Genomic DNA, 111257 nt, shown 5'->3' with positions numbered 1-111257 from the left:
CGAGATGGAGGACATCATCGGTGAGCGGCTGATCGGCCAGCGGCGCGCCGTGGCCGAGGTCTCCGACGCGGTGCGCCGTGCCCGCGCGGGCATCGCCGATCCGAACCGCCCCACCGGCTCGTTCCTGTTCCTGGGGCCGACGGGCGTCGGCAAGACCGAGCTCGCGAAGGCGCTCGCCGAGTTCCTCTTCGACGACGAGCGGGCGATGATCCGCATCGACATGTCGGAGTACGGGGAGAAGCACACCGTCTCCCGTCTCGTCGGCGCCCCTCCGGGGTACGTCGGCTACGACGAGGGCGGCCAGCTCACCGAGGCCGTGCGGCGCCGGCCCTACTCGGTGGTCCTGCTCGACGAGATCGAGAAGGCCCACCCCGACGTCTTCGACATCCTGCTGCAGGTGCTCGACGACGGCCGTCTCACCGACGGTCAGGGGCGCACCGTGGACTTCCGCTCCACGATCCTCATCCTCACCTCGAACCTCGGCGCCCACGTGCTGCAGGACACCTCGCTGCCGGAGGGCGAGAAGCACGAGCGGGTCATGCAGGTGGTCCGCGCGTCCTTCAAGCCGGAGTTCCTCAACCGCCTCGACGACGTCGTCATGTTCGACGCGCTGCAGCGCGAGGAGCTCTCGCGGATCGTCTCCCTCCAGATCGAGGCGGTCGGCGCCCGTCTCGCGGACCGTCGGATCCGGCTCGACGTCGACGAGGCGGCGACGCACTGGCTGGCCGACGCCGGCTTCGATCCGCTCTACGGCGCGCGCCCGCTCAAGCGGCTGGTGCAGAAGGAGATCGGCGACGCCCTCGCGCGGCTGATCCTGCGCGGTGAGGTGCTCGACGACGCCACGGTCGCCGTGCGCGTGGCGCCGGGCGGCGACGGTCTCGCCCTGTCCGTCCTGGAGGGCGATCACCCGGAGGAGGACGTGGACGGCGAGGACCGGGGAGCGCCCGAGGCCGCGGAAACCTCCGACGGGGCGACCGCTCCGGGCTCCGCGGACGCCTCGGAGGATCCCGCACTGCGCTGAGCTCGTGCCCGCGGGGAGGGCCGGACGGGTGAACCCCGTCCGGCCCTCCCGCCGTCTCAGGCGCTGCGGCGCTCCCACGGGAACGGCGCGTTCTCGAGCCGGTAGCGGTAGATCGTCTCGGTGTCGGTGATCTCGTCGACCTTCGCCTGCCAGGCCTCGCCGGCACCGTGCATCGCCTCTCCCGCCTCCCGCAGCGCATCGCCGCTGCCGGGGGAGGCCATGTCCATGACATCGGCCCCGCGCCCGGCGACGGTGCCGATCGCCTCGCTGAGCGCGGGCACCGAGGTCGCTGTGAGCGCATCCGCGCTCGCTCCGAGGTGGCGCAGCATGCCGCGCTCGCCGGCCCGGGCCGCCCCGGCCCAGTCGCCCTCGCCCACGGACTCCGAGATCTCCGCGGAGGTCTGGGAGACGTTCGCGAACTGCTGGTCCACGGCGCCCGTGACGGTGTCGTAGACGGATCCCTCGCCCAGGGCGACACCGGCGAGGTCATGGGGGATCCGGGCGAGGCCGACGATCGGCGTCGCGGCGCCCAGCCCTGCGGACTCCATCCGCGACTCGACCCCGTCGAGGAACTCCCCGCTGCTCTCGGTGAGCGTCGCGGCCGTCTGCAGACCGCCCAGCCCGGGGACCTGGCCGAACAGGATCTTCCGGTTCGTGGAGGCCTCGGTGATCCGGTCCTGGTCCAGGGCGAACGGGGTGTCGTCCTGCACCGCGCCCCGTTCCGGCACCGGGGCGGGCACCGGGTCGGGCAGGCCGTCGGTGGGGTCGTGGGGCGGTGAGGGGAGCGTCGGGTCGATCGGGGCGGCGAGGGGACCGCCGAGCAGCGGGCGGATCTTCTCGAAGGTCTCCCCGGCGCGCTCGCGCCAGCGGTCGAGGGTCTCGTGGGTGTCGAAGGGCTCGTCCGGCCCGGAGGGTCCGATCGGGTGGCCGAGCGGGCCCCCGATCCACGGGCCGAGGTCACCGGGGTCGGGCAGCCCCGCACCGGTGGACGGTCCCAGGCGCCCGCCGAGGTCCCGGAGACCCTCGACGGCGTCCATCCGCACCATCGCGTAGGGATCCCCGCCGCCCTCGGCGGAGGAAGCACGCTCCTGGGCGTCGCGGTGGCCCTCGAGCAGAGCCCGGCGCGCGGCGAGCAGATCGCACGCGCCGCCCAGGTCATCGGTGACCGCGGTGGTGCGCGAGCGGTGCGCCGCGGCGTCCGGCCCGGTCCAGTCGACGGAGGCGGAGGCGCCGCGGAGCAGCTCGATGAGGTCCCGCAGGAGCTCGATCCGCTCGTCGATGCTCTCGATGTACTCGTCCATGTCGAGGGGGTCGCATCCCCAGAAGGTGTCCATGCGGCGAACCTAGGCGCGGCGGTGCGACGCGCGCCGGGCGGCCGGCCGGACTGTGGACGACGGTGTCCTGGGGAGGAACCATTTCTGCGGGGCGCCTCCCCGCGGTCCTACAGTGGCGCGCATGTCCTTCCCCCACACTCCCGACCATCCTGCTCCCGCGCCGGCCCCCGCCCGCCAGTCACGGGCGAAGACCCTGCTGGGCACCGGGATCGGCAACGCGCTGGAGTGGTACGACTGGAACGTCTACGCGTCCTTCGCCGTCTACTTCTCGGCGCAGGCCTTCGACAGCAGCGACCGCACCTCCGCCTTCCTCTCCACGATGGCGATCTTCGCCGTCGGCTTCGTCGCCCGGCCCTTCGGCGGCGTCGTCTTCGGCTGGATCGGCGACCGCGTGGGACGCAAGCACGCGCTCTCCCTCGCCGTGCTCGCCGCCTCGATCGGGTCCCTGCTCATCGCCGTGCTGCCCACCTACGGCACGGTCGGCGTGCTCGCCTCCTTCCTGCTGCTCCTGGCCCGTCTGATCCAGGGCCTCGCTCACGGCGGCGAGCTCCCCTCCGCGCAGACCTATCTCGCCGAGCATGCCCCGCGCGAGCACCGCGGCTTCTGGGCCAGCTCGATCTACGTGACCGGCACCCTCGGCCTCCTCGCGAGCCTCGTGCTGGGTCTCGCGCTCAGCACGGCCCTCACCGAGGAGCAGATGGCGGCCTGGGGCTGGCGTGTGCCCTTCGCGATCGGCGCCGTGCTGGGCCTCGTCGCGCTGTGGATCCGCCGCTCGATGGAGGAGTCCGAGGTGTTCGAGGCCTCCCGCGCCGAGGACGGCACCGCGGGTCCCCGGGAGAACGTCCTCGTGGGCCTGTTCGTGCACTGGCGCACAAGCCTCCAGGTCATCCTCATGACCGCGGGGCTCACCGTCGTCTTCTACATCTGGTCCGTCTCCATGGCCTCGCTCGCCTCCCAGAACCTGGGGTACAGCGCCCAGCAGGCCTTCGGCGCCTCGGTGATCGGCAACGTCGTGCTCGTGCTCGTGCTGCCTCTCTGGGGCGCGCTCTCGGACCGGATCGGCCGGAGGACCTGCGCGCTCATCGCCCTCGTGGGCAGCGGCATCTGCTACCTGCCGATGGTCTCGCTCGTCGAGGGCGGGCAGATGTGGCAGCTCGTCGTCGCGATCAGCGTGCAGCTCGGGCTCATCGCCGGCTTCCTCTCCCACGCCCCGGCGATGTACGCGGAGATGTTCCCGACCGCGCGCCGCACGAGCGGTTTCGGCATCCCCTACGCGGTCGCGATCGCCCTGTTCGGCGGCACCGCCCCGTACCTCAACACCGCGATCGGCGATCAGCACCTCTTCGGCATCTACGCGATCGTGCTGATCCTCGTCTCGAGCCTGACGATCCTCACCCTGCGCGAGACGCGGGGCAAGGACCTCTCCGAGCCCGTCGGCCCCGCGCGGAGCGCCGCGGCGAGCAGCGAGGCCTGAGAGGCCTTCGCCGGCGTCCACGGGGCGCCGGACGCACGACGGGCCGCGGGGAGCAGCGCTCCCCGCGGCCCGTCCGCATCCGCGGCAGGTGCCTCAGACGACGATGTTCACCACGCGCGGCGCCTTCACGATCACCTTGCGCACCGTCTGCCCCTCGAGCAGCTGCTGGACCCGGCCCTCGGCCATGACCAGCGCCTCGAGCTCGGCCTCGCCGATCTCGGGATCGACCTCGACCTTGTGACGCACCTTGCCCTTGATCTGGACCACGCAGGTGACCGCCTCGGCCTTGGCGAGCTCCGGGTCGGCGACCGGGTAGGGCGCCCGCACGAGGGACTCCTCATGGCCCAGTCGCTGCCACAGCTCCTCCGCGAGGTGCGGGGCGAAGGGCGAGACCATGAGCACGAGCGGCTCGAGCGCGGCGCGCGGGGCGCCGTTCTCGCCGGAGGTCTTGGTCAGGTGGTTCACGAGCTCGATGAGCTTCGCGATCGCCGTGTTGAACTGCATCTGCGCCATGTCCCGGGTGACGCCCTCGATCGTGCGGTGCACGGTCTTCAGGGTCGCCGGCTCCGGCTCGGCGTCGGAGGCGATCAGCTCACCGGTCTCCTCGGAGACCGCCAGGCGCCAGAGGCGCTGGAGGAAGCGCTGCGAGCCCACGACGGCGCGGGTCTCCCAGGGGCGGGACAGGTCCAGCGGGCCCATCGACATCTCGTACACGCGCAGGGTGTCCGCGCCGTACTCCTCGTACATGTCGTCGGGGGCGACGGCGTTCTTGAGCGACTTGCCCATCTTCCCGTACTCCTGGGTGACCTGCTCGCCCTGGTACGTGAAGGTGCCGTCGGCCTCGGCGACGACCTCCTCCGCGGGGACGTGCACGCCCCGGGAGTCGGTGTAGGCGAAGGCCTGGATGTAGCCCTGGTTGAACAGGCGGTGGAAGGGCTCCTGGCTCGTGACGTCGCCGCGGTCGAAGAGCACCTTGTGCCAGAACCGCGCGTACAGCAGGTGCAGCACCGCGTGCTCCACGCCGCCCACGTACAGGTCCACACCGCCCGTGCCGCCCGCCTCGCGGGGGCCCAGCCAGTACTCCTCGTTCTCCGGGCGCACCAGGTGCTCGGTGTCCGTGGGGTCGATGTAGCGCATGTGGTACCAGGAGGAGCCGGCCCACTGCGGCATCGTGTTCGTCTCGCGCAGGTAGCGCTTGGGGCCCTCGCCCAGGTCCAGCTCGACCTCGACCCAGTCCGTCGCGCGGGAGAGCGGGGTCTGCGGCTCGGTGTCCTTGTCGTAGGGATCGAAGGTCTTCGGGGAGAAGTCCTCGACCTCCGGCAGGTCCACGGGCAGCATCGAGGCCGGCAGCGGGATCGGGGTCTCCGGGTCCGCGGGGTCGTAGACGACCGGGAACGGCTCGCCCCAGTACCGCTGGCGCGAGAACAGCCAGTCGCGCAGGCGGTAGGTGGTGCGGGTGCGGCCGAACCCCTTCTCCTCGGCGAAGGCGGTGGCGCGGGCCTTCGCCTCGTCCTTGTCCAGGCCGTCGAGGTCCAGCTCGGCGGAGGCGGAGTTGATCTTCTCGCCCTCGCCGGTCCAGGCGCCGCCGGTGAAGTCCTCCGGCGGGCGCACGGTGCGGATCACGGGCAGCTCGAAGCGGTCGGCGAAGGCGAAGTCGCGCTCGTCCTCCGCGGGGACCGCCATGATCGCGCCGGTCCCGTAGCCCGTGAGGACGTAGTCCGCGGTGAACACGGGGATCTCGCGGCCGTCCATCGGGTTCACGGCGAACCAGCCGGTGAACACGCCGGTCTTCTCGCGGTCGTCCGCGGTGCGCTCCTCCGCGCCGAGCGACGCGGCGCGCTCCTGGTAGGCGGTGACCGCCTCGCGCGGGCTCGCCGCGCCGCCGGTCCAGGCGTCCTTCGTGCCCTCGGGCCAGGCGGCGGGCAGGGCGGAGGCGTCCTCGAGCAGCGGGTGCTCGGGGGAGAGGACCGTGAACGTCGCTCCGAAGAGGGTGTCCGCGCGGGTCGTGAACACGTCGAAGGTCGCGTCCTCGACGCCGGCCAGCGGGAAGGTGACCTCCGCGCCGTGACTGCGTCCGATCCAGTTGCGCTGCATCGAGCGCACCGACTCGGGCCAGTCCACGCGGTCCAGGTCGTCGATGAGGCGGTCGGAGTACGCGGTGATGCGCATGTTCCACTGGCGCAGGCGCCGCGTGAAGACGGGGAAGTTGCCGCGCTCCGAGCGGCCGTCGTTGGTGACCTCCTCGTTGGCCAGCACGGTGCCCAGGCCCGGGCACCAGTTCACCGGGGTCTCGGAGATGTAGGCGAGGCGGAAGGCGTCGGCCAGCTGCCCGATCTCGGCGTCGGAGGCGGTGGGGACCTCGGCGGCGGTGCGGCCGGCCCAGGACTCGGGCAGCGTGATCGACTGCCTCTGGGCGAGCGCGAACGGGTCGACGGTCCCGGCGCGCAGCTCCTCGCGCAGCTCGGCGATCGGGCGCGCGCGGCCGATGATGCCGTCGGCGTTCTCGGCCGTGGGGTCGTACCAGGAGTCGAAGATGCGCAGGAAGATCCACTGCGTCCACTGCACGAACTCGCGGTCGGTGGTCGCGAGGGAGCGGCGGGAGTCGTGGGACAGTCCCAGGCGGTGCAGCTGGCGGCGCATGTTCGCGACGTTCGACTCGGTGGTCACGCGGGGATGCGTGCCGGTCTGGACGGCGTACTGCTCGGCGGGCAGGCCGAAGGCGTCGTAGCCCATCGTGTAGAGCACGTTCTTGCCCAGCATGCGCTGATGGCGCGCGATGACGTCGGTCGCGATGTAGCCCAGCGGATGGCCCACGTGCAGCCCCGCCCCCGAGGGGTACGGGAACATGTCCATGATGTACATCTTCTCGCCGAGCTCCGCGGCGGAGCGCCCGTCGGAGAGCGCGCCGACGGGGTTCGCGGCACGGAAGGTGCCCTCCTCGTCCCAACGCCGCTGCCAGCGCAGCTCGATCTGATCCGCCACCTCTGCCGTGTACCGGTGGGGTGCCTCGCTCATGGATGTCTCGCCTTCCTCGGATGGTGCGGAGCCTCCGCACGACGGTCCTGACATGAAGAAACCCCCGCACAGGCGAGGGGAGCCGCGCCGGTCCCGAGCTCCGCGCCCGGCACCGTGGTGCGGGGGAGGCGGGATTGTCCGACGCGGCTACGGAAGCAGGAGCCGTCGAGTCACCCGGCCATGCTACCGCGCGTCGTGCGGGTCGGTCCTGCCTGCCCGGGGGAGCCGGTCGGGAGTCACACGCCGAGCAGCGCGGAGACGGCGAGCAGCGCGAGGACCGTGCCGATCGTCGTGATGAGGACCGTGTCCCGGGCGAGGTTCTCCGCGGCCTGGTAGCGGGCGGCGGCGACGTAGACGTTCTGCGCCGTGGGCAGGGCCGCCATGACGACGACCTCGTACAGCCCGTGGCCGCTGAGCCCGAACAGCAGCCCGATGCCGAGCGCGAGCAGCGGCATGAGCACGATCTTCGCGATCGAGGAGATCGCGATGAGGCCCCGGTAGCCGTCGTCCTTCGCGAGCGGCCTCGACCCGTGCAGGGAGAGCCCGTAGGCGAGGAGCATCGCGGGGATCGCCATGTCGCCGAGGGAGGAGAACGGCTCGAGGACCACCTCGGGCAGCCGCACGCCGGCGCCGGCGAGCACCCCGCCCACGGCGGCCGCGATGATCGTCGGGTTCGCACCGATGCTGCGGGCGACGCCGGCGAGCCCGAGCCTCGACTCCTGGGTCTGCGCGTGCAGGACGAAGAGGTACAGGGGCGTGTAGACCGCCTGCTGGAAGAGGATCACCGGCAGGGCGTGCGAGATGTCGCCGAGCACGTAGGCGGCGATCGGGAAGCCCATGTTCGCGCCGTTGACGACGGAGCCGCTGATCGCGGCGATCGTGAGCTCGGTGCCGCGGCGCTTCGTGAACAGCCGCAGGCCCACCCACAGCAGCACGCCCATGAGGAGCCCGGAGATGCCGGCCACCGCCATCGGCACCGAGAACACCTCGCGGGGGTCGGAGCCGAGCAGGCCCACGAGCACCAGGGCGGGGGAGGCGAGGAAGAAGGTCGCGCGGTTCAGGACGTAGCGGCCCTGGGGACCGAGGATCCCGGTGCGCCCCGCGATCCATCCGATCGCGATGAGCGTCCAGACGATGAAGAACCCGGCCAGGACCCCGCTCATCGGGCGGGGGAGGGCACGGGGGTCAGCACGGTCCCGATCCTATAGGGGTGGGTCGATGCCCGCTGCTGAGGTCCAGCGCGCGGGACGGAACCCGGCCGGGGGAGCGGTCAGCGGGCCCCGACGCTGTGGCGGCCGCTGATCTGGTCGGCCATGCCCGGGACCGGCTCGGCGCCGTCGTGGCCGAGGGCCACGATCCGGTTGAGGTCGTCGACGTGGACGACCTTCGGCTCGTGCTCGGCGACCTCGCGCTCGTCCAGCTGGCCGTAGCCCATGATGATGACGAGGTCCCCCGGGGCGACCAGATGGGCGGCCGCGCCGTTGATGCCGATCACACCGGTCCCGGCGTCGCCGCGGATCACATAGGTGGTCAGGCGGGCGCCGTTGGTGATGTCGGCGATCGTCACCTGTTCGTTCTCGACCAGGCCGGCGGCATCCACGAGATCGGCGTCGATCGTCACCGATCCCACGTAGTGCAGGTCCGCCTGGGTGACCGTGGCACGGTGGATCTTCGAGGTCATGAGAGTGCGCAGCACGTGCACCAGTCTCCCATGCGCGATGATGGGGGCGCCCGCATCCGTCAGGAGGATCACGATGCCCAAGGCTCGCCGCCGTTCCACCCACCGATCCAGCCGGTTCGAGGACATGGCCCTGCCCGAGGAGCTGCTCGGCGTGCTCGCCGAGCAGGGACTCGACCGCGCCTTCGAGATCCAGGAGGCGATCCTCCCGGACGCCCTCGCGGGTCGCGACGTCCTCGCCCGCGCGGAGACCGGCTCCGGCAAGACCCTCGCGTTCACGCTCGCGATGACCGCCCGCTTCCGGCACCGCAAGGTGCACCGCCGTCGGCCGCTGGGCATCGTGCTGGTCCCCACGCGTGAGCTCGCCGTGCAGGTCGTGGACACGATCCACCCCTTCGCCCGCGCCATCGGCGTGCGCGCCCAGCTCGTCTCCGGCGGCATGAACATCGACAAGCAGGCCGAGGCCCTGAACCGCGGCGTCGAGATCGTCGTGGCCACGCCCGGCCGCCTCATCGACCTCGCCGAGCGCGGCGGGATCTTCCTGGACCGTGTCGAGACCACGGTCATCGACGAGGCCGACCACATGGCCGATCTGGGCTTCCTGCCCCAGGTGCGCGACATCCTCGCCGCGACGGAGATGGGCACCCAGAAGATGCTCTTCTCGGCGACGCTGGACGGTCAGGTCGAGGAGATCGTCGACACCTTCCTCGTGGACCCGGTCACCCACGAGACCACCCCGGTCGCCGCAGCCGTCGAGACGATGGCCCACCACGTGCTCGCGATCGCCCCCTCCGCCAAGCGCGAGGTGACCGCCCAGCTCGCGAACCGCGAGGGCCGCACCCTCGTGTTCACGCGCACGCAGCTGGGCGCGGAGCGCGTCGCCCAGGAGCTCATCGAGGTCGGGGTCCCCGCCGCGGCGCTCCACGGCAACAAGCAGCAGGGCCTGCGCACCAACGTGCTCGCCGGGTTCCGGCAGGGCGCCTACCCGGTGCTCGTGGCGACCGACGTCGCCGCGCGCGGCCTGCACATCGACGACGTCACGATGGTGATCCACGTCGACCCGGCCGACGACGTCAAGGAGTACGTGCACCGCTCGGGACGCACCGCGCGCGCGGGCGCCGCCGGCACCGTCGTCACCCTCGCGCTCCCGCACCAGGTCAAGGTCACTCGCTCCGTGCTCGAGGGCGCGAAGGTCGAGGGGACCTGGGCCGACGCCCCCGACGCCTCGGTCGAGGCGATCGCGGCGCTGGGCGGTCGCACGCCGTCGGGCGAGCCGGCCGAGGACCCCGCCGCGGTGAAGTACAAGGGCGCCCCCCGCAAGCTCGACCTCAGCCGCAAGGGCGGGGCGAGCGCGCGCAGGGCGGAGGAGCGCCGCGCGAACGAGGAGCGGCGCGCCTCCTGGGAGGAGGAGCCGGAGAGCGGCTCCGGACGCCGCGGCGGCGGTCGCCCCGGCGGCGCCGGACGTGCCGGCGGTGCCGGGTCCCGGGGACGCTCCGGCGCCCCCACCCGCGCCCCGCGCGGAGGGGCCTCCGGTCGTGGCCGCGTCGAGGGCGCCGAGCAGGGCGGCCGTGGTCGCCACGGCGCAGCCGACACCGGTCGCGGGCGGCGCGGCGGCGATGCCGGTCGCGGGCGCTCCGGGGGGTCCGACGCCGGTCGCGGCACAGGGCGCGGAACCGGCCGTGGCCGCGGCCCCGGCGCGGGCGGGAAGGGCCGCGGCTCGCGATGAGCATCAGCCTGTTCGACATGTTCAAGATCGGGATCGGCCCCTCGAGCTCGCACACCGTCGGACCGATGCGGGCGGCCGCGCTGTTCGCCCGTGAGATCCTCGCCGATCCCGCGCTCGGCCCGCGCGTGGCGGACGTCGCCGTCCACCTCTACGGCTCCCTCGCGGCCACCGGGGCGGGCCACGGCACCCTCGACGCCGTCGTCATGGGGCTCGAGGGAGCGGACCCCGAGACCGTCGACCCGGTCGCCGCCCGGGAGCGGGTCGCGCGCATCGAGGCGGAGGGCGGGCTGCTGCTGGGCGGCGCCGTGCCCGTCTCCCTGCGGCCCTCCACGATCGTCCTGCACCCGCTGACCTTCCTGCCCCAGCACTCCAACGGGATGACCTTCCTCGCCCTCGACGCCGAGGGGGAGGAGATCGCCCGACGGCCCATGTTCTCCGTGGGCGGCGGCTTCGTCGTGGACGAGGCGGACATGGACCGCCCCCTCGCGGAGCTCGCCGCGGAGGACGACGGCCGGGCGATCTTCACGACCGGCGCGCAGCTGCTGCGGGTCTGCGAGGAGCGCGGCATCTCGATCTCCGAGGCGATGCTGCTGCGGGAGCGGCAGTGGCGCAGCGACGAGGAGATCCGTTCCGGGGCGCTCGCGATCTGGCAGGTCATGAGCGAGTGCATCGATCGGGGCGTCCGCACCCAGGGTGTGCTGCCGGGCGGCCTCGAGGTGAAGCGACGCGCCGCGTCGTGGTTCGATTCGCTGAGCGCCGAGGACCCGGTGCGCCTGCCGATGAACGCCTTCGAGTGGGTCTCCCTCGCCGCGCTCGCCGTCAACGAGGAGAACGCGGCGGGCGGTCGCGTCGTCACCGCGCCCACGAACGGGGCCGCCGGGATCATCCCCGCCGTGCTCCACTTCGCGACCCGGTACATCGAGGGCGTGGACCCGGACGAGATCGCGGTGCGCTTCCTGCTGACCGCCGGGGCGATCGGCTCGCTGTACAAGGAGCACGCGTCGATCTCCGGCGCCGAGGTGGGCTGCCAGGGCGAGGTCGGCTCGGCGTGCTCGATGGCCGCGGCCGCGCTGTGCGAGGCCATGGGCGGCAAGCCCGCCCAGGTCGAGAACGCGGCGGAGATCGCGATGGAGCACAACCTCGGGCTCACCTGCGACCCCGTGGGCGGGCTCGTGCAGGTGCCGTGCATCGAGCGCAATGCCATGGCGGCCGTCAAGGCGATCACCGCGGCGCGGTTCGCGCTGCGCGGCACGGGCGAGCACTTCGTGTCCCTCGACGCGGTCATCGAGACCATGCGGCAGACGGGCAAGGACATGTCCGAGCGCTACAAGGAGACCGCCATGGGCGGGCTCGCCGTGACGATGGGCAAGGGGGTCCCGGTCAGCGTCCCCGACTGCTGATCCGCACCTCGCGCGGGACGGAGGAGGCGCCGAGCCGGTCCCGGACCAGCGCCCGCACCCCGTGCGGCGTGATGACGCGTCCCTCCTCGTGCTCCTCCTCCTCGAGGACCACGTGCGCGACGGTGCGCCGGCCGAGCTCCTCGTCGGGCACGAAGCGCAGATGCACCGAGCGGATGCCGTCCTGCGACTGCAGCAGGCGCACCACGCCGCGGGGGTCGCGGAGCATGCCGGGGCTCGCGTCCGGGGCGTCGGCCCGCGCGGTCACGTGCACGGCGCCCTGCTCGTCGATCTCGCCGTGGTCGGTGACGAGCCAGCGCCGGCGGGTGAAGGAGGTTCGGGTGCGCAGCACGCCGTCCCGCACCCGGATCTCCACGCCGTGGAGCGGCCTGCCGTCCACGGTGAGGGTCCCGGTCTCGACGCTCCCGTAGACGTCGTGGACCCGGGCGTGCCAGTGGCGGGCGAGGTCCGCGCGCAGCTCGTCGGGCAGGACGTCGGTCGTGGAGACGATCCGGTCGATGCGCAGCGGCACGTGGCCGCTGAGCTCGCGGTCCGCGGCGAGGATGTCCGCGAGGTGCACGGGGGTGCCCACGAGCATCCGCGGCGAGGTGCGGTGCAGCAGGGCGACCCGGTCCACGACCCGCAGATGGCTCACGTCCACGAGCGGGGACCCGGCGCTCAGCGCGGCGAGGGCGAGCAGCAACCCGTGCGCGTGGACCCCGGGGATCGCGGTCGCCACGCGGGCTCCCCTGCGCACGCCGATCCGGCGGGCGAGGTCGGTGAGCGTGCGCAGCTGCGGGGCGGTGAGCGGCCCGCGTTCGAGCACCCGAGGGGCGCCGGTGGTGCCGCTCGAGCGCAGGTCGAGGTGGCCGTGGCCGGCGAGCGCCGTGACGAGCACCTGGCGCAGCGGCGCCCAGGGAGGGAGCTCGCCGAGCCGCGGGCGCTCCGCCCCGCGCCGCTCGAGCAGCTGGAGATGACCCTGGAGGTCCCCGGCGGTGAGCTCGCCGTGCACGTCGACGAGCACGACGGACCGGGGTCGCGTCGCGGCCCGCAGCCGCAGGGCGGTGCGGGCGTGGGCGAGCCGGCCGGGACGGTGCAGCGCCATGCTCACCGCACCCCTGCGCCCGGACGCGGCGCGCTCTCCCCGGTGCGGGCGGGGAGGTGCGGACCGGCGGCGCCGCGGAGCGGACCGTCGGAGGAGGGGAGTGCCATGGGCACCACGGTAGTCGCGACGCGTCGTCGCCGCAGGTGCGCCCGTCCTCCGGGCCGTGTGTCGGAGGTGCGGGGACCTGCGCGTCCGCTCCGTGCCCCGGGCCCCTCGCCGGCTCGCACCGTCGAGCCCTTGCCGCGCTCGTCCACCATTGCTAGCATCCTCGCATGGTAGAGAGCAGCTCGAGGTCCCGCCCCCCGAAGGTGCAGTTCAACGTGTACCTGCCGCCGGATCTCGTCCGCGAGGTCAAGCACCGAGCGATCGACGAGTCCCTCAGCCTCAGCGCGCTCGTCGAGGAGGCGCTCCGGCGCTATCTCGACGGCGACCGCGCCTGACGTCGTCAGTCCCGCCCCCACCGCAGGAGATCCCGTGACCACCACTGACCCCGCCTCCGACACCCCCATGTTCACCGTCTTCCCCCTCCGCTTCACCGATGACGTCCCCGCGATGATCGCGTTCCTCCGCACGCTCGGCCTCGAGCGGTTCGTCACCGCGGGCGACGACGCCTTCGGCGACCTCGCCGCCGGCGCCGGACGGGTCATGCTCCACTCCGTCGCCGGCGCGGCGAGCGGTGCCCGCCCCGGGGACACCGACCTGTGCCTCGCCGTGCCCGATGCGGACGCCGCCGCGGCCCACCTCGAGGAGGCCGGCGTGGAGGTCTCCGTGTGGGACGAGAGCTTCGGCCGCCAGGGCCGGATCGACGGACCGGCGGGGGAGGGCATCTCCCTGAACGAGGATCAGCAGGACCTGTACGGCTACCAGGGCCACGACGCCTCCGGAGCGGACGCCCGGCTCGCCGTCGTCGCGGTGCTCGCGAGCGAGGACCCCGAGCGTGACGCGGCCCATCTCGGCCACCTCGGCCTCGCCCCCGTCGGCCCCGCCGCGCCCGGCTGGCAGGAGCTGCGCGGGCCGGGCCGGGCGGGCTCGATCGGTCTGCACGCTCCGCTGCCGGGAGCGCCCCGCACCCGTGCCACCTCCTCCGAGTACGGCGACGCGCTCCAGGTGCGTCTGGGCTTCTCCACGACGGAGGATCTCCGGTCGCTGGCCGACCGGCTCACCGCGGCCGGGCACGAGGCGCGCGTGGTCGAGGACGAGGGCATGAGCGCCGTGCACGTCACCGATCCCGACGGGATCGCGCTCGAGATCCATCCCCGGCAGGACGGCTGAGGGCACCGGGCGCGGGGGCGCGGACGGCGCCGCCGCAGGAACCTCGGACCGCGACCTGTGGCCTGGGTCTCAGGCGCTATGGTGGGTGCCGAACCGAACGCCCAGGGCCCTCGCGGGTCCAGGAACAGGAGCGCTGATGTCCGACGACGCCGTCACCGGGATCGACCATCTCGGCTCCGGGAGCCGCACCTTCCCGCCGCCCACCGAGTTCGTCCAGAACGCCGTGGCGCGCCCCTCGCTCTACGAGGAGGCCGCTCGTGACCGCCTCGGCTTCTGGCGCTCGCGCGCGCAGCTGCTGAGCTGGAAGACCCCGTTCACGGAGACGCTGGACTGGTCGAACCCGCCGTTCGCGAAGTGGTTCGCCGACGGCACCCTGAACGCCGCCTACAACGCCGTGGACCGCCACGTCGAGTCCGGCCACGGCGACCAGGTCGCGCTGCTCGCGGAGTACGAGGACGGCTCCGACGGCACCTACACCTACGCCCAGGTGAAGGACGAGATCTCGCGGATGGCGAACGTGCTCATCGATCTCGGTGTGCGCACCGGCGACCGGGTCGCGATCTACCTCCCGATGATCCCCGAGGCCGTCTTCGCGATGCTCGCGTGCGCCCGCCTCGGCGCCCCGCACTCGGTGGTCTTCGGCGGCTTCAGCGCCGATGCCCTGCGCTCGCGCATCGAGGACGCCGAGGCCCGCGTGGTCATCACGGCGGACGGCCAGTTCCGTCGCGGCAAGGCGATGGCGCTCAAGCCCGCGGTCGACGAGGCGCTCGCCGGCGGCGGCGCGTCGGTCCAGAAAGTGCTCGTGGTGCGCCGCACCGGTGGGGACGTCGAGTGGACCGAGGGCCGCGACGTGTGGTGGCACGAGGCGCGCGAGACCGCCTCCGTCGAGCACGAGCCCGTGTGGGTCGAGGCCGAGCACCCGCTGTTCATCCTCTACACCTCCGGCACCACCGGGAAGCCCAAGGGGATCGTCCACACCACGGGCGGCTACCTCACGCAGACCGCGTACACGCACCGCGCGGCCTTCGACATCAAGCCGTCCACGGACGTCTACTGGTGCACGGCCGACGTCGGCTGGGTGACCGGGCACAGCTACGTCGTCTACGGGCCGATGGTCAACCGCACCACCCAGGTCATCTACGAGGGCACCCCGGACACCCCGCACCAGGGCCGCTGGTGGGAGATCGTCGAGAAGTACGAGGTCACCCAGCTGTACTCCTCGCCCACCGCGATCCGCACCGCGATGAAGTGGGGCGAGGAGATCCCCGCGAAGTTCGACCTCTCCTCCCTGCGCCTGCTGGGCAGCGTCGGCGAGGCCATCAACCCCGAGGCATGGATGTGGTACCGCCGCGTGATCGGCGGCGACCGCTGCCCGATCGTCGACACCTGGTGGCAGACCGAGACCGGCGCGCTCATGATCTCGCCGCTCCCGGGCGTCACCGAGACCAAGCCGGGCAGCGCGCAGGTGCCGCTCCCGGGCATCAGCGCCGAGGTGCTCAACGACGCGGGCGAGCCCGTGGAGAACGGCCAGGGCGGCTACCTCGTGCTCACCGAGCCGTGGCCGTCGATGCTCCGCGGCATCTGGGGCGACCCGGAGCGCTTCGAGGAGACCTACTGGTCCCGCTTCCCCGGCAAGTACTTCGCCGGTGACGGCGCCCGCAAGGACGAGGACGGCGACATCTGGCTGCTGGGCCGCGTGGACGACGTCATGAACGTCTCCGGGCACCGCCTCTCGACCACCGAGATCGAGTCCGCCCTCGTCAGCCACGAGTGGGTCGCGGAGTCGGCCGTGGTCGGCGCGGCCGACGAGACCACCGGTCAGGCCGTGGTCGCCTTCGTCATCCTGCGCTCGGGCACCGAGGACGCGGTCGCGGAGGCCGGCGGCGAGGACAAGGCCGTGGAGATCCTGCGCCAGCACGTGGGCAAGGAGATCGGCCCGATCGCGAAGCCGAAGCGGGTCCTCCTGGTCACGGAGCTGCCCAAGACCCGCTCGGGCAAGATCATGCGCCGCCTGCTGCGCGACGTCGCCGAGAACCGACAGGTCGGGGACACCCAGACCCTCGCCGACTCCTCGGTCATGGATCTCATCCAGAAGGGCCTCACCGGCAAGGGCTGACCGGGACGAGCGGTCCGCGCCCGAGGCGCGGACCGGACCGGCAGCGAGGACGCCGGCCGCGACGGGATCCCGTCGCGGCCGGCGTCCTCCTCGTGCGGGGTCAGCGGGTGACGATCACGTCCCCCGACGAGGACTCCACCGCGATGTGGCCGACGATGTCGCCGTCGGCCCCGGTGATGAGCGGATCGACGCGCGTCTCGCCGAGGTCGGTGACGGCGTCGACGGTGCGGCGCGCCGTGCCCGGCGCGCGGACGGTGACGCTGCCGAGGTCCGCGGCGATCCGGACGTCCCCGGCGGCATCGGGGGCGAGCCCCAGGTCGACCTCACCGGTGTCGCTCGTGATGTCGACGCCGGAGGTGACGGGGGCGGCGAGGTCGACGGAGACGTCGCCGAAGTCCGTCGCGACCGTGAGCGGGCCGTTCACCGTGAGGTCCTGCAGGTCCACGGCGCCGGTGTCGGCCTGCACGTCCAGGGCCGAGAAGGAGCCCTGGGCCTCGACGTCGCCGTAGTCCAGCTGGATGTCCAGGTCGAGGTCGAAATCCTCGGGGACCACGAGCAGGAGGTCCCGGGTGTCGTCGAGCCACGGCACGGGGTTCCCACCGGAGGGCTGGCGCACCGAGATCGCCGGGTGCTGGGCGGTGCCGGAGTCCGTGAACCGTGCGAGCACGGTCTCCCCGGCCGGCGGCGGCGTCGTCGCGCCGGACTCCACGAGGGAGAGCGTGACCTGCTGCGCGTCCGCCTCCCGGACGACGGTCACGTCGCCCACATCGGCCTCGAGGGAGAGCGCGGTCGGGCTGCCGAGCTCCTGCGTGGAGGCGACGGTGGTCATGTTCCGGTCGAGGTACCAGGGGATGAGCACGCTCGCCGCGAGCAGCACCAGGACCAGCAGGACGATCAGCGAGCCCAGGAGCACGCTCGCCGTGCGCCACGGGCGGTCGCGGCGAGGATCCGGTGTGAGGTGCCGGGGCGGGTCGAGACGGTGACGGGGCTCCGCGGCCGGCGCGGCGGCGGGGGCGGGAGCGGGGGGCAGGGCGGTCATGAGCGGTCCTCCGATTCCAGGTAGCGGAGCACCGCCATGACACGGCGGTTCTCGCCGTCCACGGGCGGGAGGTCGAGCTTGGTCAGGAGCGAGGAGATGTGCTTCTCCACGCTCCCCGCGGAGACGAACAGGGCATCGGCGATCGCCTGGTTGGAGCGACCCTGCGCCATGAGCGAGAGCACCTCCCGCTCGCGCGGGGTGAGCTGCTCGAGCACCCGTCGGCGGCGAGAGCGCACGAAGATCTGCTGGACCACCTCCGGGTCGAGCCAGGTGCCGCCCCGGCCCACCTCGTCGACCACGCCGAGGAAGTCCTCGACGTCGGCGACGCGGTCCTTGAGCACGTAGCCGAGACCCCGCGGGGAGTCCGCGATGAGCTCGGAGGCGTAGCGCTCCTCGACGTACTGGGAGAGCACGAGCAGGGCGACGTCCGGGTCCTGCGCCCGGATGAGGGTCGCCGCCCGCACGCCCTCGTCGGTGAAGCTCGGGGGCATGCGCACGTCGATCACGGCGAGATCGGGGGAGTGCTCGGTGACGGCGTGGAGCAGCGGGGTCGCCTCGCCCACAGCGGCGACGACCTCATGGCCGGCGTCGGTGAGCAGGCGCTCGAGGCCCGCCCTCAGCAGCACGGCGTCGTCGGCGATGACGATCCTCATCGGGTGACCTCCTCAGGGGCGGGGACGGCGACGCGGGCGGGCGTCGCGGGGGAGCGGGGCGGAATGGCGTCGGGCAGGGGGACCACGGCGAGCAGCACGGTGCCGCCGCCCTCGGGGCTCGCGACCTCGAGCAGGCCGCCGGTCGCGCGCACCCGGTCGGTGAGGCCGGCGAGCCCGGTCGAGCGGCCGTCGCGGTGCACGCGGGCGCCGCCGCGGCCGTCGTCCTCGATGCGCACGCGCAGGGAGTCCTCGGTCTGGGTGAGGGTCACCGAGGCGCGGCGCGCCCCCGCGTGCTTGGTGATGTTCGTGAGCGCCTCGGCGACCACGAAGTACGCCACGGCCTCGCGTTCCCGGTCTAGCGGGCGGGGCAGGTCCACCTGGAGGTCGACAGGCACCGCGGAGCGGGCGGCGAGCGCGGAGAGCGCCGCGTCGAGCCCGCGGTCGGTGAGCACCGCCGGGTGGATGCCCCGGGCGAGCTGGCGGAGATCGGTGATGACCGCCTTGGTCTCCGAGTGCGCCCGGGTGACGAGCTCCTCCGCGCGGTCCGGGTCCGTGCGGATGCTCTGGCGCGCCATGCCGAGCGTCATGCCGAGCGCCACCAGCCGCGGCTGCACGCCGTCGTGGAGGTCCCGCTCGATCCGCAGCCGCTCCTGGGCGGCGGCGTCGACCGCCCCCTGGCGGCGCACGGCGAGCTCGGCGACCTGGCCGCGCAGGTCCTCCTCGGAGCCGGAGATCATCGCACGGGCGAGCCCGCGGTCCGAGAGCGCACCCAGCACGAGCATCAGCAGGGAGACCACGAGCGCGGCCGCGCCGATCCCCGCGAGTCCCCAGCGGGGGAGCTCGACGGTGCCCAGGGTGAGCGCGCCGTGGCGCACGGCGACGTCGACGGCGACCCAGGAGACGAACAGGGCCACGAGCGAGAGCAGGGCGAAGACCCCGGCGACGAGCATCGCGAGATGGTGGTGCAGCACGCCCTTCCAGAACCAGCCCGAGCACACGTCGAGCCACAGCCCGTGCAGCCACCCCGCGAACCCGGTGCGCGCCGAGCGGCGGCGCGCGGGCACGATCACCTCGAGGCCGTGGACGGCGACCGCGCGGCGGCGCTCCACGATCACGGCGGCCCGCATGGCGAGCACCCACGGCACGAGCAGCAGGAACCCGCTGCCGAGAGCCGGCAGGCTGCCGATCCCGGTCAGCAGCAGGGTCAGCGAGATCCAGAACCAGGTGAGCAGGAGCATCCCGCCGATGACCACGGAGGCCAGCGAGGCGGGGGTCACCCGGGCGCGGCGCGGGGCCGACCGGGTGCGGCCGGGGGCCGGCGGGGCGGAGGTGTCGTCCATGGACAGGACACTATGCGGCGGCCCGCGACCGGCCCCACCGGGGACTCCGACGGATCCCGCGGGGGATAGCCCCCGCCCCGACGTGGCGGGGGACTCGCCCGGGAAGGCCCGTCCCCGCCCACCGATGCGGTTCAATGGGTCCATGAGCAGTGACGCGAAGACCCCGGCCGGCGACCCGGCCCCCACCGAGCGCGACGAGGCGTCCTCGTCCTCGACCTCCCCCCAGGGCTCGCTGCGGGACGTGGCCAACTCCCTGGGCATCTCGAGCGCGGTCGCCCTGCGCGCCCTGCGCGGCATGGACGACATCCGCCCCGCCCTCCGCCGCCGCGTACAGGAGGAGGCCGAGCGCCTCCGCTTCCCGCTGGAGGAGCTCGCGGGCGAGACCGACCACCGCGGCGTCGTCGCCGTGCTCGTCAACACGATGCGCAACACCTGGATCTCCGACCTCGTGCGCTCGATCCGCATCGAGCTCACCGCGACCGGCCGTACCGCCGTCGTGGTCCCGACCCGTCGCCGCGTCCCCGAGTACCCCGTCGCCGCGGACACCGACGCGATCGAGTCCCTCGTGCGGCTCGGCGTGGACGGCTTCCTCATGGTCTCCGACCTCGCGGACATGGACAGCGTGATCGCGGCGACCGGCGACCGCCCCTTCGTGGGCATCGGCTGCTCGCAGGAGTACGTGGGCCGCATCGACACCGTCCGCATCGACGACGAGGTGGGCCAGGGCCTGCTCGTCGACCACCTGGTCGGCCTGGGTCACCGGGACATCGCGCACGTCGGCGGGGTCGGCGCGGCCGTGGCCCGCGAGCGCGCGGACGCCTTCCGGCGCGCCATGGCGCGCCACGGCCTCGAGGACCACGCGCGCATCGAGCCCGGTGACTTCACCGAGCAGGTGGGGCAGACCGCCGGCAACATGCTGCTGCGCGGCAGCCACGTGCCCACCGCCGTCACCTGCGCGAACGACGTGACCGCCGTGGGCGTGCTCTCCGCCGCCCGCGAGGCCGGCTTCTCCGTGCCGGACCAGCTGGCCGTCGCCGGCTACGGCAACACCTCGCTCGCCTCCTCCGGCATCGCGCAGCTCACGAGCGTCGACCCGAACTCCGATCGCCTCGGTGCGCTCGCCGCGCAGTTCCTCGTCGAGCGCGTCTCCGGCCACGAGGTCGAGGCCCGCGACGTCGCCGTGGCGCCCACGGTCGTCGTGCGCCGCTCGAGCTCCGCCGGCCCCCGGGCCGAGTCGCCCAAGCGCAAGCGGATCTCGGTCGACTGACCGCCGACCCCGCGTCTCCCCCCTTTCCTGACTCTGCGAACCCTGCGATAGGCTCCGACCATGATCAACACCACGAACGATCCGAGCACGCCGCCGACCCAGCGGTCCATCGGTGAGCTCGTCCAGTCCATCAAGGACGAGATCCTCGGCGTCGTCCATCACGAGATCGACATCGCCAAGAAGGAGCTCACCGCCCTCGGCATCAAGGTCGGCATCATCGCCGCCTGCGCCGCGGTGCTGCTCTTCCTCCTGCTCTCCGCCTGGGTGATGCTGCTGTTCGCCGCGGCCACCGGGCTGCAGGCCCTGGGACTGCCGGCTTGGGCGTCCTTCCTCATCGTGGCGGGCGTGTTCATCCTGCTCGGCGCGATCGCCGGCCTGGTCGCCTTCCTCGTCTCCAAGAAGCTCAAGGCCCCCGAGACCACGATCGAGACGGCGCAGTCCGCCGTCGGCGCGGTCCAGGGCAAGCGCCGCAGCAACACGGTCTCCTACGACGACACCTTCGAGGAGCTCTACGGGAAGCCGGCGGCCACGACCGCCACCTCCTCCAGCTCCTCCTGAGACCCGCGCCCCACCAGGGCGATCCCGGGCCGCGCGCCCGGTACCCTGGTCGGCGTGACTCTCCACCTGCACGACACCGCCACCCGCACCACCACCGCGCTCACGCCGGTGCGCGAGGGGGCGGTGTCGCTGTACGTGTGCGGCCCCACCACACAGGGCGGCCCGCATCTCGGGCACCTGCGCACCTTCCTCGCCTTCGACGTGCTCGTGCGCTGGCTCGAGCGCAGCGGGTACGCGGTCACCCACGTCCGCAACGTCACCGACATCGACGACAAGATCCTCGCGAAGGCCGCGGAGAACGACGCCGAGTGGTGGGCCTGGTCGCTGCGCTTCGAGCGTGACTTCCACGCCCTGCTGGACGCCGTCGGCAACCGTCGACCCGATTACGAGCCGCGCGCCACGGGCCACGTCCCCGAGATGATCGCGTTCATGGAGCGGCTGATCGAGCGCGGCCACGCCTACCCGGACGGCCGGGGCTCCGTGTACTTCTCCGTCGCGTCGCTCCCCGAGTACGGGGCGCTCACCCGCCAGAGCCCGGAGGACATGCAGGACTCCGGCGAGGAGACCGAGCCCGGCAAGCGGGACCGCCGCGACTTCGCCCTCTGGAAGGCCGCGAAGGACTCCGAGCCCGCGACCGCCTCGTGGGACACGCCCTGGGGACGCGGCCGGCCCGGCTGGCACCTCGAGTGCTCCGCGATGAGCCTGAAGTACCTCGGGGAGACCTTCGACATCCACGGCGGCGGCCTGGACCTGCGCTTCCCCCACCACGAGAACGAGCAGGCCCAGTCCCACGCCGCGGGCCACGGCTTCGCGCAGCGCTGGATGCACTCGGGCATGCTCACCGTGGACGGGCTGAAGATGGGCAAGAGCCTGGACAACTTCGTCACCGCCGCGCAGGCGCTCGCCGAGAACCCGGTGCCGGTGGTGCGGCTCGCCCTCGTCTCCGGCCACTACCGCGCCAACGTCGAGTACAACGCGAGCTCGCTGCGTGAGGCGACGACGGTCTGGGAGCGCTTCGGCGCCGCCGCCCGTCGTGCCGCCGAGCAGCTCGCGGGCACCGAGCACGCCCCCGCCGCCGCACCCGACGTCGATCACGGCGCCGTGGAGCTGCCGGTGGAGTTCATCGCCGCGATGGACGACGACCTCGCCGTCCCCGAGGCGCTCGCCGTCGTGCACCGCGAGCTCTCCGCGCTCAACGCCCTGCTCGCCGCCGGCCGCGAGGCGTCGGAGGTCGCGGCCGGGCTCGCGCGTCTGCGCGCGATGCTCGACGTCCTCGGCCTCGACCCCCTCGGCGCGCAGTGGCAGGACGCCGGCGCCGGGGACGAGACCGAGCGCCACGCCCTGGACGCGCTCGTCCAGGCACAGCTGAGCGCACGGGCGGCCGCCCGTGCGGACAAGGACTGGGCGCGCGCGGACGAGATCCGCGATGCCCTGACCGCTGCCGGCATCCGCGTCGAGGACGGGGCCGACGGCGCCCGCTGGACGCTCGCACCGCGCAGCTGAGGAAGAAGGAACCCCATGGCAGGCAACAGCTCACGGCGAGGCGCCATGCGCCATTCGAAGAAGGGTGCGACCGTCGGCTCCGGCGGTGTGCGCCGTCGCGCGCTCGAGGGCAAGGGCCCCACGCCCAAGGCCCAGGACCGCCCCGGCCACAAGGCCTACGCGGGCGGCGCGAAGAAGAGCTCCGGCGCGAAGGCGAGTCCCGGCAGCGACCAGGTCGCCGGGCGCAACTCCGTGCTCGAGGCGCTGCGCGAGGAGGTCCCCGCGACCCAGCTCATGCTCATGACCCGCATCGAGGTCGACGAGCGGGTGCGCGAGATCATGCGCCTCGCCGCCGCGCGCAACCTCCCCGTCACCGAGGTGCCCCGCTCCGACCTGGACCGCCGCACCGACCACGCGGTGCACCAGGGCGTCTCGCTGACGATCCCCCCGTACCAGTACGCGGAGGTCGACGAGCTCCTGCAGATCGCCTCCGACGCCTTCGAGCCGCCGCTGCTGATCGCCCTGGACGGCATCACCGATCCCCGCAACCTCGGCGCGATCCTCCGCAGCGCCGACGCCTTCGGCGCGCACGGCGTGATCCTCCCCGAGCGTCGCAGCGTGTCGATGACCGCGAGCGTCTGGAAGGTCGCGGCGGGCGCCGCCGGCCGCGTGCGCGTCGCCCAGGTCACGAACCTCAACCGCACGCTCTCCTCGCTCAAGTCCCAGGGCGTGTTCGTGCTGGGCCTGGACGCGGACGGCGACGTCACCAGCCGCGAGCTCGAGCTCGGCACCCAGCCGGTCGTGCTGGTCGTCGGCGCCGAGGGCAAGGGCCTGTCCCGGCTCGCGCGCGAGACCGCGGACCAGGTCGTCTCGATCCCGATGGCCGGCCGCACGGAGTCCCTCAACGCCTCCGTCGCCGCCGCGATCTCCCTCTACGAGATCGCCGGCGTGCGCGCCGCGCAGGGCCGCGCCTGACCTCGCTCCACCAGCACGAGAGGGGCGGCACCGGACGGTGCCGCCCCTCTCGTGCGCCCGGGACCGTGAGCGGCCCCGGCGGGTTCAGGACTCGATGATCGGCAGCGCCGAGGTCTCGGTCGTGACGAGGGACTTCTCGTCGGGACGGTGGACGAGCACGGTGAGGATGTAGTCCCGGACCGTGTCGTCGAGGCTGACGTCCGCGCCGCGCTCCTCGGAGAGGAACCACTTGTGCTCGAGCACCTCGTGGAAGAACTCGGGCGGCTCGAGCTTGGAGCGCATGCCGCGCGGGATCGCCCGCACCACAGGCTCGTACTGCCGCTGCAGCCACTCGTGGGCGACGAACTCCTCCTCCTCGGCCTGCTGCTCGGTCGCGGCGCGGTAGTGGTCGAGGTCGTTGAGCAGCCGGCGGGCCTGGTTCTCCTGCGCGTCGATGCCCGTCAGCCGCATGAGCCGGCGGGCGTGGTGGCCCGCGTCGACGACCTTGGGGCGGATCGAGAGCGAGGTCCCGTCGAGGTCCGTGGTGATCTCGAGCTCGCCCACGTCGAAGCCGAGCTTGTTGAGCTTCTCGATGCGGGCGGAGACCCGCCAGCGGTCGTCCGTGGAGAACTGCTCCCGCGCGGTGAGCGCGTCCCAGAGGTCGTTGTAGCGGCGCACGAGGTCGTCGCCCACCTCGACCGGGTCCGACTCCGGGTCGATCATGTCCCCGGCCTGGAGGTCCATGAGCTCGCCGATGATGTTCGTGCGGGCCAGGTCGAGATCGTAGCTGCGCTGGCCGTCGGAGAGCTGCTCGTGCAGGCTGCCGGTCTCGACGTCCACGATGTACGCGGCGAAGGCGCCCGCGTCACGGCGGAAGAGCGTGTTGGACAGCGACACGTCGCCCCAGTAGAAGCCCTCGAGGTGCAGGCGCACGAGGAGCACCGCGAGCGCGTCGAGGAGCCGGTGCGCGGTGTCCTGCCGGGAGACCTGGCTGAACACGGCACGGTAGGGGAGCGAGAACTGGAGGTGCCGGGTGATGAGCACGGCGTCCAGCGGGTCGCCCTGCGGCGAGGTGCGGCCGGAGATCACCGCGAAGGGCACCACCGCGGGGATGCCGATGCGCCCGAGGACCTTGAGCATGTCGTACTCGCGGCGGGCGAGCGTGTGGTCGATCTCCTTGAGGGCGAGCACGCGGCCCGAGACCCGGGCGAAGCGGACCACGTGACGGGAAATGCCGCGGGGCAGGGCCGCCAGGATCTCGTCCGGCCAGTCCTCCAGCGGCTGCTCCCAGGGCAGGTCCAGCAGGGCCGGATCCGCACGGGACGCGGTGATCTCCAGGGGTGCCATGGCCCCATTGTCCCCCAGGTCGGGGTCCCCTCGCACGGGTGACGCCAGGACGGGCGGCCCGAGGACGGACGACGGGCGCCCGGCCGGTGGCCGGACGCCCGTCGTGGACGAGTCCTGGGAGGTCAGTCGCCGAGGCGCTGGCCGGACTTCACGTCGAACAGGTGCAGGTGGCCCTGCTTGGGGCGGAAGTACACCGTCTCGCCCTTCATCGGGGGGCGGCGGCCGTCGACGCGGGCGATGACCGGCTTGGCGGTCTCGTCGGCGCCGGCGAGGCGGCCGTAGACGTAGGCGTCCGCACCGAGCTCCTCGACCACGTCGACCTCGACCGCGAGGCCCTGGCCGTCACCGACGAGCTCGAGGTCCTCGGGGCGCACACCCACGGTCACGGAGGACTCGTTGGTGTCGGAGAGGGTGGTGCGGTCCACGGGGAGGGTCGCGCCGCCGAACTGCACGCCCTGGTCCGTCAGCTTCTCCTCGATGAGGTTCATCGCGGGGGAGCCGATGAAGCCGGCCACGAACACGTTGTCCGGGTGGTCGTACATGCGGCGGGGGGTGTCGATCTGCTGGAGCACGCCCGCGTTGAGGACGGCGACGCGGTCGCCCATCGTCATGGCCTCGGTCTGGTCGTGGGTGACGTACACCGTGGTGACGCCGAGACGACGCTGCAGCGAGGCGATCTGGGTACGGGTGGACACACGCAGCTTCGCGTCGAGGTTCGAGAGCGGCTCGTCCATGAGGAACACCTGGGGCGAGCGGACGATCGCGCGGCCCATGGCGACACGCTGACGCTGACCGCCGGAGAGCGCCTTCGGCTTGCGGTCGAGGTACTCGGTGAGGTCGAGGATCGCGGCCGCGTCCTCGACGCGCTTGCGGATCTCCGCCTTCGGGGTGCCCGCGATCTTCAGCGCGAAGCCCATGTTGTCCGCGACGGTCATGTGCGGGTACAGGGCGTAGTTCTGGAAGACCATCGCGATGTCGCGATCCTTCGGGGGGACGTCGGTGACGTCGCGGTCGCCGATGAGGATGCGACCCGCGTCGATCTCCTCGAGACCGGCGAGCATGCGCAGCGAGGTGGACTTGCCGCAACCCGAGGGGCCGACGAGGACGAGGAACTCGCCGTCGCCGATCTCGATGTTGAGGTTGTCCACGGCCGGGCGCTCCTGGCCCGGGTAGACGCGCGAGGCGTTGTCGAACGTGACGGTAGCCATGGTGATTCCCTTCACCGGCAGGTACGTGCCGGACGATCCGTTGTGAAGTAGTACTGCTCAGTGCTCACCGGTACTCCGCAGGATCGCGTGGTGCTTCCCTGCACCGGCAGGGCGAGTGTAGCCCATCTCTCCTGTGACAGGGACCACCGTTCGCCGAGGTGGGGAGCGGGTCGGGGCCGCATACTTGTCCCGTGGACATCTCCGATCTCGCCCGCCGCCTCCTCGACCGTCGCGACAGTGCGGACGCGCCCCTGCGCATCGTCCAGACGGGGCACCCCGCGCTGCGCCGCCGCGCCGCGGGCGCCGTCGCACGTCTCGACGCCGGTCTCGCCGAGCTCCTCCCCGAGCTCGCCGACGCGATGACCCTGACCATGCGCGAGGCGCCCGGGGTCGGGCTCGCCGCCCCGCAGATCGGCCTGCCGCTGCAGATGGTCGTCGTCGAGGACCGCTACGCCGGCGACGAGGACGACGACGACCTCCTCGAGCGCCGCCCGCTCGCCCTGCGAGCCCTGCTCGACCCCGCCGTCGAGCTGCTCGGCACCGAGCAGGTCTACGCCTGGGAGGGCTGCCTCTCCGTGGACGGCTTCAGCTCGATCGTCCCCCGCTCCCGGCGCGTGCGTCTGCGCGCGACGGAGCTGCTGCCCACCGGTGAGCTGCGCGAGGTCGACGAGGAGCACGCGGGCTGGACCGCCCGCATCCTCCAGCACGAGACCGACCACCTGCACGGCGTGCTCTGCCACGACCGATCGGTCCCGCGCTCCTTCTCGGACAACGCCTACGTCCCCCGCCTCGCCGAGCTGCCCGAGGCCGTGTGGCGCCTGGGCCTGACCGGGGACATCGAGCGCCTGGGCGACGGCGAGGTCGTCGTCGACACCGCCCGCCGCTGAGGACCGGCGCCGCCCCGGACCGCGCCGCGCAGGGCGGTCCCGGGCTCTCCGGGTAGGTTGTCCCCGTCCCACCACCGACGGAACGGAGCACCCGGTGACCTCGACCGACAACACCCCCGCCCAGATCCCCGCGGAGGAGGGCGACAGCGCGCTCGACGAGCGCTGGATCGCCGGGCTCGACTCCGCGATCGCCGCGCAGGCGCCGCTCGCGCGCCGCTACGTCGCGCACCTGCGCGCCGCGCACCCCGAGGCGGACCGCGCGGAGCTGCTGCGCATGATCTCCCGCCGCTTCACGCTGCTCGCGACCGCGAGCGGCGCCGGGATCGGCGGCGCCGCCGCCCTCCCCGGCATCGGCACGATCGCGGCGATGGGACTGACCGTCGGCGAGGGCCTCAGCTTCGGCGAGGCCGCGGCCTTCGCGATGCTCGCGACGGCGGAGATCCACGAGATCGACATGCGCGACCGCAACACGCGCCGGCTCGTGCTCATGGCCGTCCTCAGCGGGGAGCGCGGCGAGCAGATCATCGCCCGTGCGATGGGCCGCTCCGGCCACCAGTGGGGGAGCGTGCTCGCCGGCGGCGGAGTCGTCCCCTCGCTCGTGACGAAGCAGGTCTCGAAGTACGTGCGGCGCCGCGTGCTCTCCCGCAGCGGCAGCCTCTGGCTGGGCCGGCTGCTCCCCTTCGGGATCGGCGCCGTGATCGGCGGGGCGGGCGCCCGCGCCGTCTCCCGCAGCGTGGTCTCCGCCCTCGAGGACATCTTCGCCCAGGCCGTCACCGTCCAGGGCGAGACCGTCGAGGGGACCGCGCCGGACGAGGTCGACGCCCGCCGGCTCTGACCCCCGCAGGGCGTCCCCGCGCGACGTCCCGCCCCGACGGCGAAGGGCCCCGGATCACAGGATCCGGGGCCCTTCCGCTCGGTCGGGGCCGTGCCCCGGACGCGCCGCGCTCAGTCGACGCGCGTGAACTCGTTCTCGTGCTCGGTGCCGACGGCGCGCTCGTAGGAGCGGCGGATCTCGGCCTCGGCGTCCGAGCGGCCCTCCCAGTGGGCGCCCTCGACGCTCTTGCCCGGCTCGAGGTCCTTGTAGACCTCGAAGAAGTGCTGGATCTCCAGGCGGTGGAACTCGGAGACGTCCGTGAGCTCCTGACGGCGCACCTGGCGGCGGTCGCCCACCGGCACGGCCACGATCTTGTCGTCGCCGCCGGCCTCGTCGCGCATGCGGAACATGCCCAGCGCACGGCAGCGGATCAGACAGCCCGGGAAGGTCGGCTCCTCGAGCAGGACCAGGCAGTCCAGCGGGTCGCCGTCCTCACCGAGGGTGCCCTCGATGAACCCGTAGTCATCGGGATAGCGGGTGGCGGTGAACAGCATCCGGTCCAGCCGGATGCGACCGTTGTGGTGATCCACCTCGTACTTGTTGCGGTTCCCCCGGGGGATCTCGATGGTCACGTCGAATTCCACGACTGCCGCTCCATTGCTCCTGGCCCAGCGGGCTCTCGTACTGACCTCGACACTCTATCGTGGGGGAATGGTCTCCGAGCGCATATGGCGGAACACGGCGATCGCGCTGTGCGCGGCCGTCCCGCTGAGCTTCTACGTGGTGGGCGACCTCGCCGACGCCTTCCCGGGGGTCCTCACGACCGCCTCCTCCGGGAGCGGTCAGGAGGCCGGCCCGCGTGCCGTCGCCGAGGACGACGAGCGCGTCACGGTGCTCGCCCCGAGCGGCGGGATAGCGCCGAGCGTGGACCCGGAAACCTCCGCCGACCTGGCCTCTCGTATGGACGAGCACGCCTCCGAGCCGGTGGTCGACGGGAACCTCGCCTACAGCGTCGTGGACGCCGAGTCCGGTGAGGTGATCGCCGAGCGCGACGCCGGGACGGCCCGGGTGCCCGCGTCGACCCTCAAGCTGCTCACCGCCGCCGCGCTGCTGAGCGAGGTGGACCCCGGGGAGACCCTGACCACACGGGCCCTCGTGAGCGACGGCACTGTCGTGCTGCAGGGCGAGGGTGACATGACGCTCGACGACGGCGACCTCCGCACACTCGCGGAGGGTGCCGCGGGGCTGGCACGGGAGCAGGGGAGCGGCACCGTCCGGCTCGCCGTGGACACCTCCGCGATCGAGGGCGGGCAGAACCCCGCATGGGGGAGCAACGGGACCGCGGGCGGCTGGGTCACCCCGACCGCGGCGATGGCTCTGGACGAGGGGTGGCTCGACGGCGAGGAGTACGGACCCAAGTCCACCGATCCCGTCGGGGACGTCGCCTCCCGCTTCGCCGAGCTGCTGGGGGAGCAGGGGGTGGACGTGGAGGGGTCCGTCTCCGAGGGGACCGCGCCGGAGGGCGCCGCCGTCGTCGAGGTCGAGTCCGCGCCGCTCTCCGAGATCGTCCGCCACACCCTCCAGATCTCCGACAACACGACCGCCGAGCTGCTCGGCCACCTGCTCGCCGCCGCCCGCGGCGAGCCGACCACGCCCGAGGGGGCGGCCGCCGCCCTCACCGACGGGGTCCGCGAGCTGGCCGCCGAGGTCGGTGTGCCCTCGAGCGACCTCGACGACCTCGTGATCCGGGACGCCTCGGGCCTCTCGACGCAGAACCGGGTCCCGCCCGCCCTGCTCGCCGCCGTGCTCGGCGAGGTCGCCTCGGGCGGCGTGCCGGCCCTCACCCCGATCCTCTACGACGTGCCGATCGCCGGGCTCTCCGGGACCCTCGCCGAACGGTTCTCCGAGAAGGAGGCGAGCACCGCCCGCGGCCTGGTGCGGGGCAAGACCGGCTACCTGGGCGGGTCCTCGGCGCTCGCGGGGACCGCCGTCCTCCCCGACGGCCGGACCGTCGGCTACTCGATCGTCGTCCACGGCTTCGACGGCTCGCGCGCCGCGGAGGCCCGCGCCGCGGCGGACGCCGTCGCCGCCGAGCTCGTCCAGGGCGAGTGATGGCCGGACCGCCGCCCGTCGTCGCCCGCGCCCGCACGGCCGTGCGGCTCGCGCTCACCGAGCGGATCGAGCAGCTCGCCGACGACACCGACGCCGCCCGCTACACCCCGACACTCGTCGTGGGGCTCAGCGGCGGGGCGGACTCCCTCGCCCTGCTCGCCACGACGGTCTGGGTGGGGCGCCGCATGGGGCTCGGGACCCTCGCCGCGATCGTCGACCACGGCCTCCAGGAGGACTCCGCGGGCGTCGCCGAGCGTGCGCGGGTCCAGGCGGAGGACCTCGGCGCGGAGGCGATCGTGCTGCGCGTCGACGTGGACCTCACGAGCGGCGGCGGCGTCGAGGCCGCCGCGCGCACCGCCCGCCACGACGCGCTGGACCGACTCGTCGAGGAGCGCGGTGCGCTCGCGCTGCTGCTCGGCCACACCCTCGACGACCAGGCCGAGCAGGTGCTCATGGGCCTCGCCCGCGGCGCCGGGCCCCGCGCACTCGCCGGGATCCCGCGCCGCCGCGGCGCGATCCTGCGACCGTTCCTCGGCAGCGGCCGCGACGAGAGCACCTGGCTGCGCCGCGCGGACACCGAGGAGATCTGCCGCGTGCACGAGCTCGAGTGGTGGGAGGACCCGATGAACGCGGACGAGTCCCTGCTCCGTGCCCGCGTGCGCCACCGGGCGCTCCCGCTGCTGCGGGAGCTGCTCGGCGTGCAGATCGATGAGAACCTCGCCCGCACCGCCGAGCTCGTGCGCCCCGACGCCGACCATCTCGACGCCGAGGCCGAGGAGCTGCTCGCGGCCCTCACCCGCGACGGCGGCGAGCTCCGGGAGGAGCGGGACCTGCTGCTGCTGGACGTGCACGCCCTCGCCGCCGCCCCGACCCCGCTGCGCACCCGGGTGCTGCGCGACGCCTCGCGCCGTGCGGCGGCCGCCGCGGGCACCTCCTCGGGCAAGTCCCTGCTGCGCCGGCAGGTGCTCGCCGCGGACTCCCTGACCGTCACATGGCACGGTCAGGCAGCGGTGCCCCTTCCGGGTAGGATCGAGGTCGCTCGTCGCGACGGAATGCTGGTATGGCGAAGGGGTGACCCCTGAGGACCTCGAGCCGCGGCGACCGCACCCACGCACCCACGGAGGAGACCCGCGTGCCCCAGACGCACATCCACCCCGACGTCGATCGCGTGCTGCTGACCGAGCAGCAGATCGCCGATCGGCTCGCCGAGCTCGGCCGGCAGATCGCCGAGGACTACGCGGACGAGCCCCCGATCATGGTGGGCGTGCTCAAGGGCGCCGTCATGGTCATGGCGGACCTCGCCCGCGCGACGGACCTCAGCGTCGAGATGGACTGGATGGCCGTCTCCTCGTACGGATCGGGCACCAAGTCCTCCGGCGTCGTCCGCATCCTCAAGGACCTCGGCGCGGACATCTCGAACCGCCACGTGCTCATCGTCGAGGACATCATCGACTCGGGGCTCACGCTGAAGTGGCTCCTCGCGAACCTGCGCTCGCGCGGCCCGAAGTCCGTCGAGATCGCGACCCTGCTGCGCAAGCCGGACGCCGCGAAGGTCGAGATCGACGTGCGCTACCTCGGCTTCGACATCCCCAACGAGTTCGTCATCGGCTACGGGCTCGACTACGCGGAGACCTACCGGAACCTCCCCTACGTGGGCGTCCTCAAGCGCTCGGTCTACGAGGGCTGACATGGCGAACGACCCCACCACCTCCCGGTCCGGGCGGCGCAAGCGCCCGTTCACCTCCATCGCGATCTGGGTGGTGGTGGCGCTGCTGGCCGGCATGGTCCTGTTCACCTTCCTCGGTCGGGACGGCTACCAGCAGGTCGACACCGAGCAGGGGCTCGAGCTGCTCAAGGGCGGCACCGTCGAGCAGGCCAAGATCATCGACGGCAACCAGCAGCGCGTCGACCTCGTGCTCACCGAGAACTACAAGGACGGCGACGAGGACAAGGGCAAGAAGGTCCAGTTCTCCTACGTCACCGCCCGCGCGGACGACGTCGTCTCCGCCGTCACCGCCGCGGATCCCGAGAAGGGCTACACCGACGAGATCGCCACCAGCTCCTGGTGGTCCACCCTTCTGGTGTCCTTCCTGCCGCTGCTGATCTTCATCGGCCTGTTCTGGTTCCTCATCATGAACGCCCAGGGCGGCGGCGGCCGGGCGATGCAGTTCGGCAAGTCCAAGGCGAAGCTGTTCAACAAGGAGTCCCCGAAGGTCACCTTCGCGGACGTCGCGGGCGCCGAGGAGGCCGTCGAGGAGCTCGACGAGATCAAGCAGTTCCTCGTGGACCCGGGCAAGTACCAGGCCGTGGGCGCCAAGATCCCCAAGGGCGTGCTCCTGTACGGCCCTCCCGGCACCGGCAAGACGCTCCTCGCGCGGGCCGTGGCCGGCGAGGCGAACGTGCCCTTCTACTCGATCTCCGGCTCCGACTTCGTGGAGATGTTCGTGGGTGTCGGCGCGAGCCGTGTGCGCGACCTCTTCTCGACGGCGAAGGAGAACGCCCCCGCGATCATCTTCATCGACGAGATCGACGCCGTGGGCCGCCATCGCGGCGCCGGCATGGGCGGCGGCCACGACGAGCGCGAGCAGACGCTGAACCAGATGCTCGTCGAGATGGACGGCTTCGACGAGAACCAGAACGTCATCCTCATCGCTGCCACCAACCGCGTGGACATCCTCGACCCGGCGCTGCTGCGCCCGGGCCGCTTCGACCGCCAGATCGCGGTCGAGGCGCCCGACCTCAAGGGCCGCCTGCACATCCTCACCGTGCACGCGAAGGGCAAGCCGCTCGCGCACGACGTCGACCTCGAGGCCGTCGCCCGCCGCACGATCGGCATGTCCGGTGCGGATCTCGCGAACGTGCTCAACGAGGCCGCACTGCTCACCGCCCGCTCCGGCAACCAGATCATCGACAACCGGGCGCTGGACGAGGCGATCGACCGCGTCTCCATGGGCCCGCAGCGGTACTCGAAGGTCATGTCCGAGCGCGAGCGCCAGATGACCGCGTACCACGAGGGCGGCCACGCGCTCGTGGCGGCGGCCATGAACAACTCCGCCCCGGTCACCAAGGTGACGATCCTGCCGCGCGGCCGCGCGGGCGGCTACACGATGGTGGTCCCCACCCAGGACCGCAACTACCAGTCCCGCAACGAGCTGCTGGACCGCCTGGCCTACGCCATGGGCGGCTACGCCGTCGAGGAGAGCATCTTCCACGACGTCACCACCGGTCCCAGCTCCGACCTGCAGAACGCGACGAAGATCGCGCGCACGATGGTCACGCAGCTCGGCATGAGCGGGAAGATCGGCCAGGTCGCCCTCTCCGGCGACCAGGACGAGGTCTTCGTGGGCATGCAGCAGGGCCAGGGCCCCGCCTACAGCGCGGAGACGGCGAGCATCGTGGACCAGGAGGTCCGCGCACTGCTCGACAACGCCCTCGACGAGGCCTGGGCCGTCATCTCCGAGAACCGCGACGTGCTGGACCGGCTCGTCGAGGAGCTCCTGGAGAAGGAGACCCTCAACGAGCACGACCTCGCCGCGATCTTCGCGGACGTCCGCAAGCACCCGCGGCGCGAGGTGTGGCAGTCGGACACCGACCGCCCCGCCCTCGCCCCGCCGAGCGTCGGCGTGAGCACGACCGGCACGGGCACCGAGTCCCACGACGCCGGCGAGCCGCTGCAGCCCGGCGCGCCCGAGCTGCCCCATCCGGGCGGCGACGGCCCCGGGATCCCGGGCGCCCCCGGTCAGAGCGACGGGACGGGGTACTGAGATGCCGGTCGACCTGGACCGCGTCGCCGCCGGTGTCCGCGAGATCCTCGCGGGCATCGGGGAGGACCCCGACCGCGACGGGCTGCGCGACACCCCGGCGCGGGTGGCGCGCATGTACGCCGAGGTCTTCGAGGGACTCGACAAGGACGCGCACGAGCCGCTGTCCACGACCTTCGAGATCGACCACCAGGAGCTCGTGCTGGTGCGGGACATCCGCTTCCACTCGCTGTGCGAGCACCACCTGCTGCCCTTCCACGGCGTCGCCCACGTGGGCTACATCCCGGGGGACGGACGCGTGACGGGGCTGAGCAAGCTCGCCCGCCTCGTCCACGTGTACGCGCGGCGCCCGCAGGTGCAGGAGCGGATCACGACCCAGATCGCGGAGGCCCTCATGGAGGAGCTCGGCGCGGCCGGCGCGATCGTCGTCCTCGAGGCGGAGCACCAGTGCATGTCCATGCGCGGCGTGCGCGCCGAGGGCGCCCGCACCGTGACGAGCGCCGTGCGCGGTCAGCTGCGCGACGGCGCGACCCGCGCCGAGGCCATGAGCCTCATCCAGCGGGGCTGAGCCGTGGGCACGCCGGTGCGCCGACCCCGGGGGCTGCCCGCGTCCCTGGGGGAGGACCGCACCCTCGTCATGGGCGTCCTCAACGTCACCCCCGACTCCTTCTCCGACGGCGGCCACCACGACCGCTACGAGGAGGCCGTGGCCCACGCCCGGCTCCTCCTCGAGCAGGGCGCGGACATCATCGACGTGGGCGGTGAGTCCACCCGCCCGGGCGCTCCCCGCGTCGACGAGCAGGAGGAGCTGCGACGCGTGGTCCCCGTGGTCGCCGCCCTCGCCGCCGAGGGGGTCACCCTGAGCGTGGACACCATGCGCTCCTCCGTCGCCGCCGCCTCCGTCGAGGCCGGCGCGCTCATCGTCAACGACGTCTCCGCGGGCTCCGCGGACCGCGACATGGGCACCATCGCCGCGGGCCTGCGCACGCGACTGGGCACCCCGCCGGTGTTCATCGCGATGCACTGGCGCGGCCACAGCGACGTCATGAACGACCTCGCCGTCTACGAGGACGTCGCCGCGCAGAGCGCCGCCGAGCTCGACGCCCGCCTCGAGGCGCTCCGCACCGCAGGGCTCGAGGACGACTTCCTCGTCGCGGACCCGGGGCTCGGATTCTCCAAGACCGGTGACCAGAACTGGGAGCTGCTCGCGCACTGGGAGTCGATCGCCTCCCACGGCCTGCCCGTGCTCATCGGCGCCTCCCGCAAACGCTTCGTGGGGGCCCTCGACGTGGACCGCGACGCGGCGACGGCCGCGATCAGCGCCTACAGCGCGGAGCGCGGCGCCTGGGCCGTGCGCGTACACGAGGTGCCCGCCAATCTCGCGGCGGTGCGGGTCGGCGACCGCCTGCGCCATGCCCGGGGGACCCGACAGGAGGAGCGCGCATGAGTCTCGCCGCGTCCGAGCCCGCCCGCGACCGCATCGAGGTCGCCGGGATCCGCGCCTGGGGCCGCCACGGCGTGCTCGCCGAGGAGACGGAGCTCGGCCAGCAGTTCGTCGTGGACGTCGCCCTGCACGTGGACACCGCCGCCGCCGGCCGCAGCGACCGTCTCGAGCGGACCGTGAACTACGCCGAGGTCGCGCGGATCGCCCGCGAGGAGATCGAGGGCGAGCCCGTCGCGCTCGTCGAGACCCTCGCCGAGCGTCTCGCCGCCCGGGTGCTGGGGACGATCGGCGACCCCCTCGTGCGCCGCATCGAGGTGACCGTGCACAAGCCCGCGGCGCCCGTCGGCCTGCCCGTGGACGACGTGCGGCTGCGGATCGTCCGCGACGCCGAGCCCGTCGACGCGGTGCTCGCCGTGGGCACCAACCTCGGTGACCGCGAGGGGCATCTCGCGCGGGCGCTGGAGCTCCTGGACCGCACGCCCGGCGTCGAGGTGGACTGGACCTCCCCGGTGGTCGAGACCGACCCGGTGGGCGGGGTCGAGCAGGACGCCTTCCTCAACGCCGTGGTCGGCGTGCGCACCGCGCTCTCGCCCTTCGCGCTGCTCGCGCAGTGCCAGCGCCTCGAGCAGGACGCCCGCCGTGAGCGCCTCGTGCGCTGGGGCCCGCGCACCCTCGACGTCGACGTCATCGCCTACGGCGCGCACACGAGCGAGGACGAGGAGCTCACCCTCCCGCACCCGCGCGCCCGTGAGCGCGCCTTCGTGCTGGAGCCGTGGCGGCTCGCCCGGCCCGGGGCCCTGCTGCCCGGGCACGGCGAGGTCGCCGCCCTCGCCGCGGTCGCCCCCGATCGGGACGGCCTGCGCCCCGGTCCCGCGATCCCGGGGTACGCGCGCTCGTGAAGCCGCTGAGCATCCCGCTGCTGGTGCTGATCTGGCTGATCGGCACGGGCTTCGGCGCGCAGGTCCTCGACGTCATGGCGGCGCGCGGCCGCAGCGTCCCGGTCACGGGCTGGCTCACCACGGTCGTCGAGCTCGCCCTCATCGGCGTGCTGCTCGTGCACGGCCTCCCGCTGCGGCGCTACATGGCAGAGAGCCGGGACCGCGACGAGCACCCGACGGTCGCGCCGCGCCGTCATCAGATCGACCTGCCCACCGCCTACCGCACCGTGCTGATCGCCCGGGCCTGCGCCTACACGGGCGCGATCGTCGGCGGCCTCTTCTCCGGGCAGTCGCTGTTCCTCCTGGTCACCGGCACCGGCGATCTGTGGAGCGCGGTGGTGCCGAGCACCGCCGCGGCCCTCGCGGGCACTGCCCTGGGCGTTCTGGGCGTCGTCGTGGAGCGCTGGGGCACGCTGCCCCCGCAGGACGGCGAGGGCGGGGAGCGCGCGCACGTCGGGTCCTGAGCCGGGCGGCGACGGGGGCGACGTCCGTCGGAGCGTCCCTCGACCTCCGGGGAGCCCTGCGCCCCGGCATCGATGACACGATGTCCCCATGACCTCCTCGCCCGACGAGCCCACCGCGCCGCACGAGCCCCCCGCACCCGGCGAGCCCACCGCGCCGGTCGAGCACAGCACGCCGCACGGGACCGCCGCCGGGCACGAGCCCGCTCCGACGATCCGCGACGGGCGGCTGCTCGGCGTCGACGGGCTGCGCCCGGTCTCGCCCTCGCTCGTCCCCGCCCGCTACCTCGCGGCGATACCGGGGTACGTGATCGCCCTCGCCCTGGCCGTCGGCGCCGTCGTGCTCGCCGCGATCACCTCCTGGTGGTGGATCGCCGCGGTCGCCGTCGTGCCGCTCGCCGTGATCGTCCAGTCCCTGCTGCTCACCCCGCGCCGGGTGCGGGCGATCGGCTACCTCGACGGCGAGCAGGAGCTCGTGATCGCCCGCGGGATCATGTTCCGCACGGTCTCGACCGTGCCCTACGGCCGGGTGCAGTCCGTGACGATCGGCGAGGGGCCGATCGAGCGCCGCTACGGCCTCGCGACCCTCGAGCTCACGACCGGCGCCTCGGACGAGGCGCCCTCGCTGCCTGGCCTCCCGCGGGACGAGGCGGAGCGCCTGCGCGGCCTCCTCGCGGAGCGCGGCGTGGACCGGATGGCGGCGCTGTGAGCTCCGCGCTCCCTCCCGGGCACCGTCGCACCCATCCGCTGACCCCGCTCGTCACCGGATGGCGGATCGTGGTCGGCGCGGTCGCGGTGCTCACCGCGCAGAATCTCGCCGCCCTCGTGGGGGACTTCACCGTGCGACGGCTGCTGATCGGCCTGGGGGTCCTCGGGGCCGCGGTGGTCATCGGCGTCGTGGTCTCGGCCCTGTCGTGGTGGGCCACGAGCTACGGGGTGGACGAGGAAGGCGTGGTGCGCCGCAGCGGTCTGCTCAGCCGCACCCGGCAGTTCGCCCCGCGCGCCCGGATCGAGTCGGTCTCCCTCGAGCGTCCCCTCCTCGCGCGCCTGCTGGGCCTCGCGAAGGTGCGGATCGAGGTCGCCGGCGGCGGCGAGTCCTACCTCGACATCGCCTACGTGCGCTCCGCGGAGGCGGAGGACCTGCGCCGACGGATCCTCGAGGTCGCCGCCGGGACCGTGCCCGGGGCCGGACCGGCGACCGTGGACGGACCTGCGCCCGGGGCCGGGGGGTCGGCCGACGGCGGGCCCGCGGGCGCGACCGGAGCAGCCGGCGCGGAGACGTCGGGGACAGCGGCGGCGACGGCCCCGGGGACGCCCGTCGATCCCGGGGCTGCGCCGGCGACCGGAGCCGCGGCGACGTCGTCGCCGGGAGCACCCGATCCCGCGGACCGTCCCTCAGGGGAGCGGGACCTCGCCGCGAGGGCCCGGGCGATCCTGCACGACGGCGTCACCGACGGCGAGCTGATCGCCGAGATCCCCACCGAGCGCCTGGTCCGCTCCCTGCTGCGCGACAGCTCCTTCCTGCTGGGCCTCGCCGCGAGCGTCATCGGCCTGGGCGTGACGATCGCGCTCGCGATCTGGCAGGAGGGGCTCTCGATCGCCATCCTCGTGCCGCTGCTCCCCGCCGTGATCGCGGTCCCGCGCTACGTGTTCGGCCGCATCGAGAGCGGCTGGGGCTTCGTCTCCCGCGTCTCCGACTCCGGGCTGCGGATGCGCCGCGGCCTCGCGAACACCCGGGCGGACACGATCGCCCCGGACCGCATCCAGCGCCTCGAGCTGCGCCGGCCGCTGCTGTGGCGCGCCCCGCGCTGGACCGCCGTGACCGTCACCGTCGCGGGCATCGACGAGGACGAGGACGGCGGCGCCCGCAGCGTGCTCCCCGTGGGCACCCCGGACGAGCTCGCGTCGACCATCGGCCACCTCGCCCCGCCGCTGGGGACCGGCGACGACCTCGCCGCGCTCGAGCGGCTGCTCACCGCGCCCGCCCGGGAGCTGCCCGGCCTGCGCGCGCCGCACCCCCTGCAGTGGTACGCCCGGCGCACCGTCGTCACCGTCCTGCTCCCCGGCGCCGTGGTGCGCCGCAGCGGTCTCCTCGCCCGGCGGGTGCAGATCGTCCCCCGTGACCGCGTCCAGGAGCTCTCCGTGGGGGACGGCCCGCTCGCCCGCCGGCTCGGGAGCCTCGACCTCTCCGTCGCCGTCGCCGGTCACACGGTCGAGCTCGACGCCCTGCCGCGGGCCGACGCCCTCGTGCTGCACGCCGCCCTCGCCCTCGACGCCGCGACCGCGCGCCGCTACACCGAGCGCGACGGCTGGCCCGTCCCGCCGCTGGCCGCGGCCGCACCGGCCGCCTCCGGCGCATCGCGGACGGGGGAGGGGCGATGAGCGCCGACGCGCCCCGGCTCGGCATCGGCATCATCGGCGCGGGCCGCGTGGGCGCCGTGCTCGGTGCGGCGCTGCGCGCGGAGGGCCATGCGATCACCGGCGCCTACGCCGTCTCCGACGTCTCCCGCGAGCGGGCGGCGGAGCTCCTGCCCGGGGTGCCGCTGCTCGACGTGCCCGCGATCGTCGAGCGCAGCGAGCTGCTGCTCCTCGCCGTGCCCGACGACCAGCTGGGCCCGCTCGCCGCGGGCATCGCCGCGACGGGACTCGTGCCCGGAGGGCAGCTGGTCGTGCACACCTCCGGCCGCTACGGGACCGAGGTGCTCGCCCCGCTCGCCGAGGCCGGCTGCGCGACGCTCGCGATCCACCCCGCCATGACCTTCACCGGCACCCGCGACGACCTCCCGCGACTGCTCGGCTGCCCCATGGCGATCACGGCGAGCGAGCTCTTCGCCCCGATCGCCGCGGCGCTCGTGGTCGAGCTCGGAGGGGAGGGGTTCGTGCTCCCCGAGGGGGACCGCGCGCTCTACCACGCGGCCCTCGCCCACGGCGCGAACCACCTCGTGGTGCTCGTGGACCAGGCCCGCGAGGCGCTCGCGAGGATCGGGATCGAGGAGCCCGGGCATCTGCTGCGGCCCCTGCTCGAGGCCGCCCTGGACAACGCCCTGCGGCACGGCTCCGCCGCGCTCACGGGACCGGTGGTGCGCGGGGACGCCGGCACCGTCGCCTCCCACCTCGGCGCGCTCGACGACCTCGACGCGACCGCCCTGCCCGGTGATCCCGCGGACACCTCCGCCACCTACCGCGCCCTCGCGCGCGCCGCCCTGGACCGCTCGGGACTACCCTCCCTCACGGAGCAGCGGATCCGCGCCCTGCTCGAGGACCCCGACACGGAGGACGCATGACCCGCCCCGGCACCGATCGCACCACCGACCTCGTCACCACGAAGGCCGCCCTCCGCGAGGCCCGAGCGGCCCTGCCGGGGACCGTCGCGCTGGTCCCCACGATGGGCGCCCTCCACGACGGCCACCTCGCGCTCGTCGCCCGCGCCCGCGAGGTCGCGGACCACGTGATCCTCAGCGACTTCGTCAACCCCCTCCAGTTCGGCCCGGGGGAGGACTACGAGGCCTACCCGCGGGACCTCGACGCGGACCTCGCCGCCGTCGACGGGCTCGTGGACCTCGTCTTCGCGCCCTCGGCCGAGGAGATGTACCCCGTGCTGCCGCCGACCGTCTCGGTGAGCGCCGGCCGCGCCGGGACGCTCCTCGAGGGCGCCGCCCGTCCCGGGCACTTCGACGGGGTCGTCACGGTCGTCACGAAGCTGCTGACGCTCGCCGCGCCCGACGTCGCCGTGTTCGGCCGCAAGGACGCCCAGCAGCTCGCGATCCTCACCCGTCTCGTCGCCGACCTCGACCTCCCCGTGCGGATCGAGCCCGTGGAGATCCAGCGGGAGCCCACGGGCCTCGCCCGCTCGAGCCGCAACACCTATCTCTCCGACGCCGGCCGTGAGCGCGCCCTCGTGCTCTCCCGCACGATCACGGCGGCCCAGGAGGCCGCCCCCTCCGTCGGCGCCGTCCTCGGGACCCTCGCCGACGCGCTCGGGTCGGACGAGGCGGAGTGGGCCTATGCGCTCGCCGTGGACCCCGCGACCCTCGACCCGATCACCCCCGAGCACCGCGGGGAGGCCCTCGTCGTCCTCGCCGCCCGGGTCGAGGGCACGCGCCTGCTCGACGCGGCCGTGGTGTCGCTGACAGCACCCTGAGCTCACGGGTCCCGTCCGGGGTGGTCGTGGGACAATCGCGTCCATGAGCAACGAGACCCCCGCCGCCGAGCAGCCGGACACCTCCGACCAGATGGCGGTCCGCCGCTCCAAGCGGGAGCGACTGCTCGACCGCGGTGAGGAGGCCTACCCGGTCTCCGTGCCGGTCACCAGCACGATCGCGGCGGTCCGTGCCGAGCACGGCGAGCTCGAGGCCGGGCAGGAGACGCAGGTCGAGGTGGGCATCGCCGGCCGCATCGTCTTCCAGCGCAACACCGGCAAGCTGTGCTTCGCGACCGTCCAGGACGGCACGGGCGAGCGCATCCAGATCATGCTGAGCCTCGCCGAGGTGGGCGAGGAGCGCCTGACCCAGTACAAGGCGGACGTCGACCTCGGCGACCATGTGTTCTTCCACGGCCGCGTGGGCGCCTCCCGCCGTGGAGAGCTGAGCATCTTCGCCGATGCCTGGCAGATGGCCGCGAAGGCCGTGCGCCCGCTCCCGGTGCTCCACGCGGAGCTCTCCGAGGAGTCCCGCGTGCGCCACCGGTACGTGGACCTCATCGTGCGCCAGCAGGCGCGGGACACGGTGCGCCAGCGCGCCGGGCTCATGCGCTCGCTGCGCAGCTCCTTCGACCGCCGCGAGTTCGTCGAGGTCGAGACGCCGATGCTGCAGGTGATCCCCTCGGGTGCCGCGGCACGCCCGTTCGTGACCCACATGAACGCCTTCGACCTCGATCTCTACCTGCGGATCGCGCCGGAGCTCTTCCTCAAGCGCGCGGCCGTGGGCGGCCTCGAGCGCGTCTTCGAGATCAACCGGAACTTCCGCAACGAGGGCGCGGATTCCACGCATTCCCCGGAGTTCTCGATGCTCGAGGCATATCAGGCGTACGGGGACTACAACACGATCGGCGAGCTGACGCAGCAGCTCGTGCAGGAGGCCGCGGAGGCGGTCACCGGATCCCAGATCGTCACGCTCGCCGACGGCACCGAATACGACCTCTCCGGCGAATGGGAGAAGATCACCGTCTACGGCTCCCTCTCGGAATCCCTCGGGCAGGAGATCACCCCGGAGACCACCGTCGAGGAGCTGCGCGCGATCGCCCGCTCCCTCGATCTCGATCTCGACCACCCGAAGTTCGGTCACGGGAAGCTCGTCGAGGAGCTCTTCGAGCACCGCGTGGGCGACCACCTCCACGCCCCGACCTTCGTCCGGGACTTCCCGGTCGAGACGAGCCCGCTCGTGCGCGCGCACCGCGACACCCCCGGGGTCGTCGAGAAGTGGGACCTCTACGTGCGGGGCTTCGAGCTCGGCACCGGCTACTCCGAGCTCGTGGACCCCGTCATCCAGCGTGAGCGCTTCGAGCAGCAGGCGCGGCTCGCCGCACAGGGCGACGACGAGGCGATGCTCCTGGACGAGGACTTCCTCGAGGCGATGGAGTACGCCCTGCCGCCCACGGGCGGCATGGGCATGGGCATCGACCGCCTGCTCATGGCGATCACCGGGCTCGGGATCCGCGAGACGATCCTCTTCCCGCTCGTGAAGCCGGGGGCCTGAGATGGACAGCGGATTCTGGTACGAGGCGGGCTCCCTGCTCCCGCCCGTCGCCGTGGGGCTCGTGTTCTGGTTCGTGATGCGCGCGCTGCTGCGCTCGGACAAGAATGAGCGCGACGCCGAGAAGGCGGCGGAGAAGGAATACCGACTCCGCCACGGAATCGACGATCCCGATGCGGCCGACGGAACCGGAACGGCACGGAATTCCTCCTGAATTCGGCGCGGCGGTTGTGAATATTCGGCCACCGCGCACATAATGGTGCACGCCCATCGACCTCCACTTCTCACGAAGTCGGAGAACACTGTGTACCTAGGAGGTACCGACATGGCCCGGAAGACCTATGTGGAGCTCGTCGACGACATCGACGGCTCGACGGCGGAGCAGACGGTGAGCTTCTCGCTCGACGGCGTCTCCTACGAGATCGACCTCTCCGAGGAGAACGCCGCGAAGCTGCGCGAGGACATCGGCGAGTGGACCGCGAAGGCCCGCCGCGTGGGCGGTCGCCGCTCGACCACCCGCGCCGGCCGCGCCGCCTCCTCCGGCGACTCCGCCCGCATCCGCGAGTGGGCCCGCGAGAACGGCTACGAGGTCCCTGACCGCGGCCGCGTCGCCGCCTCGCTGCGCTCCGCCTACGAGGAGGCCCACCGCGACTGACCCGCGGTGATCCGAGAGCTCGGGCCCGTCACCCTCCGGGGGTGACGGGCCCGAGCTCGTCCTGCGGTGCGCCGCTCAGCGGCGGGCGGTCACCAGCCGCGGATCGACCAGGCCGCGGTGTGCTCCGCCGCCGGACGCAGCCGCACCACGTCGGTGCCGGAGCGGAAGGCGTCCGGCGGGCAGGTCATCGGCTCGGTCGCGAGCCCCAGACGGTGGTTCTCCGGCTCGGGGCGGTCCCCGGTGTGCAGCTGCAGCCACGGGCACTCCTCGCCCGCGCTGAGCTCGACGCCCGTGCCGCCCGGCGCGGTGACCGTCACGGTCAGCCGGCCGTCCTCGTCCCGTGCGAGATCCGTGAACGCGTGGTCGATGAAGAGGTCGCCGATCACGCGCGGCGACGAGAAGTCGAAGTCGGAGCCCGGGGCGACCGGGGCGGTGCCGGTGGGCAGCAGGCGGTCCTCGGTCACCGTGAGCACGGTCGCCGCGGCGACCTGCAGGGTCCAGGTGTCCAGCGGCTCCGGCCCCGCGACGAGGTAGGGGTGGGGGCACACGCCGTAGGGGGCGTCCGACGCACCGAGGTTCCGCGCGGTGACGGTGGTCGTCAGGCCCGTGCCCTCGTGCAGCGCGTAGCGCACCGTGAGCAGCAGGTGGAAGGGGTAGCCGGGGGTGGGGAACAGCTCGGTGCGCAGCACGAGCTCGTCCTCCCCGGGCTCGGCGACCGCGAACTCCTGGAAGGAGACCAGGCCGTGGAGGGCGTTGCCCCGCTCGACCTCGGTGATCGGGGTCTGCAGCTCCTGGCCGTCCCAGGTGTAGGCGCCGTCCCCGATGCGGTTCGGCCACGGGGCGACGATCGCCCCGCGGTAGTGGGCCATGGGGCCCTGCTCGGGGCTGCGGACCAGCAGGTCGCGGCCGCCGACGGTGAGCGACTCGAGGGTCGCGCCCACGGTCGAGACCTCGGCGCGGTACGGCCCGGCGGCGAGGGCGAGCAGCGCGCCGCGGTCGCGGGAGGCGGGGGAGGGGGCGGTCATCGGGAGGTCTCCTGGGAGGTCGGGGCGGAGGCGGAGGTGCCGTCCGGGGCGGGGGAGTCGGGCTCCGGCTCCGGCTCGGGGTCGACGAGGACGACGTGCAGCTGCCTGGGACCGTGGACGCCCTCGACGCGCTCGAGCTCGATGTCGCTCGTGGCGCTCGGCCCGGAGATCAGGGTCCAGGGGGAGGAGGGGTCCTCGCCCATGCGCTCGATGCCCTTGGGCACGCCGAGCACCACCTGGTCGGCCTGCACCACGACCACGTGGCGGTCCGGGACGAGGGTCAGCGCCCGGCGTCCGGAGAGGTCGTCGGAGCGCAGCACGAGGGTGCCGGTCACCGCGATCGCCGTGTGGCAGCCGGTGAGGACCGCGTCGATCACGTCGAGCTCACGGGGACCGGGGGTGCCGTCGTCGACCTGCACGGTCGAGGCGACCTGCGCGGTCCACCCCTCGGGGACGCCCGGGGGGACGATCACCGATCCGGCGCCGTCGAGCGCCTCGGCGATCGCGGCCGGGAGCTGCGAGGGCGTCGTGCGGTGCACGGTCGCGCGGTAGTCCGCGATCCGCTGGGCGAGCACGTCGCGCACCTTGGCGGGGTCCGTGGAGACCTCCTGGCGGTCGTCGGCCCGCTGGTAGTCGCGGGGGACGTCGGCCGCCTCGGTGACCGCGTCGCGACGGGGCACGTCGAGGGCGGCGCGGAGCCGCGCCATGATCTCCTCCTTGGCGCTCAGCCCCGGGGTGCGGACGGGGCGGGCGGCGGGCCTCGTGCTCATGCCTGGTCCTCCTGCTGCTCGTCGCCGTCGGTCGCGGGTGCGGCGCCCGCCCCCGGCGCCGATCCCGCGGCGCGCTGCTTCTCGTGCTGGTCCCACCAGGAGCGGAAGGACGGCCCGGGCTTGGGCAGGTCGCGGTGGTCGGTCCAGCCCGGGACGATCGGCAGCGCATGGGGCAGCGTGCCGATGTTCTTCCCCGGCATCACCTTCGCGAGCGTGCCCGCCGAGCGGACGGCGATGTCGTAGGCGCGGGGGGAGGACATGAGCCGGCTCGCGCCCTTCATCGACACGTCCCAGGCGCCGTGGAACTCGCCGCGGGTGCCGCGACGACGGTCGACGTCCTTCGCGCGGAGGTGCACGAGGATCGCGGGGATGTCGATCTTCACCGGGCACACGTCGTAGCACGCGCCGCACAGGCTCGAGGCGTACGGCAGGGTCGCCGAGGGGTCCTCCGCGTCCTGCACCCCGGTCATCTGCGGGGAGAGGATCGCCCCGATCGGGCCGGGGTAGGTCGAGCCGTACGCGTGGCCGCCGGCGCGCGCGTACACGGGGCACACGTTCAGGCAGGCGGAGCAGCGGATGCAGTGCAGCGCGGAGCGACCGTCCGGGTCCTCCAGCACCGCGGAGCGGCCGTTGTCGAGCAGCACCAGGTGGAACTCCTGCGGGCCGTCGCCCTCGCGCACGCCCGTGAAGAGGGTCGTGTACGGGTTCATCCGCTCCCCGGTCGAGGAGCGCGGCAGGAGCTGGAGGAACACCTCGAGGTCCTGGAAGCTCGGCACGACCTTCTCGATCCCCACGACGGAGATGAGGGTGCGCGGGAGGGTCAGGCACATGCGGCCGTTGCCCTCGGACTCGACGACCACGAGGGTGCCGGTGTCCGCGACGGCGAAGTTCGCGCCGGAGACCGCGACGGAGCCGGGGGAGTCCAGGAACTTCTCGCGCAGGTAGCGGCGGGCGGCGCCCGCGAGCTCGGCGGGGTCGTCGGTGATCGAGGGGTCGAGGTCCGGCATCGACTCGAGGAAGATCTCGCGGATCTGTGCGCGGTTGCGGTGGATCGCGGGGACCAGGATGTGGCTCGGGGTGTCCCCGGCGAGCTGGACGATGAGCTCGGCGAGGTCCGTCTCGATCGCGCGGATGCCCGCGTGCTCGAGGGTCTCGTTCAGCGCGATCTCCTGCGTGGCCATCGACTTGACCTTGAGGATCTCGCGGGCGCCGCGCTCGATCGCGAGGGAGGTGACGATCTCGCCGGCCTCCTCGGCGTCCCGCGCCCAGTGCACGGTGCCGCCGGCCGCGGTCACGGACTCCTCGAGCTGCTCGAGCAGCTCCGGGAGGTGATCGGTGACCTGCCACTTCAGGGCGCTGCCGGCGTGGCGGAGCTTCTGCCAGTCGCGCACCTCGCGCACCACGCCGGCGCGCTTGGCCTGGATCGAGGTGGTCGCGTGGCGGAGGTTGCCGCGCAGGACCTCGTCGGTCAGCTCCTCGCGGGCGGCGTCGGGGAACCCGCGGGTCCCGCGCAGCGTCGAGGAGGGGGAGGCGTGCTGCGGGCGCACCGCCGGCATGCCCAGGTTCACGGTCGCGCTCATGAGGCCCTCCCGAGGATCGTCTCCGAGGGCACGAACGGCTCCTCGCGGGTCGAGGCGAGGATCTGCGCGAGGTGCACGGGCCGGGGCGCCGCGCCCGTGCGGTGCAGCTTCCCGCCGATGTTCATGAGGCACGAGGCGTCGCCCGCGACGACGAAGTCCGCGCCCGTGCGCACCACGTTCGCGGCCTTGTCGGTGACCATCGCGTCGGAGGTCGCGTCGTTCTTCACGGAGAACGTCCCGCCGAACCCGCAGCAGGTGTCCGACTCCGGCAGGTTCACGACCTCGATGCCCTCGACGGCCCGCAGGAGCTTCAGCGGGCGCGGCCCCACCTTGAGCACGCGCATCGAGTGGCACGTCGGGTGGTAGGTGACGGTGTGCGGGAAGTAGGCGCCGACGTCGGTCACCTTGAGCACGTCCACGAGCAGCTCGGAGAGCTCGTAGGTCTTCGCGGCCACGCGGCCGGCACGCTCCTCGAGCTCGCTGTCCCCCTCGTGACGTGCGACGAGCGCGTGCTGGTCGCGGACGCAGCCGGCGCACGAGCCCGAGGGCATGACGATCGCGTCGACCTCGTCGAGCGCGGGCTCGAAGGTGTCCACGAACTGCCGCACCACGGGAGCGGCCTCGGTGTAGTAGCCGGTGTTCGTGTGCATCTGCCCGCAGCAGGTCTGTCGGCGGTCGAAGACCACCTCGTGACCGAGCCGTTCGAGCAGACGCACCGTCGACGCGGCGACGTCGGGCGCCATCACGTCCACCAGACAGGTGGTCATCAGCGAGATGCGCATGGGGATCCCTCCGGGTCCGCGGCCCCGGGAGGGCCGCCTGGTGGTCAGTCGTGGGTGAGGCCGAGGGCCGCGGCGGTGCGCTCGAGGGAGGCGTGCGCGGCGTCGGCGTCCGAGGAGAGCTGGGTGCCCCAGCTGGGCACCATGCGCGCGATGATCGGGCGCCAGGCGACCTGGCGCTCGGGGAACATGCGCGTCAGCAGGCGGATCATGATGTCCGTCGCGGTCGAGGCGCCGGGGGAGGCCCCGAGCATGCCGCCGATCGAGCCGTCCGCCGCGGTGATCACCTGGGTGCCGAACTGCAGCACGCCGTGCTTGTCCTTGTCCGGGGCGATGACCTGGACCCGCTGGCCGGCGGTGATCTGCTCCCAGTCCTCCGGCCGCGCCGAGGGCATGTACTCCTCGAGCGCCGCGAAGCGCTGCTTCGACGTCGCGGCGAGCTGGGAGGCGAGGTACGTCATGAGGTCGAGGTTCGGCGGCGCCACGGCCATCATGCGGGTGACGTTCTTCGGCGTGATCGAGGCGAAGAGGTCGGTGTAGCTGCCGGTCTTGAGGAACTTCGGGGACCAGCCGGCGTACGGTCCGAACATGAGCGAGCGCTCGCCGTCGATGTACCGGGTGTCGAGGTGGGGCACGCTCATCGGCGGGGCGCCGACGGCGGCCTTGCCGTAGACCTTCGCGTCGTGACGGGCGATCACCTCGGGGTTCGTGCAGCGCAGCCACTGCCCGGAGATCGGGAAACCGCCGAAGCCGTCGATCTCGGGGATCCCGGCCTTCTGCAGCAGCGGCAGGGCGGCGCCGCCCGCGCCGACGAAGACGAACGGGGTGCGCACGACCCGGGTCTCGCCGGTGCTCGTGGAGCGGGACATGACGCCCCAGTCCGTGCCCATGCGGCGCAGGTCCACGACCTCCCAGCCGGTGCTGACGGTCGTGCCGACGCGGCGGGCGTGCTCGAGCAGCAGACCGGTCAGCGCGCCGAAGTCGACGTCGGTGCCGTCCGGCGACCAGGTCGCGGCGACCGTCTCGGTGACGGGGCGGTCCTGCGCGATGAGCGGCGCCCACTCGGCGAGCTGGGCGTGCTCCGTCGTGAAGCGCATCCGGTCGAACAGGGGGTTCGCGATGAGCGCCTCGTGGCGGCGGCGCAGGTAGTCCACGCTGTCGATCCCGTGGACGAAGCTCATGTGGGGCACGGAGTGGATGAACGCGCCGGGGTCCCCGATGCGGTCGTTCTCCACGAGGTGCGCCCAGAACTGGCGGCTCACCTGGAACTGCTCGTTGATCGTGATGGCCTTGGCGGGGCTCACCGAGCCGTCGACGTCCTGCGGCGTGTAGTTGAGCTCGCACAGCGCGCTGTGGCCGGTGCCGGCGTTGTTCCAGCCGTCGCTCGACTCGAGGCCGATGTCGTCGAGCTTCTCGATCACCTGCACGTCCCAGCCGGGCTCGAGCTCGCTGATCATCGCCGCGAGGGTCGCGCTCGCGATGCCCCCGCCGATCAGCACCGCGTCCGCGCGGGTCACGTCCACCCTGAGGTCAGCCATGTCTCTCCGTTCCAGCTGGTTCGTGTGCTCCCGGCGACGCACGGCCCCCGCATCGCCGCGGGGGTGCGGGCGCGCCTGCCGGGCGGCCGCGTCCCAGCGTATCCCCCCCTGGCCTGTGCACGCTCCGCGCTCTCACCCCGGCCCGGGTCCACGAGCCCGCTGCGGTAGGCGGTGACGACGGCCTGGGTGCGGTCGCGGGCGCCGAGCTCGGCGAGCGCACCGGGGGCGGCGTCGTCACGCCCGCGGCGAACAGCACTGGCCCCTCCGGGATTCGCGCGTAGTCTCGATCCATCACCACCACGAATGGGGGAGGACCATGTTCGAACGGTTCACCGACCGGGCCCGCCGCGTCGTCGTCCTGGCACAGGACGAGGCTCGCCTGCTCAACCACAACTACATCGGCACCGAGCACATCCTGCTCGGCCTGATCCACGAGAACGAGGGCGTGGGCGCGAAGGCCCTCGAGGCCCTCGGCGCCACGCTCGACGCCGTCCGCGAGCAGGTGCGCGACATCATCGGCGAGGGCAACCAGACGCCGAGCGGGCACATCCCCTTCACGCCCCGTGCGAAGAAGGTGCTCGAGCTGTCCCTGCGCGAGGCGCTGCAGCTGGGCCACAACTACATCGGCACCGAGCACATCCTGCTGGGTCTGCTGCGCGAGGGCGAGGGGACGGCCGTCAAGGTCCTGTCCCGCCTGAAGGCCGAGCCCGCCGCCGTGCGCCAGGAGGTCATCGAGCGCCTCTCCGGGTACCAGGGCAAGGAGCCGGCCGCCGCCGGCGGCCCCGCCGAGGGCCAGCCCGCCGGATCGCTCGTGCTGGACCAGTTCGGCCGCAACCTCACCCAGGCCGCGCGCGAGGGCAACCTCGATCCCGTCATCGGGCGCGAGCACGAGGCCGAGCGCGTCATGCAGGTGCTCAGCCGTCGCACCAAGAACAACCCGGTGCTGATCGGTGAGCCGGGCGTCGGCAAGAGCGCCGTCGTCGAGGGCCTCGCCCAGTCGATCGTCGCCGGGGACGTCCCCGAGACGCTCAAGGACAAGCAGCTCTACACGCTCGACCTCGGCTCCCTCGTGGCGGGCTCCCGCTACCGCGGCGACTTCGAGGAGCGCCTGAAGAAGGTGCTCAAGGAGATCCGCACGCGCGGCGACATCATCCTGTTCATCGACGAGATCCACACCCTCGTCGGGGCCGGTGCCGCCGAGGGCGCGATCGACGCGGCCAGCATCCTCAAGCCGATGCTCGCCCGCGGCGAGCTGCAGACCATCGGTGCGACCACGCTCGAGGAGTACCGCAAGCACATCGAGAAGGACGCGGCCCTCGAGCGTCGCTTCCAGCCGATCACCGTCGACGAGCCCTCGATCGTCCACACCATCGAGATCCTCAAGGGCCTGCGGGACCGCTACGAGGCGCACCACAAGGTGACCATCACCGACAGCGCCCTCGTCGCCGCCGCGAACCTCGCGGACCGCTACGTCAACGACCGCTTCCTCCCGGACAAGGCGATCGACCTGATCGACGAGGCCGGCGCGCGCCTGCGCATCCGCCGTCTCACCGCCCCGCCGGAGCTCAAGGCCTTCGACACCCGCATCGAGGAGACGCGGAAGAAGAAGGAGGAGGCGATCGACGCGCAGGACTTCGAGCTCGCCGCGAGCCTCCGCGACGAGGAGCAGAAGCTCAAGACCGAGCGCGACGAGAAGGAGAAGGCCTGGCGCCACGGCGAGTCCGACGCCGTCACGACCGTCTCCGAGGAGGTCATCGCCGAGGTCCTCGCTGCCTCGACCGGCATCCCGATCGTCAAGCTCACCGAGGAGGAGTCCTCGCGGCTGCTCCACATGGAGGACGAGCTGCACAAGCGCGTCATCGGCCAGGACGAGGCCATCAAGGCGCTGTCCCAGGCGATCCGCCGCACGCGTGCGGGTCTGAAGGATCCCAAGCGTCCCGGCGGCTCGTTCATCTTCGCCGGCCCCACGGGCGTCGGCAAGACGGAGCTGGCCAAGGCCCTCGCCGAGTTCCTCTTCGGCGACGAGGACTCCCTCATCCAGCTGGACATGTCCGAGTTCGGCGAGAAGCACACGGCCTCGCGCCTGTTCGGCTCGCCCCCCGGGTACGTCGGCTACGACGAGGGCGGCCAGCTCACCGAGAAGGTGCGCCGCAAGCCGTTCAGCGTGGTGCTGTTCGACGAGGTGGAGAAGGCCCACGTGGACATCTTCAACTCGCTCCTGCAGATCCTCGAGGACGGCCGCCTGACCGACTCGCAGGGCCGGGTGGTCGACTTCAAGAACACCGTCATCATCATGACCACCAACCTGGGCACCCGCGACATCGCCAAGGGCGTGTCGATGGGCTTCCAGGCCGGCGGCGACCTGTCCACGGACTACGAGCGGATGAAGTCGAAGGTCCACGAGGAGCTCAAGCAGCACTTCAAGCCCGAGTTCCTCAACCGCGTCGACGACGTGGTCGTGTTCCCGCAGCTCTCGCAGTCGGAGATCGTCGAGATCGTGGACCTCATGGTCGCGAAGCTCGAGACCCGCCTCCAGGAGAAGGAGATGAGCCTCGAGCTCACCGCTCCGGCGAAGGCGCTCCTCGCGGAGAAGGGCTACGACCCGGTGCTGGGCGCCCGGCCCCTGCGCCGCACGATCCAACGGGACATCGAGGACGTGCTGTCCGAGAAGATCCTCTTCGGCCAGGTGCGGGTGGGCGACGAGATCGTCATCGACGCGCAGGGCGAGGGGCTGCTCGGGGAGCTCACCTTCTCCCGTCGCGGTGAGGACGGCTCCCTCGAGCCGATCAGCGACACCATCGACGTGGAGCGGATGACCGAGGCGCGGTCGGACGAGGTCGCGCATCCGGACGCCGACGGGCGCACGGACGCGGACTCCTCCGACAGCGCGGAGGCCAACGCCTCCTGATCGCCGCGGGCCGGTCCCCACCCTCCGGGGCGGGGGCCGGCCCGTCCTCAATCCGGGCACGCGCCCGGGGAAGCGAGCGGCAGCCCGTGCAGCACTTCCTGGACCAGGTGCTCCACCTCTCGGGAATCCTCGAGGAGTGGATCCTCGGCGTCGCCGACGCCTGGTGGGTGCACCTGATGGTGTACCTCTTCGCCGCGTTCGACGGCTTCTTCCCGTCCGTGCCCAGCGAGTCGACGATCGTCACGCTCTCCTCGCTGTGGGCCTCCTCGGGCCGCCCGTCGATCATCCTCGTGGGCCTGGCCGCCTGGCTCGGCGCCTGGACCGGTGACAACCTCGGCTACCTGCTGGGGCGGACCATCGGCTGGCAGCGCTTCCGCTTCCTGCGGGAGGGCAAGGGCCGCCGGGCGGTCGAGGCGGCGGAGCGCGGCCTGCAGCGGCGCGCGCTGATCTTCCTCATGACGGCGCGCTACATCCCCTTCGGCCGCACCGCCGTGAACCTCGTGGCCGGGGCCGTGCGCTACCCGCACCGCGAGTTCTGGCCGCGCTCGCTGCTCTCGACCTTCGTGTGGGCCGTGTACTCGTGCGCGATCGGCTCCCTCGCGGGTGCCTGGTTCGAGGACAACCACCTGCTCGCGATCACCGTCGCGCTCATCGCCGCGGTGGTCCTCGCGCTCGTCGTCGAGCGCGTCATCAACGCCGTCCACCGGGTGCTCGACCGGCGCGCCGACCGTCGCGCCGCCGAGGAGGGCGCCGCCGGGGTCGACGCTGCGGGGTCCACGTCCGACGACACCGCCGATGCCGATACCGCGTCCGAAGGCGACCGCACCGGGCACCTCGTCGCCCCCGGCGCCGAACCGACCTCGTCCCCCGAGGAGACCCGCCCGTGACCATCTCGATCCGCCTCGCCCTGCCGGCCGACGTCCGCGGCATCAACGCGCTCGTGGAGCCGCTCGCCCACGGCGGGATCCTGCTGGGCAAGGATCTCGTCTCCTTCTACGAGGCGGTCCAGGAGTTCCTGGTCGCCGTCGACGAGGACGGGACGGTCGTCGGCTGCGGGGCGCTGCACGTCATGTGGGAGGACCTCGCCGAGGTGCGCACCCTCGCCGTGAGCGAGGCCCTGCGCGGCACCGGCACCGGCCACCGGATGCTCGAGGCGCTGCTGCAGCGCGCCCGGGACCTGGGCCTGTCCCGCGTGTTCTGCCTGACCTTCGAGACGGAGTTCTTCTCCCGCCACGGCTTCGAGGAGATGGAGGAGGTCGTCGACCCGGAGCTGTACAGTCAGCTGCTGCGCTCCCCGGACGAGGGCATCGCCGAGTTCCTCGACCTCGCCCGCGTCAAGCCCAACACCCTCGGCAACACCCGGATGATCGTCCGCCTCTGAGGCGCGGTGCACGTCCCCGCGCAGGGGCAGGTGCTCAGGGGAGACGGACCTGCTCGCCCTCGCGCACGGCGAGGCCGTCCGTGAGCAGCGAGGCCAGGCAGCGTGCGACGCGGGCGGGGTCGGCGGGATCGAGCGCGTCGAGCGCGGTGACCGCGACTGCGCCGTGCTCCCGCAGCTGCGCCATGATCTGTCCGCGCATCTCGCGGTCGGTGCCGGCGAAGGCCTGGGAGCGGCGGGCCCCGGGTTCCGGCTCCGGCCTCCCCGCCGCGACCCAGGCGCAGGAGTGCGAGGCGAGCGGGCACTGCTCGCAGCGCGGGGAGCGGGCCGTGCACACGAGCGCCCCGAGCTCCATGACGGCCTGGTTCCAGCGGACGGAGCGGGGGACGTCCTGCGGGACCGCGGCGGTGATCCGGGCGCGCTCGGCGGCGGTGTAGGACCGTGCGGGGAGCGGGTCGCCCTGCACGGCGCGGGCGATCACCCGGCGCACGTTGGTGTCCGCGACGACGGCGCGGTCGTGATGGGCGAAGGCGGTGACGGCCGCCGCGGTGTACTCGCCGATCCCGGGCAGGGCGCGCAGTGCGTCCTCGCCGCGGGGCACCACGCCGTCGTGCTCGCGGACGATCGCGCGGGCGCAGTCCTGCAGGCGCAGCGCGCGGCGGGGGTATCCGAGCCGGTCCCACGCCCGCAGCACCTCGGCGGTCGGCGCGGCGGCGAGGTCCGCAGGGGTGGGCCAGCGGGCCATCCAGTCGATCCAGCGGGGGAGGACCCGCACGACCGGGGTCTGCTGGAGCATGATCTCGGAGACGAGGATCCCCCAGGCACCGGCCTCCGGGAGACGCCACGGGAGCTCCCGCGCGGACTGCTCGTACCAGGCGAGGACGGCGTCGACCGCGCCGGTCGTGAGCGGGGCGGTGGTCTCGGGCACCTCGGGACCGTACACCGCTGCGGCCCCAACACGCACGACGGCGGGGCGGGACCCGGAGGTCCCGCCCCGCCGTGGGGTCGATCCGCCGAGCGGATCGCGCCGAGAAGGCGCCTCAGGCAGATCCGAGGATCAGGCCTGGGGGTTCGAGTTCGTGCGCAGGGCGTCACGGATCTCGGTGAGGAGGACGATGTCCTCGGGCGCCGCCTCGACCTCGGCCGGCTTGTTGCGGTTCGCGAACTCGCGAGCCTTCGTCATCGGCAGGACGAAGACGAAGTACACGACCGCGGCCGTGATGAGGAAGGTGATGATCGCGGAGATCAGCGCGCCGACGTTGATGAAGGTGTTCTCGTTGCCGTCGATGATCTGGTAGCCCAGACCGATGCTGCCGGCACCGCCGGCCGCGGCGACGACCGGGTTGATGATGTAGTCGACGAAGCCGGTCACGAGTGCGGTGAAGGCGCCGCCGATGACCACGCCGACGGCGAGATCGATGACGTTGCCCTGCATCACGAAGTCCTTGAAGCCCTTCATGGGTCTCATCCTTTGCTGGGGGAGGGGACGGGGATATCGGTGGGACTCTAGCCGACGACCGAGACCGTCAACCATCCGCCACGCTGCGCCGCAGCGAGCTCGTCGGTTCCCGCACGATCGATCGCCACGAGCAGCTCGACGGTGCCGCCGCTCCCGGTGCCGGCGATCGGTACGCCCTCCGGTGACCCGTCGGCCACCTCGATCACCCGTGCCGGGACGCGTCGGGCGAGCCCGCTCTCCGGATCCGGCGCGAGGATCTCGAGCGTGGTGCCGGTCGAGAGGTGCGCGGCCAGCGCGGCCGGCGCCTCGACGACCATGAGCGCCTCGCCGGTGCCGGGGCCGCTGACCCCGCCCCCGCGCATGAGCGCAGGGTGGAGCGTCGTGCCCGCGGGGATCGCGAGGGCGGTGCGGCTGCCCAGCAGCGCGGCCGGGTCGGAGACGGCTCCCGGCGGCACGAGCTGATCCGCGACGCGCACCGTGGTGAGATCTGCCGAGGTCAGGGGCTGCGCCGGGTCGAGGTCCCGGGCGGCGACCACGACCTCCGTGCCGCGCGCGCCCGGCGGGACCACGGCCGCGGCGATGCCGGGCAGCGCGGTCGCGGTGAGCGCCGCGGCGAGCAGCAGCAGGAGCAGGCGACGCCGGCGGCGCAGGGCGCGGCGCCAGAGCGGGAGACGGGCACGGATCCTCGGGAGCATGCCCGCACCGTAGGGCGGCGCGGGGCGCGCGACGGTCGCCCGTCGGCCCGCTGTGGACGGGGCGGTGATGGGGAGGAGAGACCCTCACGCCCCTCGGCGCCGGTGGGCCGAGCCCGGGCGCGCGCGGATCAGGAGGAGGCGGCCTGCGAGGAGGACGAGGAGCTGCTCGAGCTCGCGGCGGCCGGCGCGGAGGTGCTCGGGGCGGGCGTGGCCGGCGCCGGGGTGTTCGAGGCGGAGCCGCTCTCCGAGGAGCTCGCGGGACCGGTGCTGGCGCCCGCGGACTTCGCATCGGTCGAGTAGAAGCCGGAGCCCTTGAAGACCACGCCCACGGAGTCGAAGACCTTGCGCAGCGCGTCCTGTGCGCACTCGGGACACGTCACGAGGGAGTCCTCGGAGAAGGACTGGTACTTCTCGAAGCGGTGACCGCAGTTCTTGCAGGCGTAGACATAGGTGGGCACGCGGGATCCTCCGGGATGAGCTGGGGCCCCGGCCTCGGGGCCGGGTCGATTCTACGACCGCGGCGTGCTCATGCCCCTGTGCCGTCCCCCACGCGCTCGAGACCCTCCGCCGTGAGCACCTCGGCGACGGGCCGGTCGAAGCCCTCCCGGGGCAGCGCCCCGGCGGCGAGCACCTCCGTCGGATGCACGACGGCGACCACGCGGACCCGCGCCGCCGGGGCGAGCGCCCGGTCGTAGTAGCCGCCGCCGTGCCCCAGCCGCGTCCCCGAGCGGTCCACCGCGAGCGCCGGGGCGAGCACGAGGTGCGCTGCGGCGAGCGCCCCCGCGCCGAGTCGGTCCCCGGTGGGCTCCGCCCCGAACCCGCCCGAGGGGGAGGGGGTGAAGGCCTCCTCGTCCCCGTCCCAGAGGACCCAGTCGAGCTCCTCCCCTCCGGCCGCGACGGGGAAGAGGATCCCGGCGCCGGCCTCCGCGAGGGCGACGGCGAGCGGCATGACGTCCGCCTCGGTGGGGAGCGGGCGGAAGCAGGCGACGAGGACGGGCTCCCGGCCGGTTCGGGCGACGGCCGCCGTGACCTCGGCGACGATGCCGGAGGCGCCGGCGAGGATCCGTGAGGCCTCCTCCTCGCGCCGCCGGGCGCCCTCCTCCCCGGCATAGCGTGCGCGGCGTGCACCGCGCAGGGCACGGCGCAGTCGCCGCTTGACCTCCTGCGGCGCGTCCTCGCCTCCCTCCGCGCCGTGCGTGGGCTCGCCCGTGCCGCTGTCGTCCACCATCGCGCCAGGGTGACACAGATCGCGTCTACGATGGCGCGATGGTGCACGTGTGGCCGCTGACCCTGCGCGACGAGGAGCTCGTCCTGCGTCCGCTGCGCCGTCGGGACCGCTTCGTCCATGAGGGCCTGCGCGCACGCAATCACGAGTGGCTCCGTCCCTGGGACGCGACCGACCCCACCCGGCCCGGCCGCCCGCCGGGCTTCACGGCGCTGCGCCGATGGAGCGAGTCGCAGGCCCGGCAGGGTCTCGCCGTGCCGCTCGTCATCACCGTCGACGGCCGCCTGCTGGGGCAGATCACCGCGGGACCGCTCCAGTACGGAGCGCTGCGCACCGCGGTGCTGGGCTACTGGATCGACGAGGGCGCCGCGGGCCGCGGCTACGTGCCTCGCGCCGCCGCGCTGCTCATGGACCACCTGTTCGTCGAGATGGGCATGCACCGGGTCGAGATGACCGTGCGCCCGGAGAACACGGCCAGCCTGCGCGTGGTCGAGAAGCTCCATCTGCGGGAGGAGGGGCTGCGGCGCGGCGCGATCCACGTCGACGGCGCCTGGCGGGACCACCTCATCTTCGCGATGACCGCGGAGGAGGCCGGGGAGATCGGCGAGGAGCACGATCCCCGCGGCGGGAAGGGCATCCTCGCGCGGCTGCACCGCGAGCACCCGCCGCACGTGCGGCGCCTCGCCTGAGCGGGCCCGCAGCGCCGGCGGCGAGGGAGCGGGCGGCCGACGGCATGTCGGGTCGATTCGGTGCCCGACACGCCCAGCGCGTGACCAGCCGAATCACACGAGTGTCATTACCCTGGTCCTCGTGGAGTCCATCAACCTCGGCGCCGTGCTGTTCGCCCTTCTGCTGCTGCTGTGGGTGCTGTACGCCCTGCCGCGCACCGCCGGCCGCCGCGACGTGATGGGCCGAGCCCGCCGGACCGAGTCCGCTCCCGTCGACGCGAAGTCCCGTGACCTCTCCGCGGCCGTCCACTCCCGCCGTACGTCCCGTGAGGTGAGTCCCCCCATGAGCCAGGACCGTCTGCTGCTGCGTCCCGCCGATCCCACCAGCCGCCCCCGCTTCGACGCGACGCCGGGGGAGCGGGTGGACCCGCTCGTCGAGGGCACCCGTCGCCGCGGTGCCATGAAGGTCGCGCTCGTCGTGCTCGGCCTCGCCGTGCTGGGCCTCACCGCCGGTGCCGTGCTCGGCGCGGTCCACTGGGTGCTCCCGCTGCTCGCCGCCCTGGTGCTCGCCGCGTACGTCGTGGGGCTGCGTCGTGCCGAGCTCGAGCGCCGCACCCGCGCCCGCCGCGCCGCCGCTCTCGCCCGCCTCGAGGAGTCCGATCGCGCCGAGGCCGCCGCCCGCGCCGCACGACCCGCGCCCGCCGCGTCGCGCCCCGCCCCGGAGCTCCCCGCGCGCACGCCCCTCGAGGACACCGCCGAGCGCGCCCAGGAGCACGTCTCCGCCCACGGCGAGTGGACGCCGCGCCCCGTGCCCCGCCCCACCTACGCTCTACGCGGCGAGGTCGAGGACCTCGCGAGCCGCCACGCCGCGCACCGCGAGTCCCTGCGGGCCTCGGTCGTGCCGCTCGAGCGCGACGGCGTCGAGGCGATCGAGGCGGCGGACGAGGTCACCACCGCCCCCGCGATGGACCTGGGCCTCGACGAGGTCCTCGCCCGCCGTCGGGCCTGAGCCCGCCCCACCGCCCGGGTCACCCGATGACCGCCGCCGGCTCGCGGATCGCCGCGATCGCCCGCGCCCTCGACGAGGAGGGGTACCGCGAGCGGCCGATCGCCGTCCTCGACCTCGACGCCTTCGACGCGAACCTCGAGGACCTCGCCCGCCGTGCGGGCGGCACCCCGATCCGCGTCGCCTCGAAGTCCCTGCGCGTGCGCGGCCTGCTCGAGCGGGCCCTCGCCCATCCGGCGACCCGCGGCGTGCTCGCCTTCACCCTCTCCGAGGCGCTCTGGCTCGTGCAGCGCGGCGTCGACGACGTGCTGCTCGCGTACCCGACGGCGGAGATCGGCGTGATCCGGAGCCTGTGCATGCTCCCCGGCACCCTCGAGGCCGTGACCCTCATGGTCGACGAGACCGCCCAGCTGGACATGATGGTCGCCGCGACGCGGGACCTCCGCCCCGGGCGCGACCGGCCGCCGCTGCGCGTCGCGATCGAGCTCGACGTCTCCTACGCGCCCGCGCCCGGGCTGCGCTTCGGCGCCCACCGCTCCCCGGTGCGCACCGCCGCGCAGGCCGCGGCTCTCGCCCGGGAGATCGCCGCCCGGCCCGCCCTGCGCCTCGTGGGGATGATGGCCTATGAGGGGCAGATCGCCGGGGTCACCGACGCGGCCCGCGGCCCGCACGGCGCCGCCGTGCGCACGATGAAGCGTCTCTCCCGCCCGGACGTCGCCCGTCGGCGGGCCGAGGCGGTCGCGGCGGTGCGGGAGGTGGCCGATCTCGAGCTCGTCAACGGCGGCGGCACCGGCTCGCTCGAGTCCACCGCTGCGGAGCCCGCGGTCACCGAGGTCGCCGCCGGGTCCGGTCTCATCGGCTCCGGCCTGTTCGACGGCTACCGCGACTTCGCCCCGCGCCCCGCCCTCCATATCGGGCTGTCCGTGGTCAGGCGCCCCGCGCGGGAGATCGCGACGCTGCTGGGCGGCGGGTGGGTGGCGAGCGGGCCACCCGGAGTGGACCGCCTCCCCACGATCGCGCACCCTGCGGGCCTGCGCTTCGCCCCGCAGGAGGCCGCCGGTGAGGTGCAGACGCCCGTCCTCGGCCCCGCCGCCGACCGGCTCCGGGTGGGGGACACCGTGTGGCTGCGCCATGCGAAGGCCGGCGAGCCCGCCGAGCACATCGGCGGCTACGTGCTCGTGGCGGGGGCGGGCACCGACGCGGAGCCGATCCGCGTCGAGGGCTGGCTGCCCACCTACCGCGGCGAGGGCGCCGCGTTCCTGTGAGCCGCTGACCTCCCGACCGTCCCGGAGCGAAGGAGCCCCGCATGCGCATGCCGCCCGTCCCGCACCGCACCTGGAGCGGCGCCCACCGCTGGACCCCGCAGCAGGTGCTCACGCCCGGGAGCGAGGAGGAGGTCCTCGACGCGATCGCCCTCGCCCGCACGCTCGGCACCGCGCTGCGGGTCGTGGGCGGCGGGCACTCCTTCACGCCGCTCGCCGCGACCGACGGCGTGCTCGTCTCCCTGGACCGGCACCGGGGCCTCGTCGCCGCGGATCCCACGACGGGCCTCGTGACCCTGCGCGGCGGCACCCGGCTGTGGGAGGTCGCCGGCCTCCTCGCACCCCACGGCCTCGCCCTCGAGATCATGGGCGACATCGACCGGCAGTCGATCGCCGGTGCGATACAGACCGGCACCCACGGCACCGGCGCCGCCTTCACCGGCTTCTCCGGCACGGTGCGCGCGCTCCGGCTCGCCCTCGCCGACGGCTCCGTCGTCGAGACCTCCCCGCAGCGGGACCCGGACCTGTTCCACGCCGCTCGCCTGGGCCTCGGTGCGATCGGGGTGGTGCTCGAGGTGACGCTGCGATGCGTGCCCCGCTACCGGCTCGCGCTCACCGAGGCGACGCGCCCGCTCGCGGAGACCGTCGGCGGGTTCCTCGAGCAGTCCTCCGCCGTCGACCACCACGAGTTCTTCTGGTTCCCGCGCACCGACCGCGCGACCGTGCGCAGCAGCACGCGCCTGCCCGCCGACGCCCCCGTGCACCGGCCCGGACGCGCCGCGGACCTCCTGCAGCGGGAGGTGCTCGGCAACGGCGCCTGGGAGCTGCTGTGCCGCGCGGCGAGCACGGTCCCGGCGCTCAGCCGGCCCGTCGGCGAGATCGCCTCCCGGGTCTTCGCCGGATCCCCGATGACCGATGACTCCGCCGCCGTCTACGCCGCCCCGCGCCGCGTGCGCTTCCACGAGTCGGAGTGGGCGATCCCCGCGGAGCGCTTCGAGGAGGCCTTCGCGGCACTGCGCCGCCGCTTCGAGCAGGAGCGCGTGCGCGTCACCTTCCCGCTCGAGATCCGCCGCGCCGCCGCGGACGACGTCTGGCTCTCCACCGCTCACGGCCGCGACACCGTCTACCTCGCCGCGCACCGCTACCACCGCGAGGACCCCGGCCCCTACCTCCTGCTCGTCCAGCGCACCCTCGCCCCCTTCGCCGCCCGGCCGCACTGGGGCAAGATGCACTGGCTCGGCGCGCGGGAGCTTCGCGCCCTCCACCCGCGCCTCGCGGACTTCACCGCCGTGCGCGCCGCGGCGGACCCGCAGGGACTGCTCCTCACCCCCTACCTGCGCCACCTGCTGGGAGCCGGTTCCCGTCCCTGAGCTGGACTCGTAGGCTGGCGGTGATGAACGCCGACACCCCCGCCCCCGTGCCCACCGTCCCCGCCGTGCCCGCCCCGCAGGAGCTGCTCGCGATCGCCGTCGCCGCCGCCCACGAGGCCGCCGAGTACATCCGCTCCCTGGACCGCGATCACCTCGCCCGCGAGTACAAGACGTCCAGCCACGACATCGTCACCGAGCACGACAAGCGCAGCGAGGAGATCATCGTCGCCTCCCTGCGTGCGGCGCTGCCGGGCTGCCGGATCGTGGGGGAGGAGGGCGGCGAGCGCACCGCCGCCCAGGCCGGCCCGGAGCAGGTCAGCTTCTACGTCGACCCGATCGACGGCACGAGCAACTTCGCCGCGGGGCTGCCGCTGTTTTGCGTCTCGATCGGCGTGGCCGTCGGCGCGGGGGAGCAGGAGCGCCTCGTCGCCGGGGTGATCGACGTGCCGATCCTCGAGCAGGTCTTCACCGCGGCCGACGGCCCCGCCGCGCTCAACGGCCGCGAGATCACGCCGCGGGCCACCCACGCCGCGGCGGACGCCCTGCTCGTCACCGGCTTCCCGAGCCAGCGCATCATCGAGGAGGAGCCGGAGGTCGCCGCCCGCGCCGCGACCGATCTGCACGTGGGCGTCTCCGCCGTGCGGCACCTGGGCTCCGCCGCGATCGAGCTCGCCTACGTCGCGGCCGGCTGGGCGGACGCCACCGGCCTCGGCTCCATCAACGCCTGGGACGTCGCCGCCGGGTTCCACATCCTCGAGCGCGCCGGCGGGTCCCTGCGCACCTGGCCCGCGCTCGGCGACGCCCGGCTCCCCGCGCACCACCAGCCCGCGTACGTCGCCTGCACCGGCCAGGAGCGGATCGAGGTCTTCGACCGCCTCCAGGACGAGCTGCAGGCGGCGCGCGAGGCACGGGCCGCCGGCGCTCCGGGCGCGCACGTGTGATCCTCGTCAATGGCGGCTGACCTGGTGTGCGAGCACCCTCCCGGCAGTGCTAACCTTTCCAGGTCGCTCGTTGACATGGGGCTATGGCGCAGTTGGTAGCGCGTCTCGTTCGCAATGAGAAGGTCGGGGGTTCGAATCCCCCTAGCTCCACCGCAGTGCAGAAGGGCCCTGGCTCCCGCCAGGGCCCTTCTGCTGTCCCCGCTCGGTGCGGGCCGTGCCATCCGGCTGCGACGAGGGCGGCAGGACCGGCCGACTCCCCTGGCATCGACCGATCCTTCTCCTCCTCGCTTCACCCCGACCCCCGTGCCGGCCGTCGGTGCGGACGCTCTCTGCCCGCGCCTCGGTCGTTCGCCCCTCAGGACGCCTCGCGGAACTCCCCGGCCGCGCTCAGCAAGGTCGTGACGGATGCCGCGGAGAGGGGACCCACGGTCACCTCCTCGCCGTCGGCCGTGCACGTGATCCAGAGCGATGTGCCGTCATGGATGATCGACAGGGCGTCGCCGTCGTCATCGGTCATCTCCAGGGTTCTCATGATCCTCCGTCAGTGGCTGGTGTGTCCCGTGGACCGCGCGGATGCGCCGTCTTCCTGATACACGTAGCTTGCGACACGATCATGACGGGAGAAAGAAAATTCAACGAGCCTCGATGTCGGATCTCATAGTTTCCGCTCGGTAGGTTGCTGACCGGTCATGGGAAATCTCGAGCGGGTGACGGCCCCGGCTCCCGTGTGGACCTCGCGATGAGGCGTGCGCCACGAGCCGGCGCTGCTGGAGGAGCGGAGGCCGCACCTCGGCGCGACGCGCGGCGTGATCTCTGCTTCTCTGGTGGCAAAGCGCACCAAACGGACGTTCCGACACGACAGGCTTCTGCCATGACCGATCCTCAGCCCGGCGATCCGCGGCGCGATGACGGCTCCTCGGACGAGGAGCTCGTCGCGCGCGTGCGCGCCGGAGACGTCGCCGCCTACGCCGTGCTCTACGACCGCCACCGCGATGCGGCGATCCACTACGCCCGACGCCGCAGCGGGACCGACGACGAGCAGGACGTGGCACAGGCGGCCTTCCTCAAGGTCCTCACGGCACTCCTCGCCGGAGGAGGACCGAGGGACGGCTTCACCCCGTATCTCCTGCGCGTCGTGCGCAACGAGGCCATCGACCGTTCGCGCCGGACGCACGAGACGCCCGTCGAGGACGTGCAGATGGTCGGCGCGGACGATCTCGTCGTCCGTGAGGACGCTGATCTCCACGCGGAGCGCGAGCTGCTGAGGAGCGCCCTGGCCGAGCTGCCGCGCACGCAGCGGGAGGTCCTCTGGCTCACGGAGGTCGAGGGGCTCGCGCCGCGGGACGTGGCACCGCGGCTGGGCATGAGCGCGAACGCGGTCTCCCAGCTGGCACGACGGGGCCGTGAAGGGCTGCGGGCGACCTGGCTCCAGGCCCAGGTCGACACCCGCGGGGTCCGTCCCGAGTGCCGGCGCACGGTGGCCTCGCTCGGGGGCTACGAACGGGGGCGACTGAGCAGTGCCCGGCAGGCGGCCGGGGAGCGGCACCTCGACGGGTGTGCGGACTGCACGGCGCGTCTGGCGCGGCTGCGCCGACTCTCCGGGCGCATGCGGGGCGTCCTCCTCCCGCTCGTGCTGTCGAGCCCCGAGCTGCTGCGCTCGCAGTTCCCCCCGGCGGGGGCCACCGGCGTGACCGGAGCCGGCGCCCTGTCCGTCATCGAGGGAGCGCGCACCGCGCTCACGGGGACCCTCGCCACCCTCGGCGCCGCGGCGGTCGTTGTCGTGGGGGGCGCCGTGGCCCTGGACCCCACCGACGGCCCGTCCGGGTCGGGACACGCGAGCGCCACCGCGACCGTCGGGAGCGCGGGTGGATCGACGACCGACCCGGGTGCCACGGGATCAGGCACGCCCGTCGAGGCACCGTCGGCCGCGGCCTCCCCGGGTGGGAGCGGCGCGGACGCCCGTGGCACCGGCACCACGGACGAGGCCCCGACGGCGTCCACCTCGTCCGCGACCGCGGACCCCGCGGCGGGAGGGGGCTCCCGGCCGGGGGCGGGGTCGACCGATCCGACGGCGACCGGAGCGAGCAGCGCCGTGCCGTCGGGCAGCCCGAGCGGGCCGGAAGGCTCGACGGCTCCGGGCTCCGAGGGGCGGTCGGGAACGTCGGACGGGACGAGCGGGCCGCCCACGGGGGATCCCGCCTCGAGCTCGCCCCCCTCGGACGAGTCCACCGCGGTCCCGGAGCCCCGGTCCGGTCGCGGGCCGATGCGGCCGGTCGATCCGGTGCTGGGCACCCTCCCCGCCGAGGAGCCGACGACGGCGCCGGTCGAGGACTCGTCCGGCGACTCCTCCGCGAACGTCGACGAGGTCCCGACGGACGAGCCGCCCCAGGATCCGATCCTCGTGCCGCCCCCGCCTCCCGCGCCGCCGACCCGGGACCCGCTCCAGGGACGGCCGGTGCTCCCACCGGCCTCCAAGCCGGCGCCCACCGCCCCGCCCTCCTCCGGCGCCGGCGACGACGCGGAGGAGGACCGGGGCGAGGACGAGTTCTGACCGGCGTGATCCCGGGGCGGCCGGCGCCTGTCCCTCACCCCGCCTGGTCAGCGGCGCATGCAGGCCGGCACACCCGCCCCGGGGAGCGGCGCCCGGCGGCACGGTCTCACGGCGCGGGACGGCTGAGCACGGACGTGCTGCGGTAGTCCTTCGCCGGTCCCGTGACCTGCCAGGTCAGGGACCAGCGAAAGGCGCCCGACAGCTCCATCCGACCCCGGTACACGTCGCGACCGCACAGGTGCACGAGCGGCGCATCGACCTCCCAGCGGTGGAAGGGCGCACCGTCCGGAAGGTGCACCGACCACCCGTCGTCCCCTGCCCGGAGGATCCGCAGCACGCGGGAGACGGGCGCACGGTGGCCGTCGGCCCGCTCGAGCCGGCCCTCCTCCTGCCAGCGCACCTCCCCGACGCCGGTCCGCTCGAGCACTGTCGTGCCCGTCACGTGCAGCAGAGCGCCCGAGCGGTGGTCCTCGATGCGGCGATCGAGCGACCAGCTGCCGAGCAGCTCGAGCGGGGAGAGGGGCATCCGGTCACCCCCGGTCCACGGGATCCGCGAGCGGCGCGGCGAAGAAGTCCCGCTCGTGCCGCACGGAGACCAGGAAGGCGGTGCGCATGGCCTGGCGCACCGGGCTGCTCGCCCGTGCCGCGCAGGCCGTGACCAGCTCGATCGCGCGGAGCGTCTCGGCATGGAAGTCCGGGTCGCCGTAGGTCGCGAGCCAGTCCCCGTAGGGATGCCCCGCCGTCCCGGCGCGCGAGAGCCTGGCGCCCACGTCGTCGTAGATCCAGAAGCAGGGGAGCAGGGCCGCCGCGAGCTCCTCGTAGCGGCCGCGTGCCGCGAGGGCCAGGAGGTGGTCCACGTAGGCGCGGGTGGTCGCATCGGGCTGGGCCGCGAAGAGCTCCTCGGGGCCCAGGTGGCCCGCGTGCAGCTCGGTCTCCGCGGCGATCGCGCCCTGGGCGGCCCCGGCCCAAAAGACCTGCTCCCCGGCGGAGGGCGCGAGGGTCGACGCGGCGGCGAGGGCCCGCGAGTACTCCCGGAGGTAAAGCGCGTCCTGGGCGAGGTAGCGGTGGAACGCGGGGCGGGGGAGGCTGCCGTCGGCGAGGCCGCGCACCACGGGCAGCGCGTCGATCTGCGTGCGCAGCTCGGCGGCCGCCTCCCACCACTCCTCGGCGATCGTCGCCGCGGCCGGGGCATGGGTGCCGGCCGCCTCCCACAGCGCCGCGAAGTGGGAGACCGGCCCGCTGCCGCGCCCCACCTCGAGGGAGTCCGCGGCGGCGATCGCGCCCGCGAGCCAGACCTTCGCCCCGCGCACGGCGCCGGCCCAGTCCTCGCCGCGGCCGCGGAGGGTCGCGATCGCGGAGGAGAGCGAGCAGCCGGTGCCGTGCGTGTTCCGCGTCGCGATCCGCGCTCCGGGCAGCTCGGCGAGCACCCCCTCGGGGCCGACGAGGGCGTCGGGGGAGTCCGGCCCGCTCAGATGACCGCCCTTGGCGAGCACGAGCACCGCGTGGCGGGCGGCGAGCTCCTGCGCCTGGGCGAGGGCCTGCTCCCAGGTGCTCGCCTCGGGCTGCTCGGCGAGCACGGCGAGCTCGGGGAGGTTCGGGGTGACGAGGTGCGCATGGCGGAGCATGTCCCGCAGCGCCTGCTCGGCGGAGTCGTCGAGCAGGCGGTCTCCGCTCGCGGCGACCATGACCGGGTCGAGCACCACCACCGGGGGTCGCACGTCGTCCAGCCAGGCGGTGACCGTGTCGATGATCGTGCCGTCGAAGAGCATGCCGATCTTCACGGCGTCGATCGTGACGTCCTCGCTCACCGCCCGGAGCTGCGCGTCGAGGAAGGCGGGCGGCGGCACGTGGACCTCGCGCACGCCGCGGGTGTTCTGGGCGACGAGCGCGGTCGTCGCGGCCATGCCGTAGCCGCCGTTCGCGGCGATCGACTTGAGATCCGCCTGGATGCCGGCGCCGCCGGTGGGGTCGGTGCCGGCGATGCTGAGGACGCGGGGGACGGGGCGGCTCATCGGGCGTCCTCCCAGGCGCGGCGCAGCTCCGCCGCCGCGTCGAAGGGGGAGGGGGAGGAGCAGATCGCGGAGACGACGGCCGCGCCGTCGAGCCCCCCGCGGCGCAGGGCGGGCAGGTCCGCGGCGCTGATCCCGCCGATCGCGACGGCGGGCAGGGCGGTCGCGGCGGCGACGGCGGCGACGCCCTCGACCCCGATCACGGCGGGGGCGTCCGCCTTCGTGGTGGTGCCGTGCACGGCACCGATGCCGAGGTGGTCCGCACCGGCGGCCTCGGCCTCGCGGGCCATGGCGGCGGTCTGCGCGGAGACGCCGATGACGGCGTCCGGCCCGAGGATCCGGCGCACCAGGTGCGCGGGGAGGTCGGACTGGCCGACGTGCACCCCGGTGAGGCGCACGCCGGACTCCCGGGCGGCGAGGACCACGTCGAGGCGGTCGTCGACGATGATCGCGACCGACGGGGGCAGCGTCTCCGCGAGGGCCGCGCAGAAGGCGAGCGTGTCCCGGGTGGGGAGCTGCTTGTCGCGCACCTGGACGGCGGTGACGCCACCGGCGACGGCGTCCCGCACGGCGGTGACGGGGTCGTGGCCGGCCCGCTCGAGCTGGGGGCGGTCCACGACGAGGTAGAGGGAGAGATCGACCGCGGGACGGGCGTTCATCGTGGTCATCGCACCTTCGCCTGGTCGCGGACGTCCTGGGCGGTCAGCGCGTGGAGCCCGTCGAGGAGCCCGACGGCGAAGGAGCCGGGGTGCTCGGCGGTGCGGGCGGAGCGCTCGGCGGCGAGGGTGAGCACGGTCGTCGCGGCGACCGCGGCGACGAGGCGGTCCTCGACCACGGCGGCGAAGGCCGCGGTGATCCCGCCGAGCGCGCAGCCGGCGCCGGTGACCTTGGTGAGCAGGGGGCTGCCGGTGGCGACGCGCACCACCCGCTCCCCGTCGGTCACGAGGTCCACCGCGCCGGAGACGGCGACGACGGCGCCGGTGCCGCGGGCGAGGGACGTCGCCGCCTCGTGGGAGTCGTCGGCGGAGTCGATCGAGTCCGCGCCGCGGCCGCCGGCGGAGAGCCCCGCGAGGGCACGGATCTCGGAGGCGTTGCCGCGGATGATCGCGGGCCGCTGGCTCACGAGGCGCTCGGCGAGGGTCGTCCGCACGGGCAGGGTCCCGACCGCGACGGGGTCCAGCACCCAGGGGGTGCCGGCGGCGCGCGCGGCGGCGACGGCCTCGACCATCGCCTCCCGCTGCTCGGCGCCGGCGGTGCCGAGGTTCACGAGGACGCCGTCGGCGATCCCCGCGAAGATCCCGGCCTCCTCGGGCACTGCGACCATGGCGGGGGAGCCGCCCACGGCGAGCAGCGCGTTCGCGACGAGGTTCGTGGTGACCACGTTGGTCAGGCACTGCACGAGGGGGATCCGCGAGCGGACCTCCTCGAGGGCGGCCGCGAGGGCGGCCGGGTCGGTGGGGGCAGAGGCGTGCGCGAGTGTCATGGCGACATCCCTTCGCTAGTCCGAGCTAGATCAGGTTCGACGGGTGTCATCTCAGCCCGGTGCTCGGGCACCCCGTGTCACTGCAGGCCACCGTACGTGATCGCCGCCCGCGCGGGGGCGGCGTCCGCGGCCGGGCGGCCGACGTCGCCCCCGGAGGGGAGAGCCTCAGGCGGTGCGCAGGCCGCGCCGCACGAGGAGCAGGCACAGCGCGCAGAGCACCACGAGCATCGAGAGCGAGGCGGGATAGGCGAGCAGCGGCAGCAGCGCGGCGAGGATCGTGGGCAGCAGGAACCCGAGGTAGGCGAGGGCGTAGTAGACGCCGGTGAGCCCGGCGAGGTCCTCCGCCGTCGCGATGCCCTGCACCTGCAGCAGCCCGGCGACGACGAGGGTGCCGTAGGCGGCGCCGAGCACCATCGCCACGAGGATGCCGAGGACCGGGCTGCCGATCGCCGTGGCGATCACCGCGAGCACCAGACCGACGCACATGGCCGCCTGGCCAACGGGCAGGGAGCGGCCGCCGGTGAGGCGGTCCAGCCGCGGCACGAAGGACTGCACGACCGCCCCGGTGCCGAGGGTGAGCACCGTCAGTGCCGTCGCGTACAGCGTCGCGCTCTCGCCGAGGTGACGCTGCACGCTCGCGGGGATGACCGCGTAGGCGACGCCGGCCGCGCCGAAGATCCACGGCGCCGCGGGGACCACGGCGCGGGTGAAGCGGCGGTGCCCGGCGGCGGGCACGCGGAGGTCCTGCCACCAGTGACCGGCGGCAGGCCGCTCGACGTGACGGGTCTCCGGGGCGAGCAGGAGCAGCGGGGTCGCGAGCAGGGAGAGGCCGCCGTGCACGAGATAGGGGAGGACCTCGGGGAGCGGGGCGAACTGGGCGAGCAGGCCGCTCGCCCCGGCGCCGAGCGCGAAGCCGAGGGTGAGGGTGAGGGACGGGCGGCGGGCGCCGGCGACGGCCGGGGCGCCGATCTCGTACGGCGGCGCGGAGAGCTCCTTCATCCAGGCCGTGCCGACGGACATGGCCGCGCCCACTCCGAGACCGGCGAGCACCCGGCCCAGGCACAGCAGCGCGAAGACGTGGGGGCTCGCGGCGAGCAGCGCGCTGCCGAGCACGGTCGCGGCCATGCCCACGAGCATCACGGGGCGGCGGCCGTGGCGGTCGGAGAGCGCGGCCGCGACGAGCAGGCCGGGGGCGAGCCCGGCGACGTAGGTGCCCAGCAGGAGGTTCGCCTGCCAGGCGGCGTAGTGGCCGACGGACTCGTAGACGTGCAGGAGCGGGGTGAAGTGGTTGCCGCCCCAGGCGAGCAGGAAGGTCGCGGGGACCACGAGCCTCCAGGGGGCGCGGATCGCGGTGCGGCTCATCGTGCGCCCCCGTCGAGCTCGTAGGCGTCCTCGACGTGGGCGCGCAGACGCTCGGCGAAGGCCGCGGGGTCGCCCGCGGCGAGGAGCGCGGCGAGCTCCTCGTGCTCGGCGAGGAGGGCGGGCATGGTGCCGCTGCGCTCGTCGAGGACGGCCGCAGTGAGGCGGGCGAAGCGGGGGCCGAGGTCCTCGCAGATCCCGGCGACGACGCTGTTGTCCGCGGCGGCGATGAGGGCGAGGTGGAAGTCGAGGTCCGCGGCGGCGAAGGCGAGCGGGTCCTGGGCGGTCGCGGCGGCGCGCTGCTGGGAGAGCAGCTCCGCGAGCTCCTCGGCGAGGGCGGGGATGGCGTCGGGCCTCGAGAGGAGGGCGGCGCCGGCGGAGGCCTCGAGCATGGTGCGCACGGCGATCAGCTCCCGGCGCTCCCGCGGCGTGACGGTGGTGACCAGGGCGCCCTTCTTGGGGAGCAGGCGCACGAGGCCCCAGCGCTCGAGCTGCAGCATGGCCTCGCGGGCGGGGGTGCGGCTGATGCCGGTGGCCTCGGCGAGGTCGTTCTCGCGCAGCAACTCGCCGGCGGGCAGATCGCCCTCGACGATGCGACGGGCGGCCTCGGCGGCAGCGCGATGGGCGAGGGTGCCCCGGTCGGGGTTCCTCCAGGGAAGTGCGTAGGCGATGTTCACGTCCCCGACCCTAGGGGATGCATGCATCAAAGGATGCATCGGGGTGAGGAGTGAGACTCCGGTCGGCGGGCCGATGGCCGGTGCCTGCGGGCGGCCCGGGTGCACCGGACCCCCGGGGAGCGGGGCTCCCCGGGGGTCCGGTGCTGAGATGACGGGCAGGGCCCGCCGGGTCTCAGAGGGTGCTGGCGAAGGGGTCGAAGTCCGCCGGGACCGGCGGGACCGCGCCCACCGAGCTCGCGACCGTGACGAACTCGCCCGAGGCCGCGGACTCCTCGGCCGAGAGCATGACGTCGAGCACGTGGTAGCCGAGCTCGCCGCTCGCCACGTGGGGACGGCCCTCGCGGATCGCGCGGACCATGTCCAGAAGGCCCAGGCCGCGGCCCACGACCACGCCCTCCTGCGGGACCTCGATCCACTCCTGCTCCGGCGGCTTCTCGCCGAAGGACTCGAAGGGCTTCACGTAGGCGATCCGACCCTCGAACTGGTTGGGGTCGGGGACCACGAGGGAGCCCTCGGTGCCGTGGATCTCGACGATGCCCTGGCGGGCGAGCGGCGAGTCGAAGCTGACCAGGGAGGTGCCGGTCTGGCCGGCCTCGAACTGGGTGAGCACCGAGATCGTCGAGGGGACCTCGACGGGGAAGGTCTGCCCCGCGTTCGGGCCCACCTTGATCGCGCGCTCCTCGGAGGCGCGCAGGCCCACGGCGGCCACCTTCTCGACCGAGCCGAACAGGCTCACGAGGGTCGTGAAGTAGTACGGGCCCATGTCGAGCAGCGGGCCCGCGCCCTTGGCGAAGAGGAAGCCGGGGTTCGGGTGGAAGACCTCGGGGCCCTGGTACTGCATCGAGGTCTGCGCGAACAGCGGGCGGCCGATGGTGCCCTTGGCGATCTCGCGCTTGGCGGTCTGCACGCCCGGGCCGAGCACCGTGTCCGGTGCGCAGCCGACGCGCAGGCCCGCGGCCTCGGCCTGCTGCAGCAGGGCGGCGGTGGACTCGCGGTCCAGGCCCAGCGGCTTCTCGGTCCACACGTGCTTGCCGGCCGCGATCGCGGAGGAGGAGACCTCGGCGTGGACGGCGGGGATCGTCAGGTTCACGACGACCTGCACGTCCGGGTGGTCCAGGACGTCCTGGGCCGTGCCGTGCGCGGGGACGCCGTGCTTCTCCGCCTGGGCGCGAGCGCGATCGGTGTCGAGGTCGCCGAGGATGAGGACCTCGACGTCGGGGAAGGAGCTCAGGTTCTCGAGGTAGGTGTCGGAGATGACGCCCACGCCGATGAAGCCGAGGCCGATGGGGCTGCTCATGCGACGAAGCCCCCGTCCACGAGGAAGCGGTAGCTGTTCTCGACGTCCTCGAAGACGTCGCCGGGGACGTTGTCGTACTCGATGACGGCGTACTTGACGTTCGTCGCGGCCTTGAGCGCCTCGACGGTGGGCACGTCGCCCTCGCCCGCGTGGCGCTGGTCGAGGTCCGAGGAGTTGAACTTCGGGGCGTCGGGCGCGAAGGGGTTCGAGGCCGGGGCCACGCCGTCCTTCACGTGCACGGCGACGAGACGGTCGCCGAGCTCCTCGACGAGCGCGACGACGTCCTGACCGCCGACGAGGGCCCAGAACAGGTCCAGCTCGATCTCGACCGAGGGGTCCACGAGGGAGAGGAAGCGCTGGTAGGCGGTCTGGCCGTCGAAGCTCGCGAGGAACTCCTGGGCGTGGTTGTGGTAGCCGACCTTGAGGCCGAACTCCTTGGCCTTCTCCGAGGCGGCGTTGAGGCGCTCGGCGATGTCCTTCACGCCGTCCTCGGTGATCCAGCGCTCGGTGGGGACCATCGGGTCGATGACGGTCGAGATGCCGATCTCCGCGGCGGCCTCGAAGACGACCTCGTTGGAGGGGGTGGGGATGGAGCCGTCCGGCGTCCACAGCTCGTCGGAGAGCAGCGGGGCGTGCCCGGTGGGGGAGGCGAGGCCGCTCTTGTCGAGGGCTGCGCGGATCTCCGCGGGGCGGCGGACGAAGTCGAACGCCTCGACGTTCTTCAGCCCGATCTTGGCGAGCTTGTCGAGGGAGCCGTCCATGTCCGCAGTGAACTCTGCGGCCAGGGTGTACAGCTGAACGGAGGCAACGGGGAGTGCCACGGGGAACCTGCTTTCACGCGTCATCATCGGGCGAGAACCACGCCGGGGAGGCGTGCTGGTGGAACGCTAGCACGCAAAAGCCTCCATATGGAGGTTTTCTTTGGGTACAGTGCGGTCCATGGCAGCGAAGCACTCCCTCCCCGCGGGTTCCGACCCCGACGCACCGGCCCCCGACCCTGATGCGGCGGAGCCGTCGGACGCGGCGGCCGAGCGCGCCCCCGAGCCGATCGGCCGGCCGGGCGCGTACTCCAAGGGCGTCGCCCGTCGGCAGGAGATCCTCGACCGTGCGATCGAGGTGTTCCGCGAGCGTGGGGCCGACGGCACGTCCCTGCGTCGGATCGCGACCGCCATCGGCGTCTCCCACGCCGCGCTGCTGCACTACTTCGACTCCCGCGAGCAGCTCCTCGTCGCCGTCTACCAGCACGCCGAGACCCGGCGGGGGGAGAGCTCCGAGTACCGCAGCGGCGTGAGCGCCGCGCTCGACGCGATGATCCGCGCGGCGGAGGTCAACGTCGAGGTCCCCGGTCTCGTCCAGCTCTACTCGACCCTCGTCGCGGCCTCGCTCGAGACCGCGACCGGACCCGCGAAGGAATACTTCGCCCCCCGCTTCGAGAACCTGAGGGAGGAGCTCGAGCAGGGCCTGCGCGCGGAGCAGGAGGCGGGCACGGTGCGAGCGGACGTCGACCCGGGGCACGTCGCCGCGCTGCTCATCGCCGCCTCCGACGGTCTCCAGATCCAGTGGCTGCTCGAGCCGTCGATCGCCCTGCGCAGCACCCTGGAGACCTTCGCGGTCATGCTCGCCCCGCCGGCCTGAGGGCTCGCGCCGAGGTCCCGGCAGGACCGGGCCGGTCAGGCCGGTCACCACCGCTTCCGCCGCCGCGCGGGGATGGTTACCGTGAGGAGCGAGGCCCCGGACGGGCCTGCGGACGAGGGAGCTGTACCCGCACCACGACAAGACGGCCACGGAGGTGACCTGTCATGTCCTGGATCCTGCTCGTCGCGGCGGGGGTGATGGAGGCCGTCTGGGCCGCCGCGCTCGCCGCCTCCCACGGCTTCACCCGCCGTGTGCCCACCGCCCTGTTCGTGGCCGGTCTCGTGCTGAGCATGGCCGGGCTCGCCACCGCCATGCGCGAGCTGCCCACCGGCACCGCCTACGCCGTCTGGGTGGGCATCGGCGCCACCCTCACCGTGATCTGGGGGTACCTCACCCACCAGGAGCGGCCCACCGTGCTGCGCGTCTCGCTGCTCGTGCTGCTCGTGGGCTCCGTGGTGGGCCTGAAGACGGTGAGCTGACATGGCGTGGACCATCCTGCTCGCGAGCGCCGTCCTCGAGGCGGTCTGGGCGACGGCCCTCGGGGAGTCGCACGGCTTCACCCGCCTCGTGCCCACGCTCGTCTTCCTCATCGCCCTCGCGCTGAGCATGGCGGGCCTGGGCCGGGCGACGCGCGAGATCCCGCTCGGCACCGCCTACGCCGTGTGGACCGGGACCGGGGCCGCGCTCACCGTCGGCGTCGCCATGGTGACCGGCGGCGAGGAGGTCTCCCCGCTGAAGATCCTCTTCCTCCTGGGCATCATCGGCGCGGTGATCGGGCTCAAGCTCGCCCCGTCGCCGTCACCGTCGCCGTCGCCGTCGCCTTCCAGGGAGTCCGAGGCGGGCTGACCCGGTCGCGCCGCGGTCCGCGCCGCGGGGATCACTCCTCCGCGGCGCGGACCAGGCAGCCGTGCCCGTCGCCGTCCGCACCGTGCACGGCGCGCTCGCGGCGCAGCAGCTCCGCGGTGCGCACGAGCCGGGGCAGGGTGATGATCGCGAGCCCGCCCAGGATGTTCAGGGGGATGACCCAGCACATCCAGACCAGCCAGTCCGTGTAGGGGATCGGTGCCCCCGCGTGCATCGCCGCGAAGATCACGACCGAGTTCAGGGCGCCGTGGAGCATGCCGAGGCCCACGACGAGGAAGCCCGAGAGCAGCGCATTGGCGAGCGTCACGATCCCCTCCGAGGAGCCCTGGCCCATCCGGGTGACGAGCGTGATCGTGAAGCCCGCGAGCAGGGCGAGCGCGACCGTCTCCGCGGTGGGGCCCTTCTCGAGGTAGCCGGCCGCCGTGCTCGCGAGCACGTCCTCGAAGCGGGGGAACGCGGCGACCAGGATCCAGGTGAACAGCCACCCGCCGGCCAGGTTCGTCACGAGCGTCACGGACCACAGCCGCAGCAGCTGGGCCCAGGTGCCGTGACGGGCGAGCACCGCGTTGATCGGCAGCAGGAAGTCCTCGGTGAACAGCTCCGAGTGCGCGAGGCGGAGGGCGAACAGGCCGATCCCGAAGGCCGCGCCGCCCAGCAGCTTCGATCCCGTCGCGTCGAGCACCGCGAGCATCGCCATGAGGCCCAGCGCCACGTCGATCCCGCCGAACAGACCGGTGATGATCAGCGCCCGCCAGGTGCGGTGCAGACGCTCGGCGCCCTCGGAGACGGTCGAGCGGAACTCGGCGACGAGCTCGTCCTCGACCGGCTCGTCGGAGTCGCCGAGCCGGGAGCGCTCCTCGGCATCCGCCTGCTGCGCGCGTCGGGCCATGGGACGGTCCTTCCTCCGGGTGAGGAGGACATCGTGGCAGGTGCCGGGGCACGGCGCATCCTCACGGACGTCGGCCCGGTGCCGCCCCCGCCGGGACCAGCCGTGCGCCGGGTCGCTGCGCGGCGGCAGGATCGCGCACCGCGGCACGGCCCCGCCGGTGCTCAGCCCCGGACGATCGGGGTGAAGCGCCCGTGCGCCCCGCGCGTGAGCAGCAGCGCATCGAGCGGGGCGACCTCGGCGCCGCTCACCTCGAGGTGCTCGATCACGGCGGCGAGCGCGGTGCGCGCCTGCTCGTCCTGCTCCTCGCGGGAGCCGTCCTCGACGAGGAAGCGCAGCACGATCCGCCCCACGCGCCGGCCGTGCACCAGCGGGGCCTCGACGTCGGCGCGCTCGACGACGTGGCGGCTGCCCAGCGCGAGCGCCGCCTGGTCGAGCAGGTCCGGCGGATGCACCCCCGGCCGCAGCGCGCCGAGCGGGACGTGGAGGCGGTAGCTGGGCATGCGACCAGCCTAGGGGCGCGCCGGCGCGGGAGGGTCCCGGTCCTGCCGTCGACGACCTGGCGTCCGGCCGATGTCGAGGCGCGGCCGGTACCCTCCACCTCGGGCGGGAGCGCCGCCCCGCCGTCGGCCCCCGGGAAGGTCACCATGACGCGGAGCATCGTCCTGATCCACGCCGTGCGCTCCTCGCGCACCATGTGGAAGGGGCAGACCCGCCGCCTCCGCGAGCGCGGGTACACCGTGATCGCCCCGGACCTCCCCGGTCACGGACGCCGGCGCGGGGAGCCCTTCACCCTCGAGACCGCGCTCGCCACGATCGACGAGGCCGTCGCCGCGTGCGAGGAGCCGCCGCTGCTGGTGGGGCTGTCGCTCGGCGGCTTCCTCACCCTGCACTGGGCGGGCACCCATCCCGGGCGGCTCGCCGGCGTCGTCGCCGCGGACTGCACGATCGTCCCCGGGCCGGCGCTGGCCCGGCTCTACGGACTCTGGATCACGATGAAGGACTGGCTGCCGGGGGACTCCGACGCCCGCGTCGCCCGCGCCTTCGCCCGCCGCCACAGCGACAAGGCCGCCCGCCGCTACTACGGCGGTGGGCGCGCCCACGGCGTGGTGCGCACCGTGGTGCGGACCATCGGCTCGCTCGAGCTCCTCACGGACGTCGCCGCGATCGACGTCCCCGTCACCTTCGTCAACGGCGAGCACGACCCGTTCCGCCGGCACGAGGCGCTGTTCGTCGAGGCGGCGCGGGACGGGCGGCTCGTCATCCTCGACGACGCCGGTCATATCGCGAACCTGTCGCGCCCCAAGCGCTTCGCGAAGGTGCTGCGGCGCGCGGCGGCGGCCGGGGCGGAATCGCGGCTCGCCCGCGAGGGATGAGGCCCGCCAGGGCGGGATCGTGCCGCCGCGGGCGTCAGGCGGGCAGCTCGCCCGTGCGCAGGAGATGCGCGAACTCGCCGGCGAAGCGCTCCGCGTCCGCCTTGCGGTGCGGCATGAACGCGAGGTCGCGCCGCCCCTGCACGGCGAGCTTCACCCGGGAGAACGCGCCCACCCGGTAGCTCACCCCCGTGACCGCGGGCGCCGGCACCTCGCGCTTGACCTTCGCGCCCTTGAGGCCCCCGGTCACCTTCACCACGAGCAGCCGGCGCGCGGTCACGACGAGCACGTCGGGGAAGTCCCCGGCGACGCCCGGGAGGGCGAGCAGCACCTGCTCCTCGGGGTCGAGGACCTTCGGCACGTCGCGCTGGAGACCGGGCGAGGCGAACAGCTCGTTCCTCACCAGGGCGGTGGCATAGGACATGGAGGCGGGGGTCGGGGCCATGGCGCCCATCGTAGGAGGGGCGAGGAGGAGGGCGCCCATGGGGAGTCCTCCCCATGGGCGGACGGCCGGAGGATCGCTACGGTCGACCTCGACACGGACACGCCGCTCCTCGCCCTCGGGCCGAGCGGTTCGGAAGGGGAGCGGGATGAGCGGGTTCTTCGGTGCGGACACCGATCGGCTGCGGGAGCACGCGGGCGTGCTGCGCGAGCGGGCGCAGCGGCTCATGGAGCTGCGCGAGTCGCTCGAGCCGCTGGTCATGGACGAGTCGGCGTGGCAGGGCCCGGACGCCGACGCGTTCCGCGCGCAGTGGACGGGGAGCACCGCCGCGCAGCTCTCGCAGCGGGGCGAGGAGCTGAGCCGGCGCGGTGCGGACCTCGACGCGCAGGCGGAGGAGCAGGACACCGCCTCCGGGCAGGACGCCGGCGCCGGGGGAGGCGGCGGCGGGAACGGCGAGGAGGGCTCCGGCCCGTTCTCCTTCCTCAAGGACCTCCTGCGCAAGGGGCAGTCCCTCTACAAGAAGGGCGCCCAGCTGCTCGACTTCCTCAAGCGGATCCCCACCGCGGCGGACGAGTTCGCGCACCTCGCCGAGGCGGGACTGCAGAAGCTGTGGAGGGCCTCGTACCTCGACGAGCTCTTCAACGGCGGCAAGGGCTGGCAGAAGGCCGCGGAGAACCTCCTGGGCAAGCTCGGCCTTCCCTCCTCGATCGGCAGGTTCGAACCGGCGAAGTGGCTGAACAAGCTCGACGACGTCGCCCCGTTCCTCAAGACCGGCGGCAAGCTGCTCGGCAAGGCGCTGCCCTTCGTCGACATCGGCTTCGGCCTCCACCAGGCCTTCACCGCGGACAACGCCTACGACCGCTGGAGCGGCGGCATCGGCGCCGCGGGCGGCACCCTGCTCGCGATCGCCCCGTTCACCGGGCCCGCCGCGCCGATCGTCGGCGCGATCGGCGCGGGGCTCGGCGTCGTCTCGATCGGCATGGACGTCGGCAAGCTCGTCCACGAGAACTGGGACGGGATCACGGGGGCGGTGGGCGACGCGTGGAACGCCACGACCGGTGCCGTGAGCGATGCGGCGAGCACCGTGAGCGATGCCGTCGGCAACGCGGCGGAGTCCGTGAAGGACACCGTCAGCGACGTCGGCTCCGCCGTCAGCGACGGGATCGGCAAGGTCGGCGACGCCTTCGGGTTCTGAGCCTCCTCCGATCACCGCCCCCTGTCCCCGCACCGCCCCCGACCCTAGGATCGAGCCATGCCCCAGCAGTCCCTGCGCACCGAGCGCGATGCCGCCGCCGCCTACGAGCTGCTCTCGACGGCGAGCGAGGACCCCGCCGTCCTCGCCGTCCTCACGGACGAGGAGCTCACCGCCCTCGCCGGAGCCGAGGCCGCGGCGCTCGCCGGCACCCCCTTCCTCGACGAGTCCGAGCTCGATCGCGGCGCCGCCGCCGCGATCGCCCTGCGTTCCCTGGTGGCCCGCGGCCTGGTGCAGCTGACCGACGAGGGCCGTGAGAACGAGGGCGAGGACCTCGCGACCGGAGCGGAGCCCCGGCGCGCCGCGCAGCTGGACCGCACCCTCGCCGGTCTCCTCACCCTGCGCACCTCCCCGCTCGCCCTCGTGCACCTCACGCGGCGCGTCGCGGACCAGACCACCTCGCTGCTGCTCTCGCTCCATCCCCACGGCGGCGTCCTCGAGGAGCTCATCACCGCCGACGGCTTCCACCACTTCAGCCTCCCCGCCCGGGAGGTCGTCCCGGCACGGCTCGCCCGGTACGTCGACGCCGACCAGGTCGCCGCCGACGCCGACGGCGCGACCACGACCGCGACCGCCGCCGAGCTCGACGCGGGGACCACGGAGATCTCGCGGCGGCTGCAGGACGCCCGCGCGCTGACCGTCGTCACCTCGGCCGACGGCGGGACCAGCTCCCAGCTGACCGTCGTCGCGACGACCGACGCCGTGCTCGCCATGGACACCCCGCAGGATGCCGGGGAGCGCGTCGAGGTGCGCGAGCTCGGGGCGAGCGGCCTCGAGGCCCTGCTCGCGGCCGCGCTCCCGGACCCCGCCGCCCTCTGATCCCCTCCCCGGCCTGCCGCGGCGCGCCGTACCCTGGGGACATGACCCGCCCCGTGCTGCGCGTCGGCTTCGTGCCCGGCGTCGAACCCGACCGCTTCGTGCGCCGCTGGAGGACCGGGCGCCGTGCCGCCTACCTCGAGGTGGTGCCCGTGCCGCTCTCGGGGCAGCGCCGCGCGCTCGCCGAGGGCGAGGTGGACATGTGCTTCGTGCGGCTCCCGCTCGACGCGGCGGAGGATCTCCACGTCGTCGCCCTGTGGGAGGAGCGCCCGGCGATCGTGGTGGGCGACGAGAACGTGCTCAGCCTGCACGAGGAGATCTCCCTCGCGGATCTCGAGGGGAAGACCGAGATCCCCGCCGCCCACGAGGACGACGCCGCGGACCGCGTCGCCGTCGTCGCCACCGGCGTCGGCTTCACGCGACTGCCGCTCTCCCTCGCCCGCCTCCACCATCGCAAGGACACGCGGCAGATCCCGCTCGTGGACGCCGAGCCCACCCGGATCGCCCTGGTGTGGCCGCGCGCCGCGGACGACGAGCTGCGCCAGGAGTTCGTGGGGGTCGTCCGCGGGCGCACCTCCCGCTCCAGCCGCTGAGCCCCGCAGAACCGACCCCGAGAAGGCCCGGAAAGGACCCGACATGACCGAGCAGACCACGCCCGACGAGCAGTCCCGCATGAACGTCGAGAGCTTCAACCTCGACCACCGCACCGTGGCCGCGCCGTACGTGCGCATCGCCGACCGCAAGGTGCTCCCCGGCGGGGACGTGCTGACGAAGTTCGACCTCCGCTTCACCCAGCCCAACGTCGACCACCTCGACTCCGAGACGGTCCACTCGCTCGAGCACCTCATGGCCGAGCACATGCGCGACCACACCGGCGACGTCATCGACGTGTCCCCGATGGGCTGCCGCACCGGCTTCTACGCGCTGCTCTCCGGCGACCACACCGCCGAGGACCTCGCCCCCGTGCTCGCGGCGACCCTCGAGGACGTGCTCGCGGCGACCGAGGTGCCCGCCGCGAACGAGGTCCAGTGCGGCTGGGGCGCCCACCACACGCTCGAGGGCGCGCAGAAGGCGGCGCGGGCGTTCCTCGACCGTCGCGCCGAGTGGGGCACCGTCACCGCCGGCTGATCTCCTCCCGCACGGCCTGCAGCAGGCGGGCCGTGCGCGGGTCCTCCGCGAGGCCGTCCACGGTCACGGGGCGCAGCGACGGATCGGCGAGCGGGATCCGCCAGTTGGGGTACTCCTCGTCGGTGCCCGGCTGGTTCTGGATGCGCCGCTCGCCCACGCAGTCCACGAGGGAGACGCCCAGCAGCAGCGAGGGCGTCCGCGCGAGATGGCGGTGCAGGGCGATCACCGTGTCCTCCGTGCTCGCGCCGGGGGCGAGCAGGCCCTCCGCACGGAGCACGTCGAGCACCCGGTCGCGGGCCTCGGCGTCGATCCGCCGCTCCTCCTCGAGCGGCCGCTCGAGCAGCCCCAGCTCGTGGCGCAGCGTCACGTGGTCCCCGGCGAGGTAGCCGGCCGTCGGCGGCAGGTCGTGCGTGTTCACCGAGGCCATGCACAGGTGCCGGTACCGCTCGGGCGGCAGGGGAGCGCCGTCCTCGTGCTCGAACCACAGGATCGAGGTGCCCAGGATCCCGCGGCCGGCGAGGTACTCGCGCACCCACGGCTCGAAGGTGCCGAGGTCCTCGCCGATCACGAGGGTCCCCGAGCGCTCCGCCTCGAGAGCGAGGATCCCGATCATCGCCTCGTGGTCGAAGAACACGTACGCGCCGTCGGCCGCCTCGTTCCCCTCGGGGATGCACCACAGGCGGAACAGGCCCAGCACGTGGTCGATCCGGAGCGCGCCGGCATGGCGCATGAGGGAGCGGAGCATGTCCCGCCAGGGCCGGTAGCCGGCCTCGCGCAGGTGCTCGGGGTGCCAGGGCGGCTGGTGCCAGTTCTGGCCCTGCTGGTTGTACTGGTCCGCGGGCGCGCCGACGGACAGGCCGCTCGAGAGCACGTCCCGCAGCCGCCAGGAGTCCGCACCCACCTGCTCCACGCCCACGGCGAGGTCGTGCATGACGCCGATCCGCATGCCGGCCTCCCGCGCGGCGGCCTGGGCGGCGGCGAGCTGCTCGTCCAGCAGCCACTGCACCCACGTGTGGAAGGCGACGGATCCGGCGAGCTCGGTGCGCGCCCGCTCCACCGTCTCCTCGTCGAGGTCCTGCAACCGCGCCTCCTCGGGCGTGCCGCGCAGGCTCTGCGCGATCGCGGACCACAGGGCGAAGTCGGCGAGGCCCTGCCCCTCGCGGGCGGTGTAGGCGTCCAGCAGCGCCTGCCGTCCCGCGGTGCGGGGAGCGGCGAAGAGCTCCTCGAGGGCGGCGAGCTTCGCGCTCAGCACCTCGTCCCGCTCGAGGTGGTCGACGCGATCGTTCCAGGCGGCGACGGGCTCCCGCAGCAGCGCGATCCGCCGGCGGGCGTGCTCGGGCAGGTCCCGGTACTCGGGGACGTCCTCGATGCGCAGGTACAGCGGGCTCGTGAAGCGCCGGGTCACCGGGAGGTACGGGGAGGGCTCGACGGGCGGGGTGGGGTAGGAGGCGTGCAGCGGGTTCACGAGCAGGAAGTCCATGCCGTGCCGGGCCCCGGTGATCGCGGCGAGGTCGCGGAGGTCCGCGAGGTCGCCCACGCCCCAGGAGCGGTCCGAGCGCACGGAGTACAGCTGGGCCTGCACGCCGACGGCGCGGCGCGCGCCGAGGGCGTCCGCCGTCGTGACGCGCGGCGGGGTGACGACGAGATCCGCCTCCTCGCGTCCCTGCGGGGTCTCCGCGACGAGGCGGTGCCAGCCCAGCGGCAGGTCGCCGGGCACGGCGAAGCGGGCGCGTCCTCGCAGGCGGCCGCCGATCTCGCGCGGCGGGGAGTTGTCCTCGGTCTGCTCGAGGTGGCGGAGGCCGCCGTCCTCGAGGACGAGGCGCACCGTGACCGCGTCGCCGTGGTCCACGTGCACGGGGAGCGAGGAGCCCTCGCCGGCCCGCAGCACGGTCGCCGGCGGCAGCGTGCGCGCCCACGGCGCGTCCTCGCGGGCGGTGCGCGCGGCGGCGAGGTCCGCATCGTCGGCGACGTGGTGGCCGAGCCCGGCGAGCACCGCGACGAGGGTGTCGTCGGCGACGTCGCGGCGCACGCCGTCCCATCCCCAGTAGTCCGTGCCGACGCCGAGGTCACGGGCGAGTTCCCGCAGAGCGGAGGAGGTCAGTGCCATGCGCACATCGTAGCGGCGCGGATCACGTCCACGAGGGCAGCCACATGCGCCACTGCCACTGCTCGAGGTCGATCACCTGGCCGGTCCAGACCGGCCAGAAGAACGCGGAGACCATGACGATCAGCGTCAGCAGGGAGCCGACGAAGAGCCCGCCGGCCAGGCGCCTCTCCCTCTCCGCGCCCGGCGGGCCCAGCAGCAGCCCCAGCACGTAGGCGAGGCACAGCACCACCCACGGCTCGAAGGCGACCGTGTAGAAGGTGAAGATCGTGCGGTCCATGTACATCAGCCACGGCAGGTAGCCGCCCACGATGCCCGCGAGCGCCGCGGCCGCGCGGCCGTCGCGGTAGCGGATCGCGAGGACGATGCACGCGAGGATCGCGAGGGTGCCGAGCCACCAGATCAGCGGGTTGCCGACGGAGAGGATGTGGGACGCGCAGCGCGCCACCTCGCAGCCGTGCTCCCCGTAGTCGTAGCCGCGGTAGTAGAAGTTCGTGGGCCGGATCATCAGCAGCCAGCCCAGCGGGTTCGCCTGGTACGGGTGCGGGGTGTCGAGGTGGACGTGGAAGTCGTAGGCCTGGGCGTGGTAGTGCCACAGGGACCACAGGGCGTCCATCACGGCGTTGCCGCTGCCGCCGCCGGGCTGCTCGGCCGCCCACTGCCGGTCGTAGCCCTTGGTGCTCGCGAACCATCCCGACCACGAGAGCACGTAGGTCAGCAGTGCCACGCCGACGGTCGAGAGGAAGGCCGGGATCGCGTCGAGCACGAGGCCGCCCGTGAACCAGCGCCGCTCGCCGATCGTGCGCCGCGTCCACCAGTCCCACAGCACGATCATGATCCCGAAGGCCGCGAGGAAGTAGAGGCCGGACCACTTCACGCCGCAGGAGAGGCCGAGCATGACGCCGCCCACGATCCTCCAGGGGCGCACACCGCCCGGCAGGCCGAGCGCGGGGGAGGCCTCCGCGGCGACGTGGAGGCGGGCGGCGAGCTGCGCCATCCGCTCCCGGTGCCGGTCGCGGTCGATGAGCAGCGCGCCGAAGCCCGCGAGCGCGAAGAACATGAGCACGAGGTCCAGCAGGCTCGTGCGGGACTCGACCAGGTGCACGCCGTCCACGGCGAGCAGCAGCGCCGCGATGAGCCCCACGGTCGTCGAGCGGAACAGGCGCCGGCCGATCCGCGCGACCATGAGCACGCTGATCGCGCCGAGCAGCGCCACGGAGATCCGCCAGCCCCACGGGTTGTCGGCCCCGAGCAGCTCCATGCCCAGCCCGATCACCCACTTGCCGACGGGAGGGTGGACGACGTAGGCGCCGGTGTCCTCGTAGGTGTCGACCTCCCCGCGCTCCCAGGCGGCGTCGGGCTCGTCCGGCCAGTCCATCTCGACACCCTGCTGGGTGATCGTGTAGCCGTCCTTGACGTAATAGGTCTCGTCGAAGATCAGCTCGCCGATCGAGCCGAGGCCCCAGAGGCGGAGCACGAGCGCGAGCCCGAACACCGCGAAGGCGGCGGCCCAGGCCCAGCGGGAGAACGGAAGCGACGGGGCGCCCAGGCGCCGGCGGTACGAGTCGAGCACGGCGGCGGGCTCGTCGTCGATGTCGGCGCGGTGGCGCGCGTCGGGGGCCGTCTGCACCCGGTCATGCTAGGTCATCGCCCCTGAGGACCTGCGGACCGGCCCTAGCATGGACCCCATGCTCGCACCCGGAGTCCTCACCCTCGCCGCCACCCCGATCGGCAACCCGCTCGACGCGAGCGTGCGGCTCCTGCGGGCCCTCGAGCAGGCGGAGCTGATCGCCGCGGAGGACACCCGTCGGCTCCACCGCCTCGCCGACGCCCTCGAGGTGACCCTCACGGGGAAGGTGCTCAGCTACCACGAGCACAACGAGGCCGAGCGGACGGACGTGCTGCTCGAGGCGCTCGCGGCGGGCCGCTCGGTGCTCGTGGTCACCGATGCGGGCATGCCCGTCGTCTCCGATCCCGGGTTCCGCGCCGTGCAGGCGGCGGTCGAGGCCGGGCACCGGGTCACGGTGATCCCGGGGCCCTCCGCCGTGCTGACCGCGCTCGCGGCCTCCGGGATCGCGCCGGACCGCTTCAGCTTCGAGGGCTTCCCGCCGCGCCGGGACGGGAAGCGCCACGCGACCTTCGCCCCCCTCGCGGAGGAGCGGCGCACGATGGTGTTCTTCGAGTCGCCGCGGCGCACGGCGGCGACGCTCGCCGCGATGGCGGAGGACTTCGGGCCGCAGCGGCGCGCGGCGGTCGCGCGCGAGCTCACGAAGACCTACGAGGAGGTGGTCCGGGGGACCCTCGCCGAGCTCGTCGCCTGGGCGGAGGGCACGGAGGTGCTCGGCGAGATCGTCATCGTCGTCGCGGGCGCCGAGCCGCGGGCGGCGAGCGCCGAGGAGCTCCTCCCGGTCGTGCTCGAGCGGGCGGCCGCGGGGGAGCGGCTCAAGGAGGCGGCGAAGGCGGTCGCCGCCGGGGCGGAGGGCGTCAGCTCCCGCGAGCTCTACGACCTCGCCCTCGCCGCGCGCGCCTGATCCGCGCGCAGGGCAGGGGAGCACGACGGAGCCCCCGGTCGATGACCGGGGGCTCCGTGGATGCTGCGCTGCGGGCTCGGCCCGCCGCGATCAGTCGTCGATCGAGAGCAGACCGCGCTGGTAGGCCTTGGCCAGACGACGCGGCACGGCGGCGCTGCGGCCGCGGACGGTGACCTGCACGAGGTCGGCGTTGTTCGCCTTCCACTGCGAGCGGCGGGACCGGGTGCGAGCCCGGGACATCTTGAACTTGGGCACTGCCATGGGAACGCTCCTTGACGGTCCGGAGGATGAACGAGCGAAGGTGTCCGCCCCGAGCAGCGACCCGGACCCGTATCACGAGAGGGGCGCTCGGGTGCCGGTGAGGACACGCAACGAGGAATCATTGTGCCACAGCGCCGAGTTCGGCGCCCCCTCACGGGAGGTGAGGTGGCCCACCTGGTCGCGTATGCCGCAGGTCGGACCGGACCGGCGGGGCGCGCGCCCCGGAGATCCTACGATGAGCGCATGCCGCCAGCCGAGAACCCCCTGCCCGCTCCCGTGCGCGCCCGCGAGGACATCGACCCCCGCGGCAGGTCCCGCGACCGCTCCTGGCCCCCGGCCCCCGCGCCGCTGCCCGTGCCCGTGGTCGACAACCACTGCCACCTCGACTTCTCCGACGGCGACGAGCAGCGCGACGTCCACGAGCACGTGCGGCTCGCCCGCGAGGCCGGCATCGAGGGGCAGATCACCATCGGCTCGGACATGCTCGCCGCCCGCTGGACCGCGGAGCTGCTCGCCTCCCCGCACTGCCCGCCGTCCCTGCGCGGCGGGGTCGCCGTGCACCCCAACGAGGCGCCGCTGCACGCGCGCGGCCACGACCACGAGGGGCGCGCCCTGCCCTCCCTCGACGGGGCGCTCGCGGAGACCGCGGACCTCCTGCGCGGTCCCGGCATGGTCGTCGTGGGGGAGACGGGGCTCGACTGGTTCCGCACCTCCCGGGACGACGACGCCGCGCGCCGGGCACAGATCGACTCCTTCCGCGCGCACATCGCGATGGCCAAGGAGCTGGGTCTCCCGATGCAGATCCACGACCGCGACGCCCACCAGGACGTGCTCGACGTGCTCGACGCGGACGGCGCGCCCGAGCGCACGGTCCTGCACTGCTTCTCCGGGGACGCGGCGTTCGCCCGCGCCTGCGCGGACCGCGGATTCCTCCTCTCCTTCGCCGGCACCGTCACCTTCAAGAACTCGACCGGCCTGCGGGAGGCGCTCGCGGAGGTGGGCCTCGGCCAGGTGATGGTCGAGACCGACGCCCCCTTCCTCACCCCCGTGCCCTACCGGGGCCGCCCCAACTCCTCCTACCTGATCCCGCTCACCATGGCGACGATCGCCGAGGTGACCGGGGTGACCCTCGAGGAGGCCTGCACCGCGGTGAGCGCGACCACCCGGCAGGTCTACGGCCCGATCGGGGCGGCGGCATGAGCGCGGCGGAGGGCCCGGGGCCCCTGCTCAGCGCCCGCGACATCCGGGAGCTGGCCGCGGCGGCCGGCATCCGGCCCTCGAAGCAGCGCGGCCAGAACTTCGTCATGGACCCGAACACGGTCCGCACGATCGTCGAGCGCGCGGGGCTCGAGCCCGGGCAGGCGGTGCTCGAGGTGGGGCCGGGGCTCGGCTCGCTGACCCTGGGCCTGTTCGAGGCGGGGGCCGACGTCGCCGCGATCGAGCTGGACCGCGGGCTCGCGGAGCTGCTGCCCGCGACCCTCGCCGCCCGGGGCATCGACGAGGAGCGCTTCCGACTGCTCCACGCCGACGCCCTCCAGGTCACCGAGCTGCCCGTGCTGCCCCGCGCCGGGGAGCCTACCGCCCTCGTCGCGAACCTGCCCTACAACGTCGCCACCCCCATCCTGCTCACCATGCTCGAGCGCTTCGGGGGCCTCCGCACGGCGCTGGTCATGGTGCAGACCGAGGTCGTCGAGCGGCTCTCCGCCGGCCCCGGCTCCCGCATCTACGGGGCGCCCAGCGTGAAGGCCGCCTGGTACGGGAGGGCGGAGCTCGCGGGCCGCATCTCCCGGCAGATCTTCTGGCCCGTCCCCAACGTCGACTCCGCGCTCGTGCGCCTGGTCCGGCACGAGGTGCCGCTGGGCGACGACGCGGAGCGGATCGCCGTCTTCGCCGTCGTCGACGCCGCCTTCGCGCAGCGCCGCAAGACGCTCCGCGCGGCGCTCGGCAGCTGGGCGGGAAGCCCCGCCCGGGCCGAGCAGGTGCTCCGCGCCGCGGGCGTGGACCCCGGCGCGCGGGGGGAGACCCTGCGCGTCGACGACTTCCGGGCGATCGCCCGCGCGGACGCGGACCTGCCCCGATGACGCCGTCGCAGCGGGTGGTGGTCCGCGCCCCCGGGAAGATCAACCTGTCGCTCGCCGTGGGCGGGGTCGACGAGCGCGGCTACCACGAGCTCGCCACCGTCTTCCACGCGGTCGACCTCCAGGAGACCGTCACCGCGAGCGCCGTCGACGGGGACGCCTTGAGCCTCACCGTCGACTCCGCGGTCCCGGGCGCGGTGCCGCTGGACGGCACGAACCTCGCCCTGCGCGCCGCGGGCCTGCTGCGCGAGCGCACCGGCACCCGCCGCGGCGCCGCCCTGCACGTGGACAAGCAGGTCCCCGTCGCCGGCGGCATGGGAGGCGGCTCCGCCGACGCCGCCGCGACACTCGTCGCCCTGGACCGCCTGTGGGGCCTCGACCTCGGTGCCGCCGCCCTCCACGAGCTCGCCGCCGAGCTCGGCGCCGACGTGCCCTTCGCGCTGCTCGGCGGGACCGCCGCGGGCCGCGGCACCGGCGCGGAGCTCACGCCCCTCCCGGCCTCCGGCGCGCTGACCTGGCTGCTCGTCGTCCCGGACACGCACCTGTCCACCCCCGAGGTGTACCGCCGCGGCGACGAGCTCGCCGCGGCCGACGGGCGCGCGCTGGCCGAACACCCCGCGCTCGATGCGCACCAGCTCGCCGCGCTCGCCTCCGGGGACGCGGAGGCCCTCGGTCGTACTCTGCGCAACGACCTCGAGTCGGCCGCCCTGTCCCTGCGCCCCGAGCTGGCCGCCGTGCTCGCCCCGCTGCGCGAGGGCGGGGCGCTCGGCGCGCTCGTCTCCGGCTCCGGCCCCACGATCGCGGCGCTCGCGCGCGACGAGGCGCATGCCCGCGCCCTCGCCGCGACCCTCGACGACCTCGCCGGCGGGACAGGTCGCCCCACCCTCGTGGTCCGCGGCGGGGCCCGCGGAGCGCACGTCGTCGCGCAGGGGTAGCCTGCCCGCGCGACGCACGCCGCACACGACGACGACTTCAGGAGCAGCGATGAGCGACCAGCAGGACCTGCAGGTGGACGTGATGGTGATCGGCTGGGGCAAGGGCGGCAAGACCCTCGCCGGGGCGCTCGCCGGCGCCGGCCGGCGAGTCGCGATGATCGAGCGGAGCCGCGAGATGCACGGCGGCACCTGCATCAACATCGGCTGCGTCCCCACCAAGGCGCTGGTCCACGACAGCCAGCAGCACGGTGCGGCGGGGGACGGGGAGCGCTTCGCGGCCGCCGTCACCCGGCGCGACGCCCTCGTCGAGAAGCTCCGCGCCGTCAACCACGCGATGCTCGCGGACCGCGAGACGGTCACGATCGTCGAGGGCGAGGCCCGTTTCGTCGGCGAGCGCGTCGTCGAGGTCACCGGCGGCCCCGATCGCCTGCGCGTCAGCGCGGACACGGTCCTCGTCGACACCGGCGCCGAGGCCGTGCTCCCGGACCTGCCGGGCATCGACCACCCGCGCGTCCACGACTCCACCTCGATCCAGCACCCGGGCGAGCTGCCGGGTCGGGTCGTCGTCCTCGGCGCGGGGCCCATCGGCCTCGAGTTCGCCTCCCTGCTGCGCGGCTTCGGCAGCGAGGTGACCCTGCTGGACCGGCGCGAACGGCTGCTGCCCGCGGAGGACGAGGACGTCGCCGCGGCCGTCACCTCCGTGCTCGAGGGCGACGGGGTGCGGATCCTGCACCGCGCCTCCGCGACCGCGATCGAGGACGCGGGCGGCCTCGCCCGCGTGCGGGTGGACGTGGCGGGGACGGAGCAGGTCCTCGAGGCCGAGGCGGTGCTCGTCGCGACGGGCCGCCGGCCGGCGACCGCGGCGCTCGACCCGGAGGCCGGCGGCATCGCCCTGGACGGGCACGGCGCGATCGTGGTCGACGAGCACCTGCGCACGAGCGTGCCCGGCGTGTGGGCCCTCGGCGACGTGCACGGCGGCGCCCAGCAGACCTACCTCTCCCTCGACGACCATCGGGTGGTCCTCGACCAGCTGCTCGGCGACGGGGAGCGCACCACGACCGACCGCGTGGCCGTCCCCGCGACCACCTTCCTCACCCCGCCGCTCGCCTCCGTCGGGCTCACCGAGCGCGCGGCCCGCGAGGCCGGGCACGAGGTGCGCATCGGCGTGGCGGAGGTCGCGACGATCAAGGCCATGCCGCGCCCCAAGGCGGTCGGCGACCCGCGCGGCCTCGTGAAGATCGTCGTGGACGCCGAGACCGACCTGGTGCTCGGCGCGCGGCTCTTCCACGTCGACGCCCAGGAGGTCGTGAACCTCGTGGCGCTCGCCATGCGCACCGGCACCACGGCGACCCAGCTGCGGGACGGGATCTGGACCCACCCCTCCTCGACGGAGGCGCTCAACGAGGTCCTCGGCGCCCTGCGCTGAGCGGGGCGGGCGGAGGTCAGCCGAGGAGCTCTGACAGCTCGAGCCAGCGCTCCTCCGCCTGCTCCTCCTCCTGCTGGAGCCCGGTCATCTCCGCGGTGAGGCCCGCGAGGCCCGTGTAGTCGGACTGGTCGTGCGCGGCCATCCGCTCGGCCAGCCGCTCCCGCTGGGCGGCGAGCTTCTCGATCCTCCGCTCAAGCGCGGAGAGCTCCTTCTGCGCCTCCCGCTGCTCCTTGCCGGAGAGCGCGGGGGAGGCCGGCGAGGTGTCCGCGGGCGCTGCCGCAGCGGAGGGGGCGGACGGGCCGGTGCCCGCGCGCTCCTGCTCCGCCCGCAGCGCGAGATACTGCTCCACGCCGCCCGGGAGGTGCCGCACGTGCCCGTCGAGCACCGCGTACTGCTGATCGGTCACGCGCTCGAGCAGGTAGCGGTCGTGCGAGACGACGAGCAGCGGGCCCGGCCAGGTGTCCAGCAGGTCCTCCATCGCCGCGAGCATGTCGGTGTCCATGTCGTTGGTGGGCTCGTCGAGCACGAGCACGTTGGGCTCCTCGAGCAGGGTCAGCAGCAGGTCAAGCCGTCGCTGCTGCCCGCCGGAGAGGGCCTTGACCTGCACCTTCTGATGTGCGGTGGTGAAGCCGAGACGCTCGAGCAGCTGGCCGGGGGAGACCTCGTCCTTCCCGGCGCGGAAGGTCGTGCGGTAGCGGCCGACGACGTCGCTGATGCGCTCCTCGCCGAGATCCGCGAGCCCCTCGAGGCGCTGGGACACCTGGCGCACCGTGACGGTCTTCCCGCGCTTCACCCGCCCGCTCATCGGGGTCACCGTCCCCCGCACGAGGCCCAGCAGCGTGGACTTCCCGGCGCCGTTGGGGCCGAGGATCCCGATCCTGTCCGCCGGGCCGATGTGCAGCGTCACGTCCTCGAGCACCGGCGTGCCGTCGTAGCCGGCGGTCACGTCGAGCACGTCGATGACGTCCCGGCCCAGCCGGGAGGTCGCGAGCTGCGTGAGCTCGACGGTGTCGCGCACGGGCGGCTCCCCGGCGATGAGCTCGTTCGCCGCGTCGATGCGGAACTTCGGCTTCGAGGTGCGCGCGGGGGCGCCGCGGCGCAGCCACGCGAGCTCCTTGCGCATGAGGTTCTGGCGCTTGGACTCGATCGCCGCCGCCTGCCGGTCGCGCTCGACGCGCTGGAGCACGTACGCCGCGTAGCCGCCCTCGAAGGGGTCGACGACGCCGTCGTGCACCTCCCACATCCGGGTGCACACGGCGTCGAGGAACCAGCGGTCGTGCGTGATGACCACGAGACCTCCGTCGCGCACGGACCAGCGCCGGCGCAGGTGCTCGGCGAGCCAGGCGATGCCCTCGACGTCGAGGTGGTTGGTGGGCTCGTCCAGCAGCAGCACGTCCCAGTCGCCCACGAGCAGCTCCGCGAGGTGGACGCGCCGCAGCTGGCCGCCGGAGAGGGCTGTGAGCTCCTGGTCCAGGTCGATGCCGCCGAGCAGCCCGGCGAGCACGTCGCGGATCCGCGGGTCCGAGGCCCACTCGTGCTCGGGCCGGTCGCCCACGACGCGGTCGCGGACGCTCACCCCGGGAGCGGCCTCGTCCTGCTGGGCGAGCACGCCGACGCGCACCCCGCCGCGCACGGTGACGCGACCGGAGTCGGGGGTGCGCTCGCGCGAGAGCAGACGCAGCAGGGTGGACTTGCCGTCACCGTTGCGGCCCACGACGCCGATGCGGTCGCCCTCGTCGATGCCGAGGGTCACGTCGTCCAGCAGGACGCGGTCGGGGAGGGCGAGGTGGAGCGACTGGGTGCCGAGCAGGTGGGCCATGCAGGAGGGTCCTCAGGGACGAAGTGACGGGGTGATGACGAGCGGAGCCGCGGGGCCGGGGAGGTCAGTCCCCGGGGCGGGCGTCCGCCTCGAAGGTGAGCAGCAGCTCGCGCAGCAGGCGGATCAGCAGGTCCTCCTCGCCGTCGCCGAGCGGGGCCAGGAGCTCCCGCTCCGCCGCGAGCAGGCTCTCCATGGCGGCGTCGACGCGCGCGGCGCCCTCGGGATGCAGCCGCACCTCGACCGCGCGCCCGTCCCGGGGGGAGCGGGCACGCGTGACGAGGCCCTTGGCGACGAGCTTGTCGAGCCGGGCGGTCATGGTGCCGGAGGTGACGAGGGTCTGCTGCATGAGCGCCCCGGCGGAGAGCGCGTCGTCCCCGCTGCGGCGCAGGGCGGAGAGCATGTCGAACTCCCAGCCCTCGAGCCCGGCCCCGGCGAACGCCTCGCGGCGCGCGCTCTCGAGATGGCGGGCGAGGCGCGAGATGCGCGAGTACACCTCGAGCGGTCGGGTGTCGAGATCCGGCCGGGCGCTCGCCCACCCGCGCACGATCCGCTCCACCTCGTCGGACGGGGCGGACGGTGCGGCCGCTCCGGGCGTCCCGGAGTGCTCGGTGGAGGCGGAGGACATGGGCGTGAGTCTAGAGGGCGACCCGCGCCGGGACCGATCAGACGTCGGCGCCGCCACGGAGCACGGGCTTCTTCTCCATGGCCGCGAGCCCGAACCAGGAGAGGTTCACGAGCCGCGCGGCCAGGACCTCCTTGGACGGCTTGTGCGTCTCGAGCCACCACTGGCCCGTGTACGCGACCATGCCCACGAGCATCTGCGCGTACACCGGGGCGTCCTTCGTGGGGTAGCCGCGCAGCTTCAGCTGGGCGGACAGGATCCCCTCGACGCGGCGGGCGACGTCGCTCAGCAGGGAGGAGAAGGTGCCGCCGCTCTGGCTCACGGGGGAGTCCCGCACGAGCATGCGGAAGCCGTCCTCGTTGTCGTCGATGTAGGAGAGGAAGGCGAGCGCCGCGCGCTCCATGAGCACCCGCGGGTGCGAGCGCTGGTCCTGGAGGGACCGCTCGAGGGCCGCGAGCAGGGCACCCACCTCGCGGTCCACGATGACGGCGTACAGGCCCTCCTTGCCGCCGAAGTGCTCGTAGACGACGGGCTTGGAGACCTTCGCACGGGCGGCGATCTCCTCGACGCTCGCGGCGTCGTAGCCCTTCTCCGCGAAGAGGCGGCGACCCACGGCCACGAGCTGCTCGCGACGCTCCCGGCCGGTCATCCGTACGGAGCGCGGGCGCGGGGCCTGGTCGTTCGCCATGGGGCGAGTCTGGCACAGGCCACGTGCTCCCGGCGGCGGACGGGATCCGCGGCGGATAGGATCGGTGCGGCCTCGCACCGGTCGCCGTCGGCCCCGCAGGGAGTCCCCTGCAGCCCGCCCGCGGACCTTCCGGTGCGCGTCCTTCCGCCATGGTGTAATCGGCAACACCTCAGATTTTGGTTCTGATGTTTCAGGTTCGAATCCTGATGGCGGAACGCCCTCCGCCTCCCCGTCCGGGGATGGAGATGTCGTCGATCCCGAGGAGCAGCCCCCGTGGAAACCCCCGCACCCGCCGCCGTGGTGGTCCTGGCCGCCGGGGCCGGGACCCGCATGCGGTCCCGGACCCCCAAGGTCCTGCACGAGATCGGGGGCCGCTCGCTCCTGGTCCACGCCGTGACCGCCGCCGAGGGCACCGGGCCCGGTGAGCTCGTCGTCGTGCTCCGCCACGAGCGCGACCGCGTCGCCGCCCACCTCGCCGACCACGCCCCCGAGGTCACCGTCGCCGACCAGGACGAGGTCCCCGGCACCGGCCGCGCCGTGCAGTGCGGCCTCGAGAGGATCGCCGCCGCGACCGGCACCGTGCTCGTCACCTACGGCGACGTCCCGCTGCTCGAGCCCGGCACGCTGCGCGAGCTCGTCGCCGCCCATGAGCAGGCGGGCGCCGCCGTCACCGTGCTCACGGCGAAGGTCCCCGACCCCACCGGCTACGGCCGCATCCTCCGCAGCCAGGACGGCGCCGAGGTGCTCGGGATCGTCGAGCACAAGGACGCCACGGAGGAGCAGCGGGGGATCGAGGAGATCAACTCCGGCATCTATGCCTTCGACCTCGCCGTCCTCCGCGACGCGCTGGGCCGCATCACGACGGACAACGCCCAGGGCGAGATGTACCTCACGGACGTCCTCGCGATCGCCCGCGAGGACGGCGGCTCGGTGCGCGCGCTCGTCACCTCCGACCTCATGATGGTCGAGGGCGTCAACGACCGCGTGCAGCTCGCCCAGCTCGGCGCGGAGATGAACCGCCGCATCCTCGAGCGCCACATGCGCGCCGGCGTGACGATCGTGGACCCGGCCACCACCTGGATCGACGCCGACGTCACCATCGGCCAGGACGCGATCATCCGCCCCGGCGTCCAGCTCCAGGGCGCGACGGACATCGGCGAGGACGCCGAGATCGGCCCGGACACGACCCTGAAGGACACCGAGGTCGGCGCCGGGGCGAGCGTGCTGCGCTCCCACGCGGTGCTCGCGGAGATCGGCGCGGGCGCGACCGTCGGACCGTTCTCCTACCTGCGCGCGGGCACCTCGCTCGGCGCGAAGGGCAAGATCGGCGGCTTCGTCGAGACGAAGAACGCGCGGATCGGCGAGGGCGCGAAGGTCCCGCACCTCAGCTACGTCGGGGACGCGGAGATCGGCGAGGGCACCAACATCGGCGCCGCGACGATCTTCGCGAACTACGACGGCGTCGAGAAGCACCGCACCACCGTCGGCCGCCACGTCCGGGTCGGATCGGACAGCGTGCTCGTGGCACCCGTCACCATCGGCGACGGGGCCGCGACCGGCGCCGGCACGACGGTGCGCAAGGACGTGCCGCCGGGGGCGCTCGCCGTGAACGCGGGCTCGCAGCGGAACGTGGAAGGATGGACCCTGCGACGCCGTGCGGGGACCGCGGCCGAGGCCGCGGCTCGTGCCGCCCTCGACGGGACGGATCCCTCCGCCGCCGACGCCGCGTCCGGAACGGCCGAGGGCCACAGCGACGACAGCAAGGAGCAGGGGCAGCGATGAGCGGAATCATCACCACGGGGGAGAAGCGGCTCGTGCTCGCCTCCGGCAGGGCCCACCCGGTCCTCGCGCAGGAGGTCTCCCAGGAGCTCGGCGTCGAGGTCCTCCCGATGGACGCCTGGGACTTCGCCAACGGCGAGATCTACGTGCGCTACGGCGAGTCCGTGCGCGGCAGCGACGCCTTCGTCCTGCAGTCCCACCCGGCGCCCATCAACACCTGGGTGATGGAGCACCTGATCATGATCGACGCGCTCAAGCGGGCCTCCGCCAAGCGCATCACCGCGATCTCGCCGAGCTTCCCCTACGCCCGCCAGGACAAGAAGCACCGCGGCCGCGAGCCGATCTCCGCCCGCCTCATGGCGGACCTCTACGAGACCGCCGGCATCGACCGCATGATGTCCGTGGACCTCCACGCCCCGCAGGTGCAGGGCTACTTCAGCCAGCCGGTGGACCACCTCATGGCGCTCCCGATCCTCGCGGACTACGTGAGCCGGAAGTACGGCTCCGAGGACATCGCCGTCGTCTCCCCGGACGCCGGGCGCATCCGCGTCGCGGAGCAGTGGGCCAAGCGCCTGGGCGGTGTGAACCTCGCGTTCATCCACAAGTCCCGGGACCCCAAGCGGCCCAACCAGGCCGTCGCGAAGCGCGTGATCGGCGACATCTCCGGCAAGACCTCCATCCTCGTGGACGACATGATCGACACCGCCGGCACGATCGTGCAGGCCGTCGAGGCGCTCACGAAGAACGGCGCCTCCTCGGTCGTCATCGCGACCACCCACCCGATCCTCTCCGACCCGGCCGCGCAGCGCCTGCGCGACTCCGGTGTGCGCGAGGTGGTCTGCACCAACACCCTCCCGATCCCCGAGGAGAAGCAGTTCGAGGAGCTCACGCAGCTCTCCATCGCGCCGCTCATCGCCCGGGCGATCCGCGCGGTCTTCGACGACGGCTCGGTGACGAGCCTCTTCGACGGCGAGGTCTGAGCCCCCTTCCTGGGACCGCCGCCGCGCCGCGAGGGCCCGCATCCCCACCGGGGATGCGGGCCCTCGGCACGGGGGCCGGCTCCGTCTGCTCGCGCCGGCGTGATCGAGTCCAGCAGGCTCCGTCGGTCGCCCGACGGGACCAGCGTCCCTGCGCGGAGCGCGTGCGCCGAGCCCGCCGGCAGCGATCGTCGTCACCTCCCGTGCGGACCGGGCGCGGCTGCGTGCTATCTTCTCGAGGTCACTTCGGCGAGGGGACGCCCCGGGCGTCCCGTGATCGACGCGGTGCGGTCCCTCCGGCGCCCGGCGCCGGATCGGGTCCGTCGTGTCCTCGCCCCGCGATGCACGACCCCCGATCACGAGGAGAACCCCCATGGCTGAGACCCTGAACGTCGAGCTGCGCAACGAGTTCGGCAAGGGCGCCGCCCGCCGCATCCGCGCCGAGCACAAGATCCCCGCCGTCCTCTACGGCCACGGCGAGGCCCCCCTGCACCTGGTGCTCCCCGGCCACGAGACCGCGCTGGCGGCCCGCAACTCCAACGCCCTGCTGGACCTCCAGCTGGCCGACGGCACCTCGCACCTGGCGCTCATCAAGGAGATCCAGCGCCACCCGCTGCACCGGACGCTCACCCACCTCGACCTCATCATCGTCAAGCGCGGCGAGAAGGTCGAGGTCGACATCCCCGTGACCGTCACCGGCGAGCCCGTCGCCCCGGCGATCTCCGTCGTCGACCTCCAGGCCCTCACCCTCTCCGTCGACGCCCTCCACGTGCCCGAGCACGTCGAGATCTCCGTCGAGGAGAAGGTCGACGGCGACCAGGTCTTCGCCGGCGACGTCACCCTCCCCGCCGGCGCCGAGCTGGTCACCGACGCCGAGCTGCTCGTCGTCGCGATCCAGATCCCGCGCGTCGAGGAGGAGCCGGAGGCCGAGGACGCCGAGGGCGCCGAGGACACCGACTCCGAGGGTGCCGAGGAGGAGTCCTCCGAGCAGGAGTGACGATCCTCGGATCACACCGACCCGCCGGGGCGTCGCGCAGCAGCGCGGCGCCCCGGTAGGTTTCTCCCGGGGCCCCGGTATGCCGGAGGCCCCTCTCGTCATGTTCAGGAGGAGCACGTGAGCACGTCCGACCGCAGCGCGGGCACGTATCTGGTGATCGGCCTCGGCAACCCCGGCGACCGCTACGCCGCGACCCGCCACAACGTGGGCCAGATGGTGCTGGACCACATCGCGGCCGCGACGAGGTCGCGGTTCTCCGCCGCCCGCCGCGCCCAGGCCGTCGTCGTCGAGGGCAGGCTGGGGCTCCCCGGCGCGGACGAGCGGGTCGTGCTCGCCAAGCCCTCGACCTACATGAACACCTCGGGCGGTCCCGTCAAGGCGCTCGCGAGCTACTACGACGTGCCGCCCGAGCGCATCGTCGTGGTCCACGACGAGGTCGACATCCCCTTCGACACCGTGCGCCTCAAGCGCGGCGGCGGCGAGGGCGGCCACAACGGCCTGCGTGACATCACCAAGGCCCTCGGGACGAAGGACTACCTGCGGGTGCGGGTCGGCGTGGGCCGGCCCCCGGGCAGCAAGGACACCGCGGACTTCGTGCTCTCCCCGTTCAGCTCGACCGAGCGCAAGAGCCTGGACCTCCTCGTCTCCGACGCGGCGGACGCCGTCGAGGCGCTCGTGCTGCAGGGCCTCACCGCCGCCCAGCAGCGATTCCACTCCCCGGAGGCCCGATGACCCCCACCGCCCCGCTCGCCCCGCTGCTCGACCTGATCGCCGACGGGCGCGACCTCACCGCGATCCGCGAGCTCGTCACCACCGGGACGGCCGACGGCAGCGGCGGCGACATGGTCGCGGCGACCGGGCTGTTCCCCTTCGCCGTCGCGGACCTCGCGCGCGCCTCGAGCGCCGAGAGCCCGCTCGTCGTCGTCACCCCGACGACGCGCGCCGCCGAGGACCTCCGCTCCGCGCTCGGCGCCCTCGTGGGCACCGAGCACCTCGCCGAGCTCCCCGCCTGGGAGACCCTTCCCCACGAGCGTCTATCCCCGCGCGCGGACACCGTCGCCCGGCGCCTCGCGACGCTGCGGCGGATCGCGCATCCCGAGACCGAGCGTCCCGTGCACGTGCTGCTCATGCCCGTGCGCTCGCTGCTCCAGCCGATCGCCGCGGGCCTCGGCGACCTCCGGCCGGTCCGCGCCGCGGTGGGGGACACCTATGCCCTCGAGGACCTCGAGCAGGATCTCGTCGACGCCGCCTACGCGCGTGTGGACATGGTGGAGAAGCGGGGGGAGTTCGCCGTGCGCGGCGGCATCCTCGACGTCTTCCCGCCCACCGAGCCGCACCCGGTGCGCGTGGACCTCTTCGGCGACGAGGTGGACGACGTCCGCTACTTCTCCGTCGCCGACCAGCGCTCCCTGGACCCGGCCCCGCACGGCCTCGATGCCCCGCCCTGCCGCGAGATCCTGCTGACCCCGGCCGTGCGCGAGCGCGCCCGGGCGATGGCGGAGGACCTCCCCGGCGTCGCCGAGATGCTCCAGCGCATCGCCGCGGGCATCGCCGTGGACGGCATGGAGTCCCTCAGCGCCGTGCTCGTCGAGGAGATGCAGCAGGTGGCCGACGTCCTCCCCGCCGGCGCGCGCTTCCTGCTCATGGACCCCGAGAAGATCCGCGCCCGTGCCGCGGAGCTCGTCGCGACGACCGACGAGTTCCTCGCGGCCGCCTGGTCGAGCGCCGCCGCCGGCGGCGGGCTCCCGATCGACGTGGGCGCCGCGAGCTTCGTCCCGCTCTCCGAGGCGAAGGGCCACGCCCGTGCGGGCGGCCGGCCCTGGTTCACGCTCGCCGCCTTCGGGCTCGAGAGCGACGTCGACCTCACGGCCACGACCGCGACCACGCATCCCGGCTACTCGGGCAGGCCCGGGGACGCCGCCCAGGACCTCGAGCGCCGCCGCAAGGACGGCTGGCGCATCGTCGCGACGCTCACCGGCCAGGGCTCCGCTCGCCACGCGAGCGAGAACCTGCGCGCGGAGGGGCTGCCCGCCGTCTACACGGACCACCTCGAGGGCCCCGTCGCCGAGGGCGAGGCCGTGGTCACCGTCGGCCCGTTCCCCGAGGGGCTCGTCGACGAGGACGCGAAGGTCCTGCTCGCCTCCGAGCGCGACCTCACGGGCAAGTCCGGCGCCCGCCGCGGCGAGGAGCGGCGCATGCCCGCGCGCCGCCGCAACGTGGTGGACCCGCTGCAGCTGCGGCCCGGCGACTTCGTCGTGCACTCCCATCACGGCGTGGGCCGGTTCGTCGAGATGACCAGCCGCACCGTGGGCGCCGGGGCGAAGGCCACGACCCGCGAGTACCTCGTCATCGAGTACTCGGCCTCGAAGAAGGGCCAGCCCGGCGACCGCCTGTACGTCCCGAGCGACCAGCTCGACCAGGTCACGAAGTACGTCGGCGGCGAGGAGCCGAGCGTCAACCGCATGGGCGGCGCGGACTGGGCCAAGACGAAGTCCCGCGCCCGCAAGGCGATCCGGGAGATCGCCGACGAGCTCGTGCGCCTGTACTCGGCGCGGCAGTCCGCCCCGGGCCATGCCTTCGCCCCGGACACGCCGTGGCAGCGGGAGCTCGAGGACGCCTTCGAGTTCATCGAGACCCCGGACCAGCTCTCCGCCCTCGACGACGTCAAGGGGGACATGGAGAAGTCGGTGCCCATGGACCGGCTCATCCTCGGCGACGTCGGCTACGGGAAGACGGAGATCGCCGTGCGCGCGGCCTTCAAGGCCGTCCAGGACGGCAAGCAGGTCGCCGTGCTCGCGCCCACGACCCTGCTCGCCCAGCAGCACCTCGACACCTTCACCGAGCGGTACACGGGCTTCCCCGTGACCGTGAAGGGGCTCAGCCGCTTCCAGTCCGCGGCGGACTCGCAGGCGACGATCGACGGTCTGCTCGACGGCTCCGTCGACGTGGTGATCGGCACCCATCGCCTGCTCACCGGGCAGGTGCGCTTCAAGGACCTCGGGCTGCTCATCATCGACGAGGAGCAGCGCTTCGGCGTCGAGCACAAGGAGACGCTCAAGGCGCTGCGGACCGACGTCGACGTGCTCGCCATGTCGGCCACGCCGATCCCGCGCACGCTCGAGATGGCGGTCACGGGCATCCGCGAGATGTCGACGCTCGCGACGCCGCCGGAGGAGCGCCACCCGGTGCTCACCTACGTCGGCGCGCAGGAGGACAAGCAGGTCACCGCCGCGATCCGGCGCGAGCTGCTGCGCGAGGGCCAGGTGTTCTACGTGCACAACCGGGTCGAGGACATCGACCGGGTCGCCGCGCACCTGCGCGAGCTGGTCCCCGACGCCCGCGTCCAGGTCGCCCACGGCAAGATGAACGAGCACCAGCTCGAGCGCGTCATCCTCGACTTCTGGGAGCGGGAGTTCGATGTCCTCGTGTGCACCACGATCGTGGAGACGGGTCTGGACATCGCGAACGCGAACACGCTCATCGTCGAGAACGCGGACCGCTTCGGCCTCTCGCAGCTGCACCAGCTGCGGGGCCGCGTGGGACGCTCGAGCGAGCGCGCCTACGCCTACTTCCTCTACAGCGCCGCGAAGCCGCTCACCGAGACCGCCCACGACCGGCTCACGACCCTCGCGACGAACACCGACCTCGGCGCGGGCATGCGGGTCGCGATGAAGGACCTCGAGATCCGCGGTGCGGGCAACCTGCTGGGCGGCGAGCAGTCCGGCCACATCGCCGGGGTGGGCTTCGACCTCTACGTGCGCATGGTGGGGGAGGCCGTCGCGGCCTTCCGCGGAGAGGCGACCGCGCCGGAGAAGGAGATCCGCGTCGAGCTCCCCGTGGACGCGCACCTCCCGCACGACTACATCCCCTCCGAGCGGCTGCGGCTCGAGGCGTACTCGAAGCTCTCGGCGGTGCGGGAGGTCTCCGAGATCGAGCAGGTCGCGGCCGAGCTCGTGGACCGCTACGGCCCGCTGCCGGAGCCGGTGTCCCTGCTCCTGGACGTCGCGAGGTTCCGGATCGACGCCCGCGCCGCCGGCATCGACGAGGTGCAGGCCCAGGGCAAGATGATCCGCTTCGCGCACGTCGAGCCCGCGGACTCGGTCGCGATGCGCATGAAGCGGCTGTTCCCCGGCACGATGCTCAAGCCGGCCGTGCGGCAGGTGCTCGTGCCGCGGCCGGCGTCCGCGCGCTTCGGCGGCACCGAGCTGCGCGACCATGCGCTGCTCGACTGGGCGCGCGAGGTCATGCGCACCCTCGTGCCGACCGCCGCCGAGCAGATCTCGCGGTCCGACGGCGAGTGATCCGCCGCGGGTAGCCTCGGGGACGTGAGCGAGCACCGAGATCGGACCCCGGCCGCACCGTCCCCCGAGCCCCCCGTCGGGGCCGTCGTCCCGCGGGAGGACGCTCCGAGAGGGGGCGCCCTGCTGCGGGCGGTGGAGGTCATGGAGGCACTGCGCGCCCCGGACGGCGACGCCTGGTCGCACACGCAGACCCATGCCTCGCTCGCGCGCTACCTGCTCGAGGAGACCCACGAGGTGCTCGAGGTGATCGACGACCCCGCGGCGCACGGTCCCGGGGCGCTGCGCGACGAGCTCGGCGACCTGCTCTTCCAGATCCTCTTCCACGCCCGGATCGGGCAGGAGGAGGAGCCCGCCTGGGACGTGGACGACGTGGCCCGCTCCTTCGTCGCGAAGATGGAGCGACGCAACCCCCATGTGTTCGGGGCGGGGCGGGACGACGCGCTCGAGGACCCGGCGGACGTCGAGGCGATCGTCGCGCAGTGGCACGCGGTGAAGGCGCAGGAGAAGGCCGCCGCCGCGGGGAGCGCGGGCGGTCCCGACCCCCGGCGCGCCTGGTCCGAGGGGATCCCGGCCGCGCTGCCGGCCCTCCAGCGCGGCGCCAAGATGGTGCACCGCGCCCGCTCCGCCGGGGCCCTCGACGCGCTGCTCGCCGCCGCGGACGCCGAGGTCGCGGCAGGGTCGTCGGATCCCGGTGACCCCGGGACCGCGGCCGAGGACGACGCGCTCGCGCGGGCGCTGCTCGACCTCGTCGTCGCCGCGGAGGAGCGGGACACGGACCCGGAGACGGCGCTGCGCTCGCTGCTGGCCCGCGCCGACGCACGGGTCGCCCGGGCACGCGGGACGCACGCGGACGGGACCGCCTAGACTGTCCGGCGGTGGGTCAGCGTCGACCGGCCATGACGGAACTTCATCCGATGGAAGGAACAGCACATGGCAGCTCTGATCGATGCCGTCCACGCCCGCGAGATCCTGGACTCCCGCGGCAACCCCACCGTCGAGGTGGAGGTCCTCCTCGACGACGGCACCTTCGCCCGCGCCGAGGTCCCCTCCGGTGCCTCGACCGGCGCCTTCGAGGCCGTCGAGCGTCGTGACGGCGACAAGGGCCGTTACCTGGGCAAGGGCGTCGAGCAGGCCGTCGCGGCCGTCATCGACGAGCTCGGCCCGGCCGTCGTCGGCTTCGACGTGCAGGAGCAGCGCGCGATCGATCAGGCGATGCTCGAGCTCGACGGCACCGCCAACAAGGGCAAGATCGGCGCCAACGCGATCCTCGGCGTCTCGCTCGCCGTCGCGAAGGCCGCCGCGGACTCCGCCGGCGTCCCGCTCTACCAGTACCTGGGCGGCCCGAACGCCCACGTGCTGCCCGTCCCGATGATGAACATCCTCAACGGCGGGTCCCACGCGGACTCCAACGTCGACATCCAGGAGTTCATGATCGCGCCGATCGGCGCGGAGACCTACAGCGAGGCCCTGCGCACCGGCGCCGAGGTCTACCACCAGCTGAAGTCCGTGCTCAAGGAGCGCGGCCTGTCCACGGGCCTGGGCGACGAGGGCGGCTTCGCGCCGAACCTCGAGTCCAATCGTGCGGCGCTCGACCTCATCGTCGAGGCCATCGAGAAGGCCGGCTTCGTGCCGGGCAAGGACGTCGCGCTCGCGCTCGACGTCGCCGCCTCGGAGTTCTTCTCCGACGGTGCCTACACCTTCGAGGGCGCGAAGAAGTCCTCGGAGGAGATGGCCGCGTACTACGCCGAGCTCGTCGCCTCCTACCCGCTGGTCTCGATCGAGGACCCGCTGGACGAGGAGGACTGGAAGGGCTGGACGACCATCACCGCCCAGCTCGGCGACAAGGTCCAGCTCGTGGGCGACGACCTCTTCGTCACCAATCCGGAGCGCCTGGGCCGCGGCATCGACGAGCGCGCCGCCAACGCCCTCCTCGTGAAGGTCAACCAGATCGGCTCGCTCACGGAGACCTTCGACGCCGTCGAGCTCGCGCACCGCGCGGGCTTCAAGGCGATGATGTCCCACCGCTCCGGCGAGACCGAGGACACGACCATCGCGGACCTCGCCGTCGCCACCAACTGCGGCCAGATCAAGTCCGGCGCTCCCGCCCGCGGCGAGCGCGTCAACAAGTACAACCAGCTGCTCCGCATCGAGGAGGAGCTGGACGAGGCGGGCACCTACGCCGGTGCCGCCGCCTTCCCGCGTTTCACGCCCGCGAAGGGCTGAACCCTCAGGTCGAGGCGGTAGCCTTCGGGCATGACCTCGAAGCGACCGGGCGCCCCGCGATCAGCGAGGCGCCCGGTCCCTGCGTCCGGGGGCCGACGCGCCGGCGGCGCGCCCGGCGCCGGCCCGTCCGCCCGGGGCTCCCGGGCATCGGGCCGCTCCTCCTCCGCGGGGACCACCAGCGACCGCCATCGCGGCCCTGCCGCGGCCTCCCGACCCCGCACCACCTCGTCCTCCGCCGCGGCGGAGGACGGCCCGGGCATCACGATCACCCGTCGCACGCTCGTGCTGGTGACCCTCGTCGTGGTCGCCCTCGCCGCGCTCGTGCCGACGATCAACTCCTACGTCGCGCAGCGCCAGCAGCTCGCCGCCCTGCACGACCAGGTCTCCCAGCAGCAGGACGAGGTCGACGAGCTGCAGGCCGAGGTCGACCGTTGGCAGGACCCGGCCTTCGTCGCCGCCCAGGCCCGCGAGCGGCTCCTGTTCGCGATGCCGGGGGAGACCCAGTACCGCCTCACCGACACCTCCGGCCGGGACGTCCCGCTCACCGAGGACGAGCAGGCCGTCGAGGCCTCGGCGAGCGGTGAGTGGTTCTCGACCCTCTGGGACAGCCTCGAGGGCGCGAGCCGTCTCACCGCGGAGGACATCCCCGACGAGACCGGTTCGGACTCCCCGGAGGACGCCGAGACCACCGATCCCGCGGATCCCGCCGACACCCCGACCCCCAGCAGCACCGAGGACGCCACCCCGTGACCACCGCCCCCGCCCCCGACGCCGCGGCCCTGCCGCCGCTCCCCTTCGAGTCGCCCGCGACCGCCGAGGACCTCTCCGCGATGCGTGAGCAGCTCGGCCGCGACATGCGCGGCGTCGTCTCGATCGCCCGGCGCTGCGGCTGCGGCCGCCCCGCGGTGGTCCGCACCCGGCCCCGCCTCGAGGACGGCACGCCGTTCCCCACCTCGCTGTACCTCACGCTCCCGTGGCTGACCCTCGACATCTCCCGGATCGAGGCGACCGGTCGCATGGCCGAGCTCACCGAGCGGCTCGGCGAGGACGCCGAGCTCGCCGCCGGCTACGCCCGCGCCCACGAGCGCTACATCGCGCGGCGCGACGAGCTCGGCCGCGCCGAGGAGGTCGCGAGCGTGAGCGCCGGCGGCATGCCCACCCGGGTGAAGTGCCTGCACGCGCTCGCGGGCCAGGCCCTCGCCGAGGGTCCCGGCGTGAACCCCGTCGCGGACGAGGTCCTCGCGGGGATCCCCGGGGTGCTCCCGGAGCTGGTCTGCCGCTGCGCCTCCCCGGAGGACGAGGCCGACGCCGCCGGCGCCGAGGGAGCCACCGCATGAGCGCCCCCGTCGCCGCGATCGACTGCGGCACCAACTCGATCCGCCTGCTGATCGCGCGGCGCGACCCGTCCACCGGCGCCATGGTGGATCTCGAGCGCCGCCTGGAGATGGTCCGCCTGGGGTACGGCGTGGACCGCACCGGTCGCTTCGACCCCGCGGCCGTGGAGCGCACGCTCGAGGCGGCCCGCGGCTATGCCGCGCTCATCGCCCGGCACGGGGCCCGGGAGCTGCGCTTCGTGGCGACCTCGGCGACCCGCGACGCCGCGAACCGCGACGTGTTCATCGACGGCATCCGCGAGATCCTCGGCGTCCAGGTCGAGGTCATCAGTGGCGAGGAGGAGGCGGCGCTGTCCTTCCGCGGCGCCGTGAGCACGCTGCCGCAGCTCCCCGCCGGCCCGCGCGTCGTCGTCGACATCGGCGGCGGGTCCACGGAGCTCGTCCTCGGCACCGAGGAGCCGGAGGCGCGGATCAGCCTGGACATCGGCTCCGTGCGGCTCACGGAGCGCCACCTGCGCTCGGACCCGCCCACGGCGGAGGAGATCGCGGCCGCGGCGGCGGACGTCGACGCCCTGCTCGACACGGCCGCGGAGCGCCTGCCGCTGCAGGAGGCGACGTCCCTCGTCGGCACGGCCGGCACCGTCACGACGGTCACGGCGGTCGCGGAGGGGCTCACCGAGTACCGGCCGGACGTGGTCCACGGAGCCTCGCGGTCGATCGAGGACGCGATCGCCGTGAGCGAGCGCCTCCTCGCCATGACGCGCGAGGAGCGCGGCGCGCTCGGGATCATCCACCCCGGTCGCATCGACGTCATCGGCGCCGGCGCGCTCATCTGGGCGCGGATCCTCCGGCGGGTCGCCGGGGTCTCCGCGGTGACGACGACGGTGACGAGCGAGCACGACATCCTCGACGGGATCGCGCTCGACGTCCTGGACCGCACGGAGGCCCGCGAGGGCTGAGCGGGCGTCGGTTCCTCCAGACGTCCGAGGAGTGCGCCCGTTTTGGAACCGGGGCCCGACGGTTCTAGGCTGGGCGACATGAACACCACCTTCGGCGGCAAGCCCCATGTCCTGATCCTCGGCGGCGGATCCGTCGGTCTGACGACCGCGTCCGAGCTGCGCAAGACCCTCGGCACGGAGGTGGCGATCACGATCGTCGACCCGCGCCCCTACATGACCTACGCGCCCTTCCTCCCCGAGGTCGGCGCGGGCAGCATCGATCCCCGCAACGTCCTCGCGCCGCTGCGCAAGATCCTCCCCGGCACCAAGGTCGTCACCGGCGGCGTCTCGGCGATCCGCAGCGCGGACAACACCGTCGTCGTCACGACCGAGGACGGCGCCCAGCTCGAGATCGCCTACGACTACCTCGTCGTGGGCCTCGGCGCCGTGCCGCGTCTCCTCCCGATCCCCGGCCTGGCCGAGAACGCGATCGGCTTCAAGCAGGTCGAGGAGGCCATCACCGTCCGCGACAAGATCCTCGCGAACCTCGCCGAGGCCGCCTCGACGAAGGACCCGAAGGTCCGCAAGCGCCTGCTCACCTTCACCTACATCGGCGGCGGGTTCGCCGGGGGCGAGGCCGTCACCGAGGCCGAGGACATGGTCCGCGACGCGCTGCGCTACTACCCCGATCTGCACGCCTCGGACATCCGCTTCGTGCTCATCGACGCGGCGCCGTTCGTGTTCCCCGAGCTCACCGAGGACCAGCGCGCCTACGTGCTGAACCAGCTCCGCGAGCGCGGCATCGAGGTCAAGCTCGAGACCTTCCTGAACTCCGCCGAGAACGGCGTCATCAAGACGTCCGACGGCGACGAGTTCGAGACGGACCTCCTCGTGTGGAACGCCGGCGTCAAGCCGAACCCGATCCTCATGGACGAGGAGTCCTCGGACCTCCCCGTGGTCACGGAGCGCGGCCCGCTCATGGGCAAGCTCGACACCCTCGCGGATCTCCGTGTGAACGGCGCCGAGGGTCCGATCGACAACGTCTTCGCCGGGGGCGACTGCGCCGCGGTGCCGGATCTCGCCTCGGGCGAGGGCAAGTTCTGCCCGCCCAACGCCCAGCACGCCACGCGTCAGGGCAAGCGGATCGCGGACAACGTCGCGCGCTCCGTCCAGGGACGCCCGCTCGTGGACTACTACCACAAGAACCTCGGCGTCATGGCGACGCTGGGCATGTACAAGGGCGTCGGCCGGCTCATGCTGGGCGACAAGGAGATCGACGTGCGCGGTCTCCCGGCGTGGGCCATGGCCCGTGCGTACCACGTGTACGCGATGCCGACCCTGGGTCGCAAGGCCGCCGTGCTCGCGGGCTGGGCCTCGAACCTGGTCTCGCGTCGCGACATCATCGGCATCCCGCAGTCGGCCGATCCCCGCGCCGCCTTCGAGCTCGCCGCGAACTCCGGTCCCAAGAAGAAGTGACCGTCGGGCGGCATCGCCGCCCACCCCGCCGACCTCGTCGGCGCCGCTCGTGAAGGGCCCCGGACCTCGAGTCCGGGGCCCTTCGCCGTGCCCGCGTCCTGTCGGTCACCTCCGTCGGCCGCAGGCGACGGGACACGCTATGCTGTGACCGAATGTGATCAGCAAGAGCAGCAGCCGAGCATGAACGGTCATCTCGGGTGGGGAGAGGGAAACGGCCATGGAGATCGTCATCGCGCAGGACGCGGCCGCCGGGGCACGCGCCGTGGCCGACGAGTTCGTGCAGGTCCTCCGGGACGGGGACGCCCCGGTGCTGGGCCTCGCGACCGGCTCCTCGCCGGTCGCCGCCTACGCGGAGCTGATCCGCCGCCATCGGGAGGAGGGGCTCTCCTTCGCGGGCGCCCGCGCCTTCCTCCTGGACGAGTACGTGGGCCTGCCCGCCGACCACCCGCAGAGCTACCACCGCTTCATCCGCGAGCAGCTCGTGGACCACGTGGACCTCGAGGGCGCCGCGGTCCTCTCGCCGGACGGCGCCGCGGCGGACCCCGCGGTGGAGGCCGAGCGGTACGACGCCGCGATCGCCGCCGCCGGGGGAGTGGACCTCCAGATCCTCGGCATCGGCGTCAACGGCCACATCGCCTTCAACGAGCCCGGCAGCTCGCTCGCCTCCCGCACCCGCGTCGTCGCCCTCACGCGCTCGACCATCGAGGCGAACGCGCGCTTCTTCGACCGCGCCGCGGACGTCCCGCGCCATGCCCTCAGCCAGGGCCTCGGCACCATCCGCGAGGCGCGTCGGATCGTGCTCACGGCGACCGGGGAGCAGAAGGCCGCCGCGGTCGCCCAGCTCGTCGAGGGCGCGGTGAGCGCCCGCTGGCCCGCGACGGTGCTGCAGCTGCACCCGCACGTGACCGTGGTCGTGGACGAGGCGGCCGCGTCCCGGCTCGAGCTCGCCGAGGACTACCGCGCCGCCCGCTGATCGGCGAGCCTGCGCCCCAGGGGCGGCTCCTGTCCCGGGTGCGGGCGGAGGCTGGTCACAGTTCGGGGCCCCGCACGGTCCCGAGCGGGAGCGCGGAGGGCACGGCCGATACGATTCCCGCATGCAGGCTGATCCCTCCTCCGGCGGCGCAGCGAGCGTCGCGACCCGATCCCCCCTGGACCGCTACTTCCACCTGAGCGAGCGCGGGTCGACCGTCGCGCGCGAGGTGCGCGGCGGCCTCGTCACGTTCTTCTCGATGTGCTACATCGTGGTGCTGAACCCGCTCATCATCGGCACCGTGCCCGATTCGACGGGGCACTACCTGGGCGGTGGCACCGAGCCCAACCTCGCGGCGGTCGCCGCCGGCACCGCCCTCGTGGCCGGTGTGCTGACCCTCCTCATGGGCGCCTGGGCGAAGTTCCCGCTCGCGCTCGCGGCGGGCCTGGGCCTGAACGCGTACCTCGCCTACTCCGTGGTCTCCCTGCCGGGCATGACCTGGGCCGGGGCGATGGGCCTCGTCGCGATCGAGGGCGTGCTCGTGCTCGTCCTCGTGCTCACCGGGTTCCGCAAGGCCGTCTTCGACGCCGTGCCGGCCTTCATGAAGACCGCGATCAGCGTGGGCATCGGCCTGTTCATCGCCTTCATCGGCCTGTACAACGCCCGCTTCATCACGCACGCCGCCGGCACGCCCGTGCAGCTGGGCAACGACGGCTCCCTCACCGGCTGGCCCACACTCGTCTTCGTCGTGGGCCTCGTGCTCATGCTCGTGCTCTGGGTGCGCAAGGTGCCCGGCGCGATCCTCATCTCCATCGTCACGGCGACCGTGCTCGCGACGATCATCGAGGCGGTCACCGGCATCGGGGCGTACTCCGACGGCACGCTCAGCGCCGCGAACCCCGAGGGCTGGAGCATGAACGTCCCGGCGCTCCAGGGCTCCCCGATCGCCCTGCCCGACTTCGCGACGCTCTTCCAGGTCGACCCGTGGGGCGGGATCCAGGCGGCGGGCGTCGTCGGCGCCTCCGTCATCGTCTTCTCCCTGCTGCTCGCCGACTTCTTCGACACCATGGGCACCATGGTCGCCGTGGCCGGCGAGGGCGACCTGCTCGACGAGAAGGGCGACATCCCCTATTCCCAGCGCATCCTCGTCGTCGACTCCCTCGCGGCGCTCGGCGGCGGCGTCGGCGGCGTCTCCTCGAACACGAGCTTCGTCGAGTCCACCTCGGGCGTGGCCGACGGCGCCCGCACGGGCCTCGCCTCGATCGTCACGGGCCTCGCGTTCCTGCTCGCGACCTTCCTGTCCCCGCTCGTCGCGGCCGTGCCCTACGAGGCGGCGACCCCGGCGCTGGTCATGGTCGGCTTCCTGATGATGACCAACGTGACCTCGATCGACTTCACGGATCCCGAGATCGCGATCCCGGCCTTCCTCACGATCATCTTCATGCCCTTCGCCTACTCGATCACCGTCGGCATGGGCGCCGGGTTCGTCATGTACGTGCTCATCCGTCTCGTCCGCGGCAAGGTCCGCGAGGTGCACTGGCTCATGTACGTCATCGCCGCGATGTTCGTCGTCTACTTCCTGCGCGGCGCGATCGAGGGCCTGCTGCTGTGAGCACCCAGGCGGGGACCGGGGAGGTCGGCGACGAGCAGCTCGCGGCGGAGCTGCGCCGCGTGCTGCTGGTCTCCTCCCGTGTGCTGCGCTCGCACACGGCCTCGGACGAGGTCTCCGCCTCGCAGTACTCGGTCCTCGCCTACCTCGAGCGCTCGGGGGAGTCCACCCCTGGCGCGCTCGCGAGCTTCGAGCACGTCTCCCCACCCGTGATGACACGCATCCTCGCGCGGCTCGAGGAGGCCGGCCTGGTGGCCCGCACCGCCCATCCCCAGGACGGCCGCCAGGTCCTCGTCTCGCTCACGGCGACCGGGGAGGAGCTCGTCCGCCGCGGCCGCGAGGAGCGGGACGAGTGGCTGCGCGGCCGGATCGGGGAGATCACCGACGAGGAGCGGCGCACGCTCGGCGAGGCGGTCGCGATCCTGCGCCGCACCCTTGTCGGCCCCCGCTGAGGAGCAGCCTCCTCACGGGATCCGTCCCGCCACCGGATGCACGAACGGCCGGCCCCTCAGGGGGCCGGCCGTTCGTCGTGCGGGGAGGGCGCGATGCCCGGGCGTCTCAGGCGGTCGCGTCGAGCACGCGGTCGAGCACCGCGACGAGCGCCTCGACGTCGGACTCGGGCACCGCGGGGAAGGTGGCGATGCGGAGCTGGTTGCGCCCCAGCTTCCGGTACGGCTCGACGTCGACGACGCCGTGCGCACGCAGCACGGAGGTGATCGCGGTGGCGTCGATCGACTCGTCGATGTCGAGCGTCGTCACCACCTGGGAGCGGGCGGCGGGATCGCTGACGAAGGCCGTCACCTCGGGCCGACGGTCGGCCCACCGGTGCAGGAGGCCGGAGGTCGCCCGGGTGCGGGCGTCGGACCAGGCGAGACCGCCCTGCTCGAGCAGCCACTCGACCTGGTCGGCGAGCAGGGCCAGCGTCGCCACGGCGGGCGTGTTGAGCGTCTGGTCCTTGCGGGAGTTGTCGATCGCGGCCTGCAGGGAGAGGAACCCGGGCACCCAGCGGTCGGACTGCGCCTCGAGCCGGCCCGCGCGCTCGATCGCGGCGGGGGAGAGGAGGGACAGCCAGAGCCCGCCGTCGGAGGCGAAGGCCTTCTGGGGCGCGAAGTAGTACGCGTCCGTCTGGGAGACGTCCACCTGGGCGGCGCCGGCGACCGAGGTCGCGTCGACGAGCACGAGCTGGTCCTCGCGGGCGCCGGCGGGACGCTCCACGGGGACCATCACCCCGGTGGAGGTCTCGTTGTGCGGCCACGCGTAGGCGTCCACGTCCTCGTCGACGACGGGGCGGGGAAGGCTCCCCGGCTCGGCGGAGATCACGAGCGGGTCCAGGAGATGGGGAGCGGTGGTGGTCTCGGTCGCGAACTTCTGCGAGAACTCGCCGAGCACGAGGTGCTCGGAGCGCCGCTCGACGAGGGCGATCGCCGCCACGTCCCAGAAGGCCGTCGAGCCGCCGTTGCCGAGGACGACCTCGTAGCCCTCCGGGAGCGAGAAGAGCTCTGCGAGGCCGCGACGCGTGCGGGCGACGAGCTCCTTGACGGGCTTCTGGCGGTGGGACGTCCCGAGGACGCCGCGGTAGGTCGTGCCGAGCGCGTCCACCTGCTCGTCACGCAGTCGCGACGGACCGGAGCCGAACCGGCCGTCGGCGGGCAGCAGCGAGGTCGGGATGCTCAGCGCGCGGATCGCCTCGGCGCGGGCGGTGCGGGGATCGGTCATGGATGTGCTCCTCCGTCTCGTCGGCCCGGATGCTCTTCGGGGCGGGCCGAGGTCGAGGCCCATCCTGCCAGCGCGCCGCGCCCGGGGCGTGCCCGGTCCGGGCTCCGGGCTCCGGCGCTCCCGGCATCGCCATGGAGGTTTCCCTGGCATGATCGGGGCATGAGCCGTGCCGATCTGGACAAGAAGCCCTACGACGTCGCCGGGATGTTCGACAGCATCGCCGGTCGGTACGACCTCATGAACGACCTGGCGGCGCTGGGGCAGGTCCGCATGTGGCGCGAGCTGATGGTGGATGCCCTCGAGCTCGACGAGGACGATGCCGTGCTCGACCTCGCCGCCGGCACCGGGACCTCCTCGACCGCGATCGCGCGAGCAGGCGCCCGTGTGGTGGCCGCGGACTTCTCCCTCGGCATGATGACCGAGGGCAGGCGCCGCGGCGCACCGGTCCCCTTCGTCGGGGCAGACGCGCACCACCTCCCCTTCGCGGACGACTCCTTCGACGCGGCCGTCATCTCCTTCGGCCTGCGCAACGTCCAGGACCCCCGCCGCGGGATCGCGGAGATGACCCGCGTGGTGCGACCCGGGGGCCGGGTCGTGGTCTGCGAGTTCTCCACCCCCACGGCGCGAGTCGTGCGCACGGTCTACGAGCGCTACCTGCTGCGCGCCCTCCCAGTGGTCGCCTCCCGGTTCGCCACGAGCTCGGATGCCTACGACTACCTCGCCGAGTCGATCCTCCACTGGCCGGATCAGCAGGAGCTGCGCGGCTGGTTCCAGGAGGCCGGCCTCGAGCACGTCCGCTACCGGAACCTCACCGGGGGGATCGTGGCGCTGCACCGCGGGTACGTCCCCACAGCGGGGGAGGGGCCGACGGGCACCTCGGCCGACGGGGCACCGCAGGCGCTCTGAGGAGCCGGCGGTCGTACCGGACGAGCCGGCGCACAGAGGGTCCGCACGCCGACTGTTCTGGCGGTGGATCCCCGGGGCGGCACCCCCGCCGAGGGCAGGGGACACGGGACGCCCGCCCCGCCGGGCCTGTTCAGGGCTCGGATTCCCCTCTGACCTGCGGTGATGCTGGGCGCGGGAGGAAAGTGGCCGAGGCCACTCCGAAAAGGGGCCTCTCGAGTTGACCGGGCCCGGGGATCCACGTAATGTTCTTCCTCGTGCCCGGGAGATCGGGACAGCGGGAAGGCCAGCAGTGGCGGAACGCGAAATCGACTCCCACCAGGCGCTTCGGATAACTTCAGAACTGATGAGGCGCGGTTCACACCGCACCGAATTGACATGGAGAACCGGATCCCCTAAGTTATAGGGGTTGCCTCGGAGCGAGGAACTCGGAAGGGTTCTGATAC

105 protein-coding genes, 2 tRNA genes and 2 riboswitches (1 of these 109 running past the window's edge) are annotated in these 111257 nt (G+C 73.6%); of the genes, 67 read left to right on the top strand and 40 right to left on the bottom strand.

What is annotated here, in order from left to right:
* Window positions 1-1021, top strand: partial view of an ATP-dependent Clp protease ATP-binding subunit gene (clpB, locus tag ACYVAP_RS09930; protein ID WP_498860521.1) — the final stretch only. The gene continues 1709 nt to the left of window position 1, outside the view; the window shows 1021 of its 2730 coding nt (coding positions 1710-2730); the start codon falls outside the window, past its left edge; it ends in the stop codon at window positions 1019-1021.
* Between the two features lie 56 nt (window positions 1022-1077).
* Here clpB and ACYVAP_RS09925 read toward each other — a convergent pair whose 3' ends face one another.
* Window positions 1078-2355, bottom strand: a complete 1278-nt coding sequence (locus ACYVAP_RS09925; protein WP_498860520.1) for a hypothetical protein — start codon at window positions 2353-2355, stop codon at window positions 1078-1080.
* A 121-nt stretch (window positions 2356-2476) separates the two neighbouring features.
* Between ACYVAP_RS09925 and ACYVAP_RS09920 the strand changes: the two genes are divergently transcribed.
* Entirely contained in the window at window positions 2477-3829 is a 1353-nt protein-coding gene (locus ACYVAP_RS09920; protein WP_498860519.1) for an MFS transporter, read from the top strand.
* Window positions 3830-3922: 93 nt separating this feature from the next.
* Here the strand turns inward: ACYVAP_RS09920 and leuS are convergent, their stop codons facing one another.
* From leuS to panD, 3 genes are all read right to left on the bottom strand, one after another.
* Entirely contained in the window at window positions 3923-6844 is a 2922-nt protein-coding gene (gene leuS, locus ACYVAP_RS09915; RefSeq protein ID WP_498860518.1) for a leucine--tRNA ligase, read from the bottom strand.
* 236 nt (window positions 6845-7080) lie between these two features.
* Window positions 7081-8007: an AEC family transporter gene (locus ACYVAP_RS09910; RefSeq protein WP_103384931.1), complete on the bottom strand. Its 927-nt coding sequence runs from the start codon at window positions 8005-8007 to the stop codon at window positions 7081-7083.
* Between the two features lie 107 nt (window positions 8008-8114).
* Window positions 8115-8540 (bottom strand): aspartate 1-decarboxylase, encoded by a 426-nt coding sequence (panD, locus tag ACYVAP_RS09905; protein WP_137771089.1) that lies wholly within the window; start codon window positions 8538-8540, stop codon window positions 8115-8117.
* 58 nt (window positions 8541-8598) lie between these two features.
* On the opposite strand from panD, the gene ACYVAP_RS09900 reads away from it, so the two are divergent.
* Window positions 8599-10248, top strand: a complete 1650-nt coding sequence (locus ACYVAP_RS09900; protein WP_498860517.1) for a DEAD/DEAH box helicase — start codon at window positions 8599-8601, stop codon at window positions 10246-10248.
* Window positions 10245-11648, top strand: coding sequence for an L-serine ammonia-lyase (locus ACYVAP_RS09895; RefSeq protein WP_264451554.1), 1404 nt, complete (start codon window positions 10245-10247; stop codon window positions 11646-11648). Before ACYVAP_RS09900 ends, ACYVAP_RS09895 begins: the two co-directional genes overlap by 4 nt.
* Here ACYVAP_RS09895 and ACYVAP_RS09890 read toward each other — a convergent pair.
* A complete protein-coding gene (locus ACYVAP_RS09890; RefSeq protein ID WP_498860516.1) occupies window positions 11629-12750 on the bottom strand; it encodes an AMP-binding protein in 1122 nt (373 codons plus the stop codon). The genes ACYVAP_RS09895 and ACYVAP_RS09890 overlap by 20 nt on opposite strands.
* Before the next feature lie 272 nt (window positions 12751-13022).
* Here ACYVAP_RS09890 and ACYVAP_RS09885 point away from each other — a divergent pair, with 272 nt between their 5' ends.
* The 3 genes from ACYVAP_RS09885 (at window position 13023) to acs (ending at window position 16138) form a co-directional block, all read left to right on the top strand.
* The gene (locus tag ACYVAP_RS09885) at window positions 13023-13190 is read left to right on the top strand and encodes a ribbon-helix-helix domain-containing protein (protein WP_264451556.1); all 168 of its coding nucleotides are present in this window, start codon (window positions 13023-13025) and stop codon (window positions 13188-13190) included.
* A gap of 34 nt (window positions 13191-13224) precedes the next feature.
* A complete protein-coding gene (locus ACYVAP_RS09880; RefSeq protein ID WP_498860515.1) occupies window positions 13225-14022 on the top strand; it encodes a VOC family protein in 798 nt (265 codons plus the stop codon).
* A gap of 136 nt (window positions 14023-14158) precedes the next feature.
* Entirely contained in the window at window positions 14159-16138 is a 1980-nt protein-coding gene (gene acs / locus ACYVAP_RS09875; RefSeq protein ID WP_498860514.1) for an acetate--CoA ligase, read from the top strand.
* Window positions 16139-16238: 100 nt separating this feature from the next.
* Here the strand turns inward: acs and ACYVAP_RS09870 are convergent, their stop codons facing one another.
* From ACYVAP_RS09870 to ACYVAP_RS09860, 3 genes are read right to left on the bottom strand one after another with little or no spacing between them, the layout of a single operon-like run.
* Window positions 16239-17177, bottom strand: a complete 939-nt coding sequence (locus ACYVAP_RS09870) for a DUF4097 family beta strand repeat-containing protein (protein ID WP_498860513.1) — start codon at window positions 17175-17177, stop codon at window positions 16239-16241.
* Window positions 17174-17830, bottom strand: a complete 657-nt coding sequence (locus tag ACYVAP_RS09865; protein WP_137771083.1) for a response regulator transcription factor — start codon at window positions 17828-17830, stop codon at window positions 17174-17176. Before ACYVAP_RS09865 ends, ACYVAP_RS09870 begins: the two co-directional genes overlap by 4 nt.
* Window positions 17827-19170: a sensor histidine kinase gene (locus ACYVAP_RS09860; RefSeq protein WP_498860512.1), complete on the bottom strand. Its 1344-nt coding sequence runs from the start codon at window positions 19168-19170 to the stop codon at window positions 17827-17829. Before ACYVAP_RS09860 ends, ACYVAP_RS09865 begins: the two co-directional genes overlap by 4 nt.
* Window positions 19171-19312: 142 nt before the next feature.
* Here ACYVAP_RS09860 and ACYVAP_RS09855 point away from each other — a divergent pair, with 142 nt between their 5' ends.
* Genes ACYVAP_RS09855 through rlmB form a run of 4 tightly spaced genes read left to right on the top strand, consistent with a single transcriptional unit; the run spans window position 19313 to window position 23452 of the window.
* Window positions 19313-20437 (top strand): LacI family DNA-binding transcriptional regulator, encoded by a 1125-nt coding sequence (locus tag ACYVAP_RS09855; RefSeq protein ID WP_498860511.1) that lies wholly within the window; start codon window positions 19313-19315, stop codon window positions 20435-20437.
* 60 nt (window positions 20438-20497) lie between these two features.
* On the top strand, window positions 20498-20995 hold the full coding sequence (locus ACYVAP_RS09850) for a phage holin family protein (protein ID WP_137771080.1): 498 nt from the start codon (window positions 20498-20500) through the stop codon (window positions 20993-20995).
* Between the two features lie 54 nt (window positions 20996-21049).
* A complete protein-coding gene (cysS, locus tag ACYVAP_RS09845) occupies window positions 21050-22498 on the top strand; it encodes a cysteine--tRNA ligase (protein WP_498860510.1) in 1449 nt (482 codons plus the stop codon).
* A gap of 15 nt (window positions 22499-22513) precedes the next feature.
* On the top strand, window positions 22514-23452 hold the full coding sequence (rlmB, locus tag ACYVAP_RS09840) for a 23S rRNA (guanosine(2251)-2'-O)-methyltransferase RlmB (protein ID WP_137771078.1): 939 nt from the start codon (window positions 22514-22516) through the stop codon (window positions 23450-23452).
* Window positions 23453-23536: 84 nt separating this feature from the next.
* On the opposite strand, the gene ACYVAP_RS09835 is transcribed toward rlmB, so the two are convergent.
* Window positions 23537-24778 (bottom strand): DUF4032 domain-containing protein, encoded by a 1242-nt coding sequence (locus ACYVAP_RS09835; protein ID WP_264449504.1) that lies wholly within the window; start codon window positions 24776-24778, stop codon window positions 23537-23539.
* A gap of 122 nt (window positions 24779-24900) precedes the next feature.
* Complete coding sequence (locus ACYVAP_RS09830) at window positions 24901-25986, bottom strand: ABC transporter ATP-binding protein (RefSeq protein ID WP_498860509.1); 1086 nt, start codon at window positions 25984-25986, stop codon at window positions 24901-24903.
* A 191-nt stretch (window positions 25987-26177) separates the two neighbouring features.
* Between ACYVAP_RS09830 and ACYVAP_RS09825 the strand changes: the two genes are divergently transcribed.
* Both ACYVAP_RS09825 and ACYVAP_RS09820 read left to right on the top strand, forming a co-directional pair.
* Window positions 26178-26873, top strand: coding sequence for a peptide deformylase (locus tag ACYVAP_RS09825; protein WP_498860508.1), 696 nt, complete (start codon window positions 26178-26180; stop codon window positions 26871-26873).
* A 94-nt stretch (window positions 26874-26967) separates the two neighbouring features.
* Window positions 26968-27708 carry a hypothetical protein gene (locus ACYVAP_RS09820; protein ID WP_498860507.1) on the top strand — a complete coding sequence of 247 codons (741 nt, stop codon included), beginning with the start codon at window positions 26968-26970 and terminating at the stop codon, window positions 27706-27708.
* 110 nt (window positions 27709-27818) lie between these two features.
* Here ACYVAP_RS09820 and ACYVAP_RS09815 read toward each other — a convergent pair whose 3' ends face one another.
* Window positions 27819-28331 carry an inorganic diphosphatase gene (locus ACYVAP_RS09815; RefSeq protein ID WP_137771073.1) on the bottom strand — a complete coding sequence of 171 codons (513 nt, stop codon included), beginning with the start codon at window positions 28329-28331 and terminating at the stop codon, window positions 27819-27821.
* A 67-nt stretch (window positions 28332-28398) separates the two neighbouring features.
* Between ACYVAP_RS09815 and ACYVAP_RS09810 the strand changes: the two genes are divergently transcribed.
* The 15 genes from ACYVAP_RS09810 to ACYVAP_RS09740 all read left to right on the top strand — a co-directional run bounded on the left by ACYVAP_RS09810 (window position 28399) and on the right by ACYVAP_RS09740 (window position 42748).
* Window positions 28399-29799, top strand: coding sequence for a D-alanyl-D-alanine carboxypeptidase/D-alanyl-D-alanine-endopeptidase (locus ACYVAP_RS09810; protein WP_498860506.1), 1401 nt, complete (start codon window positions 28399-28401; stop codon window positions 29797-29799).
* A complete protein-coding gene (tilS, locus tag ACYVAP_RS09805) occupies window positions 29799-30881 on the top strand; it encodes a tRNA lysidine(34) synthetase (RefSeq protein WP_498860505.1) in 1083 nt (360 codons plus the stop codon). Before ACYVAP_RS09810 ends, tilS begins: the two co-directional genes overlap by 1 nt.
* Window positions 30882-30931: 50 nt before the next feature.
* Window positions 30932-31486 carry a hypoxanthine phosphoribosyltransferase gene (gene hpt, locus ACYVAP_RS09800; RefSeq protein ID WP_137771070.1) on the top strand — a complete coding sequence of 185 codons (555 nt, stop codon included), beginning with the start codon at window positions 30932-30934 and terminating at the stop codon, window positions 31484-31486.
* Between the two features lies 1 nt (window position 31487).
* Entirely contained in the window at window positions 31488-33563 is a 2076-nt protein-coding gene (gene ftsH, locus ACYVAP_RS09795) for an ATP-dependent zinc metalloprotease FtsH (protein WP_264449499.1), read from the top strand.
* 1 nt (window position 33564) lies between these two features.
* Entirely contained in the window at window positions 33565-34128 is a 564-nt protein-coding gene (gene folE, locus ACYVAP_RS09790; protein ID WP_264449498.1) for a GTP cyclohydrolase I FolE, read from the top strand.
* Window positions 34129-34143: 15 nt separating this feature from the next.
* A complete protein-coding gene (gene folP / locus ACYVAP_RS09785; protein WP_413541870.1) occupies window positions 34144-35007 on the top strand; it encodes a dihydropteroate synthase in 864 nt (287 codons plus the stop codon).
* On the top strand, window positions 35004-35903 hold the full coding sequence (gene folK / locus ACYVAP_RS09780; RefSeq protein WP_264449496.1) for a 2-amino-4-hydroxy-6-hydroxymethyldihydropteridine diphosphokinase: 900 nt from the start codon (window positions 35004-35006) through the stop codon (window positions 35901-35903). The genes folP and folK overlap by 4 nt, the downstream gene beginning before the upstream one ends.
* Window positions 35900-36406, top strand: a complete 507-nt coding sequence (locus tag ACYVAP_RS09775; protein ID WP_498860504.1) for a DUF3180 domain-containing protein — start codon at window positions 35900-35902, stop codon at window positions 36404-36406. The genes folK and ACYVAP_RS09775 overlap by 4 nt, the downstream gene beginning before the upstream one ends.
* A gap of 88 nt (window positions 36407-36494) precedes the next feature.
* Window positions 36495-37112: a PH domain-containing protein gene (locus tag ACYVAP_RS09770; RefSeq protein WP_264449494.1), complete on the top strand. Its 618-nt coding sequence runs from the start codon at window positions 36495-36497 to the stop codon at window positions 37110-37112.
* A complete protein-coding gene (locus ACYVAP_RS09765; RefSeq protein WP_498860503.1) occupies window positions 37109-38785 on the top strand; it encodes a PH domain-containing protein in 1677 nt (558 codons plus the stop codon). Before ACYVAP_RS09770 ends, ACYVAP_RS09765 begins: the two co-directional genes overlap by 4 nt.
* A complete protein-coding gene (locus tag ACYVAP_RS09760; protein WP_498860502.1) occupies window positions 38782-39687 on the top strand; it encodes a Rossmann-like and DUF2520 domain-containing protein in 906 nt (301 codons plus the stop codon). Before ACYVAP_RS09765 ends, ACYVAP_RS09760 begins: the two co-directional genes overlap by 4 nt.
* The gene (panC, locus tag ACYVAP_RS09755) at window positions 39684-40544 is read left to right on the top strand and encodes a pantoate--beta-alanine ligase (protein ID WP_264449491.1); all 861 of its coding nucleotides are present in this window, start codon (window positions 39684-39686) and stop codon (window positions 40542-40544) included. Before ACYVAP_RS09760 ends, panC begins: the two co-directional genes overlap by 4 nt.
* A 43-nt stretch (window positions 40545-40587) precedes the next feature.
* Window positions 40588-42096 (top strand): lysine--tRNA ligase, encoded by a 1509-nt coding sequence (gene lysS, locus ACYVAP_RS09750; RefSeq protein ID WP_498860501.1) that lies wholly within the window; start codon window positions 40588-40590, stop codon window positions 42094-42096.
* A 1-nt stretch (window position 42097) separates the two neighbouring features.
* A complete protein-coding gene (locus tag ACYVAP_RS09745) occupies window positions 42098-42307 on the top strand; it encodes a hypothetical protein (RefSeq protein WP_264449489.1) in 210 nt (69 codons plus the stop codon).
* Window positions 42308-42418: 111 nt separating this feature from the next.
* Window positions 42419-42748: a histone-like nucleoid-structuring protein Lsr2 gene (locus ACYVAP_RS09740; protein WP_137771058.1), complete on the top strand. Its 330-nt coding sequence runs from the start codon at window positions 42419-42421 to the stop codon at window positions 42746-42748.
* A gap of 89 nt (window positions 42749-42837) precedes the next feature.
* On the opposite strand, the gene ACYVAP_RS09735 is transcribed toward ACYVAP_RS09740, so the two are convergent.
* From ACYVAP_RS09735 to ACYVAP_RS09715, 5 genes are read right to left on the bottom strand one after another with little or no spacing between them, the layout of a single operon-like run.
* Window positions 42838-43773 carry an aldose 1-epimerase family protein gene (locus ACYVAP_RS09735; protein ID WP_498860500.1) on the bottom strand — a complete coding sequence of 312 codons (936 nt, stop codon included), beginning with the start codon at window positions 43771-43773 and terminating at the stop codon, window positions 42838-42840.
* Entirely contained in the window at window positions 43770-44543 is a 774-nt protein-coding gene (locus tag ACYVAP_RS09730; protein WP_498860499.1) for a LutC/YkgG family protein, read from the bottom strand. Before ACYVAP_RS09730 ends, ACYVAP_RS09735 begins: the two co-directional genes overlap by 4 nt.
* On the bottom strand, window positions 44540-46123 hold the full coding sequence (locus ACYVAP_RS09725) for a lactate utilization protein B (protein WP_498860498.1): 1584 nt from the start codon (window positions 46121-46123) through the stop codon (window positions 44540-44542). The genes ACYVAP_RS09730 and ACYVAP_RS09725 overlap by 4 nt, the downstream gene beginning before the upstream one ends.
* Complete coding sequence (locus ACYVAP_RS09720) at window positions 46120-46905, bottom strand: (Fe-S)-binding protein (protein WP_137771054.1); 786 nt, start codon at window positions 46903-46905, stop codon at window positions 46120-46122. The genes ACYVAP_RS09725 and ACYVAP_RS09720 overlap by 4 nt, the downstream gene beginning before the upstream one ends.
* Before the next feature lie 44 nt (window positions 46906-46949).
* Window positions 46950-48440 carry a malate:quinone oxidoreductase gene (locus tag ACYVAP_RS09715; RefSeq protein ID WP_498860497.1) on the bottom strand — a complete coding sequence of 497 codons (1491 nt, stop codon included), beginning with the start codon at window positions 48438-48440 and terminating at the stop codon, window positions 46950-46952.
* 316 nt (window positions 48441-48756) lie between these two features.
* Between ACYVAP_RS09715 and ACYVAP_RS09710 the strand changes: the two genes are divergently transcribed.
* The 3 genes from ACYVAP_RS09710 (at window position 48757) to ACYVAP_RS09700 (ending at window position 52729) form a co-directional block, all read left to right on the top strand.
* A complete protein-coding gene (locus tag ACYVAP_RS09710; RefSeq protein WP_498860496.1) occupies window positions 48757-51348 on the top strand; it encodes an ATP-dependent Clp protease ATP-binding subunit in 2592 nt (863 codons plus the stop codon).
* A gap of 86 nt (window positions 51349-51434) precedes the next feature.
* On the top strand, window positions 51435-52235 hold the full coding sequence (locus ACYVAP_RS09705; RefSeq protein WP_498860495.1) for a DedA family protein: 801 nt from the start codon (window positions 51435-51437) through the stop codon (window positions 52233-52235).
* Complete coding sequence (locus ACYVAP_RS09700; protein ID WP_498860494.1) at window positions 52232-52729, top strand: amino-acid N-acetyltransferase; 498 nt, start codon at window positions 52232-52234, stop codon at window positions 52727-52729. Before ACYVAP_RS09705 ends, ACYVAP_RS09700 begins: the two co-directional genes overlap by 4 nt.
* A 34-nt stretch (window positions 52730-52763) precedes the next feature.
* Here the strand turns inward: ACYVAP_RS09700 and ACYVAP_RS09695 are convergent, their stop codons facing one another.
* The 5 genes from ACYVAP_RS09695 to ACYVAP_RS09675 form a co-directional block, all read right to left on the bottom strand.
* Window positions 52764-53654 carry an HhH-GPD family protein gene (locus tag ACYVAP_RS09695; RefSeq protein WP_498860493.1) on the bottom strand — a complete coding sequence of 297 codons (891 nt, stop codon included), beginning with the start codon at window positions 53652-53654 and terminating at the stop codon, window positions 52764-52766.
* A 129-nt stretch (window positions 53655-53783) separates the two neighbouring features.
* The gene (mscL, locus tag ACYVAP_RS09690; RefSeq protein ID WP_498860492.1) at window positions 53784-54185 is read right to left on the bottom strand and encodes a large conductance mechanosensitive channel protein MscL; all 402 of its coding nucleotides are present in this window, start codon (window positions 54183-54185) and stop codon (window positions 53784-53786) included.
* A gap of 47 nt (window positions 54186-54232) precedes the next feature.
* On the bottom strand, window positions 54233-54880 hold the full coding sequence (locus tag ACYVAP_RS09685) for an SAF domain-containing protein (RefSeq protein ID WP_498860491.1): 648 nt from the start codon (window positions 54878-54880) through the stop codon (window positions 54233-54235).
* A 128-nt stretch (window positions 54881-55008) separates the two neighbouring features.
* Window positions 55009-55338 (bottom strand): FmdB family zinc ribbon protein, encoded by a 330-nt coding sequence (locus tag ACYVAP_RS09680; protein ID WP_498860490.1) that lies wholly within the window; start codon window positions 55336-55338, stop codon window positions 55009-55011.
* A gap of 68 nt (window positions 55339-55406) precedes the next feature.
* Entirely contained in the window at window positions 55407-56108 is a 702-nt protein-coding gene (locus ACYVAP_RS09675) for a 5-formyltetrahydrofolate cyclo-ligase (protein WP_498860489.1), read from the bottom strand.
* Window positions 56109-56146: 38 nt separating this feature from the next.
* Here ACYVAP_RS09675 and ACYVAP_RS09670 point away from each other — a divergent pair, with 38 nt between their 5' ends.
* The 6 genes from ACYVAP_RS09670 (at window position 56147) to ACYVAP_RS09645 (ending at window position 61502) form a co-directional block, all read left to right on the top strand.
* Entirely contained in the window at window positions 56147-56794 is a 648-nt protein-coding gene (locus tag ACYVAP_RS09670; protein ID WP_498860488.1) for a GNAT family N-acetyltransferase, read from the top strand.
* 121 nt (window positions 56795-56915) lie between these two features.
* Window positions 56916-57782, top strand: coding sequence for a hypothetical protein (locus ACYVAP_RS09665; RefSeq protein ID WP_498860487.1), 867 nt, complete (start codon window positions 56916-56918; stop codon window positions 57780-57782).
* 26 nt (window positions 57783-57808) lie between these two features.
* On the top strand, window positions 57809-59044 hold the full coding sequence (locus ACYVAP_RS09660; RefSeq protein ID WP_498860486.1) for a type III PLP-dependent enzyme domain-containing protein: 1236 nt from the start codon (window positions 57809-57811) through the stop codon (window positions 59042-59044).
* 41 nt (window positions 59045-59085) lie between these two features.
* Entirely contained in the window at window positions 59086-60411 is a 1326-nt protein-coding gene (locus ACYVAP_RS09655) for an FAD-binding oxidoreductase (RefSeq protein WP_498860485.1), read from the top strand.
* A 23-nt stretch (window positions 60412-60434) separates the two neighbouring features.
* Window positions 60435-61352 (top strand): inositol monophosphatase family protein, encoded by a 918-nt coding sequence (locus ACYVAP_RS09650; RefSeq protein WP_498860484.1) that lies wholly within the window; start codon window positions 60435-60437, stop codon window positions 61350-61352.
* A gap of 77 nt (window positions 61353-61429) precedes the next feature.
* Window positions 61430-61502: transfer RNA gene (locus ACYVAP_RS09645), tRNA-Ala, on the top strand.
* A 205-nt stretch (window positions 61503-61707) separates the two neighbouring features.
* On the opposite strand, the gene ACYVAP_RS09640 is transcribed toward ACYVAP_RS09645, so the two are convergent.
* Window positions 61708-61884, bottom strand: a complete 177-nt coding sequence (locus tag ACYVAP_RS09640; RefSeq protein ID WP_264449471.1) for a hypothetical protein — start codon at window positions 61882-61884, stop codon at window positions 61708-61710.
* Window positions 61885-62223: 339 nt separating this feature from the next.
* Between ACYVAP_RS09640 and ACYVAP_RS09635 the strand changes: the two genes are divergently transcribed.
* A complete protein-coding gene (locus ACYVAP_RS09635; protein WP_498860483.1) occupies window positions 62224-63903 on the top strand; it encodes a sigma-70 family RNA polymerase sigma factor in 1680 nt (559 codons plus the stop codon).
* A gap of 106 nt (window positions 63904-64009) precedes the next feature.
* Here ACYVAP_RS09635 and ACYVAP_RS09630 read toward each other — a convergent pair whose 3' ends face one another.
* The 8 genes from ACYVAP_RS09630 to ACYVAP_RS09595 all read right to left on the bottom strand — a co-directional run bounded on the left by ACYVAP_RS09630 (window position 64010) and on the right by ACYVAP_RS09595 (window position 71549).
* Window positions 64010-64429: a DUF6314 family protein gene (locus tag ACYVAP_RS09630; RefSeq protein ID WP_498860482.1), complete on the bottom strand. Its 420-nt coding sequence runs from the start codon at window positions 64427-64429 to the stop codon at window positions 64010-64012.
* A 4-nt stretch (window positions 64430-64433) separates the two neighbouring features.
* On the bottom strand, window positions 64434-65915 hold the full coding sequence (locus ACYVAP_RS09625) for a bifunctional hydroxymethylpyrimidine kinase/phosphomethylpyrimidine kinase (RefSeq protein ID WP_498860481.1): 1482 nt from the start codon (window positions 65913-65915) through the stop codon (window positions 64434-64436).
* Complete coding sequence (gene thiE / locus ACYVAP_RS09620) at window positions 65912-66580, bottom strand: thiamine phosphate synthase (protein ID WP_498860480.1); 669 nt, start codon at window positions 66578-66580, stop codon at window positions 65912-65914. Before thiE ends, ACYVAP_RS09625 begins: the two co-directional genes overlap by 4 nt.
* Window positions 66577-67395: a hydroxyethylthiazole kinase gene (thiM, locus tag ACYVAP_RS09615; RefSeq protein ID WP_498860479.1), complete on the bottom strand. Its 819-nt coding sequence runs from the start codon at window positions 67393-67395 to the stop codon at window positions 66577-66579. Before thiM ends, thiE begins: the two co-directional genes overlap by 4 nt.
* A riboswitch (TPP riboswitch) is annotated at window positions 67386-67480 on the bottom strand. It overlaps the preceding gene by 10 nt.
* Before the next feature lie 80 nt (window positions 67481-67560).
* The gene (locus ACYVAP_RS09610) at window positions 67561-68757 is read right to left on the bottom strand and encodes an MFS transporter (protein WP_498860478.1); all 1197 of its coding nucleotides are present in this window, start codon (window positions 68755-68757) and stop codon (window positions 67561-67563) included.
* Entirely contained in the window at window positions 68754-69431 is a 678-nt protein-coding gene (locus ACYVAP_RS09605; RefSeq protein ID WP_264449464.1) for a GntR family transcriptional regulator, read from the bottom strand. The genes ACYVAP_RS09610 and ACYVAP_RS09605 overlap by 4 nt, the downstream gene beginning before the upstream one ends.
* A gap of 172 nt (window positions 69432-69603) precedes the next feature.
* A complete protein-coding gene (locus ACYVAP_RS09600) occupies window positions 69604-70728 on the bottom strand; it encodes a Gfo/Idh/MocA family protein (protein ID WP_498860477.1) in 1125 nt (374 codons plus the stop codon).
* Window positions 70725-71549, bottom strand: coding sequence for a sugar phosphate isomerase/epimerase family protein (locus ACYVAP_RS09595; protein ID WP_259360150.1), 825 nt, complete (start codon window positions 71547-71549; stop codon window positions 70725-70727). Before ACYVAP_RS09595 ends, ACYVAP_RS09600 begins: the two co-directional genes overlap by 4 nt.
* 118 nt (window positions 71550-71667) lie before the next feature.
* On the opposite strand from ACYVAP_RS09595, the gene ACYVAP_RS09590 reads away from it, so the two are divergent.
* The 3 genes from ACYVAP_RS09590 (at window position 71668) to ACYVAP_RS09580 (ending at window position 73209) form a co-directional block, all read left to right on the top strand.
* The gene (locus ACYVAP_RS09590) at window positions 71668-72363 is read left to right on the top strand and encodes a TetR/AcrR family transcriptional regulator (protein WP_498860476.1); all 696 of its coding nucleotides are present in this window, start codon (window positions 71668-71670) and stop codon (window positions 72361-72363) included.
* Window positions 72364-72450: 87 nt separating this feature from the next.
* Window positions 72451-72514: riboswitch (guanidine-III (ykkC-III) riboswitch) on the top strand.
* A gap of 13 nt (window positions 72515-72527) precedes the next feature.
* Entirely contained in the window at window positions 72528-72842 is a 315-nt protein-coding gene (locus ACYVAP_RS09585; RefSeq protein ID WP_498860475.1) for a DMT family transporter, read from the top strand.
* 1 nt (window position 72843) lies between these two features.
* A complete protein-coding gene (locus ACYVAP_RS09580) occupies window positions 72844-73209 on the top strand; it encodes a DMT family transporter (RefSeq protein WP_498860474.1) in 366 nt (121 codons plus the stop codon).
* A gap of 31 nt (window positions 73210-73240) precedes the next feature.
* Here the strand turns inward: ACYVAP_RS09580 and ACYVAP_RS09575 are convergent, their stop codons facing one another.
* On the bottom strand, window positions 73241-74116 hold the full coding sequence (locus ACYVAP_RS09575) for a formate/nitrite transporter family protein (RefSeq protein WP_498860473.1): 876 nt from the start codon (window positions 74114-74116) through the stop codon (window positions 73241-73243).
* Window positions 74117-74277: 161 nt separating this feature from the next.
* Window positions 74278-74616 carry a hypothetical protein gene (locus tag ACYVAP_RS09570; protein WP_498860472.1) on the bottom strand — a complete coding sequence of 113 codons (339 nt, stop codon included), beginning with the start codon at window positions 74614-74616 and terminating at the stop codon, window positions 74278-74280.
* A gap of 144 nt (window positions 74617-74760) precedes the next feature.
* Here ACYVAP_RS09570 and ACYVAP_RS09565 point away from each other — a divergent pair, with 144 nt between their 5' ends.
* Window positions 74761-75489, top strand: coding sequence for an alpha/beta fold hydrolase (locus ACYVAP_RS09565; RefSeq protein WP_498860471.1), 729 nt, complete (start codon window positions 74761-74763; stop codon window positions 75487-75489).
* Window positions 75490-75523: 34 nt separating this feature from the next.
* Here ACYVAP_RS09565 and ACYVAP_RS09560 read toward each other — a convergent pair whose 3' ends face one another.
* The gene (locus ACYVAP_RS09560) at window positions 75524-75931 is read right to left on the bottom strand and encodes a PH domain-containing protein (protein ID WP_264449456.1); all 408 of its coding nucleotides are present in this window, start codon (window positions 75929-75931) and stop codon (window positions 75524-75526) included.
* Between the two features lie 145 nt (window positions 75932-76076).
* Here ACYVAP_RS09560 and ACYVAP_RS09555 point away from each other — a divergent pair, with 145 nt between their 5' ends.
* The 4 genes from ACYVAP_RS09555 to ACYVAP_RS09540 are packed head-to-tail and all read left to right on the top strand — an operon-like array spanning window position 76077 to window position 79124.
* Window positions 76077-77123 carry a WXG100 family type VII secretion target gene (locus tag ACYVAP_RS09555; protein WP_498860470.1) on the top strand — a complete coding sequence of 349 codons (1047 nt, stop codon included), beginning with the start codon at window positions 76077-76079 and terminating at the stop codon, window positions 77121-77123.
* Between the two features lie 57 nt (window positions 77124-77180).
* Window positions 77181-77999, top strand: coding sequence for a hypothetical protein (locus tag ACYVAP_RS09550; RefSeq protein WP_498860469.1), 819 nt, complete (start codon window positions 77181-77183; stop codon window positions 77997-77999).
* A gap of 41 nt (window positions 78000-78040) precedes the next feature.
* Window positions 78041-78589, top strand: coding sequence for a type 2 periplasmic-binding domain-containing protein (locus tag ACYVAP_RS09545; RefSeq protein ID WP_498860468.1), 549 nt, complete (start codon window positions 78041-78043; stop codon window positions 78587-78589).
* Between the two features lie 43 nt (window positions 78590-78632).
* A complete protein-coding gene (locus ACYVAP_RS09540) occupies window positions 78633-79124 on the top strand; it encodes an S-ribosylhomocysteine lyase (protein ID WP_498860467.1) in 492 nt (163 codons plus the stop codon).
* On the opposite strand, the gene malQ is transcribed toward ACYVAP_RS09540, so the two are convergent.
* Both malQ and ACYVAP_RS09530 read right to left on the bottom strand, forming a co-directional pair.
* A complete protein-coding gene (gene malQ, locus ACYVAP_RS09535) occupies window positions 79111-81231 on the bottom strand; it encodes a 4-alpha-glucanotransferase (protein ID WP_498860466.1) in 2121 nt (706 codons plus the stop codon). The two genes, ACYVAP_RS09540 and malQ, sit on opposite strands and share 14 nt — an antisense overlap.
* Before the next feature lie 22 nt (window positions 81232-81253).
* Entirely contained in the window at window positions 81254-82858 is a 1605-nt protein-coding gene (locus tag ACYVAP_RS09530) for a dolichyl-phosphate-mannose--protein mannosyltransferase (RefSeq protein WP_498860465.1), read from the bottom strand.
* Between the two features lie 49 nt (window positions 82859-82907).
* On the opposite strand from ACYVAP_RS09530, the gene rsmI reads away from it, so the two are divergent.
* Window positions 82908-83759, top strand: coding sequence for a 16S rRNA (cytidine(1402)-2'-O)-methyltransferase (gene rsmI, locus ACYVAP_RS09525; RefSeq protein WP_498860464.1), 852 nt, complete (start codon window positions 82908-82910; stop codon window positions 83757-83759).
* A 90-nt stretch (window positions 83760-83849) separates the two neighbouring features.
* Here rsmI and rpmF read toward each other — a convergent pair whose 3' ends face one another.
* Window positions 83850-84020: a 50S ribosomal protein L32 gene (gene rpmF, locus ACYVAP_RS09520; protein ID WP_137771014.1), complete on the bottom strand. Its 171-nt coding sequence runs from the start codon at window positions 84018-84020 to the stop codon at window positions 83850-83852.
* Between the two features lie 243 nt (window positions 84021-84263).
* Between rpmF and ACYVAP_RS09515 the strand changes: the two genes are divergently transcribed.
* Genes ACYVAP_RS09515 through ACYVAP_RS09500 form a run of 4 tightly spaced genes read left to right on the top strand, consistent with a single transcriptional unit; the run spans window position 84264 to window position 88459 of the window.
* On the top strand, window positions 84264-85220 hold the full coding sequence (locus ACYVAP_RS09515) for a TatD family hydrolase (protein ID WP_498860463.1): 957 nt from the start codon (window positions 84264-84266) through the stop codon (window positions 85218-85220).
* On the top strand, window positions 85217-86101 hold the full coding sequence (rsmA, locus tag ACYVAP_RS09510; RefSeq protein ID WP_498860462.1) for a ribosomal RNA small subunit methyltransferase A: 885 nt from the start codon (window positions 85217-85219) through the stop codon (window positions 86099-86101). Before ACYVAP_RS09515 ends, rsmA begins: the two co-directional genes overlap by 4 nt.
* On the top strand, window positions 86098-87033 hold the full coding sequence (locus ACYVAP_RS09505) for a 4-(cytidine 5'-diphospho)-2-C-methyl-D-erythritol kinase (RefSeq protein ID WP_498860461.1): 936 nt from the start codon (window positions 86098-86100) through the stop codon (window positions 87031-87033). The genes rsmA and ACYVAP_RS09505 overlap by 4 nt, the downstream gene beginning before the upstream one ends.
* Before the next feature lie 49 nt (window positions 87034-87082).
* Complete coding sequence (locus ACYVAP_RS09500; RefSeq protein WP_498860460.1) at window positions 87083-88459, top strand: dihydrolipoyl dehydrogenase family protein; 1377 nt, start codon at window positions 87083-87085, stop codon at window positions 88457-88459.
* A gap of 16 nt (window positions 88460-88475) precedes the next feature.
* Here the strand turns inward: ACYVAP_RS09500 and ACYVAP_RS09495 are convergent, their stop codons facing one another.
* The 3 genes from ACYVAP_RS09495 to ACYVAP_RS09485 all read right to left on the bottom strand — a co-directional run bounded on the left by ACYVAP_RS09495 (window position 88476) and on the right by ACYVAP_RS09485 (window position 91588).
* Window positions 88476-90278 (bottom strand): ABC-F family ATP-binding cassette domain-containing protein, encoded by a 1803-nt coding sequence (locus ACYVAP_RS09495; RefSeq protein WP_498860459.1) that lies wholly within the window; start codon window positions 90276-90278, stop codon window positions 88476-88478.
* Window positions 90279-90342: 64 nt separating this feature from the next.
* Window positions 90343-90903, bottom strand: a complete 561-nt coding sequence (locus ACYVAP_RS09490) for a MarR family winged helix-turn-helix transcriptional regulator (RefSeq protein WP_264449444.1) — start codon at window positions 90901-90903, stop codon at window positions 90343-90345.
* Window positions 90904-90940: 37 nt separating this feature from the next.
* Window positions 90941-91588 carry a TetR/AcrR family transcriptional regulator gene (locus ACYVAP_RS09485; RefSeq protein ID WP_264449443.1) on the bottom strand — a complete coding sequence of 216 codons (648 nt, stop codon included), beginning with the start codon at window positions 91586-91588 and terminating at the stop codon, window positions 90941-90943.
* Between the two features lie 143 nt (window positions 91589-91731).
* Between ACYVAP_RS09485 and ACYVAP_RS09480 the strand changes: the two genes are divergently transcribed.
* The 15 genes from ACYVAP_RS09480 (at window position 91732) to ACYVAP_RS09410 (ending at window position 108644) form a co-directional block, all read left to right on the top strand.
* A tRNA-Gln gene (locus ACYVAP_RS09480) sits at window positions 91732-91803 on the top strand.
* 58 nt (window positions 91804-91861) lie between these two features.
* A complete protein-coding gene (glmU, locus tag ACYVAP_RS09475; protein ID WP_498860458.1) occupies window positions 91862-93370 on the top strand; it encodes a bifunctional UDP-N-acetylglucosamine diphosphorylase/glucosamine-1-phosphate N-acetyltransferase GlmU in 1509 nt (502 codons plus the stop codon).
* On the top strand, window positions 93367-94347 hold the full coding sequence (locus ACYVAP_RS09470; protein ID WP_498860457.1) for a ribose-phosphate pyrophosphokinase: 981 nt from the start codon (window positions 93367-93369) through the stop codon (window positions 94345-94347). The genes glmU and ACYVAP_RS09470 overlap by 4 nt, the downstream gene beginning before the upstream one ends.
* 370 nt (window positions 94348-94717) lie before the next feature.
* On the top strand, window positions 94718-95341 hold the full coding sequence (locus tag ACYVAP_RS09465; protein ID WP_498860456.1) for a 50S ribosomal protein L25/general stress protein Ctc: 624 nt from the start codon (window positions 94718-94720) through the stop codon (window positions 95339-95341).
* Window positions 95342-95458: 117 nt separating this feature from the next.
* On the top strand, window positions 95459-96073 hold the full coding sequence (gene pth / locus ACYVAP_RS09460) for an aminoacyl-tRNA hydrolase (protein ID WP_498860455.1): 615 nt from the start codon (window positions 95459-95461) through the stop codon (window positions 96071-96073).
* On the top strand, window positions 96070-99642 hold the full coding sequence (gene mfd / locus ACYVAP_RS09455; RefSeq protein WP_498860454.1) for a transcription-repair coupling factor: 3573 nt from the start codon (window positions 96070-96072) through the stop codon (window positions 99640-99642). Before pth ends, mfd begins: the two co-directional genes overlap by 4 nt.
* A gap of 24 nt (window positions 99643-99666) precedes the next feature.
* The gene (locus ACYVAP_RS09450; protein WP_498860453.1) at window positions 99667-100506 is read left to right on the top strand and encodes a MazG nucleotide pyrophosphohydrolase domain-containing protein; all 840 of its coding nucleotides are present in this window, start codon (window positions 99667-99669) and stop codon (window positions 100504-100506) included.
* Between the two features lie 66 nt (window positions 100507-100572).
* Window positions 100573-101865, top strand: a complete 1293-nt coding sequence (eno, locus tag ACYVAP_RS09445; protein WP_498860452.1) for a phosphopyruvate hydratase — start codon at window positions 100573-100575, stop codon at window positions 101863-101865.
* Window positions 101866-101895: 30 nt separating this feature from the next.
* Window positions 101896-102615 carry an FtsB family cell division protein gene (locus tag ACYVAP_RS09440; RefSeq protein ID WP_498860451.1) on the top strand — a complete coding sequence of 240 codons (720 nt, stop codon included), beginning with the start codon at window positions 101896-101898 and terminating at the stop codon, window positions 102613-102615.
* Window positions 102612-103202, top strand: coding sequence for a DUF501 domain-containing protein (locus tag ACYVAP_RS09435; protein ID WP_498860450.1), 591 nt, complete (start codon window positions 102612-102614; stop codon window positions 103200-103202). Before ACYVAP_RS09440 ends, ACYVAP_RS09435 begins: the two co-directional genes overlap by 4 nt.
* Window positions 103199-104158, top strand: a complete 960-nt coding sequence (locus tag ACYVAP_RS09430; RefSeq protein ID WP_498860449.1) for a Ppx/GppA phosphatase family protein — start codon at window positions 103199-103201, stop codon at window positions 104156-104158. The genes ACYVAP_RS09435 and ACYVAP_RS09430 overlap by 4 nt, the downstream gene beginning before the upstream one ends.
* 78 nt (window positions 104159-104236) lie before the next feature.
* The gene (locus ACYVAP_RS09425; RefSeq protein ID WP_137770999.1) at window positions 104237-105613 is read left to right on the top strand and encodes an NAD(P)/FAD-dependent oxidoreductase; all 1377 of its coding nucleotides are present in this window, start codon (window positions 104237-104239) and stop codon (window positions 105611-105613) included.
* Between the two features lie 217 nt (window positions 105614-105830).
* The gene (gene nagB, locus ACYVAP_RS09420) at window positions 105831-106586 is read left to right on the top strand and encodes a glucosamine-6-phosphate deaminase (RefSeq protein ID WP_498860448.1); all 756 of its coding nucleotides are present in this window, start codon (window positions 105831-105833) and stop codon (window positions 106584-106586) included.
* Between the two features lie 121 nt (window positions 106587-106707).
* Window positions 106708-108195, top strand: a complete 1488-nt coding sequence (locus tag ACYVAP_RS09415; RefSeq protein WP_498860447.1) for an NCS2 family permease — start codon at window positions 106708-106710, stop codon at window positions 108193-108195.
* On the top strand, window positions 108192-108644 hold the full coding sequence (locus ACYVAP_RS09410; protein WP_498860446.1) for a MarR family winged helix-turn-helix transcriptional regulator: 453 nt from the start codon (window positions 108192-108194) through the stop codon (window positions 108642-108644). Before ACYVAP_RS09415 ends, ACYVAP_RS09410 begins: the two co-directional genes overlap by 4 nt.
* A 106-nt stretch (window positions 108645-108750) precedes the next feature.
* On the opposite strand, the gene serC is transcribed toward ACYVAP_RS09410, so the two are convergent.
* On the bottom strand, window positions 108751-109908 hold the full coding sequence (gene serC / locus ACYVAP_RS09405) for a PLP-dependent aminotransferase family protein (RefSeq protein WP_498860445.1): 1158 nt from the start codon (window positions 109906-109908) through the stop codon (window positions 108751-108753).
* A 159-nt stretch (window positions 109909-110067) separates the two neighbouring features.
* On the opposite strand from serC, the gene ACYVAP_RS09400 reads away from it, so the two are divergent.
* Window positions 110068-110814: a class I SAM-dependent methyltransferase gene (locus tag ACYVAP_RS09400; protein ID WP_498860444.1), complete on the top strand. Its 747-nt coding sequence runs from the start codon at window positions 110068-110070 to the stop codon at window positions 110812-110814.
* Window positions 110815-111257 lie beyond the last annotated feature (443 nt).

The sequence above is a fragment of the Brachybacterium horti genome (assembly GCF_054777615.1).
The sequence above is the reverse complement of the archived record's forward strand: the minus strand, read 5'-3'. Positions and strand labels throughout refer to the sequence as shown.

Bases quoted from the DNA above. Each gene is read 5' to 3' on its own strand.
- ACYVAP_RS09925 (WP_498860520.1), bottom strand. From the start codon at position 2,355: ATGGACACCTTCTGGGGATGCGACCCCCTCGACATGGACGAGTACATC.
- ACYVAP_RS09920 (WP_498860519.1), top strand. From the start codon at position 2,477: ATGTCCTTCCCCCACACTCCCGACCATCCTGCTCCCGCGCCGGCCCCC.
- leuS (WP_498860518.1), bottom strand. From the start codon at position 6,844: ATGAGCGAGGCACCCCACCGGTACACGGCAGAGGTGGCGGATCAGATC.
- ACYVAP_RS09910 (WP_103384931.1), bottom strand. From the start codon at position 8,007: ATGAGCGGGGTCCTGGCCGGGTTCTTCATCGTCTGGACGCTCATCGCG.
- ACYVAP_RS09900 (WP_498860517.1), top strand. From the start codon at position 8,599: ATGCCCAAGGCTCGCCGCCGTTCCACCCACCGATCCAGCCGGTTCGAG.
- ACYVAP_RS09895 (WP_264451554.1), top strand. From the start codon at position 10,245: ATGAGCATCAGCCTGTTCGACATGTTCAAGATCGGGATCGGCCCCTCG.
- ACYVAP_RS09890 (WP_498860516.1), bottom strand. From the start codon at position 12,750: ATGGCGCTGCACCGTCCCGGCCGGCTCGCCCACGCCCGCACCGCCCTG.
- ACYVAP_RS09885 (WP_264451556.1), top strand. From the start codon at position 13,023: ATGGTAGAGAGCAGCTCGAGGTCCCGCCCCCCGAAGGTGCAGTTCAAC.
- acs (WP_498860514.1), top strand. From the start codon at position 14,159: ATGTCCGACGACGCCGTCACCGGGATCGACCATCTCGGCTCCGGGAGC.
- ACYVAP_RS09870 (WP_498860513.1), bottom strand. From the start codon at position 17,177: ATGACCGCCCTGCCCCCCGCTCCCGCCCCCGCCGCCGCGCCGGCCGCG.
- ACYVAP_RS09865 (WP_137771083.1), bottom strand. From the start codon at position 17,830: ATGAGGATCGTCATCGCCGACGACGCCGTGCTGCTGAGGGCGGGCCTC.
- ACYVAP_RS09860 (WP_498860512.1), bottom strand. From the start codon at position 19,170: ATGGACGACACCTCCGCCCCGCCGGCCCCCGGCCGCACCCGGTCGGCC.
- ACYVAP_RS09855 (WP_498860511.1), top strand. From the start codon at position 19,313: ATGAGCAGTGACGCGAAGACCCCGGCCGGCGACCCGGCCCCCACCGAG.
- ACYVAP_RS09850 (WP_137771080.1), top strand. From the start codon at position 20,498: ATGATCAACACCACGAACGATCCGAGCACGCCGCCGACCCAGCGGTCC.
- rlmB (WP_137771078.1), top strand. From the start codon at position 22,514: ATGGCAGGCAACAGCTCACGGCGAGGCGCCATGCGCCATTCGAAGAAG.
- ACYVAP_RS09835 (WP_264449504.1), bottom strand. From the start codon at position 24,778: ATGGCACCCCTGGAGATCACCGCGTCCCGTGCGGATCCGGCCCTGCTG.
- ACYVAP_RS09830 (WP_498860509.1), bottom strand. From the start codon at position 25,986: ATGGCTACCGTCACGTTCGACAACGCCTCGCGCGTCTACCCGGGCCAG.
- ACYVAP_RS09810 (WP_498860506.1), top strand. From the start codon at position 28,399: ATGGTCTCCGAGCGCATATGGCGGAACACGGCGATCGCGCTGTGCGCG.
- tilS (WP_498860505.1), top strand. From the start codon at position 29,799: ATGGCCGGACCGCCGCCCGTCGTCGCCCGCGCCCGCACGGCCGTGCGG.
- ftsH (WP_264449499.1), top strand. From the start codon at position 31,488: ATGGCGAACGACCCCACCACCTCCCGGTCCGGGCGGCGCAAGCGCCCG.
- folE (WP_264449498.1), top strand. From the start codon at position 33,565: ATGCCGGTCGACCTGGACCGCGTCGCCGCCGGTGTCCGCGAGATCCTC.
- folK (WP_264449496.1), top strand. From the start codon at position 35,004: ATGAGTCTCGCCGCGTCCGAGCCCGCCCGCGACCGCATCGAGGTCGCC.
- ACYVAP_RS09770 (WP_264449494.1), top strand. From the start codon at position 36,495: ATGACCTCCTCGCCCGACGAGCCCACCGCGCCGCACGAGCCCCCCGCA.
- ACYVAP_RS09760 (WP_498860502.1), top strand. From the start codon at position 38,782: ATGAGCGCCGACGCGCCCCGGCTCGGCATCGGCATCATCGGCGCGGGC.
- panC (WP_264449491.1), top strand. From the start codon at position 39,684: ATGACCCGCCCCGGCACCGATCGCACCACCGACCTCGTCACCACGAAG.
- lysS (WP_498860501.1), top strand. From the start codon at position 40,588: ATGAGCAACGAGACCCCCGCCGCCGAGCAGCCGGACACCTCCGACCAG.
- ACYVAP_RS09745 (WP_264449489.1), top strand. From the start codon at position 42,098: ATGGACAGCGGATTCTGGTACGAGGCGGGCTCCCTGCTCCCGCCCGTC.
- ACYVAP_RS09740 (WP_137771058.1), top strand. From the start codon at position 42,419: ATGGCCCGGAAGACCTATGTGGAGCTCGTCGACGACATCGACGGCTCG.
- ACYVAP_RS09735 (WP_498860500.1), bottom strand. From the start codon at position 43,773: ATGACCGCCCCCTCCCCCGCCTCCCGCGACCGCGGCGCGCTGCTCGCC.
- ACYVAP_RS09730 (WP_498860499.1), bottom strand. From the start codon at position 44,543: ATGAGCACGAGGCCCGCCGCCCGCCCCGTCCGCACCCCGGGGCTGAGC.
- ACYVAP_RS09725 (WP_498860498.1), bottom strand. From the start codon at position 46,123: ATGAGCGCGACCGTGAACCTGGGCATGCCGGCGGTGCGCCCGCAGCAC.
- ACYVAP_RS09720 (WP_137771054.1), bottom strand. From the start codon at position 46,905: ATGCGCATCTCGCTGATGACCACCTGTCTGGTGGACGTGATGGCGCCC.
- ACYVAP_RS09715 (WP_498860497.1), bottom strand. From the start codon at position 48,440: ATGGCTGACCTCAGGGTGGACGTGACCCGCGCGGACGCGGTGCTGATC.
- ACYVAP_RS09710 (WP_498860496.1), top strand. From the start codon at position 48,757: ATGTTCGAACGGTTCACCGACCGGGCCCGCCGCGTCGTCGTCCTGGCA.
- mscL (WP_498860492.1), bottom strand. From the start codon at position 54,185: ATGAAGGGCTTCAAGGACTTCGTGATGCAGGGCAACGTCATCGATCTC.
- ACYVAP_RS09685 (WP_498860491.1), bottom strand. From the start codon at position 54,880: ATGCTCCCGAGGATCCGTGCCCGTCTCCCGCTCTGGCGCCGCGCCCTG.
- ACYVAP_RS09675 (WP_498860489.1), bottom strand. From the start codon at position 56,108: ATGGTGGACGACAGCGGCACGGGCGAGCCCACGCACGGCGCGGAGGGA.
- ACYVAP_RS09670 (WP_498860488.1), top strand. From the start codon at position 56,147: ATGGTGCACGTGTGGCCGCTGACCCTGCGCGACGAGGAGCTCGTCCTG.
- ACYVAP_RS09660 (WP_498860486.1), top strand. From the start codon at position 57,809: ATGACCGCCGCCGGCTCGCGGATCGCCGCGATCGCCCGCGCCCTCGAC.
- ACYVAP_RS09655 (WP_498860485.1), top strand. From the start codon at position 59,086: ATGCGCATGCCGCCCGTCCCGCACCGCACCTGGAGCGGCGCCCACCGC.
- ACYVAP_RS09650 (WP_498860484.1), top strand. From the start codon at position 60,435: ATGAACGCCGACACCCCCGCCCCCGTGCCCACCGTCCCCGCCGTGCCC.
- ACYVAP_RS09640 (WP_264449471.1), bottom strand. From the start codon at position 61,884: ATGAGAACCCTGGAGATGACCGATGACGACGGCGACGCCCTGTCGATC.
- ACYVAP_RS09635 (WP_498860483.1), top strand. From the start codon at position 62,224: ATGACCGATCCTCAGCCCGGCGATCCGCGGCGCGATGACGGCTCCTCG.
- ACYVAP_RS09630 (WP_498860482.1), bottom strand. From the start codon at position 64,429: ATGCCCCTCTCCCCGCTCGAGCTGCTCGGCAGCTGGTCGCTCGATCGC.
- ACYVAP_RS09625 (WP_498860481.1), bottom strand. From the start codon at position 65,915: ATGAGCCGCCCCGTCCCCCGCGTCCTCAGCATCGCCGGCACCGACCCC.
- thiE (WP_498860480.1), bottom strand. From the start codon at position 66,580: ATGACCACGATGAACGCCCGTCCCGCGGTCGATCTCTCCCTCTACCTC.
- thiM (WP_498860479.1), bottom strand. From the start codon at position 67,395: ATGACACTCGCGCACGCCTCTGCCCCCACCGACCCGGCCGCCCTCGCG.
- ACYVAP_RS09610 (WP_498860478.1), bottom strand. From the start codon at position 68,757: ATGAGCCGCACCGCGATCCGCGCCCCCTGGAGGCTCGTGGTCCCCGCG.
- ACYVAP_RS09600 (WP_498860477.1), bottom strand. From the start codon at position 70,728: ATGAGCAGCCCCATCGGCCTCGGCTTCATCGGCGTGGGCGTCATCTCC.
- ACYVAP_RS09590 (WP_498860476.1), top strand. From the start codon at position 71,668: ATGGCAGCGAAGCACTCCCTCCCCGCGGGTTCCGACCCCGACGCACCG.
- ACYVAP_RS09585 (WP_498860475.1), top strand. From the start codon at position 72,528: ATGTCCTGGATCCTGCTCGTCGCGGCGGGGGTGATGGAGGCCGTCTGG.
- ACYVAP_RS09580 (WP_498860474.1), top strand. From the start codon at position 72,844: ATGGCGTGGACCATCCTGCTCGCGAGCGCCGTCCTCGAGGCGGTCTGG.
- ACYVAP_RS09575 (WP_498860473.1), bottom strand. From the start codon at position 74,116: ATGGCCCGACGCGCGCAGCAGGCGGATGCCGAGGAGCGCTCCCGGCTC.
- ACYVAP_RS09570 (WP_498860472.1), bottom strand. From the start codon at position 74,616: ATGCCCAGCTACCGCCTCCACGTCCCGCTCGGCGCGCTGCGGCCGGGG.
- ACYVAP_RS09565 (WP_498860471.1), top strand. From the start codon at position 74,761: ATGACGCGGAGCATCGTCCTGATCCACGCCGTGCGCTCCTCGCGCACC.
- ACYVAP_RS09560 (WP_264449456.1), bottom strand. From the start codon at position 75,931: ATGGCCCCGACCCCCGCCTCCATGTCCTATGCCACCGCCCTGGTGAGG.
- ACYVAP_RS09555 (WP_498860470.1), top strand. From the start codon at position 76,077: ATGAGCGGGTTCTTCGGTGCGGACACCGATCGGCTGCGGGAGCACGCG.
- ACYVAP_RS09550 (WP_498860469.1), top strand. From the start codon at position 77,181: ATGCCCCAGCAGTCCCTGCGCACCGAGCGCGATGCCGCCGCCGCCTAC.
- ACYVAP_RS09545 (WP_498860468.1), top strand. From the start codon at position 78,041: ATGACCCGCCCCGTGCTGCGCGTCGGCTTCGTGCCCGGCGTCGAACCC.
- ACYVAP_RS09540 (WP_498860467.1), top strand. From the start codon at position 78,633: ATGACCGAGCAGACCACGCCCGACGAGCAGTCCCGCATGAACGTCGAG.
- malQ (WP_498860466.1), bottom strand. From the start codon at position 81,231: ATGGCACTGACCTCCTCCGCTCTGCGGGAACTCGCCCGTGACCTCGGC.
- rsmI (WP_498860464.1), top strand. From the start codon at position 82,908: ATGGACCCCATGCTCGCACCCGGAGTCCTCACCCTCGCCGCCACCCCG.
- rpmF (WP_137771014.1), bottom strand. From the start codon at position 84,020: ATGGCAGTGCCCAAGTTCAAGATGTCCCGGGCTCGCACCCGGTCCCGC.
- ACYVAP_RS09515 (WP_498860463.1), top strand. From the start codon at position 84,264: ATGCCGCCAGCCGAGAACCCCCTGCCCGCTCCCGTGCGCGCCCGCGAG.
- rsmA (WP_498860462.1), top strand. From the start codon at position 85,217: ATGAGCGCGGCGGAGGGCCCGGGGCCCCTGCTCAGCGCCCGCGACATC.
- ACYVAP_RS09505 (WP_498860461.1), top strand. From the start codon at position 86,098: ATGACGCCGTCGCAGCGGGTGGTGGTCCGCGCCCCCGGGAAGATCAAC.
- ACYVAP_RS09500 (WP_498860460.1), top strand. From the start codon at position 87,083: ATGAGCGACCAGCAGGACCTGCAGGTGGACGTGATGGTGATCGGCTGG.
- ACYVAP_RS09495 (WP_498860459.1), bottom strand. From the start codon at position 90,278: ATGGCCCACCTGCTCGGCACCCAGTCGCTCCACCTCGCCCTCCCCGAC.
- ACYVAP_RS09490 (WP_264449444.1), bottom strand. From the start codon at position 90,903: ATGTCCTCCGCCTCCACCGAGCACTCCGGGACGCCCGGAGCGGCCGCA.
- ACYVAP_RS09485 (WP_264449443.1), bottom strand. From the start codon at position 91,588: ATGGCGAACGACCAGGCCCCGCGCCCGCGCTCCGTACGGATGACCGGC.
- ACYVAP_RS09470 (WP_498860457.1), top strand. From the start codon at position 93,367: ATGAGCGGAATCATCACCACGGGGGAGAAGCGGCTCGTGCTCGCCTCC.
- ACYVAP_RS09465 (WP_498860456.1), top strand. From the start codon at position 94,718: ATGGCTGAGACCCTGAACGTCGAGCTGCGCAACGAGTTCGGCAAGGGC.
- mfd (WP_498860454.1), top strand. From the start codon at position 96,070: ATGACCCCCACCGCCCCGCTCGCCCCGCTGCTCGACCTGATCGCCGAC.
- eno (WP_498860452.1), top strand. From the start codon at position 100,573: ATGGCAGCTCTGATCGATGCCGTCCACGCCCGCGAGATCCTGGACTCC.
- ACYVAP_RS09440 (WP_498860451.1), top strand. From the start codon at position 101,896: ATGACCTCGAAGCGACCGGGCGCCCCGCGATCAGCGAGGCGCCCGGTC.
- ACYVAP_RS09430 (WP_498860449.1), top strand. From the start codon at position 103,199: ATGAGCGCCCCCGTCGCCGCGATCGACTGCGGCACCAACTCGATCCGC.
- ACYVAP_RS09425 (WP_137770999.1), top strand. From the start codon at position 104,237: ATGAACACCACCTTCGGCGGCAAGCCCCATGTCCTGATCCTCGGCGGC.
- nagB (WP_498860448.1), top strand. From the start codon at position 105,831: ATGGAGATCGTCATCGCGCAGGACGCGGCCGCCGGGGCACGCGCCGTG.
- ACYVAP_RS09415 (WP_498860447.1), top strand. From the start codon at position 106,708: ATGCAGGCTGATCCCTCCTCCGGCGGCGCAGCGAGCGTCGCGACCCGA.
- serC (WP_498860445.1), bottom strand. From the start codon at position 109,908: ATGACCGATCCCCGCACCGCCCGCGCCGAGGCGATCCGCGCGCTGAGC.
- ACYVAP_RS09400 (WP_498860444.1), top strand. From the start codon at position 110,068: ATGAGCCGTGCCGATCTGGACAAGAAGCCCTACGACGTCGCCGGGATG.